At 61.6% G+C, this 109777-nt stretch carries 112 protein-coding genes and 2 tRNA genes (1 of these 114 cut by a window edge); 49 read left to right on the forward strand and 65 right to left on the reverse strand.

Features of this window, described 5'->3' with window-relative positions:
* Window positions 1–283: 283 nt before the first annotated feature.
* From B0919_RS10810 to B0919_RS10825, 4 genes are all read right to left on the reverse strand, one after another.
* The gene (locus tag B0919_RS10810; protein WP_078012276.1) at window positions 284–574 is read right to left on the reverse strand and encodes a putative quinol monooxygenase; all 291 of its coding nucleotides are present in this window, start codon (window positions 572–574) and stop codon (window positions 284–286) included.
* Between the two features lie 23 nt (window positions 575–597).
* Window positions 598–1590, reverse strand: a complete 993-nt coding sequence (locus B0919_RS10815) for a proline iminopeptidase-family hydrolase (RefSeq protein WP_139362057.1) — start codon at window positions 1588–1590, stop codon at window positions 598–600.
* A 93-nt stretch (window positions 1591–1683) separates the two neighbouring features.
* Window positions 1684–2478 carry an alpha/beta fold hydrolase gene (locus B0919_RS10820; RefSeq protein ID WP_078012278.1) on the reverse strand — a complete coding sequence of 265 codons (795 nt, stop codon included), beginning with the start codon at window positions 2476–2478 and terminating at the stop codon, window positions 1684–1686.
* A gap of 245 nt (window positions 2479–2723) precedes the next feature.
* A complete protein-coding gene (locus B0919_RS10825) occupies window positions 2724–3692 on the reverse strand; it encodes a proline iminopeptidase-family hydrolase (RefSeq protein WP_078012279.1) in 969 nt (322 codons plus the stop codon).
* 149 nt (window positions 3693–3841) lie between these two features.
* Between B0919_RS10825 and B0919_RS10830 the strand changes: the two genes are divergently transcribed.
* A complete protein-coding gene (locus B0919_RS10830) occupies window positions 3842–5395 on the forward strand; it encodes a M28 family metallopeptidase (RefSeq protein WP_078012280.1) in 1554 nt (517 codons plus the stop codon).
* A gap of 70 nt (window positions 5396–5465) precedes the next feature.
* On the opposite strand, the gene B0919_RS10835 is transcribed toward B0919_RS10830, so the two are convergent.
* From B0919_RS10835 to B0919_RS10850, 4 genes are all read right to left on the reverse strand, one after another.
* The gene (locus B0919_RS10835) at window positions 5466–5879 is read right to left on the reverse strand and encodes a hypothetical protein (protein WP_078012281.1); all 414 of its coding nucleotides are present in this window, start codon (window positions 5877–5879) and stop codon (window positions 5466–5468) included.
* 350 nt (window positions 5880–6229) lie between these two features.
* Window positions 6230–6799 (reverse strand): hypothetical protein, encoded by a 570-nt coding sequence (locus B0919_RS10840; protein WP_078012282.1) that lies wholly within the window; start codon window positions 6797–6799, stop codon window positions 6230–6232.
* 12 nt (window positions 6800–6811) lie between these two features.
* On the reverse strand, window positions 6812–7669 hold the full coding sequence (locus B0919_RS10845) for a dienelactone hydrolase family protein (RefSeq protein ID WP_078012283.1): 858 nt from the start codon (window positions 7667–7669) through the stop codon (window positions 6812–6814).
* A 49-nt stretch (window positions 7670–7718) separates the two neighbouring features.
* A complete protein-coding gene (locus B0919_RS10850; RefSeq protein ID WP_139362058.1) occupies window positions 7719–8294 on the reverse strand; it encodes a hypothetical protein in 576 nt (191 codons plus the stop codon).
* 254 nt (window positions 8295–8548) lie between these two features.
* On the opposite strand from B0919_RS10850, the gene B0919_RS10855 reads away from it, so the two are divergent.
* The 3 genes from B0919_RS10855 to B0919_RS10865 all read left to right on the forward strand — a co-directional run bounded on the left by B0919_RS10855 (window position 8549) and on the right by B0919_RS10865 (window position 11158).
* Window positions 8549–9322, forward strand: coding sequence for a hypothetical protein (locus tag B0919_RS10855; RefSeq protein WP_139362059.1), 774 nt, complete (start codon window positions 8549–8551; stop codon window positions 9320–9322).
* Between the two features lie 39 nt (window positions 9323–9361).
* Window positions 9362–10306 carry a sensor histidine kinase gene (locus tag B0919_RS10860; protein WP_078012286.1) on the forward strand — a complete coding sequence of 315 codons (945 nt, stop codon included), beginning with the start codon at window positions 9362–9364 and terminating at the stop codon, window positions 10304–10306.
* A gap of 93 nt (window positions 10307–10399) precedes the next feature.
* Entirely contained in the window at window positions 10400–11158 is a 759-nt protein-coding gene (locus B0919_RS10865) for a LytR/AlgR family response regulator transcription factor (protein ID WP_078012287.1), read from the forward strand.
* A gap of 201 nt (window positions 11159–11359) precedes the next feature.
* On the opposite strand, the gene B0919_RS10870 is transcribed toward B0919_RS10865, so the two are convergent.
* The 3 genes from B0919_RS10870 to B0919_RS10880 are packed head-to-tail and all read right to left on the reverse strand — an operon-like array spanning window position 11360 to window position 12969.
* A complete protein-coding gene (locus B0919_RS10870) occupies window positions 11360–11728 on the reverse strand; it encodes a cupin domain-containing protein (protein ID WP_078012288.1) in 369 nt (122 codons plus the stop codon).
* A 45-nt stretch (window positions 11729–11773) separates the two neighbouring features.
* Window positions 11774–12712, reverse strand: a complete 939-nt coding sequence (locus B0919_RS10875) for a GNAT family N-acetyltransferase (RefSeq protein WP_078012289.1) — start codon at window positions 12710–12712, stop codon at window positions 11774–11776.
* A gap of 11 nt (window positions 12713–12723) precedes the next feature.
* Window positions 12724–12969, reverse strand: coding sequence for a Kazal-type serine protease inhibitor family protein (locus B0919_RS10880; RefSeq protein WP_078012290.1), 246 nt, complete (start codon window positions 12967–12969; stop codon window positions 12724–12726).
* A gap of 265 nt (window positions 12970–13234) precedes the next feature.
* On the opposite strand from B0919_RS10880, the gene B0919_RS25940 reads away from it, so the two are divergent.
* Together B0919_RS25940 and B0919_RS10890 are read left to right on the forward strand one after the other, a co-directional pair.
* On the forward strand, window positions 13235–13669 hold the full coding sequence (locus tag B0919_RS25940; protein WP_078012291.1) for a YtxH domain-containing protein: 435 nt from the start codon (window positions 13235–13237) through the stop codon (window positions 13667–13669).
* A 153-nt stretch (window positions 13670–13822) separates the two neighbouring features.
* Window positions 13823–14326, forward strand: coding sequence for a YtxH domain-containing protein (locus B0919_RS10890; protein ID WP_078012292.1), 504 nt, complete (start codon window positions 13823–13825; stop codon window positions 14324–14326).
* A 732-nt stretch (window positions 14327–15058) separates the two neighbouring features.
* Here B0919_RS10890 and lysS read toward each other — a convergent pair.
* From lysS to B0919_RS10925, 7 genes are all read right to left on the reverse strand, one after another.
* The gene (gene lysS, locus B0919_RS10895; protein WP_078012293.1) at window positions 15059–16621 is read right to left on the reverse strand and encodes a lysine--tRNA ligase; all 1563 of its coding nucleotides are present in this window, start codon (window positions 16619–16621) and stop codon (window positions 15059–15061) included.
* 172 nt (window positions 16622–16793) lie between these two features.
* Window positions 16794–17222: a DUF1810 domain-containing protein gene (locus tag B0919_RS10900; RefSeq protein WP_078012294.1), complete on the reverse strand. Its 429-nt coding sequence runs from the start codon at window positions 17220–17222 to the stop codon at window positions 16794–16796.
* 170 nt (window positions 17223–17392) lie between these two features.
* On the reverse strand, window positions 17393–18442 hold the full coding sequence (locus B0919_RS10905) for a hypothetical protein (RefSeq protein ID WP_254846550.1): 1050 nt from the start codon (window positions 18440–18442) through the stop codon (window positions 17393–17395).
* A gap of 276 nt (window positions 18443–18718) precedes the next feature.
* Window positions 18719–20872, reverse strand: a complete 2154-nt coding sequence (locus B0919_RS10910) for a carboxy terminal-processing peptidase (protein ID WP_078012295.1) — start codon at window positions 20870–20872, stop codon at window positions 18719–18721.
* A gap of 219 nt (window positions 20873–21091) precedes the next feature.
* A complete protein-coding gene (locus B0919_RS25945) occupies window positions 21092–21919 on the reverse strand; it encodes a hypothetical protein (RefSeq protein WP_317043893.1) in 828 nt (275 codons plus the stop codon).
* Between the two features lie 183 nt (window positions 21920–22102).
* Window positions 22103–22471: a hypothetical protein gene (locus B0919_RS10920; protein ID WP_078012296.1), complete on the reverse strand. Its 369-nt coding sequence runs from the start codon at window positions 22469–22471 to the stop codon at window positions 22103–22105.
* A 106-nt stretch (window positions 22472–22577) separates the two neighbouring features.
* Window positions 22578–23777 (reverse strand): proline dehydrogenase family protein, encoded by a 1200-nt coding sequence (locus B0919_RS10925; protein WP_078012297.1) that lies wholly within the window; start codon window positions 23775–23777, stop codon window positions 22578–22580.
* Between the two features lie 154 nt (window positions 23778–23931).
* On the opposite strand from B0919_RS10925, the gene B0919_RS10930 reads away from it, so the two are divergent.
* Window positions 23932–25014, forward strand: a complete 1083-nt coding sequence (locus B0919_RS10930; protein ID WP_078012298.1) for a bifunctional 3-deoxy-7-phosphoheptulonate synthase/chorismate mutase type II — start codon at window positions 23932–23934, stop codon at window positions 25012–25014.
* 9 nt (window positions 25015–25023) lie between these two features.
* On the opposite strand, the gene B0919_RS10935 is transcribed toward B0919_RS10930, so the two are convergent.
* Window positions 25024–25437, reverse strand: a complete 414-nt coding sequence (locus B0919_RS10935; RefSeq protein WP_078012299.1) for a hypothetical protein — start codon at window positions 25435–25437, stop codon at window positions 25024–25026.
* Between the two features lie 30 nt (window positions 25438–25467).
* A complete protein-coding gene (locus tag B0919_RS10940; protein ID WP_139362060.1) occupies window positions 25468–25866 on the reverse strand; it encodes a hypothetical protein in 399 nt (132 codons plus the stop codon).
* 122 nt (window positions 25867–25988) lie between these two features.
* On the opposite strand from B0919_RS10940, the gene aroB reads away from it, so the two are divergent.
* Window positions 25989–27026, forward strand: coding sequence for a 3-dehydroquinate synthase (gene aroB, locus B0919_RS10945; RefSeq protein WP_078012301.1), 1038 nt, complete (start codon window positions 25989–25991; stop codon window positions 27024–27026).
* Between the two features lie 82 nt (window positions 27027–27108).
* Complete coding sequence (locus B0919_RS10950) at window positions 27109–28353, forward strand: 3-phosphoshikimate 1-carboxyvinyltransferase (protein ID WP_254846551.1); 1245 nt, start codon at window positions 27109–27111, stop codon at window positions 28351–28353.
* A 33-nt stretch (window positions 28354–28386) separates the two neighbouring features.
* Here B0919_RS10950 and B0919_RS10955 read toward each other — a convergent pair whose 3' ends face one another.
* The 3 genes from B0919_RS10955 to B0919_RS10965 form a co-directional block, all read right to left on the reverse strand.
* On the reverse strand, window positions 28387–29190 hold the full coding sequence (locus tag B0919_RS10955) for an ABC transporter substrate-binding protein (RefSeq protein ID WP_254846552.1): 804 nt from the start codon (window positions 29188–29190) through the stop codon (window positions 28387–28389).
* 200 nt (window positions 29191–29390) lie between these two features.
* Window positions 29391–30461 carry a M42 family metallopeptidase gene (locus B0919_RS10960; RefSeq protein WP_078012302.1) on the reverse strand — a complete coding sequence of 357 codons (1071 nt, stop codon included), beginning with the start codon at window positions 30459–30461 and terminating at the stop codon, window positions 29391–29393.
* 201 nt (window positions 30462–30662) lie between these two features.
* Window positions 30663–32231, reverse strand: coding sequence for an acyl-CoA carboxylase subunit beta (locus B0919_RS10965; RefSeq protein ID WP_078012303.1), 1569 nt, complete (start codon window positions 32229–32231; stop codon window positions 30663–30665).
* Window positions 32232–32446: 215 nt separating this feature from the next.
* Between B0919_RS10965 and B0919_RS10970 the strand changes: the two genes are divergently transcribed.
* A complete protein-coding gene (locus tag B0919_RS10970) occupies window positions 32447–32878 on the forward strand; it encodes a hypothetical protein (protein ID WP_078012304.1) in 432 nt (143 codons plus the stop codon).
* Between the two features lie 94 nt (window positions 32879–32972).
* Here B0919_RS10970 and B0919_RS10975 read toward each other — a convergent pair whose 3' ends face one another.
* From B0919_RS10975 to B0919_RS10985, 4 genes are all read right to left on the reverse strand, one after another.
* Window positions 32973–33587, reverse strand: a complete 615-nt coding sequence (locus B0919_RS10975; RefSeq protein WP_176133000.1) for a Uma2 family endonuclease — start codon at window positions 33585–33587, stop codon at window positions 32973–32975.
* 223 nt (window positions 33588–33810) lie between these two features.
* Window positions 33811–34317 (reverse strand): hypothetical protein, encoded by a 507-nt coding sequence (locus B0919_RS24725; protein ID WP_139362061.1) that lies wholly within the window; start codon window positions 34315–34317, stop codon window positions 33811–33813.
* A gap of 109 nt (window positions 34318–34426) precedes the next feature.
* Window positions 34427–37024 (reverse strand): ATP-dependent Clp protease ATP-binding subunit, encoded by a 2598-nt coding sequence (locus B0919_RS10980; protein ID WP_078012306.1) that lies wholly within the window; start codon window positions 37022–37024, stop codon window positions 34427–34429.
* A gap of 60 nt (window positions 37025–37084) precedes the next feature.
* The gene (locus B0919_RS10985; protein ID WP_078012307.1) at window positions 37085–37753 is read right to left on the reverse strand and encodes a WbqC family protein; all 669 of its coding nucleotides are present in this window, start codon (window positions 37751–37753) and stop codon (window positions 37085–37087) included.
* 151 nt (window positions 37754–37904) lie between these two features.
* Here B0919_RS10985 and B0919_RS10990 point away from each other — a divergent pair, with 151 nt between their 5' ends.
* Both B0919_RS10990 and B0919_RS10995 read left to right on the forward strand, forming a co-directional pair.
* A complete protein-coding gene (locus tag B0919_RS10990; protein ID WP_078012308.1) occupies window positions 37905–38789 on the forward strand; it encodes a hypothetical protein in 885 nt (294 codons plus the stop codon).
* Window positions 38786–39685, forward strand: coding sequence for a lysophospholipid acyltransferase family protein (locus B0919_RS10995; RefSeq protein WP_254846553.1), 900 nt, complete (start codon window positions 38786–38788; stop codon window positions 39683–39685). Before B0919_RS10990 ends, B0919_RS10995 begins: the two co-directional genes overlap by 4 nt.
* A gap of 81 nt (window positions 39686–39766) precedes the next feature.
* On the opposite strand, the gene B0919_RS11000 is transcribed toward B0919_RS10995, so the two are convergent.
* Window positions 39767–40396, reverse strand: a complete 630-nt coding sequence (locus B0919_RS11000; protein ID WP_078012309.1) for an L-threonylcarbamoyladenylate synthase — start codon at window positions 40394–40396, stop codon at window positions 39767–39769.
* Window positions 40397–40646: 250 nt separating this feature from the next.
* Between B0919_RS11000 and mltG the strand changes: the two genes are divergently transcribed.
* The 9 genes from mltG to B0919_RS11045 all read left to right on the forward strand — a co-directional run bounded on the left by mltG (window position 40647) and on the right by B0919_RS11045 (window position 47814).
* Window positions 40647–41720 (forward strand): endolytic transglycosylase MltG, encoded by a 1074-nt coding sequence (mltG, locus tag B0919_RS11005; RefSeq protein ID WP_078012310.1) that lies wholly within the window; start codon window positions 40647–40649, stop codon window positions 41718–41720.
* A gap of 9 nt (window positions 41721–41729) precedes the next feature.
* Complete coding sequence (locus tag B0919_RS11010; RefSeq protein ID WP_139362062.1) at window positions 41730–42089, forward strand: hypothetical protein; 360 nt, start codon at window positions 41730–41732, stop codon at window positions 42087–42089.
* 36 nt (window positions 42090–42125) lie between these two features.
* The gene (locus B0919_RS11015; protein WP_078012312.1) at window positions 42126–42536 is read left to right on the forward strand and encodes an acyl-CoA thioesterase; all 411 of its coding nucleotides are present in this window, start codon (window positions 42126–42128) and stop codon (window positions 42534–42536) included.
* Between the two features lie 91 nt (window positions 42537–42627).
* A complete protein-coding gene (locus tag B0919_RS11020; RefSeq protein WP_078012313.1) occupies window positions 42628–43599 on the forward strand; it encodes a YihY/virulence factor BrkB family protein in 972 nt (323 codons plus the stop codon).
* A 131-nt stretch (window positions 43600–43730) separates the two neighbouring features.
* Window positions 43731–43817: transfer RNA gene (locus tag B0919_RS11025), tRNA-Ser, on the forward strand.
* Window positions 43818–43871: 54 nt separating this feature from the next.
* Window positions 43872–43956 (forward strand) — tRNA-Ser (locus B0919_RS11030).
* Between the two features lie 399 nt (window positions 43957–44355).
* Window positions 44356–44979 carry a porin family protein gene (locus B0919_RS11035; RefSeq protein WP_176133001.1) on the forward strand — a complete coding sequence of 208 codons (624 nt, stop codon included), beginning with the start codon at window positions 44356–44358 and terminating at the stop codon, window positions 44977–44979.
* 378 nt (window positions 44980–45357) lie between these two features.
* Window positions 45358–46977, forward strand: a complete 1620-nt coding sequence (locus tag B0919_RS11040; RefSeq protein WP_078012315.1) for a Na+/H+ antiporter — start codon at window positions 45358–45360, stop codon at window positions 46975–46977.
* 132 nt (window positions 46978–47109) lie between these two features.
* Window positions 47110–47814: a RibD family protein gene (locus B0919_RS11045; RefSeq protein WP_078012316.1), complete on the forward strand. Its 705-nt coding sequence runs from the start codon at window positions 47110–47112 to the stop codon at window positions 47812–47814.
* A 92-nt stretch (window positions 47815–47906) separates the two neighbouring features.
* Here B0919_RS11045 and B0919_RS11050 read toward each other — a convergent pair whose 3' ends face one another.
* Both B0919_RS11050 and B0919_RS11055 read right to left on the reverse strand, forming a co-directional pair.
* Window positions 47907–48179, reverse strand: a complete 273-nt coding sequence (locus B0919_RS11050) for a hypothetical protein (RefSeq protein WP_078012317.1) — start codon at window positions 48177–48179, stop codon at window positions 47907–47909.
* 76 nt (window positions 48180–48255) lie between these two features.
* Complete coding sequence (locus tag B0919_RS11055; protein ID WP_078012318.1) at window positions 48256–49107, reverse strand: DNA/RNA non-specific endonuclease; 852 nt, start codon at window positions 49105–49107, stop codon at window positions 48256–48258.
* Between the two features lie 233 nt (window positions 49108–49340).
* On the opposite strand from B0919_RS11055, the gene B0919_RS11060 reads away from it, so the two are divergent.
* The 4 genes from B0919_RS11060 (at window position 49341) to B0919_RS11075 (ending at window position 51930) form a co-directional block, all read left to right on the forward strand.
* Window positions 49341–49700, forward strand: a complete 360-nt coding sequence (locus tag B0919_RS11060; RefSeq protein WP_078012319.1) for a hypothetical protein — start codon at window positions 49341–49343, stop codon at window positions 49698–49700.
* A gap of 24 nt (window positions 49701–49724) precedes the next feature.
* The gene (locus tag B0919_RS11065; protein ID WP_078012320.1) at window positions 49725–50600 is read left to right on the forward strand and encodes a PAS domain-containing protein; all 876 of its coding nucleotides are present in this window, start codon (window positions 49725–49727) and stop codon (window positions 50598–50600) included.
* Window positions 50601–50760: 160 nt separating this feature from the next.
* A complete protein-coding gene (locus B0919_RS11070) occupies window positions 50761–51270 on the forward strand; it encodes a TlpA disulfide reductase family protein (RefSeq protein ID WP_078012321.1) in 510 nt (169 codons plus the stop codon).
* A gap of 30 nt (window positions 51271–51300) precedes the next feature.
* Window positions 51301–51930, forward strand: a complete 630-nt coding sequence (locus B0919_RS11075; RefSeq protein WP_078012322.1) for a thioredoxin family protein — start codon at window positions 51301–51303, stop codon at window positions 51928–51930.
* Window positions 51931–52175: 245 nt separating this feature from the next.
* Here B0919_RS11075 and B0919_RS11080 read toward each other — a convergent pair whose 3' ends face one another.
* From B0919_RS11080 to B0919_RS11090, 3 genes are all read right to left on the reverse strand, one after another.
* On the reverse strand, window positions 52176–52424 hold the full coding sequence (locus B0919_RS11080; RefSeq protein WP_139362063.1) for a Tn3 family transposase: 249 nt from the start codon (window positions 52422–52424) through the stop codon (window positions 52176–52178).
* A 104-nt stretch (window positions 52425–52528) separates the two neighbouring features.
* The gene (locus B0919_RS11085; protein WP_078012324.1) at window positions 52529–53440 is read right to left on the reverse strand and encodes a helix-turn-helix transcriptional regulator; all 912 of its coding nucleotides are present in this window, start codon (window positions 53438–53440) and stop codon (window positions 52529–52531) included.
* A gap of 90 nt (window positions 53441–53530) precedes the next feature.
* Window positions 53531–54364, reverse strand: coding sequence for an oxidoreductase (locus B0919_RS11090; protein ID WP_078012325.1), 834 nt, complete (start codon window positions 54362–54364; stop codon window positions 53531–53533).
* Between the two features lie 408 nt (window positions 54365–54772).
* On the opposite strand from B0919_RS11090, the gene B0919_RS11095 reads away from it, so the two are divergent.
* Together B0919_RS11095 and B0919_RS11100 are read left to right on the forward strand one after the other, a co-directional pair.
* A complete protein-coding gene (locus B0919_RS11095) occupies window positions 54773–55066 on the forward strand; it encodes a heavy metal-binding domain-containing protein (RefSeq protein WP_078012326.1) in 294 nt (97 codons plus the stop codon).
* 124 nt (window positions 55067–55190) lie between these two features.
* A complete protein-coding gene (locus B0919_RS11100; RefSeq protein WP_078012327.1) occupies window positions 55191–55520 on the forward strand; it encodes a four-helix bundle copper-binding protein in 330 nt (109 codons plus the stop codon).
* Between the two features lie 203 nt (window positions 55521–55723).
* Here B0919_RS11100 and B0919_RS11105 read toward each other — a convergent pair whose 3' ends face one another.
* Window positions 55724–57154 carry a hypothetical protein gene (locus B0919_RS11105; RefSeq protein WP_078012328.1) on the reverse strand — a complete coding sequence of 477 codons (1431 nt, stop codon included), beginning with the start codon at window positions 57152–57154 and terminating at the stop codon, window positions 55724–55726.
* A 255-nt stretch (window positions 57155–57409) separates the two neighbouring features.
* Here B0919_RS11105 and B0919_RS11110 point away from each other — a divergent pair, with 255 nt between their 5' ends.
* Complete coding sequence (locus tag B0919_RS11110) at window positions 57410–57619, forward strand: heavy-metal-associated domain-containing protein (RefSeq protein ID WP_078012329.1); 210 nt, start codon at window positions 57410–57412, stop codon at window positions 57617–57619.
* Window positions 57620–57769: 150 nt separating this feature from the next.
* Here the strand turns inward: B0919_RS11110 and B0919_RS11115 are convergent, their stop codons facing one another.
* Window positions 57770–58519 (reverse strand): TVP38/TMEM64 family protein, encoded by a 750-nt coding sequence (locus B0919_RS11115; protein WP_078012330.1) that lies wholly within the window; start codon window positions 58517–58519, stop codon window positions 57770–57772.
* A 94-nt stretch (window positions 58520–58613) separates the two neighbouring features.
* Between B0919_RS11115 and B0919_RS11120 the strand changes: the two genes are divergently transcribed.
* Window positions 58614–59879, forward strand: a complete 1266-nt coding sequence (locus B0919_RS11120) for a zinc dependent phospholipase C family protein (protein ID WP_078012331.1) — start codon at window positions 58614–58616, stop codon at window positions 59877–59879.
* A gap of 6 nt (window positions 59880–59885) precedes the next feature.
* Here the strand turns inward: B0919_RS11120 and B0919_RS11125 are convergent, their stop codons facing one another.
* Window positions 59886–60302, reverse strand: a complete 417-nt coding sequence (locus B0919_RS11125) for a hypothetical protein (RefSeq protein WP_078012332.1) — start codon at window positions 60300–60302, stop codon at window positions 59886–59888.
* Between the two features lie 9 nt (window positions 60303–60311).
* Window positions 60312–60746, reverse strand: a complete 435-nt coding sequence (locus B0919_RS11130; protein WP_078012333.1) for a hypothetical protein — start codon at window positions 60744–60746, stop codon at window positions 60312–60314.
* A gap of 280 nt (window positions 60747–61026) precedes the next feature.
* Here B0919_RS11130 and B0919_RS11135 point away from each other — a divergent pair, with 280 nt between their 5' ends.
* A complete protein-coding gene (locus B0919_RS11135) occupies window positions 61027–62571 on the forward strand; it encodes a M43 family zinc metalloprotease (RefSeq protein WP_078012334.1) in 1545 nt (514 codons plus the stop codon).
* A 92-nt stretch (window positions 62572–62663) separates the two neighbouring features.
* Here the strand turns inward: B0919_RS11135 and B0919_RS11140 are convergent, their stop codons facing one another.
* Window positions 62664–63071 carry a hypothetical protein gene (locus B0919_RS11140; RefSeq protein WP_139362064.1) on the reverse strand — a complete coding sequence of 136 codons (408 nt, stop codon included), beginning with the start codon at window positions 63069–63071 and terminating at the stop codon, window positions 62664–62666.
* 395 nt (window positions 63072–63466) lie between these two features.
* Here B0919_RS11140 and B0919_RS11145 point away from each other — a divergent pair, with 395 nt between their 5' ends.
* The 3 genes from B0919_RS11145 to B0919_RS11155 all read left to right on the forward strand — a co-directional run bounded on the left by B0919_RS11145 (window position 63467) and on the right by B0919_RS11155 (window position 64467).
* Entirely contained in the window at window positions 63467–63667 is a 201-nt protein-coding gene (locus tag B0919_RS11145) for a hypothetical protein (protein WP_078012336.1), read from the forward strand.
* A gap of 53 nt (window positions 63668–63720) precedes the next feature.
* Window positions 63721–63996, forward strand: coding sequence for a hypothetical protein (locus tag B0919_RS11150; RefSeq protein WP_078012337.1), 276 nt, complete (start codon window positions 63721–63723; stop codon window positions 63994–63996).
* A gap of 126 nt (window positions 63997–64122) precedes the next feature.
* Complete coding sequence (locus B0919_RS11155; RefSeq protein WP_139362065.1) at window positions 64123–64467, forward strand: hypothetical protein; 345 nt, start codon at window positions 64123–64125, stop codon at window positions 64465–64467.
* A 114-nt stretch (window positions 64468–64581) separates the two neighbouring features.
* On the opposite strand, the gene B0919_RS11160 is transcribed toward B0919_RS11155, so the two are convergent.
* The 5 genes from B0919_RS11160 to B0919_RS11180 form a co-directional block, all read right to left on the reverse strand.
* Complete coding sequence (locus B0919_RS11160) at window positions 64582–66024, reverse strand: TolC family protein (protein ID WP_078012339.1); 1443 nt, start codon at window positions 66022–66024, stop codon at window positions 64582–64584.
* Window positions 66025–66107: 83 nt separating this feature from the next.
* Window positions 66108–69242 carry an efflux RND transporter permease subunit gene (locus B0919_RS11165; RefSeq protein ID WP_078012340.1) on the reverse strand — a complete coding sequence of 1045 codons (3135 nt, stop codon included), beginning with the start codon at window positions 69240–69242 and terminating at the stop codon, window positions 66108–66110.
* An 80-nt stretch (window positions 69243–69322) separates the two neighbouring features.
* Complete coding sequence (locus B0919_RS11170) at window positions 69323–69778, reverse strand: GNAT family N-acetyltransferase (RefSeq protein WP_078012341.1); 456 nt, start codon at window positions 69776–69778, stop codon at window positions 69323–69325.
* 43 nt (window positions 69779–69821) lie between these two features.
* Window positions 69822–71003, reverse strand: a complete 1182-nt coding sequence (locus tag B0919_RS11175; RefSeq protein ID WP_078012520.1) for an efflux RND transporter periplasmic adaptor subunit — start codon at window positions 71001–71003, stop codon at window positions 69822–69824.
* A gap of 196 nt (window positions 71004–71199) precedes the next feature.
* The gene (locus tag B0919_RS11180; protein ID WP_078012342.1) at window positions 71200–71703 is read right to left on the reverse strand and encodes a ferritin-like domain-containing protein; all 504 of its coding nucleotides are present in this window, start codon (window positions 71701–71703) and stop codon (window positions 71200–71202) included.
* 300 nt (window positions 71704–72003) lie between these two features.
* Here B0919_RS11180 and xseA point away from each other — a divergent pair, with 300 nt between their 5' ends.
* The 7 genes from xseA to B0919_RS11215 all read left to right on the forward strand — a co-directional run bounded on the left by xseA (window position 72004) and on the right by B0919_RS11215 (window position 78020).
* Window positions 72004–73500, forward strand: a complete 1497-nt coding sequence (gene xseA / locus B0919_RS11185; RefSeq protein ID WP_078012343.1) for an exodeoxyribonuclease VII large subunit — start codon at window positions 72004–72006, stop codon at window positions 73498–73500.
* Window positions 73501–73550: 50 nt separating this feature from the next.
* Entirely contained in the window at window positions 73551–73796 is a 246-nt protein-coding gene (gene xseB / locus B0919_RS11190; protein ID WP_078012521.1) for an exodeoxyribonuclease VII small subunit, read from the forward strand.
* A 359-nt stretch (window positions 73797–74155) separates the two neighbouring features.
* The gene (locus tag B0919_RS11195) at window positions 74156–74461 is read left to right on the forward strand and encodes a hypothetical protein (protein WP_078012344.1); all 306 of its coding nucleotides are present in this window, start codon (window positions 74156–74158) and stop codon (window positions 74459–74461) included.
* Between the two features lie 42 nt (window positions 74462–74503).
* Window positions 74504–75187, forward strand: coding sequence for a hypothetical protein (locus B0919_RS11200; protein ID WP_078012345.1), 684 nt, complete (start codon window positions 74504–74506; stop codon window positions 75185–75187).
* A gap of 109 nt (window positions 75188–75296) precedes the next feature.
* Window positions 75297–76130: a sensor histidine kinase gene (locus B0919_RS11205; protein WP_078012346.1), complete on the forward strand. Its 834-nt coding sequence runs from the start codon at window positions 75297–75299 to the stop codon at window positions 76128–76130.
* The gene (locus B0919_RS11210; RefSeq protein WP_078012347.1) at window positions 76127–76531 is read left to right on the forward strand and encodes a response regulator transcription factor; all 405 of its coding nucleotides are present in this window, start codon (window positions 76127–76129) and stop codon (window positions 76529–76531) included. The genes B0919_RS11205 and B0919_RS11210 overlap by 4 nt, the downstream gene beginning before the upstream one ends.
* 103 nt (window positions 76532–76634) lie before the next feature.
* Window positions 76635–78020, forward strand: a complete 1386-nt coding sequence (locus B0919_RS11215) for a hypothetical protein (RefSeq protein WP_078012348.1) — start codon at window positions 76635–76637, stop codon at window positions 78018–78020.
* 12 nt (window positions 78021–78032) lie between these two features.
* On the opposite strand, the gene B0919_RS11220 is transcribed toward B0919_RS11215, so the two are convergent.
* Window positions 78033–78392: an MGMT family protein gene (locus B0919_RS11220; RefSeq protein ID WP_139362066.1), complete on the reverse strand. Its 360-nt coding sequence runs from the start codon at window positions 78390–78392 to the stop codon at window positions 78033–78035.
* A 145-nt stretch (window positions 78393–78537) separates the two neighbouring features.
* Here B0919_RS11220 and B0919_RS11225 point away from each other — a divergent pair, with 145 nt between their 5' ends.
* Window positions 78538–80670, forward strand: coding sequence for a M13 family metallopeptidase (locus tag B0919_RS11225; protein WP_078012349.1), 2133 nt, complete (start codon window positions 78538–78540; stop codon window positions 80668–80670).
* A gap of 138 nt (window positions 80671–80808) precedes the next feature.
* Window positions 80809–81249: a hypothetical protein gene (locus tag B0919_RS11230; RefSeq protein WP_078012350.1), complete on the forward strand. Its 441-nt coding sequence runs from the start codon at window positions 80809–80811 to the stop codon at window positions 81247–81249.
* Window positions 81250–81258: 9 nt separating this feature from the next.
* Here the strand turns inward: B0919_RS11230 and B0919_RS11235 are convergent, their stop codons facing one another.
* The 3 genes from B0919_RS11235 to B0919_RS11245 all read right to left on the reverse strand — a co-directional run bounded on the left by B0919_RS11235 (window position 81259) and on the right by B0919_RS11245 (window position 84557).
* On the reverse strand, window positions 81259–82017 hold the full coding sequence (locus tag B0919_RS11235; protein ID WP_078012351.1) for a peptidylprolyl isomerase: 759 nt from the start codon (window positions 82015–82017) through the stop codon (window positions 81259–81261).
* Between the two features lie 72 nt (window positions 82018–82089).
* The gene (locus tag B0919_RS11240) at window positions 82090–82992 is read right to left on the reverse strand and encodes a manganese catalase family protein (RefSeq protein ID WP_078012352.1); all 903 of its coding nucleotides are present in this window, start codon (window positions 82990–82992) and stop codon (window positions 82090–82092) included.
* Between the two features lie 353 nt (window positions 82993–83345).
* Window positions 83346–84557: a zinc dependent phospholipase C family protein gene (locus B0919_RS11245; protein ID WP_078012353.1), complete on the reverse strand. Its 1212-nt coding sequence runs from the start codon at window positions 84555–84557 to the stop codon at window positions 83346–83348.
* Window positions 84558–84763: 206 nt separating this feature from the next.
* On the opposite strand from B0919_RS11245, the gene B0919_RS11250 reads away from it, so the two are divergent.
* A complete protein-coding gene (locus B0919_RS11250; RefSeq protein WP_078012354.1) occupies window positions 84764–85801 on the forward strand; it encodes a hypothetical protein in 1038 nt (345 codons plus the stop codon).
* Window positions 85802–85863: 62 nt separating this feature from the next.
* Here the strand turns inward: B0919_RS11250 and B0919_RS11255 are convergent, their stop codons facing one another.
* The 3 genes from B0919_RS11255 to B0919_RS11265 all read right to left on the reverse strand — a co-directional run bounded on the left by B0919_RS11255 (window position 85864) and on the right by B0919_RS11265 (window position 88668).
* Window positions 85864–86541 (reverse strand): hypothetical protein, encoded by a 678-nt coding sequence (locus tag B0919_RS11255; RefSeq protein ID WP_139362067.1) that lies wholly within the window; start codon window positions 86539–86541, stop codon window positions 85864–85866.
* A 176-nt stretch (window positions 86542–86717) separates the two neighbouring features.
* The gene (locus B0919_RS11260) at window positions 86718–87233 is read right to left on the reverse strand and encodes a CinA family protein (RefSeq protein WP_078012356.1); all 516 of its coding nucleotides are present in this window, start codon (window positions 87231–87233) and stop codon (window positions 86718–86720) included.
* A 139-nt stretch (window positions 87234–87372) separates the two neighbouring features.
* Window positions 87373–88668, reverse strand: a complete 1296-nt coding sequence (locus B0919_RS11265; RefSeq protein ID WP_078012357.1) for a metal-dependent hydrolase family protein — start codon at window positions 88666–88668, stop codon at window positions 87373–87375.
* A gap of 153 nt (window positions 88669–88821) precedes the next feature.
* Here B0919_RS11265 and B0919_RS11270 point away from each other — a divergent pair, with 153 nt between their 5' ends.
* Window positions 88822–89082, forward strand: coding sequence for an acyl-CoA-binding protein (locus B0919_RS11270; protein WP_078012358.1), 261 nt, complete (start codon window positions 88822–88824; stop codon window positions 89080–89082).
* A gap of 208 nt (window positions 89083–89290) precedes the next feature.
* Here the strand turns inward: B0919_RS11270 and B0919_RS11275 are convergent, their stop codons facing one another.
* Both B0919_RS11275 and B0919_RS11280 read right to left on the reverse strand, forming a co-directional pair.
* On the reverse strand, window positions 89291–89515 hold the full coding sequence (locus tag B0919_RS11275) for a CDGSH iron-sulfur domain-containing protein (RefSeq protein ID WP_078012359.1): 225 nt from the start codon (window positions 89513–89515) through the stop codon (window positions 89291–89293).
* An 87-nt stretch (window positions 89516–89602) separates the two neighbouring features.
* Window positions 89603–90124 (reverse strand): GNAT family N-acetyltransferase, encoded by a 522-nt coding sequence (locus B0919_RS11280; RefSeq protein ID WP_078012360.1) that lies wholly within the window; start codon window positions 90122–90124, stop codon window positions 89603–89605.
* A gap of 144 nt (window positions 90125–90268) precedes the next feature.
* Here B0919_RS11280 and B0919_RS11285 point away from each other — a divergent pair, with 144 nt between their 5' ends.
* Window positions 90269–90946 carry a DUF6565 domain-containing protein gene (locus tag B0919_RS11285; RefSeq protein WP_078012361.1) on the forward strand — a complete coding sequence of 226 codons (678 nt, stop codon included), beginning with the start codon at window positions 90269–90271 and terminating at the stop codon, window positions 90944–90946.
* Between the two features lie 56 nt (window positions 90947–91002).
* On the opposite strand, the gene B0919_RS11290 is transcribed toward B0919_RS11285, so the two are convergent.
* Window positions 91003–91488, reverse strand: coding sequence for a hypothetical protein (locus B0919_RS11290; RefSeq protein ID WP_078012362.1), 486 nt, complete (start codon window positions 91486–91488; stop codon window positions 91003–91005).
* Window positions 91489–91596: 108 nt separating this feature from the next.
* Between B0919_RS11290 and B0919_RS11295 the strand changes: the two genes are divergently transcribed.
* Complete coding sequence (locus B0919_RS11295) at window positions 91597–92220, forward strand: deoxynucleoside kinase (RefSeq protein WP_078012363.1); 624 nt, start codon at window positions 91597–91599, stop codon at window positions 92218–92220.
* Window positions 92221–92300: 80 nt separating this feature from the next.
* Here B0919_RS11295 and B0919_RS11300 read toward each other — a convergent pair whose 3' ends face one another.
* The 6 genes from B0919_RS11300 to B0919_RS11325 all read right to left on the reverse strand — a co-directional run bounded on the left by B0919_RS11300 (window position 92301) and on the right by B0919_RS11325 (window position 100329).
* A complete protein-coding gene (locus B0919_RS11300) occupies window positions 92301–92975 on the reverse strand; it encodes a DUF2461 domain-containing protein (RefSeq protein WP_078012364.1) in 675 nt (224 codons plus the stop codon).
* Window positions 92976–93119: 144 nt separating this feature from the next.
* Window positions 93120–93920, reverse strand: a complete 801-nt coding sequence (locus B0919_RS11305; RefSeq protein WP_176133002.1) for a DUF547 domain-containing protein — start codon at window positions 93918–93920, stop codon at window positions 93120–93122.
* Between the two features lie 296 nt (window positions 93921–94216).
* Window positions 94217–95050: an MOSC domain-containing protein gene (locus B0919_RS11310; protein ID WP_078012366.1), complete on the reverse strand. Its 834-nt coding sequence runs from the start codon at window positions 95048–95050 to the stop codon at window positions 94217–94219.
* Window positions 95051–95265: 215 nt separating this feature from the next.
* Complete coding sequence (locus B0919_RS11315) at window positions 95266–96225, reverse strand: YitT family protein (RefSeq protein WP_078012367.1); 960 nt, start codon at window positions 96223–96225, stop codon at window positions 95266–95268.
* A 155-nt stretch (window positions 96226–96380) separates the two neighbouring features.
* A complete protein-coding gene (locus B0919_RS11320) occupies window positions 96381–98450 on the reverse strand; it encodes a beta strand repeat-containing protein (RefSeq protein ID WP_139362068.1) in 2070 nt (689 codons plus the stop codon).
* 208 nt (window positions 98451–98658) lie between these two features.
* On the reverse strand, window positions 98659–100329 hold the full coding sequence (locus B0919_RS11325) for a S8 family serine peptidase (RefSeq protein ID WP_078012369.1): 1671 nt from the start codon (window positions 100327–100329) through the stop codon (window positions 98659–98661).
* A 272-nt stretch (window positions 100330–100601) separates the two neighbouring features.
* Here B0919_RS11325 and B0919_RS11330 point away from each other — a divergent pair, with 272 nt between their 5' ends.
* The 3 genes from B0919_RS11330 to B0919_RS11340 all read left to right on the forward strand — a co-directional run bounded on the left by B0919_RS11330 (window position 100602) and on the right by B0919_RS11340 (window position 105661).
* Window positions 100602–103268 carry a PIG-L family deacetylase gene (locus B0919_RS11330; RefSeq protein WP_078012370.1) on the forward strand — a complete coding sequence of 889 codons (2667 nt, stop codon included), beginning with the start codon at window positions 100602–100604 and terminating at the stop codon, window positions 103266–103268.
* Window positions 103269–103416: 148 nt separating this feature from the next.
* The gene (locus B0919_RS11335) at window positions 103417–103866 is read left to right on the forward strand and encodes a hypothetical protein (protein ID WP_078012371.1); all 450 of its coding nucleotides are present in this window, start codon (window positions 103417–103419) and stop codon (window positions 103864–103866) included.
* A 55-nt stretch (window positions 103867–103921) separates the two neighbouring features.
* Window positions 103922–105661 carry a sodium:solute symporter gene (locus B0919_RS11340; protein ID WP_078012372.1) on the forward strand — a complete coding sequence of 580 codons (1740 nt, stop codon included), beginning with the start codon at window positions 103922–103924 and terminating at the stop codon, window positions 105659–105661.
* Window positions 105662–105965: 304 nt separating this feature from the next.
* Here the strand turns inward: B0919_RS11340 and B0919_RS11345 are convergent, their stop codons facing one another.
* From B0919_RS11345 to B0919_RS11370, 6 genes are all read right to left on the reverse strand, one after another.
* On the reverse strand, window positions 105966–107024 hold the full coding sequence (locus B0919_RS11345; RefSeq protein WP_078012373.1) for a DUF2911 domain-containing protein: 1059 nt from the start codon (window positions 107022–107024) through the stop codon (window positions 105966–105968).
* Between the two features lie 111 nt (window positions 107025–107135).
* Window positions 107136–107450, reverse strand: coding sequence for a hypothetical protein (locus tag B0919_RS11350; protein ID WP_078012374.1), 315 nt, complete (start codon window positions 107448–107450; stop codon window positions 107136–107138).
* Between the two features lie 300 nt (window positions 107451–107750).
* The gene (locus B0919_RS11355) at window positions 107751–108011 is read right to left on the reverse strand and encodes a hypothetical protein (protein ID WP_078012375.1); all 261 of its coding nucleotides are present in this window, start codon (window positions 108009–108011) and stop codon (window positions 107751–107753) included.
* 14 nt (window positions 108012–108025) lie between these two features.
* Window positions 108026–108415 carry a hypothetical protein gene (locus tag B0919_RS11360; protein WP_078012376.1) on the reverse strand — a complete coding sequence of 130 codons (390 nt, stop codon included), beginning with the start codon at window positions 108413–108415 and terminating at the stop codon, window positions 108026–108028.
* Window positions 108416–108661: 246 nt separating this feature from the next.
* The gene (locus tag B0919_RS11365) at window positions 108662–109192 is read right to left on the reverse strand and encodes a hypothetical protein (RefSeq protein ID WP_078012377.1); all 531 of its coding nucleotides are present in this window, start codon (window positions 109190–109192) and stop codon (window positions 108662–108664) included.
* Window positions 109193–109265: 73 nt separating this feature from the next.
* Window positions 109266–109777, reverse strand: partial view of an ABC transporter ATP-binding protein gene (locus tag B0919_RS11370; protein WP_078012378.1) — the 3' end only. The gene runs 1339 nt beyond the window's last position; 512 of the gene's 1851 nt are visible here — the last part of the coding sequence; its start codon lies off the right edge, out of view; it ends in the stop codon at window positions 109266–109268.

A 109777-nucleotide genomic window follows, 5' to 3' on the forward strand; every position in this document is an offset into this window, starting at 1 on the left:
CGCAAAAGCGCGCGGCCACTTGGGCCTGCCGGGCGCCCGGCTCGGCCAGCGCCTGCGCCACGCGCTGACGCAAATCCATCGAGTATGCTTGCATACAGCCGCTTACGTACGCGGAGCGCCAGCAGCTACATTGTCTGTGAATCTGCTATAAATCGTTGGTGACGCCGGTATAGAGGACAGTGCGAGCGGGATTGGTGAGTAAATAGATGTACATAGAGGTGGGTAGAAGTTGCTATCCAACGTCAGCAAGCGAGATGCTTCGCTGCGCTCTGCCTGACATTCTTTAGTTCACCACCGCGTAGTGCTGCATCTCCTGAATGCTCTGGTAAAACGGCTTCACCAACTGAAAAAACGCCCCGAACTCCGGGCTCTTGCGGAAGCCGTTCAGGTGCCGCTCTACCGACGTCCACTCTATGCGCCAGACGAACAGCTCGGGGTCTTCCTCGCAGTGCGCCAACTCGTACTTCAGGCAGTCGGGCGCGGCGGCCAGCAGCTCGTGGGCCCGGCCGATGGCTCCGACGAAGGCCGGTTGCTGCTCAGCGTTGATGCGGTAGCGGATGTACTCAACGGTCATGGCGGCAGGGGCAGGCGTTGGGGTTAGCTTTTACGCTCCGTACGGCGCAGGAACTTGATCAGCGCCGGGAAGTAGTGCTCCGGGTCGTCCCACATGGCGTAGTGCGAGCCTTCCGGGCAGATATACTTCTGGCAGTTCGGAATGCGGCGCTGCATGTAGTCGATATCGGCCGTGGGCACGAAGTCGTACTTCGAACCGATGACCAGCGTGGGCGGCTTGATGGCGGCCAGCCGGTCGGAGAAGTCCCAGGCCAGCATGAAGGGCATGAAGTAGCCCGCGTACGTGCGCGTGATGTGCACCTGGCTGCGGGTAAACGTGGGCGGCTCCTGGGCCAGGCGCATCATGTGCAGGTGGCGAAATTCCGTTTGTACCGCCGGCGTGATGTAGGCGGAAAGCGTTTGCATGCCCATGGTGTCGAGGCCGGCAATGGTTTTGCCCTCCTTGGCGGCGAAGCGGCGCACGATGTCGGCGTAGAGTGCAAAGCGGTGCTTGTTGAACACGGTGGCTTTGTAGCCGATGTCGGAGGTAATCAGCCCTTTCAGGTGCTGCGGGTACTTGGCCGTGTATTCCAGCGCCAGCATGCCTCCCCAGCTGTGGCCGAGCAGGTAAAATTGGTCGAGGCCAAGGCCCTGGCGCACCTGTTCCACTTCTTCCACGAAGCGGGTAATGTTCCAGATGCTTTTGTCGGCCGTTTTATCGGAGTAGTACGAGTTGAGCTGGTCGTAGTAATAGAGCTCAACGCCTTCTGTGGCCAGATACTCCGGAAAGTTCTCGAAGTACTCATGGGTGTTGCCGGGGCCGCCGTGCAGCACCAGCAGCTTGATTTTGCCCTGCCCCACCTTCTGCGTCCACACCTTGTACTTCCCGTCGATGGTTATCATCTTAACGCCCGGGGCCCGCATCTTGACGGCGTAGCTGCTATCGGCAGCGGTGGAGGCGGGAGCGGCCGTTTGGGCCGCGGCAAGCAGGGGCAGAAGTAGCAGCGACAGGGCCGCCAGCAAGGAACGAATCAGCACGGAAGAATAAGCGAAGGAAAAGGAATGAACTACAGCAGTCCTAAGATGCGCAATAATCGCGTTGGTTGGGTGTGTAGCCGAAGCAGGACCCAGTCACGCCGCCAGATACGACTCAATCACACTCAACGTATCCATCGGGGCGCTAACGTGCGGACAGTGGCCGCTGATGGGCAGCGTGACCAGGGTGGCGCCCGGAATGACCATCTGCAGAAACTCCCCGACGGTCGGCGGCGCTATCAGGTCTTCAGCGCACTGCACCAGCAGGCAGGGCGTGCGCAGCTGCGCCATGTCGGCGCGGTTGTCCGAAAGAAACGTAACGCGGGCAAACCGCTTGGCAATAACCGGGTCGTTCTGGCAGAAGCGGTGCGCCAGCTCCACCGACAGCGAAGGGCGGTCGGGCGTGCCCATGATGAAGCTGGCAAACGAATCGGCCCAGCCTACAAAATCCTGGTCCATGAAGGCCAGCATTTGCTCCACGTCGAGGCGCTCGAAGCCGCCCTGATAATGCTCGTCGTTGAGGTAGCAGGGCGAGGGGCAGAGCAGCATCAATTGCGCAAACCGTTCCGGCTCGGCAATAGCTGCCAGCGCGGCGATGGTGCCGCCCACCGAATGGCCCACCAGTACCACGTCCTGCAACGCAAGGTGCTGGCAGATATCGAGTACGTCCTGAGCGTAGCCCTGTAAGGTGGAGTACCGGTTGGCGTCGTAGGCGGAGATATCCGACAGGCCGGCGCCTACGTGGTCGTAGAGCACCAGCTTGTAGCGGCTGAGCAGGGCCGGGGTGAGGGAATGCCAGATGGTTTGGTCGCAGCCGAAGCCATTGACAAACAGAAAAGTGCGGGTGCCGTGGCCAATGACGTGGACGTTGTTGCGCTTGGTAATATCCATGTCGCAAGCGTAATAAGAGAGGAATGTGTTATTTAAATAGTCTAAAAAATTATAAACATTCAACTATGCTTCAAACTGGGAAGTCTTTCTCATTACGGCCACCGGGCTGGTAATTGCCGAATGCAGCGCTATAGCCCAGCTGGGCTTGGTTAGCCGGTGCGCTGATTCTCAATTAGATACCAAAACGGGACAGGCTGGGCACGCCAAAGCCGCTGCGCCACGGGGCTATACCTTGCCGGCGTTTCTCAGCTTTTGCGCTTGGGGTGCTTCAGGAACTCCACCAGCGGCGGGAAATAGTGTTGCGGGTCGTCCCACATGGCAAAGTGCGCGCCGTTGGGGCAGATGGACACCCGGCTGTTGGCCATCAGCTGGTGCATGGTTTCGTAAGTAGAGGCCGGAATGAAGTCGTAGCGGGAGCCCAGCAGCAGGGTGGGCGTTTTGATGCTGGCCACCTTGGCGGTAAAATCCCAGCTGCTGAGCACCGGGAAGATGGGGGCGCGGTCCTGTCGGTTGATGTGGGTGAGGTTGCGTTTGTAGGCATCGGGCTCGGCGGGTAGCCGCAGCATGTGGCGGCGGAAAAACTCGTCCTGCACTGGCTTGGTTATCAGCGGGGCCAGTTTACTGAGTTCCAGCAGGCTGTCGGGCGCCACCTGCCGGCCCCGGGCCGCGGCCTGCTGCCGGATGATGTCGGCGTAGAGGCCAAAGCGGTATTGGTTGTAGACCGGCGCGCTGTAGCCCATGTTGGAAATGATGAGTCCGCGCAGGTGCTGCGGGTACTTCACGGCGTACTCCTGGGCCAGCAGCCCGCCCCAACTGTGGCCGAGCAGGTAAAAGTGGTCGAGGCCGAGGCCCTGGCGCACCTGCTCCACTTCCTCCACGAAGCGGCTGACCTTCCAGATGCTCGTATCCTTGGGCTGATCGGAGTGGTAGGAGCCGAGCTGGTCGTAGAAGTAGATTTCGACGCCTTCCTTGGCCAGATACTCCGGGAAGTTCTCGAAGTACTCGTGCGAGTTGGCCGGGCCGCCGTGCAGCAGCAGCAGCTTGATTTTGCCCCGGCCCACCTTCTGCGTCCAGACCTTATACTTCCCGTCGATGGTTATCATCTTGACGCCCGGGGCTTTGAGCTTGGCGTAGTAGCTGCTGTCTTTGGCCTGCGCCCGAGCTAGCAGGGGCAACAGGAGCAGCAGCGGGAGTAGGAGGCGAAGTCGTTTCATAGCGCGGTAAGGTGTTGGGCATAAATAGCAGGCTGCTAAAGATAAAGAGCAGACGAGCCAACTTATAGGCCCTCGGCGCAACGCCGCGGCCGAAAGCTCGTCTCTTTCGCGTTTCTTCGGCGCAAGCAACCCAACCCTCTCCCTATACCATGCAGAAACTACTATACCTGGCCGCCGCCTGCGGCCTGGCTGTCACCACACCCGCTGCGGCCCAACAGGCCGAGAAAGTGGACCAGGCCATGATTGCCAAAATCAAGGACGAAGGCCTGAACCGTTCGCAGGTGATGAAAACGGCCTTTTACCTCACCGACGTGTGCGGCCCGCGCCTTGCCAACTCCGAGGGCCTGAAGCGCGCCAACGAGTGGACGCAGAAGCAGATGGCGCTGTGGGGCCTCTCGAACTCCAAGATCGAGCCCTGGGGCGACTTTGGCCGCGGCTGGGACATTGAGAAGTCGTACGTGGCCATGACGGCGCCCTACTACCACGCCATGATCGGGGCGCCGAAAGCCTGGACCCCGAGCACCAACGGCGTGCTCAAAAAGCAGGTGGTGCTGGTGAAAGCCGCCACCGAAGCCGACCTCGACAAGTACAAAGGCCAGCTGCGCGACAAAATCGCGCTGATGGAAGTGGCTCAGGAGCCCAAAACCACTTTCACCGCCGACGCCAAGCGCTACACCGACGAGGAGCTGCAGAAAATGGCCGGCCCGGCTGAGCCGCGTCCGGCCCGCGAAGGTGGCGACGAAGCGGCGCGCAGCGCCATGCGCGCCCGCATAGCGCTGCGCACCAAGATGGTGGATATGCTCCAGCAGGAAGGCGCGGCGGCCGTACTCAGCACCCGCGGCGGCTCGCACGGCACGTTTTTCACCTCCAACGGTGCCCCCTACGCCGCCGATGCCAAGCCCGTGCTGCCCGAAATCGAAATGTCGCCCGAGGACCAGCTGCGCCTGATCCGCCTGGTAGAAGCCGGCATTCCGGTGGAGCTGGAAATGGAAACCAGGACCCGCTTCCAGAGCCAGGACCTGAAGGGTTACAACGTGGTGGCCGAAATTCCCGGCACCGACAAGAAGCTCAAGAGCGAAGTGGTGATGCTCGGCGCCCACATCGACTCGTGGCACGCCGCCACCGGCGCCACCGACAACGCCGCCGGCTGCGCCGTGATGATGGAAGCCATGCGCATCCTCAAAACCGTGGGCGTGAAGCCGCGCCGCACCATCCGCGTGGCCCTGTGGGGCGAGGAGGAGCAGGGCCTGTTCGGCTCGCGCAACTACGTGAAAAACCACTTCGGCGACCCGGCTACCATGAAGCTGCTGCCCGAGCACGAAAAGCTGGCCGGCTACTTCAACCTCGACAACGGCTCGGGCAAAATCCGCGGCATCTATGCCCAGGGCAACGAGCAGGTACAGCCCATCTTCACCGAGTGGCTGAAGCCTTTCGCTGACATGGGCGCTACCACCGTGACGCCCCGCAACACCGGCGGCACTGACCACCTGTCGTTCGACGCCGTAGGCCTGCCGGGCTTCCAGTTCATCCAGGACGGCCTCGACTACAACACGCGCACCCACCACACCAACATGGACACCTACGAGCGGCTGCAGGCCGACGACCTGAAACAGGCGTCCATCATCGTGGCCACGTTCGTGTACAACACGGCCATGCGCGACCAGAAGCTGCCGCGCAAGCCGCTGCCCCAGCCGAAGTCGTAAAAGACTCCGCCACCCACGAAAAGCCCCGCTGGTACTGACCCAGCGGGGCTTTTTTGCATTCAGGTTTGCCTCAGCAAGGCATGAAATAATCGATGCGCACCAAACGGCCGTCCTTAAAAAGCAGCCTCCAATGGTCGTCGGTGGGGGGAGGGGCCACGTCCAGGCTCACCATCTGCACTTCGCCCAGCACGTCATCCTGCTCCGTCGATTGGCGGCTTACCGCCCGCGGAAAAGCTCGGCCTAGCTCCGCCAGCGTGGTAGTACGGTCCAGACGCAAGCCGCCGGCTTGTAGCCCGCCGCCTTTGCGCACGTCCAGCGACGTTACGACGGCTGTGTCGCCGTACAGTTCCAGCGCAGCCTTAGGAGTGTAGGCCCGTTGGAACGAGAGGCTGAAAAAAGAGGTGCACTCGTTGTCCAAATCCGGCGTGACTACGCTGTCGGGCGAACCTAACTCGCGCCACGCCGCTTGCAGTTGACTCTGCAACGGCAGGCGCCCGTTGATGCGCGCCGCGGCCCAATTCAGATATTCAGTAGTATCGGCAGGCGAACTAGCCGGCGCCGTGCTGGAAGGCGTTGCCGCACTGGCCGGAGCGGTTTGAGACGGTTTTTCGGGTTCGGTACAGCTGGTCAGGCCTAATAGGCTGATCAGTACAACACCCACGGCGCGATGAATCATGGGAATACACATACCAAAAAGACCAAATCTGAATGCGGGCTGCTCTTCAAGCCGTTCTGGGTATTTAGTTTAAGGCCAGCTTAAGGGCTGTTAGCCCGGCATCTATATGAAGCCCCGGCTTGACTGGCGGAGTGGTCTAGCAGAAGCGAGGCGCTAGTTTAATCGATTTGTTGACGAAGCTCCTGTACTATTTGTGCCCGCCTCGCCACGGTCTCGGCCGTTTCGGAGCCGTATTCGATGGCGCCTCTTGCGTAGCGCGACAAATAGCAGCGGACTTCTTCTGGCGGAAGCAATGACAATGTAGACACCTTCTGCTGCCAGCCCGGCTGAGCGTGCCACCACGTGTAATCTACCGCGGTGCCTTCTTCTGCTTCAGCCGCCTGAGCAGTAGGAAATGCCGCCTGGTCCAGCGCATGCGCCACAAACTGCGCAGGTAGCCGCACCGAGTGCTGTTCTATCTGGTGAATAAGCATTTCGGGCCATAGGTACATGCTATCGGTTAATTCCACATCGGGCATGTGCGAACCGGGCAATTGGCACCGAAATTCACATTGAGCGTGACTCATCCAGTGATGTAGCGGGCGCCCCTGGCGCAGATACGTCAGAATGCGTTGCCTCTCTACAGGCTCCCAGTGGGTATCAACAAACCAAGCCGCATCCGGCAACAGCGGATCCTGTAGCAACAAATTGCGCCAGCGGCCCAAGCCAATCAGCGGGGTGGGGTGCATGGGACGAAATGATCAGCCCAGTTGCTCCTTGAACAGTCTTAGCGTCCGCTCCCAGGCCAGCTTGGCGGCCGTTTCGTTGTAGCGGGCCGGCGAGGAGTCGTTGTTGAAAGTGTGCTGGGCGCCTTCGTACACAAACTGCTCATACTTCACGCCCGCGGCTTTCAGTGCATTTTCCCAGGCGGTCATACCGGCATTTACGCGCTCATCCAGACCAGCGTAGTGCATCATCAGGCGGGCCTTGATGTTGGTTGCCTCCGCGGCGTCGGGCTGGCGGCCGTAATAGGCCACGGCGGCGTTCAGCTTGGGGTCGTGGGTGGCTAGCTGGTTGGCCATGGCTCCGCCCCAGCAGAAGCCCACGCAACCGGTTTTGCCGTTGGAATCGGGACGGCTGCGCAGGTAGTCCAGGGCCCGCAGGTAGTTATTGAGGTTCTGGGCGGCATCGAGCTTGCCGATCAGCTCCCGGCCTTTTTCCTCATCGGTGGGCGTGCCCCCAAAGGGCGACAGCGCATCCGCGCCCAGGGCCAGGTAACCGGCTTTGGCCACGCGCCGCGTCACGTCCTTGATGTGAGGCGTCAGGCCGCGGTTTTCGTGGATGACGACCACCGCCCCGCGCTTCTTTTTGCCCTTGGGGTGGGCGAGGTAGCCTTTCATGGTGGCGCCGTCGCCGGGCCAGCTCACTTCCTCAATGATGAGGTCCTTGTCGTCTTCCGGCACCGTGGCGGCCTCGGCGTAGCCCGGGTCGAGCACGCTCAACGCAGTGGTGGCCAGCGCGAGGCTGCCGGTGAGTTGCACCAGCCGCTTCATAAACTCCTTGCGGGTGAGCGGGCGGTGCGTGTATTCGTCGAAGAGGTTGATGATGCGCTGGTCCATGCGCCAAGCTTAGCACTTATTGCCGGGAAAGCAAGACAACCGGGCTTGTTCAGTAGTCCCGGGTGTAGCGCTTATCCATGAAGGAATTGGGGTGGGAGAGGCGGTACAGCTCCAGGGTTTGTGTCAGCAAGCGCACAAACAGCGGGTTAGTGTCCATATCGGGGGCCGTCATATATGCTTTGCGCACGGGCTGGCCGGCTGCTTCCCGGTATAACCGATACTGGGTAGCGTGAATCACCATTACAGTTTTCGCCTTTACCGTTCGCACTGAGCTAAAATCGTGGAATGCATCGTCGTCAGCCAGGAAAACCGAGTCGAGCAGCGCCACATAGCGCCGGCTGGCAACCTGAGTATTCTTTAGCGCTATGCTGTCTTTAGTGTAGGCGGCATAGCGCCGATGATTTTCCGCAGCTCTGCGGCCGATGTCTCCGATTAGTTTCCAACGGGCTTCTTTGTTGTCAGGAGGCTTATCGAAATACTCCCGGCGCAGGCTGTCCTCCACCGGGTCGAAATAACGCCTGATACTGTCCCGGCGCGCATACACCAGCTTAGTGGTGCGGGCGCTGCGTCGAATGATGATATGGTAAGTGGCGCCGCGCATATCCGGTTGGGACTCGATGCGCATCGTATAAGTCAACGGACGCGGAGTGCTACTAACTATTGGGGTGTCAGAGGGCTGGATAACGGCCGCAAGTAGCCGGGCAATAAACACGGGTAAAAGCATAAGCCAAGATACAGCGGGCTACCGGTCGCAATACCAGCTTCAGCCGCTGATTCCCGGCACTCCCGCGGTTTTTCCGGCATTCACCCGATTTTACCTGCTTTCGGCCGCGGGGCGCGCCAGTTTTGGGCACCAACCAAGTCCTAACCACTACCGCCATGGATACCCAGAAACTCGCCCGCGACGTGAAATTCCTCAAGGCTTACGCCCTAGCTGCCACCATCATTCCGGCGGCTACCCTGCTCTGCGCCTTCGGCAAGCCCGACAAACCAGTGCGCTTCGGGGAAATATCGGTGGAGCGCCTGAACTTGGTGGAGCGCGACGGCACCGTGAAGATGCTGATGAGCAACAAGGAACGGTTTCCGCAGGGCGTCACCGTCGACGGCAAGCACATCGACTATAAACGGGAGCACCCCGGCATGCTCTTCTACAACGACAAGGGCGAAGAGTGCGGCGGCCTGATTTTCGGCGGCGAAAAGGACAAGGATGGCAAGGTATCGGCCGGCGGACACCTTTCCTTCGACCGGTTCGGGCAGGATCAGGTCATTGCCCTCAACTACCAGGAGCAGGGCGGCGGCTACAAAGCCGGCCTCACTTTCAGCGACGCCCCCGACGAGTCGATGATGGCGCTGAAAGAAAAATACAAGGACGCCACACCCGAACAGCAGCAGCAGGCCGCGAAGGAGGGCAAGCTGGGTTTGATGCGCCGCATGTACGTGGGTACCACTGCCGGCCGGTCCTCGGCCATGATTATGGCCGACCAGCGCGGCGAAACCCGCGTGATGCTGGTGGCCAACACCGACCAGTCGACGCTCGACTTCAAGGACAACCAGGGCCGCACCCGCCTCACCATCGGCGTCGACAAAAACAACCAGCCCGTGCTCCGCTTCCTCGACGAGAACGGCAAGGAGATGAAAGCCACCGGCCTCTAGCCCGCGTGCCGGCCGTACCCCGCTAACTTGCCGCTCACAATGCGCAAGAAGCCCTGGTTTTACCTGTTTGTGCTCGGCCTGTCGGTGCTGCTGACCCTTTACACGCGCCTGACCATGGCCGTGAGCCCCGAGGAGTTCCACCTCTTTCCCGATGCGCCCTTCTGGACGTTTTTGGAGGCGCTGCTGGTGGTGTATTTGCTCGACCGGCTGCACGCCCGGGCCACGCGCCGCGGCCAGGCCAGCGGCCGGGCGGGCTACTACTTCGGCCTGCTCTGGCAAGGGACGCTGCTCTTTATCGGGCTGCTGCAGCTGTTGCAGGCCGCACTGGTGCTGTCGGGCATCGGCCGCGGCGACTACGGCGGCTGGTACCCTGTGGTGCGCGGTCTTTCCTCCGACGTATTCCTATACCTACTGACCGGCAGCATCTACCTGCCGTTCCTTTACCAGCAGCACGCGGGGCAGGTGCGCCTGGAGCTGGAACGCCTCGAAAAGGAGGCCGCACGCGCTAAGCTGCAGGTGCTGCAGCAGCACGTCGACCCGCATTTTCTCTTCAACAACCTCAACATCCTGGCCGCCCTTATCGAACCAGACAACGAGGCGGCCCACGCCTACGTGGTGCACCTGGCCGAAGTGTACCGCTACCCGGTGCGCACCCGCGAGCAGGAAGTGGTGCCCGTGACCGAAGAGCTGGCCTTCGCCCGCGACTATTGCCACCTGCTGCGCTGCCGGTTCGGGGCCGCTTATCAGTTTGAACAAGACTTGCAGGCCACGCCCGCGCAACTGCAAAGCCAGCTCATGCCGCCCGGCGTGCTGCAGGAGCTACTCACCAACGCCGTAAAGCACAATTTGGCCAGCCGCGCCCAACCGCTGTGCATCTGGCTGCGCGTGCGCCCCACCGAGCTGGAGGTGCAGAACGAGCGGCGCCCGCGCCCCAGCCCGCGCCCGAGGCCGGCAGCGGCTGGGCCGGCCTACAGGCGCGGGTGACGCTGGTAGCTGCCGCGCCCGTGCGCGTAGCCGTCACCGCCGATACTTTTACCGTCACGCTGCCCCTCACGGCCGCGCTAGCTGTACCTGCCCATGCGCATTCTGCTGATTGAGGACGAAGAACCCGCCCTGGCGCAGCTGCGCCGCTTTGTGCTGCAATACCACCCCGCCGCCACCATCGTGGCCGAGTGCCAGCAGGTGAGCGAGGCCGTCGGCTACCTGCGCCAGCACCCCGCGTCCGGCCTGATTCTGTCCGATATCGAGCTGCTCGACGGCAACGTGTTCCAGTTGTTTGAGCAGGTCACGGTCAGCAGCCCCGTTATCTTCATCACCGCTTACGACTCCTTTTTGGTGCAGGCGTTCGAGCAGAACGGCATTGCCTACGTGCTCAAGCCCGTGCAGTACGCCTACTTTGCGGCGGCCATGCAGAAATACGAACGGCTGCGCCAGGCCTTCCAGGGCGAAGTGCTGCAGCGCCTCACCACCGCTTACGCTGCCCCGGCGGTGCCCCAATACAAGCAGCGCCTTGTGAGCAAGTCGCGCACCGGGCTCTACGTGCTCAACGTGGCCGAGCTAGCCTACTTCCAGCTGCGCCACGGCGTCACCCATGCCATCGACCGGCAGGGCCGCGCCTACGTGCTCAACGAAACCCTGACCCAGCTCGAAGCCCTGCTCGACCCGGCGCACTTCTTCCGCCTCAACCGTAGCGGAATCGTGCAGCTCAGCGCCATTGAGCGACTCGAACCCTACTTCAACGACACGCTGGCCGTTCGGCTCAAGGGCATGCCCGAGGCGAAGCTGGTCAGCAGCACCCACCGCACCCCCGAGCTGCGCAAGGGGCTGCAGGGGTAGGAGGGCTGATGAAAGAAGGCATCGACGAGCACACGGAAACCAAGTAGTTATCCGTCATCCTGACGCTGGCAGGACCTTGCCACACCTGAACGATAGTCATTACAACGACTCGTGCTGGCGGGGCAAGGTCCTGCCTGCGTCAGGATGACGGATAACTATTTTGCGGCAATTCTGCCTAAACAGCTTCCGTCACGGAGCGACTTACTCTTCCCGGTTCACGGTATCGGGGCTGAAGGCCGGAATGCAAATCGACCAGTACTCCACTTCCGCGTCGAAGGGGTTGGAGTAGCGCACCCGCGCCCCGCCTTTGATGAGCAGCGTCTGCCCCGCGCTCAGCTCAATAGTCTCACCGTCGACTTCGAAGCGTTTGCGGCCGCGCACCACGATGGTGATTTCGTCGAACTGCGGGGTCTGGTGCGGCTCGCTCCAGTGCGGCGGTGCCACCATGTGGGCCAGGCTGTACTGCCCGGTGCCGGTGCTGGCGTGGCCCACGTGTTCTTCGATGAGTTTACCGTCGGTGGTGGGCACCACGAAGGGCGCGGGGTTCAGGACGTAGCGTTTGTCAGCCATGGCTGGGAATGGAAAAAGAATGGAAAGGCAGGAAGCGCGCAGGCATCAGCGCCGGAGTAGCTCCAGCAGCTGAAACCAGCGGGAAGGCGTTTTGTGCACAAAAAAGTACGGCGTCTGCGTCGCGCCGAACTGCACCCGGATGCGCTCAATGGCCGGCAGCATACTGCCCTCAAAATCGAAGCACCGCAGCCCGAGCTGCTCGCTGGCGTAGCGGATGGCCTCCCAGATCAGCAGAATGCCCGAGCCGCTTTCGCGCAGCTCCGGGTCGTCGCCGGCCAGGTGGTAATAGGCCGTGTGCTGGTCCCAGATCAGGTACGCCGCCGAATGAACCCGCTGCTCCGCGTCGACGGCGAAGAACAGCTGCCGCGCCTGGTGCCGGGCCAGGGCCTCGTCGTGGCGCCGAAACTGCTCCCAGGTATACGGCATCGGCAGGCCCTGGCGGTGGAAGCTGAGCTGATTGATGCCATAGAACGCCTCGGGCGAAAGGTCGTGGCGCACCTGCAGCTGCTGGCTGGCCTTCTGCAGGTTGCGCCGGATGTTGCGGTTGACGCCGCTACGTATGCCTTCCAGGTCCTGCAGGTTGTCGAGCCGGTAGGTATAGTAGGTGGTCTGCCGGTACTGCTGCCAGTAAAAAGGTAGCCAGTTGGTTACCAGCGGGTGAAAGTTCTGCCGAAAAGCAGCCAGCGGTGGCAACTGCTCGATGAGTGCCTGCAGCAGCGCGTGCTCTTTTTTGAGCACGCCGCGGTACTCCGGCAGCACGTACGGGCCCATGGTCTTCACAAACGGCGGCATGGTCACGTACCGAAACGGCCCTTTCTGCTTGCAGAAGTACGGCAGCGCGGCCGCTACCTGGCCCGCTTCTTCCGCCAGCACCACGTCCCAGGCGCCGCCCGTGCAGCAGGCATCCAGATACCAGTCCTGCGCGAAGACGGGCAGATCCGGTGCCGTGCGGCAAAACGCTCGGTAGCGGTCCTTCGCTGACATAGCCGGGCCCGTTACTTGGCCCCGGGGCAGGCCCCGCTGGTGTAGGTTTTCACGCCGGCGTTGCTGGCCTGGCAGGCGTTGGAGTAGGTTTTCTGGTCACAGCCGCACACCGGGTCGTACTGCATGGTGCACATGGCGTCCTTACGGATCTTGCTCGGGTCGATGCAGTCAGCTGCGGCAGTAGAGGGCGTGCCACGCTGGCAGGCGCTGCCGAGCAGCAGCGCGAAGGACATCGAGAAAAACAGGCGAGCAGACATAGGCAAAAGTGCTGGTGAGGGCGGAAAATTACGCTTAAACTCTGATGGCAGGCCTTGTCTGTGCCAAACTGTCCCAAATCAGATGGCTGATTTTAACTGGTATATAGTTTGTGTTATATATTACCGGCACGCCGCCGGGATTTCCACCCTAGCTCAACAACCCGACGGAAAGCCTTTCGTATAGGCAGGCAAATCAGCCGTTGGATATATAGCCCGGCCGATTTTCTACCGAGAACCTTTCTTTCAACCCCACATCCTTCCTCCCATGTCTTACAACGAAGACAACAACTCGGGCAAAGTCCTGCTGGCCCTGCTGGCCGGCGCCAGCGCTGGCATCGTGGCCGGCCTGCTCATCGCTCCCGACAAAGGCAGCGCTACCCGTGGCAACCTGAAAAACTACGCCGGCAAATACGGCGACCAGTTTGGCGACACGCTCAATAAGTTCGGCACCCAGCTCGACGGCACCTTCAAGAACCTGGTGGAGAAGCTGGAAGACCTTGGCGTGACCGGCGCCGGCTCCAGCCTGAACCTGAAAGGCGACTGGGAACAGTCGAAAGGCAAGCTGAAGCAGCAGTACGCCCAGCTCACCGACGAAGACCTGACTTACTCGGAGGGCGCCGCTGATGAGCTCGTAGGCCGCCTGCAGGAGAAGCTCGGCAAGGGCAAGCGCGAAATCGTGAAAATCCTCAACGACCTGTAGTCGTTTCGGTTTCCGAATCAGTGTAAAACGCCCCGTACCCCGTCGGTACGGGGCGTTTTTTCTGATAACCTTCCCCTCACAATCCCGTTAGGTAGCTACGGCCCCGCGGCCCGTTCGCATCTTCCTCCTCACCCTAAAACACCTCATTCCGTTATGAAAGACAACAGCGGTAAAGTACTTCTCGCCTTGCTGGCCGGTGCCAGCGCCGGTATTGTAGCGGGCTTGCTGATGGCCCCCGAGGCCGGCACGGCCACGCGTGAAACCTGGGGCAAGTCGCTCGGTAAGTTCGGCGACGACCTGAACAAGCTGCTGCAGGATGGCCTTTCCAAACTGGATGCGCTGAAAGGCGGTGGTGGCAGCGGCGACGAAGCCGGCGCCGACCGTTCCGGGGCCGAAGATGCGCTGGCCGGCATGGGCGGTGGAGCCAGCGGCAGCGCCGGCAGCTCGTCGTCGGGCCGCGGCAAAAGTGGCGGTAGCAAAGCCAGCAACGGCGGCAGCGCTGGTGGCTCGTCGTCGGGCGCTGGCAGCAGCACCTCCGGCTCGGCCGGCACCTCCAGTGGCGACGCTGGCGCTTCTACGGCCAGCTCGTCGCGCACCACGGGCGGTGGCGAAGCGGCAGCTGGTGGCACCACCGGCGGCAGCGGCGTAGGCAGCTAACACAGGATTTTTTCGGCCCAAGCGTAACCTTATGGTAACGCTGTCGTTAAAGAAGGTAGAAATTGACTTAGATAAGTCGCTGCATTCTTCGCTGAAGCAAAATTGCCAAACGGTTAAGCTTCTGTACGGATTTGGTTAAACAGCCGTAACAGCAAAATTGACTGGTATTCTGGTAAGCTTCTTCAGTTAGTAAAGCAGCCGAGTTTAGCTAAGACAATTCTAAAAGAAAGGCCTCGTACCCGTTTAGACTGGTGCGAGGCCTTTCGACTTTTGTGGCCTTACCAGCCAACCTGCGCTAAAAGCAGAAGGCGCTGCGAAAAAAGCTAAACGATGCGTAACCTTCTGATAACATCAGCGTTAAAGCTAGTGTAATCAGTTTGTAAGAAGGTCGGATAAACCTTCGGAGCAAAATTGCCGACTGTGGAGCTTCTGCCAGGATCTGGTCAAACAACCTGGAAGTAAAATCTCACTAGTCCATCGCACATTTCTTCGATGTGTACTGACCGGAATGGTTAACTGATTAATAGAAGAAAGCCCCCCGTGCACGTTATTAGCACGAGGGGCTTTCGACGTTTTAGCCAGTATCCATTTTGCACTGAAGCTGTCATTCTTGATTTAGTACCCGCAAAGCGAAGGACCTTATTACGTCAGATAGTAGTCAAGCTATCCAAACGTGATAAGGTCCTTCACTTTGCTCAGGATGACAGAAACTGCTGTGGCGTCAAGCCAAGATTATTCCACCGGCTTTTCGCTTTTCTCAGTTTTCTTCTCGGCTTGCTCAGGCTTCATCTGCGGGAAGAACAACACGTCCTGAATGGAGTTGGAGTTGGTCATAATCATAGACAGACGGTCGATGCCGATGCCCAGGCCAGCCGTCGGCGGCATGCCGTACTCTAGGGCGCGCAGGAAGTCCTCGTCGAGCACCATGGCCTCGGTGTCGCCGCGCTTGCCCAGTTCCAGCTGGTCCTCGAAGCGCTGACGCTGGTCAATGGGGTCGTTCAGCTCGGAGAAGGCGTTGCAGATTTCCTTGCCGTTGCAGATGGCCTCGAAGCGCTCCACCAGGCCCGGCTTCGAGCGGTGCTTCTTGGCCAGCGGCGACATTTCCACCGGGTAGTCGGTGATAAACGTGGGCTGGATCAGCTTCGGCTCCACGTGCTCCCCGAAGAGTTCATCGATGATCTTAGCCTTGCCCATGGTCGGGTCGAGGGCCACCTTCAGGTCCTTGGCGGCGGCGCGCAGCTCCTCTTCGCTCTTGCCGTCGATGTTGAAGCCGGTGTAGTGCTCGATAGCCTCGGCCATGGTGAAGCGCTTCCAGGGGCGCTGGAAGTTGATGACGTTTTCACCGACCCGTACTTCGGTTTTGCCGTGCAGGGCCAGGGCTACGCGCTCCACCATTTCCTCCACCAGATCCATCATCCAGTAGTAGTCCTTGTAGGCGACGTACAGCTCCATCTGGGTGAATTCCGGGTTGTGGAACCGCGACATGCCTTCGTTGCGGAAGTCCTTCGAGAATTCGTATACCCCATCGAAACCGCCCACGATGAGGCGCTTCAGGTACAGCTCGTTGGCAATGCGCAGGTACAGCGTCATGTCCAGCGTGTTGTGGTGCGTCTTGAATGGGCGCGCGGCCGCTCCGCCGTACAGGGGCTGCAGGATAGGCGTTTCCACCTCCAGGTAGCCTTTGTCGTTGAGGTAGTTGCGCATGGCCTGCACCAGCTGGGTGCGCTTTACGAAGGCGTCACGCACGTGCGGGTTCACCACCAGGTCCACGTAGCGCTGACGGTAGCGCTGCTCGGGGTCGGTGAAGGCGTCGTATACGATAGTTTCGCCCGTTGCTTCGTCCTTGCGCTCCTTTACTACCGGCAGCGGGCGCAGGGCCTTGCTCAGCAGCTTGAAGCCTGTTACATGGATGGAGGTTTCGCCCACCATGGTCTTGAACACGCGGCCGGTCACCCCTACGAAGTCACCCAGGTCAATCAGGCGCTTGAAGACGGTGTTATACAGCTCCTTGTCCTCACCGGGGCAGATTTCGTCGCGGTTGATATAGAGCTGAATGCGGCCCGAGGCGTCCTGCAGCTCCGCAAATGAGGCCTTGCCCTTCACGCGAATCGACATCAGGCGGCCGGCCAGGCTCACTTCCTGGAAGTTGTTGAGCTCCGGGTGGTAGTTGTCGTGAATTTCCTGGGCGTAGAAGTTCACGTCGAACAGCTCCGACGGGTAGGGCTCGATGCCGAGCTTCTGCAGCTCGTCGAGCTTGTTGCGGCGAATAATTTCCTGTTCGCTAAGGTGGTGCATGGCACGAGGCTTAATAACAAGGCCCACAGCGGGCCGCGAAAGTCAAGCCGCAAAGATAGACCACGGACCGCCAATGATGATAATCGGGTGTTCAGAGATACGCCCAGCCCGGTTTACGGTCAAGTTCTGCTTTGGCGTGGTAGATCCGGCGTAGAGGGTGTTGTGCCTGAGCCTAGTTTGGGTAGAGCAGGCGCAGCGTCTGGGCATCGGGCTGCCCGCGGAAGAACTTATCCAGAACTTCCTGAAAGATGGGCTGGTCGGGGCACACGGCGTCAAACAGGGTCATGCAGGAGCGCAGCTTCATGTCGTCGGGGCTGCCCATGATGCGGGTCGCGTTATTCCCTGGCACCGCCAGCAGGGCCGCACACAGCAACAGCAGGCGGCTGCCCAGCTGCGGGTGCTGTGCGTAGGCCCGGGCTTCCACGGCGTCGTGCAGGCCGTAGTAGTGCGCGGTGATGCTGCGGCCCAGGCCTTGTAGCTGCGGGAAGATGTACCACATCCAGTGGCTCTGCTTCTGGCCCTGCTGCAGCTCGGCCAAGGCTTGGGGAAAAGCCGTTTCCTGGGCGTCCAGAAAACGCTGTAGGGATTGGTCTTGGCTCATCAAGGATATGCTGTGGTAAGGCTGGTAGACTCTGCTACGCGCACGAGCGGACTAGGATGCCACTGCCGGCTGATAAGCCGAAGGTGGCACCAGGGTAGCCAAACAAAAACCGCCAGTCCAGTGGACCGGCGGTTACGTGTATATGCAGTGATGTACGGATACAAGCTGAATTAAGCAGCCATGCCCAGTTGCGGCTCGCCTTCGGTTAGCGACGGGGCCACGCGGGTACGCAGACGCTCTTCCACAAAGCCGTGCTGCAGGTGCTTGGGCAGGTTGTTCACCAGCTCCTGGTAGCGCTCCAGGCCCAGGGCCTTGGCCACGTAGGTTTCGTGAATGCCGTTGAGGTAGCTCACGATATCCAGCAGCGACTGGTGGAACAGGCGGAAGTCAATGTCGGCCTCCACGTAGCGCTCAATCTCGCGGCTGGTCTGCGAAATGCGCAGGCGGCCCAGCAGATCGAAGATGGTGGTGTAGCCCAGGCGCCAGGTAATCTGCTGCCAGTGCTGCGCCGTCCACTTCTCCAGCGGTTGGCCCGTCTTCTGGCTGCGGATGGCGGTGCTCGGGTTGGCCTGCACTTGCTGACGCACGCTCACCGCCTTCTGCTTGCGGGTGGTGCGCAGAAACTGCCCAATCTGGGCCTGCGCATCAATGGCCTTGCCAGCAATCTGCAGCCCGGCTTTGTAGCCAGCCAGCGGCAGGCGGTGAATGCTAAAGTCGCCGTAGGAGCCAGCAGCGTAGAACGACACCGGGCGCGGGTAGGCATTGCGTACTACCAAGCGGCCTACCTCACGGCGGACCAGAGCCGGGTTGTTGGTACGAATGCCGGCCGTGTACAGGAAAGCCTGCAGCCCAGCCGTGACGGCGTGGTAAGCCTGCGGGAAGGTCCAGTGCAGAGCGTTGCGCAGGTACTCATCATCGCCCAGCTCGGCGGTAGCACGCAGGGCGTACTCCGTGCTCCAGCAGCTGTGCAAAGCCTTTTCTACGGCAGCACGGTCAGTATCGGTCAACTCGGCCTGATGAGCCCGGAAGAAGGGGAGATGCTGAAGCCCACCCGTGGCGTCATCCGCTTCGCGGATGTGGTAGCTCAGGGCGAAGAAGTAGTTCAGGAACACCTGTGCCGGGATGGACTTACGCCATGCCTCATCATGCTGAAGCTGGGCATCGTCGGCTACCGGCAGTTGCAGGACGTTATCGGTCAGTTGTTCGTTGTTCGTCATCATATCTGCTCAACGCAAGTTAGCCAGATTGAGTGCCATGATGCTAATAAAATTAGTTGTTTTCAAGCTAAATTTTATGCCTGATAATGAGGGCGTTATGTAATAGATTGACAACTGTCTTGGTGTGTAAAATAAGTGTTGATTTTTAGTGTGTTATTCGCTCGGTATTAGAAAGGTCGCCTCTATAAGCACGTAACAAGCAAAAAGCCCCGGCGCTAAGACAGCACCGGGGCTTTTGCAAAGAATATTAGCCGAAACAAGCTCTGCTGGAAAGCAAGCTTACTTGCGAGGAGCTACGCGCGTCTGCGTCACTTGCGGAGCGCCAATCTGGTCTTTTACCACGGCCACAGCCTCGCGCAGGTTGATGTCCTTCACCAGGTTCTTCGACATGCGGCGGCGGCGGTTCACCTGCACCGTGTCGTTCTGCACGGTGCGCAGGTCGGCGGCCAGCGGGGCGATGCTGAGGGCCGGAGCAGCTTTCTGCAGGTCCTCGTAGCGCTTCGACTCAGTTTTGGCCTGCTCCTGCTCAGCGCGGTAGGTGGCCAGCTTCAGCGATACGCTGGTGTCGTCCTTACGCTTGCGCATACGCTCCACGATGTCGGTGACCAACTTAAAGCTCGGGCTGGCAGATACGCGGGCCGAGCTGGCCGACTTCAGCTTGTCGATCTGCGGGGCCTGCTGCCAGGTACGGTACTTGGCCGGGCTGATTTCGTCCCACTTCAGCGGGTAGTCCGAATCTTTCTCGCCTTGGTCGAGGTAGCTGTAAGCGTCGGGCAGGATGATGTCCGGCACTACGCCTTTGAACTGCGTCGAGCCGCCGTTGATGCGGTAGAACTTCTGCGTGGTGAGTTTCAGCGAGCCGAAAGGCTTGATGGCATTGAATTCAGCCGGTAGAGCGTCATCGAGGTTGAATATGCGCTGTACCGTGCCTTTGCCGTAGGTGCTGGTCGAGCCCATAATCACGCCACGCTTGTAGTCTTGGATAGCAGCTGCCAGAATCTCAGAAGCCGAGGCGCTGTACTTGTTCACCATCAGCACCAGCGGGCCGTCATACTGCACGCGTGGGTCACGGTCGTTGAGCACCTGGGCCGAGCCCTGGCCCGAGCGCACCTGCACTACGGGGCCGCTGTCGATGAAGAGGCCCGCCATTTCTACGGCGTCGGTCAGCGAACCGCCACCGTTGGTGCGCAGGTCAAACACGATGCCCTGTACGTTCTCAGCCTTCAGCTTTTCCAGCTCCTTCTTCACGTCGTCGGCCGAGCTGCGGCCGCCGTTGTCGTTGAAGTCGGCGTAGAAGGCCGGCAGGCGGAGGTAACCGATTTTCTTACCGTCCTCGTTGATAACGGCCGATTGGGCGTAGGTTTCTTCCACCACTACCACGTCGCGGGTAATCGGAATAACCTGGGTGCTGCCGTCGGGCTTTTTCACGGTCAGGCGTACTTCCGTGCCTTTGGCACCGCGGATGTAGCTAATGGCTTTGTCGAGGCGCATCCCTTCTACGGTTACCGGCTCGGCGGGACCTTGGGCCACGCGCTGGATGATGTCACCGGCCTTCAGCTGGCCCTGGCGGTACGAAGCCGAACCGGGAATGATGTCGGCTACTTTGATCTGGCCGTCCTTCTCCTGCAGCGTGGCGCCGATGCCTTCGAAGCGGCCGGTCATGGCAATGTCAAACGACTCCTTGTCCTTGGGAGCAAAGTACTCCGTGTGGGGGTCGTAGGTGTTGGCAATGGTATTAGCCCACAGCGCGAGCCGGTCGTTGGCGTCGTTCTGCATCATGTCGTTGAACGACTCGTCGAAGTACTTCAGCACGCGCTTGCGGGCTTCGGCTTCCATTTCGGTAGCCGAGAGGGCCGGCGCAGTGGCTTTCTTCGGGTCACGCTTGGCCTGCTCGTCCTGGATTTCGGCCAGGCGCGTCATCACATGGTACTTCACGTAGCGGCGCCACTCGTCGCGCTGCGCGGCTTTGTCGGCCGGAAACTGCGCCTTGTCGAAGTCTGTCTGAAACGACTCATCAGTGGTGAAATCCATCGGCTTGCTCAGCAGCTCGCGGTAAAGCACTTGGGCTTCCTTCGTGCGCTGGTCCATCAGCTGCGTCGACAGCTCCAGAAACTCGTGCGAACCACGCTTTACCTCGTCGTCGATGTCGGTCTGGTATTTCCGCAGCTGAGCCACGTCCGACTGCAGCAGAAACTTCTTGGAGTAATCGATGCGCTTCAGGTACAAGTCAAAGACGCGCTTCGAGAAGTTGTCGTCGATTTGCTCGGGTTGATAGTGGGCAGCGCTCAGGCCCTGAATCATGGCCTTGATGAGCACTTCTTCTTTTTCAGGGGCCGGAGCGCCAGTGCCCCGGTAAAGCTTGTAGGAAGCCAGTACGAACACCGCCATAACTACGGCAGTGTACAGGCCTATTTTCAGGCGAAGGAATGACATGGGCAGAGACGCGGAAAAAAGTGGTCTTAAATGTACGTAAGCCGCACGGAATGGGTATGGTCAAAAACCGCCCCATTCTGGTTAACTAACCAGCCCGGCTGGGCAATAGTGCCCGATGAATAGCTTTGCCACTATAGAAACAAAAAAGACCTCCCCGGTTGCGGGGAGGTCTTTAAGACCAGCGCTAAAAAAGCTGGCATGCTAGACTAGCCCAATCGGCTAGTAGTAGATACGGTCGCCGTTGTTGCGACGGAATTCGTCCTGGAAGTGGCGGGCATCTTCGTCGCTACGCGGACGTACGCCCATCACGATGCCGCCGTTCTTGATGTCGTGCTCGTACTCAGCAGCACGCTCTTCGGGGATACCCGAGCCTACCAGGGCGCCCACCAGGCCACCCGTCAGACCACCGGCACCGGCACCGGCCAGAGCAGCAGCCAGCGGGCCAGCCACGATCAGGCCCAGGCCCGGCAGTGCTACCGACGTACCGATGGCAGCAATGGCACCGATTACGGCACCAGCCGTGCCACCGATGGCCGAGCCTACGCCGGCACCTTCCATGGCTTTGTTGCCCAGTTCGGTGTGGGGGGTGTCGTCACCGAAATGCGTTTTGCGCGTTTCGTCCGACATCAGCAGGTTCACGTCGTCCTTGGTATAGCCACGCGACGAGAGCGACGAGTAAGCGCGCTCAGCCGATTCACGGTCGCGGAAAGTCGAAGTAAGGTAGCCGCCCGAAGTCGAGCCGCTTGAGCTGCCCATCGACGAGCCGCTGTTGGCGGTGCCATACGACGAGGTCGAGCCCATGTTGCTGTTGCCCGTCGACGAGCCCGAGTTGTAGTTAGCACCGGTGCTCTGGTCGGTGCCCGAGCCTACATTCGAGGCGTTCGATACGTTGCTGCTCGAGTTCAGGCCCGACGAGCCCATCGAGCCGCTGCCCGAATGCTGTTCGCTGCCGTAGCCAGCGCCAGCGCCGGTACCTTGGTTAGCGGGGTTCATCGAAGAGCCGGTGCCGGGCGTGTTGCCCAGGTTCGAATTATTGTCGGTATTCATGACAGGTGAGGTTGTGTGGATGGTGTAAGGGAAGGAGTTTTTTTGACAAGCGGCAGTCGAGGGGACGAGCTTGCCGCTTGTTTGGCTACCTTAACGGGAGCGTTTCCATCCGGGTTACACGGGCTGGTATAAAACCTAGGAACGGCTTTACCGAATCCAAGCCACTACCTCAGCCGAACCGACTTAAGAGAACTGCGCGAAGTTTTCCTCATTACGCCAGAACTCGCGGCATTCGGCCCGCAGCTTGGGCAGGAATTCGGGGTTCTGCTTCAGTTCGCGCCACGGGCCCATGCCCAGCCGTTCGCAGAGCTTAAAGAAATTGTCGCCCTGGCCCTTGGAGCCTTCGACTTTCACCAGGCAACTCAGGATAGGGCGGCCGGCCTCGAATTCAGTTTCGGAAATTTCGGCCAGCAGCTCATTCAGCCGCGACTTTTCGTGCGAGATGTCAAGGTTGAGGCCCAGCTCCGCATCTTGTACCACCGTCAGGTAGCTGACGGTACCGGTCTGGTTCCGGGAATAGTTGATGAGGTAGCGGCGGACGCGAGTAATCATGTGGGAAGTAAGGGGAGGTTGAGAGGGGTTAAAATACCAAAAAAGCCCGATGCGTTGTACAATTCCAACGCACCGGGCCCGTTACCAATAACTATGCCGCTGAGTGTTAGCGCGCTTTATTTTTGCGTCGCTCCATCTCATTTTTGATCAACAGAAACTCCCGGCTGGTCTGGCCCGCAATGGCCGTGTTTTCGTCGGCGCGACGCAGCAGGTAGGGCATCACCGCTTCCACCGGGCCGTAGGGCACGTACTTGGCCGTGTTATAGCCGGCGTGCGCCAAGTTGTAGCTCAGGTTGTCGCTCATACCGTAAAGCTGGGCAAACCATACCCGCTCGTCGTTGGGGGCAAGGCCCGCGTCGGCCAGTAGCTCGGTGAGCAGGCGCGAGGAGGCCTCGTTGTGGGTGCCCGCGCAGATGGCCATGCGGTCGATGTGGTCGATGGAGAAGCGCAGGGCCTCGTTGTACAGGTCGTCGGTGGCCTGTTTGCTGGGGTTGATGGGGTTCTGGTAGCCGCGCTGCTGGGCCACGCGGGCTTCCTTCTCCATGTAAGCACCGCGCACGAGCTTGGCGCCGAGGTAATAGCCCTCGTCGGCGGCGTGCTTGCAGTCGGCCTCCAGGGCGTCGAGCCGGTCGTGGCGGTAGAGCTGGTAGGTATTCCACACGATGGCGCGCTCCTGATTGTAGCGGCGCATCATTTCACGGGCTATGTTGTCGATGGTGTCCTGAAACCAGCTTTCCTCCGCATCGACGAAAATGCGCACGTTCCGGTCGTGGGCGCGGCGGCACAGCTCGTCGATGCGCTGCTGGGCGAGCTGGTAGGCCTGCTGCTCAGCCGGGCTCAGGGCCTGGCCGCTCTGCACTTTTTCCAGCAGGGCGCTGTCGGCCACGCCGGTTACCTTAAACACCGAGAAGGGAATGTGCGGATTGCCGGCGGCCAGCTCAATCGTTTTCAGCAGCTCGTCGCGGGTGTGGTCGTAGCTCTGCTCGTTGCCTTCGCCCTCCACCGAATAATCGAGGATGGTGCCGATGCGGTATTTGCCCAGCTCGGCAATGACGGGCTTGCACTCCTGGATGGTCTCGCCACCGCAGAACTGCTTGAAGATGGTATGCTTGATGATGCTCTTGGTGCCCGGAATGCCCCAACTCAGCGCCCGTTTCATCGCGCCGCCGCCGAAGTCAACCAGCCCTTTGTTGTTCATGGCCGCGAACAGGGCGTACATCTGGCGCAGCTCACCGTCGGATTTGGCGGCGAAGGCCACGGCGGTGTTGTCGAATGAAATCAGCGGGTGGGTCTGGGGTTCAGGCATGGGAGCGGGGAAAGTTGGGGGCGCGAAGATAGCCACGAAACATCGGACCGATGGACGTAGTTTAGCAGCTGAATGCGCCCGTGGCGCCCTTACAACGCATGTTGGGCAAGCGTAGTTCAGCCCTGGCTGGCTGGTCCGTTTGCCGCCTCTTCCCATGGAACTCGATACCTATTTTACCCGCCGGCTGGCCCAAAAAGGGCAACCGCTGCTGCTAGCCGGCCCGTGCTCAGCCGAAACCGAAGAACAAGTAATGGCTACCGCCCGCGGCCTGCAGGGGCTGGGCGTCGATTTGTTCCGCGCCGGCATCTGGAAGCCCCGCACCCGGCCCGGCTCTTTTGAGGGCATCGGCACGGAAGGGCTGCGCTGGCTGCAGCGCGTGCAGCAGGAAACGGGCTTGGCCGTGACGGTGGAAGTGGCCACGCCGCGCCACGTGGAGGAAGCCTTGGCCCACGGCGTGGACGTGGTCTGGATTGGGGCGCGCACCACCGTCAACCCTTTCGCGGTGCAGGAGCTGGCCGAGGCGCTGGGTGGTACCGGCGTGCCGGTGATGGTCAAAAACCCCGTCAACCCCGACCTGGCGCTGTGGGCGGGGGCGCTGGAGCGGCTGGACCGCGCCGGCGTGCGCGACCTGGCTGCCATTCATCGCGGCTTCAGCACCGGCGCGCCCAGCAAGTACCGCAACGCGCCTACCTGGGGCATTGCCATCGAGTTGAAAACGCGCTTTCCAGAAATTCCGCTGATCTGCGACCCGAGCCACATCAGCGGCCGCCGCGACCTGCTGCTGCCCGTGGCCCAGAAGGCCCTCGACCTCGACTACGACGGGCTGATGCTGGAAACGCACCCCGATCCGGACAACGCCTGGAGCGACGCGGCCCAGCAGGTGACGCCCGCGCGCCTCGGCGAGATGATGCGCGAGCTGAAGCACCGCTACCGCTCCACCGACAACGCCGATTACCTCAACAAAGCCGAGGAGCTACGCCAGAAAATGGACGTGGCCGACCAGGACATCATCGAGGCCTTGGCGCGGCGCATGGCGCTGGTGGAAGAGCTGGCCGAGTATAAGAAGCAGAACAACGTGAAGATTCTGCAGCTGGACCGCTGGAACGAAATCTTCCGCAGCCGGCCGGAATGGGCCGCCAAACTCAACGTCAACGACAAATTTGTAGCCGAGCTCTACAAGCTCATCCACATCGAGAGCATCCGCAAGCAGACGGAAATTATGCAGCGGCCGGAGTAACCGGCCGCCTTATTTCTGCCCTGTGGCGCCTACGTAGGTGTAGGTTTTGCGCGGTGCATCCAGGCACAGGCCCCGGTCAAGGACCAGCACATTATCCGTAATGGTGTAGGAGGCAGTGATAGTATTGGGTGCGTAGTTGATGGTAACCAAGTTGGCATTAGCCGCGCAGCCGGTGGAGCCGGTGCTGAGCTGGTACGTAGTGCTGTGCGTTACTTTTCCATCCGTGTACTCCCGTACATTGCCGGCGCCGTCAAACTCAATGGCCTCGTTGGGCGTGGGCGTATTGGGCGGGCAGAAGCATTCGAGCTTCGTTAGCTGCCAATGGCCTTTCAGGCCTGTGGGTTTGTCCGCATCGGATTGGCAGGCGCTAGCCAGCAGGGGCAGCGCGTAGAGTGCAGCGGAGTACAGGCGGGAGAAGGTCATGACAGGCGCGGGAAGGTGTTGGTTGGGTTGTTATCGATGGTAGGAATGCCCGAATCCATCATATACTTCATTGGCTAGGCCTAGCTCGTCGCCTGATACGGTAAAATGGTCCCTCTGGCCGCTGCCATAGATGATCAGGTCGGCCGGCTGCCCGGTGTGGATGCAGTCACCCCGCTGAATGGTATAGGTATCGGTGCGGGTCAGCTGGCCGTTGACGAAGTGGCGCACCATGCCGCCGTTAAATATAATGGACTGCTGCTTGCCCGTGCTGGCCGGGGTGGTGGTAGCTCCGATAAAGCCACCCGTGCTTTGTTGCCAATTCCACGTGCCTTTCTCCAGCTCGGCCCGCTGGCTAGGGCTGGCGTCGTCGGATTTTTTGCTCAGGCAGCTCGGTAGCACGAGTGCCGCGCAAGCAAGTAGGGAGAACATAGAGCGGTGTAGCATGGCAGCCAAGAATATAGGGTTTATTCGGAGGATGCCGCCTCGGGGAAATAGGTTGCATGCGGGCGGCACGCATGCGTAGTAGCGCCAGAACTCCGACCTTTACCCCGATGACTGACTACGTTCACATGGGTCCGGCGGCCCTGCCGGCCCTCACCGCCCTGCTCAGCCGCCCCGGCACCACGCGCGTGGCTGTGCTGGCCGATAGCAATACCGCCCGGCTGTGCTACCCGCAGTTGCAGCCGCACCTGCCCGCCGAGCACCGCCTCATTGTGATTGATGCCGGCGAGGAATACAAAACCCTCGCTACCTGCGAGCAGGTGTGGGCCGAGCTGACTGAACACGGCTTCGACCGCCACAGCGTGCTGGTGTGCCTGGGCGGCGGTGTGGTGACGGACCTCGGCGGCTTCTGCGCCGCGCTCTACAAGCGCGGCCTGCGCTGCGCGCTGGTGCCTACCACGCTGCTGGCGCAGGTAGATGCGGCCATCGGGGGCAAAACGGGCGTCGACTTCCGCGGCTTCAAGAATCACATCGGGGTATTTCAGCTGCCGGAGGCGGTGTGCATCGAGCCGCGGTTTCTGAGCACGCTCGATCAGCGCGAGTTGCGCGCCGGTTACGCTGAGGTCGTCAAGCACTGGCTCATTGCTGACGCCGATGCGTTTGCCCAGGGCCGGCACGTGGGCTTGTTTGTTGAGGATTGGACACCCACGGTGCGCGAGTCGGTGGCGGTGAAGCAGCGCATTGTGGCCGAAGACCCTACGGAGCGCGGCCCGCGCAAGCTGCTCAACTTCGGCCACACCGTGGGCCACGCCCTAGAAAGCTACCTGCTGCTGCAAGGGCATCCCATTCTGCACGGCGAGGCCGTGGCGGCCGGCATGATCTGCGAAACGTGGCTGTCGGTGCAGAAAGGCCTGCTCGATGAAGCCGCCCTCGACCAGATAGAAACCTTCCTGTTCACCATCTACGAGAAGGTGCAGTTCGTCGGCCTCGAAGCCGCCGTCATTGCCGAGCTGGCCCGGCAGGACAAGAAAAACCAGGGCGACACCATCAACTGCACCCTGCTGCGCGGCATCGGGCAGGGCGTGTACGACCAACCCGTGACCGTAGCCGAGCTGGCCGAAAGCCTGCGCTATTACCACCGCCTGTAGCTTTACGCCCCGCGAGTTTTCCGTTGACTTACCGCTGGGCGCCGCTTGCCAGCGGTACGGCCCGCATTACCCCCGAGATACTGTGCACCACTCTTCGTTTCCTGATTCGCTCACGCTGCACTGGAGCGGCGGCCCGCTCCGCGGCACGGCCTTGCTGCCCGCCTCCAAGAGCGAAAGCAACCGCGCCCTCATCATTCAGGCCCTGGCGGGCGGCGGCTCACTCGGCAACCTCTCCGAAGCCAACGACACCCAGCTGATGCGCCGGCTGCTGACGCACCCTGAGGCCACCGAGTTCGACGCCGAGGACGCCGGCACGGTGATGCGTTTTGTCACCGGCTACCTCGCCGCTACCGGCCGCCGCGCCACACTCACGGGCACAGCGCGCATGCTGGAGCGGCCCATCGGGGTGCTGGTAGATGCCCTGCGCCAATTGGGCGCCCAGATTGACTACGTGGGCCGGGAAGGCTATCCGCCCTTGCGCCTGCAGGGCTGGCAGCGTCAGGAAAGCGCCCCGCTGAGCGTGCGCGGCGACATCAGCAGCCAGTTTATTTCGGCCCTGATGATGATTGGGCCGCTGCTGCCCGGTGGCCTGCACCTGCAGCTCACCGGCCACGTGGGTTCGCGGCCCTACATTCAGATGACGGCGGCCCTGATGCGGCACTTCGGGGCTGAAGTAGACGTGCAGGAGCGCGACGTGCGCGTGGGCAGCCGTCCGTACCAGCCGGCCGATTACACGGTGGAGTCGGATTGGTCGGCGGCCAGCTACTGGTACGCCATGGTGGCCCTGGCTCCGGCTGGCTCGCAGCTGCACCTGCCGGGCCTGCGCCGCCACTCCTGGCAGGGCGACCAGGCCATCATGCACCTGATGCAGCCGCTGGGCGTGCGCACCGAGTTTGTGGCCGATGGCGTGGTGCTGCACCAACTGCCGGCCGAAGAGCGCGCCGTGCGTGTGGCCATGAACTTCACCGATTGCCCGGACCTGGCCCAGACCGTGGCCGTAGTAGCCGCCGCCACCGGCGTGGTAGTGGACATGACGGGCCTGGAAAGCCTGCGCATCAAGGAAACCGACCGCATTGCGGCCTTGCAGCAGGAGTTGGCCAAGTTCGGCGCTTCGCTGGAACCCGCCGGCCGTGACCTGTTCCGGGCCGCCGCCCAGCACTTGCACGTGGGCGGCCAGTCGGTAGCCACCTACCACGACCACCGCATGGCTATGGCTTTTGCGCCCCTGGCCCTGCGCGGCGACATCACCATTGAGCAGCCCGCCGTGGTTCGCAAATCGTACCCTTCGTTCTGGGAAGAGCTGCGCCAAGCGGGCTTTCAGCTGTAGCATAGGTGGTAGCACGGCACTGAGCCCATGCTACTACTGCTGCCGCAGTTGCTGGAAATACGCCGCTGAATGCTGCAGCCGGCTACCGTACCAGCTGAACAGTTCCCCGTCGACCACCAGCACCCGGGCCGTCGGGCAGATGGCCTGAAACTCGGCCATGTGCTTATCCTGGAAGGGGTAGGGCTCCGAGGACAGCAGAATGACCTGCGGATTTGCCTCGGCCAGCTGTTCGGCGCTGATTTCGGGGTAGCGCGTCAGGTGGCCCAGCACGTTGCGGAAGCCGGCGTACGGCAGCATCTCATCGATAAAAGTGCCTGAGGCGGCGGCCATATACGGATGGCGCCAGATAAAATAGGCGGCCGTTACCAGGGGCTCGGCTGGTGCCAAAGCCCCGAACGAGGCTGCAATGCCCGCGCTGAGTTGCTCAGCACGGGTTTTAGTGCCCGTAATCAGCCCCACGCGCCGCATCATGTCCAGCGCGTCGGCCAGGGTCACGATGTCGCTCATCCACACCGGGTACTGCGCGGCCAGCTGCTCTATGCCCTCCTGGTAGTTTTCTTCCTTGTTGCCGAGGATCAGGTCGGGCTTCAGCGCGGCAACCTTGTCGAAATGAAAGTTCTTGGTGCCGCCGACAACGGTGGCTCTTTGCCGCGCTTCGGCCGGATGAACGCAGAACTTGGTGACGCCAACCACCCGCTCGCCCAGGCCCAGGTCGAAGAGCAGTTCCGTTTGAGAGGGCACCAGTGACACGATGCGCTGCGGCGGAAACGGCACCGCTACCCGCCGGCGCATTTGGTCGGTGACGGTAAGCGGCGGAAAAACGGGGGGCAGTTGCATTAGGTTAATTGGCAATTGCAGCCGTCGGGGCTGAAGCTCCGGCCGACAAGCTGCTGAGCCCACGTAAGCACGCTGTTCGTGGGTATTATGGTAAAAACGCATCCTGGAGGCCGCCAGGCTCAATGCAAAGGACCTTGCCACGCCCAAATAAGTCGTAGCAAGGTCCTGTGCGTTACCCAAGATGCTCGGGGCAGTAAGGCTTACTTAAAGTAGCGGAAGTCGTGCCCGTCTTCGATGCGCAACAGCGCCTCGTAAATCAGGTCAATAACGTGCTGCACGTCGTCGTGGCTGACGGTTTCCACCGTAGTGTGCATGTACTTCAGCGGCAAGGAAATCAGAGCCGAAGCCACCCCGGCGCCGGCGTAGGCAAAGGCGTCGGTATCGGTGCCGGTGGCGCGGGTGGCGGCGGCGCGCTGGAAGGGAATTTCCTTTTGCTGGGCTGTTTCGATGATCAGCTCGCGCAGGTTGTTCTGCACGGCAGGGCCGTAGGTAATCACCGGGCCCTTGCCGCAGTGAATGTCGCCGGAGGTTTTCTTCTCGTACATCGGCGACTGGGTGTCGTGCGTCACGTCCGTCACGATGGCCACGTTGGGCATGATGCGGTGGGCAATCATTTCGGCCCCGCGCAGCCCGATTTCCTCCTGCACCGCATTCACGATGTACAGGCCGAAAGGCAGGGTGTTGCCTTCTTCCTTCAGGCGGCGGGCCACCTCGGCAATCATGAAGCCACCGACCCGGTTGTCCAGTGCCCGGCCCACCAAGTACTTGCCGTTCAGCTCCATCAGGTCATCCTCGAAAGTGACCACGGAGCCCACGTGAATACCCATTTCCTCGACTTCCTTCGCCGACGAGGCACCGCAGTCCAGGAAGATGGTTTCAATGGTGGGAGCCTTGTCCTGCTCGGTTTTGCGCACGTGAATGGCCGGCCAGCCGAACACCGCCCGTACCGGGCCCTTCGCGGTATGAATCAGCACCCGCTTCGACGGGGCAATCAGCGCGTCGGAGCCGCCGTTGCGGCGCAGGTAGATGTAGCCTTCCTTCGTGATGTAGTTGACGAACCAGCTGATTTCGTCGGCGTGAGCTTCAATAACAACTTTGTACTCCGCTTTCGGATTGACAACGCCCACCACCGTGCCGTAGGTATCCACGAAATACTCGTCGATGTACGGCTTGATGTACTCCAACCACACCTTCTGACCTTCTTTTTCGAAGCCGGTGGGGGAGTGGGTGTTCAGGTATTTCTGGAGGAAGTCGAAGCTTTCCGAACGCATGGTAGTGGAGTAGCGGTGAGAGAAATGGAGATTGATGAACGGCGGGGATAACCGGGGGTTGCTGCGTATAAATGCGGAAAAGCAGCCAGGAAAGACCCGAGGAATAGCTAAGAGTTGCGCAGGTAGGCCCTAATAGGGGCAGGGACAAAGAAGCGGTGCCATTCGGAAAAACAGCACCGCCTCAGATTCAATTATAACCAATTACAGCGGAATGTTGCCGTGCTTCTTGCGCGGCAGTTGGTCCACCTTGTTTTCCAGCATCTTGAACGCACGGATCAGCTTCTGCCGCGTCTGCGAGGGCACAATCACCTCGTCGACGAAGCCGCGGTGGGCGGCGCGGTAGGGCGTGGCAAACTTGCGCTGATAGTCGTCCACCTTTTCCTGCAGCTTGGCTTCCGGGTCGGCGGCTTCGGCTATTTCGCGCTTGAAGATGATTTCGGCCGCGCCCTTGGCGCCCATCACCGCAATTTCGGCGGTGGGCCAGGCGTAGTTCATGTCCGCCCCGATGTGCTTGCTGTTCATCACGTCGTAAGCGCCACCGTAGGCTTTGCGGGTAATGACGGTGATGCGCGGCACGGTGGCTTCGCAGAAGGCGTAGAGCAGCTTGGCGCCGTTGGTGATGATGCCGCGCCACTCCTGGTCGGTGCCGGGCAGGAAGCCGGGCACGTCTTCCAGCACCAGCAGCGGGATGTTAAACGAGTCGCAGAAGCGCACGAAGCGGGCCGCCTTGGTCGAGGCGTTGATGTCGAGCACGCCGGCCAGCACCGCCGGCTGGTTGCCCACGATGCCGATGCTGCGCCCGCCCAGCCGCGCGAAGCCCACCACGATGTTCTCGGCGAAGTTCTGGTGCACCTCCATGAACGAGTCCTGGTCGATGATGCCATGGATGACCTCGCGGATGTCGTAAGGCTGGTTGGGGTTGTCGGGGATGATGCTGTCCAGCTCGGGGCGCAGCTCGTCGCCCTGGGCGTCGTAGGGATAGACCGGGGCGGTGTCCTCGCAGTTCTGCGGCATGTAGCTCAGCAGCTGCTTGAGCTGCTGAATGATGGCCACCTCGTTGGGCGCCGTGAAGTGCGTCACGCCGCTCTTGGTGCTGTGGGTGCTGGCACCGCCCAGCTCCTCGCTGGTTACCGTTTCGTGGGTCACCGTCTTCACCACGTTCGGGCCGGTCACGAACATGTAGCTCGTGTCCTCCACCATCAGGATGAAGTCGGTAATGGCCGGCGAGTACACCGCGCCGCCCGCGCACGGCCCCATGATGGCCGACAGCTGCGGCACCACGCCCGAGGCCAGGGTATTCTTGTAGAAGATGTCAGCATAGCCGCCCAGGCTCACCACGCCCTCCTGAATGCGGGCCCCGCCCGAGTCGTTCAGGCCAATAACCGGGGCGCCGTTCTTCATGGCCAGGTCCATGATCTTCACGATTTTCTCGGCGTGCGTTTCGCTCAAGGAGCCGCCCAGTACCGTGAAATCCTGCGAGAAAACGTACACCAACCGGCCGTTAATCGTGCCGTAACCCGTCACCACGCCGTCGCCGAGGTAGTACTCCTTGTCGAGGCCGAAGTCCTTGGAGCGGTGCATCACAAACTTGCCGATTTCCTCGAAGGAGCCGGGGTCCATCAGCAAATCCAGCCGCTCGCGGGCCGTCAGCTTGCCCTTCTTGTGTTGGGCCTCGATGCGGGCCACGCCGCCACCTAGTAGGGCCTCGGCGTTTTTCTGTTCCAGGATTTCGAGTTTGCTCAGCGTCGGGTCGTCGTGCGGATCGGACATAGGGTGGGAGCGGGGATGCGAAAGGTCAGTTGGGAAAGGAGGCCAAAGGTAAGTTGTGGAGGCAAGATAGCCGAATGGGGTTTGGGGTTTGGGGCTTGGATGAGAAGTAGATGTACTGATGTATAGCAATTTCGTGCTTGTGGTATCTACTCCTATATTTAGGTCTCCTCACGCTTCGTCAGGAATATGAATACTATTAAATAATTTTCAAGGATATGAAGACTCTTGCTGCTTTAACAATGCTATTAATCATGTTTTATTTCAAGCAATCCAGGAAAGACTTTCCGCCTAAATTTAATGGGTTGTATCAGACGGAATGCTACCTAGAAAAAGGTGATGACGAGGGTAATCAAGATTATTTAAGATTTTATGCTGATGGCAAAGTGATAGACGTTGTCACAGATTGTGAGGGAAGTGTGTCGGAGTTGAAAGGTTGGTTTAAGGCTGGTGCAGAACAGGTAGGCATTGGAGAGTATAAGGTTGTAAATAATAAAATAAAGTTTTCTACAAAGAGTAGAACGGCCATAGTGGATTATACAGGAATGATAACAAAGGATGGGTTTATAATATTAAAATCGAAAAGCCAGACCACAGGCAGTAAAGGCCGTGGTACATACAGATTCATTGAGATGAATGACCTTAACTGAAAATAAAAAAACGGCCGGCTCCTGCGAGGGAGCCGGCCGTTCTTCAATTACTCCAAGCTACTTACTCGCCCTTATGGCCTTCCGGCGCAATCCATTACAATTCTACGTCCTCGTACAACTCCGCCACTGTCAGTGTCACGCCAAGGCTCGGTAGCGTCACCGCGCCCTGAGCATCCAGAATTTCCGTCAGCGTCCATTGCCCGGTTTCGGTGCGCGAGTACAGCTCTACCCGCAAGCTGCGCGAGTCAATCAGCAGATAATCCCGTACCGATTCGATGCTGCGGTAGCGCATGAATTTGCCGCTGCGGTCATAATCGGCCGTGGAATCCGAAAGCACTTCGATGATGACAACCGGATTGGTGAGCAAATCCAGCTTGCCGTTCTGCTGAATTTCCGGCTTGCCACACACCACCAGCGCGTCAGGGTACAGGTACGTGCCGGTGAGCGGAACATACACCCGCATATCGCTGCCGAAGGTCCGGCAGCCTTTGCCGCGCAAGGCGTTCTGAAACAACCCGAAAACGTTGCCCGCAATGATGTTGTGCGCCAATGACGCGCCGGACATGGCCTGCACATCGTACATGCCCAGCATATCGGGGTGGCCCCACGGGTAAATCTGCCCGTCCACGAATTCGTGCTTAAACTCGGAGGCGTACTCCATTGCCGAGTATTCCTCCTCGGTGTAACGGCGCTTGCGGGGTGATTCCATGACGGTTCCGGCTCTGTAGCAAATTTGCGGCATGGCAACGATATAGAGATGCATCATTGCGTCTCGCCGTCGAACGATGACGTCCAAGCGGCCCGGACGGGACGATGAGACGATGCGTCTCTATATCGTTCATGAAACCGCTCTAGCTCAAAGATAACCAACAAAAAACGGCCGGCTCCCTCGCGGGGACCGGCCGTTCTTCATTTACTCTAGGCTGCCATACTTAGTCACAGCCGCCACCCCGCTCGCTACCTGTTGAACGGTTAAGCCCAACGCTGCAATGGAATCCATAAATCCAAATGTAGTCTCCCCGCAATTGAATACACTGAATAAGCTTATTATGGATGGTGACCCAGTGGTGATTTAGATCTACTTTCCAGAGCTCAGTTGATCTGCGGTAAGCAATCAATATATGTCGAACATTGTCAAGCCAAAATACCGTCCCAGTAGAATCCTGAATACCAATATAGTCTTTGATAACGTAATTGCCGTTTCCATCATCACTGACCCACAAATTGGACAGCACACCAGTCTTTGGCGCTACATGCGGTTTCGAATGAAATAGCTCACGCTTATCCGCGGGCGGTGATATGGTATTTTCCGGATCGTTAACGACGAATTTCAAGTCGTAAGGTAACGGCTGTTGTTGTCCGTTGGCCTCGTTGACTTTGAATAGAAGGCAGCCCAACAGCAATGCTGTCGTTATAAAGTGTTGTAGGAAATACTTCATAAAGGAATTGCGAGAACCTCGAAGTTAGACAGTAATAATCCATCGGAAAACAAAAAAACGGCCGGCTCCCGCGAGGGAACCGGCCGTTCTTCATTTTACTCCAGGGTACTTACTCGCCCTTCTTGCCTTCCGGCGACTCCGGCGTTTCGGCCGGCCGCTCGTCGCTGGCGAGGTTCGGAGCTTCGTCGCTCTTGTGCGAGCTGAACGTAAGTTCCTCCTTGCCTTCCTCAAAGTCAGCGGTGATGACGTCGCCCTGGGTCAGCTGAGCCTTCAGGATTTCCTCCGCAATTGGGTCTTCGATGTACTTCTGGATGGCCCGGTTCAGCGGACGCGCGCCATACTTCGGATCGTAGCCTTTCTCGGCCACGAAGGTCTTCGCGGCTTCGGTCAGCTCGATGCGGTAGCCCAGGGCCTGTACGCGCTGGCGCAGCTTAGCTAGCGAAATGTCGATGATGCGGAAGATGTCTTCCTTCTGCAGACCGTTGAACACGATAACGTCGTCCAGGCGGTTCAGGAACTCCGGTGCGAAGGTCTTGCGCAGCGCGCTGGCAATGGTGCCCTTCATCATCTCGTCCATGTTCTCCGTACGGGCCTTCGTGCCGAAGCCGATGCCCACGCCGAAGTCGGCCAGATCACGCGCCCCGATGTTCGAGGTCATGATGATGATGGTGTTGCGGAAGTCCACCTTGCGGCCGAGGCCGTCGGTCAGGATACCGTCGTCGAGCACCTGCAGCAGCAGGTTGTACACGTCCGGGTGCGCCTTTTCGATTTCGTCGAGCAGGATAACCGAGTACGGCTTGCGGCGGATTTTCTCCGTCAGCTGACCGCCCTCTTCGTAGCCCACGTAGCCGGGAGGCGCGCCCACTAGGCGCGATACGCTGAATTTCTCCATGTACTCCGACATGTCGATGCGCACGAGCGAATCTTCCTTGTCGAAAAGGTAGGTAGCCAGCACCTTGGCCAGCTCCGTCTTACCTACGCCGGTCGGGCCGAGGAACACGAACGAGCCGATAGGCTTCTTCGGGTCTTTCAGGCCCACGCGGGTGCGCTGGATGGCCTTCACGAGCTGGGCAATGGCCTTGTCCTGGCCGATTACCTTGCCCTTCAGCTCCTCACCCATGTTGAGCAGCTTGGCGCTTTCGTTCTGGGCCACGCGGCTTACCGGGATGCCAGTCATCATGGCAATAACCTCGGCCACGTTTTCCTCCTTCACGGTGTAGCGCTTCTTCTTGGTCTCCTCTTCCCAGTTCTTCTTGGCCTGGTCGAGTTGCTCAATCAGCTTCTTCTCCGTGTCGCGCAGGCGGGCGGCTTCCTCGTACTTCTGCGACTTCACCACCGCGTTCTTCTCGCCCTTGATGTTCTCGATCTGCTCTTCGAGCTTCACGATGTCCTCGGGCACCACGATGTTGTTGATGTGCACGCGGGCACCAGCCTCATCGAGGATGTCGATGGCTTTGTCCGGCAGGAAGCGGTCCGACATGTAGCGGTCCGACAGTTTCACGCACGCCTCAATGGCCTTATCGGTGTACACCACGTGGTGGTGGTCCTGATACTTGTCCTTGATGTTGTGCAGGATTTCGATGGTTTCCTCCGGCGTGGTCGGGTCTACCATCACCATCTGGAAACGACGGGCCAAAGCGCCGTCCTTCTCAATGTACTGACGGTATTCGTCCAGCGTGGTAGCGCCGATGCATTGGATTTCGCCGCGGGCCAGAGCCGGCTTGAACATATTCGAAGCATCCAGCGAACCGGAAGCGCCGCCGGCGCCCACAATGGTGTGCAGCTCGTCGATGAACAGGATAACGTCGGGTGACTTCTCCAGCTCGTTCATCACGGCCTTCATGCGCTCCTCAAACTGGCCGCGGTACTTGGTACCGGCTACCAGCGAAGCGAGGTCCAGCGTAACGACGCGCTTGTTGAAGAGCACGCGCGATACTTTCTTCTGCACGATGCGCAGGGCGAGGCCTTCGGCAATAGCCGTCTTACCTACGCCGGGCTCACCGATGAGAATCGGGTTGTTCTTTTTGCGGCGCGACAGAATCTGCGCTACGCGCTCGATTTCTTTTTCGCGGCCGACGATAGGGTCAAGCTTGTCGTCTTCGGCGAGCTTGGTCAGGTCGCGGCCGAAGTTATCGAGCACGGGCGTGCGCGACTTTTCGCCGGGCTTCTTGGCAGCAGCCGAGCCGGAGCCTTTGGACGAGCCAAACAATTTGTCGTTGTCGTCGTCGTCGGTGTCCGAGGGGCCCGAGGTCGGGTTTTGGCTGGTGTTACCGCCGTGGTAATCCAGCGAGTCGCGTACGGATTCGTAGTTCACGTTGAACTTGCTCAGGATTTGGGAAGAAATGTTGTCTTCATCACGCAGAATCGAGAGCAGCAGATGTTCGGTGCCGATGATTTCGCTCTTGAAGATTTTGGCTTCGAGATACGTAATCTTCAGGACCTTTTCCGTCTGCTTCGTCAGCGGGATGCTGCCCGTTATACTGATACCCTGGGTGGCAGTGTTACGAGTGGCTTGCTCGAGGGCGTATTTCAACTCCTCGACGGATACGCCGAGCTTCTTCAACAGAGCAATGGCAGTGCCTTCACCCTCCCGAATCATTCCCAGCAACAGGTGCTCGGTGCCTATATAGTCGTGGCCGAGTCGGATGGCTTCCTCCCGACTCAGGGAGATGACCTCCTTGACTCTATTTGAGAATTTCGCTTCCATGCAGATAAGGTGAGAAAGAATCCGGATACGCGCAAACGGGTGGCACCGGATATCAAATACTTAAACCGGCTCTTGGGGCAGAAGGTTCGCCGCCGGTGAGGGGGCCGGCACGAGGTAGTGGCCAGCCGCCGGACCCACTGCGAATAACAGGTCCAGCACGCTCAGGCCGGGTACAAACGCCGCGCCAAAGCACTGCCGATAGGGTCCGCGGAGCCCGGCACCTGACGCTGTGTCAGGCAGGACTTTAGGACTCAGCCAATCCCGCCGATCAAGCAAGGTTTCGGGCGAGTAGCTAGCGTGCCACCCGGCCGTAAACGCTACCGGCAAAGGAAGGCGCAGGCAGCACAAGACGAGGCGCAGCAAGGCAAGGTTCAGATCAAAGAGCCGGTCGGGTTTGCTTACGTAGATATCGTGGAAATAGTCGGCGTAGTACTCAAAAAAAGAGCTGTTGCCGTACGCCGTCTGCAGGGTGCGCCAGTGGCGGTGCACCCAATTCTGGCGGTAATCTATTTCCAGCTCGTCAATACCGACCTTCTCGGAACGGTTGCCATCGATGACGGGGACGGTGAGTGGCTGCACGCCCTGGGCCGTGAGCACGAGGCAGCGGTTGCGGTAGGTTTGCTTGCGGTAGTGCTCGTGCCGCTCCAGCAACAGCCGGTCGGCCGAGAGAAGTTCAGCGAAGAAAGCGACCGGGGGGCAATAGGACAGCTCAAAAAGGACCGTGGACATTGTGGCAGGAAATGAGCGGGCGAAAGTAGGGGATTGGTCTGGTTAAGCTGGCCGCTGCGGCGGAGTCGTAGGCTCGATTTTACTGAACTTGTTGCACTTCGGTCGGCTTTTTGCGTTCTACGCGCAGATTCACCCGCTTTCGTTGCCTCTGATGCTCTCACGCCCGCGCTTCCTCCTGCTGCCCCTGCTGTTCGTTCTGCTGACCGCACTGTCGGCCGCTGCCGCCTCGCCTACGCTGCTCGTGGATGTGGCCCGCTTCCGGCCTTTGGCGGCCGGCGACAACTACGAAGTGGAGCTGTACCTGACCGTGCCTGGCAACGGGCTCACCTACATCAAGCGCACCCGCGACACCTACCAGGCTGGTGCCACGGTGGCCTTATATGTACTGACGGCCGATGGCAAGCCGGTGCACTCCGAAACCATCACCATCAAGCCGCCGGTCATCAGCGACACGACTATCGGGCTGAAGAACCCGCAGAGCTTTCTGCGCCGGCTGACGCTGCGCGGCGGGCAGTACACTGTGAAAGCCGAGTTGAAGGATCTGTACCGCAAAACTGCCGCTACCTTCAAGGTAGAGGAGCCCCTGGCACTGGACTTTTCGGTTACCGCGCCTACGCTTAGCGACATCGTGTTTCTGGCCAAAGCAGCCGGCAAGACCACGGAACAGAGCAATTTTACCCGCGGCGGCTACTCGCTGACACGCACGCCGGCCGGCAACTATGGCCGTGGGGCCGAGCAGCTGTATTTCTACTTCGAGCTCTACAACGCCCCGGCCAGCCAGCCGCTGAAACTGCATTACCACCTCGAATCGGAAGAAGGGGCGGCCGCAGATGCCGACGCCAGCATTGCACAGGCCAAATCGGGCCGGCCAACGGCGGTAGCGGGTGAGTTCCCGCTGGGGCCGTTGCCTTCGGGACTATACACGCTGACGGTGGAGGTGCGCACGGCCGCGGGCAAGGTGCTGGCCTCGCGCAAGGCGCAGCTCAACCGCACCAAGGAAGAGTACGCGCCGGCGGGTGCATCTTTGCCCCGATGAATCATGCCAAGCCCACGCGCAACTTCGCGTGGTACTACCTCCCGCTCGAATGGCTGCTGCTGGGCCTCTCCAGCCTGCCTATGCCCGTGCTCTACGTCGTAGCCGACGGCTTTTATTTGCTGCTGCGCTTCGTGCTGCGCTACCGCCAGAAAGTGGTGCTGCAGAACCTGCGCAACTCCTTTCCGGAGAAGAGTGAAGCTGAAATTACCGGCCTGCAGCACGGCTTTTACCGCCACTTCGCCGACCTCATTGTCGAAATACTCAAGCTGGCCACCATCAGCAAGGAGGAGCTGAGCCAGCGGGTAACCTTGTACGGCCACGAACAGATAGCCCACTACTTCGATCAGAACCGCACGGTTATCACCTTCGGCTCGCACGCCGGCAACTGGGAGTGGATTCTGCCGGCTGGGGCGTTGTTTTACCCCGGCAAGCTGGACGGGGTGTACAAGCCACTCAACAACAAGTTCTTCGACTACTTCGTGTACCGGCTGCGCAGCCGTACCGGCGCCGGGCTGGTGCCCATGCGCGAAACGGTGCGCCACATGGAGGAGCGCCGCGGCCAGGGAAACTCGCTGTGCATGCTCTCGGACCAAAGTCCGCAAAAAAGCAAATACGCGTACTGGACCACGCTGCTGCACCAAGATACTGCTTTCTACACGGGTGCCGACCGGCTAGCGGTGCAGTTTAATTGCCCGGTGTTCTACGGTAGCATTCGGCGCATCCGGCGCGGCTACTACGGGCTGTGGTTGGAGCAGGTCTACGACGGCGAGTCGCCGCTCGACCTGAGCCAGCACCCCATCACGGAGGCCTTTGCCCGCCGCATCGAGCGCGACATCCGGGAGCGGCCGACGGACTACCTCTGGTCGCACCGCCGCTGGAAGCTCAAAAAAGATTAAGAGTTAAAGAGTTGGGGAGTTTATGAGTTATGGGTCCGAAACGACCAACTCATAAACTCCCCAACTCTTTAACTCGCAAACTCACAGATACTGTTCAATGTCGCCGGCACCCTGGCGGATGACCTCGAAGTCTTCGGTGGTGCAGTCGACCACGGTGCTGGCTATGTTGTTGCCGTAGCCGCCGTCGATGACCAGGTCCACGAGCGGGCGGTACTTCTCGAAAATCAGCTCCGGGTCGGTGCTGTACTCAATGATGGTGTCGTCGTCGTGCACCGACGTGCTGACGATGGGGTTGCCCAGCTCGCGCACCAGGGCGAGGCTGATGGCGTTGTCGGGCACGCGGATGCCGACGGTCCGGCGCTTTACGCCGCCGTATTTGGGCGCTTTGGCACTGGCTTCGAAGATGAAGGTGAACGGGCCCGGCAGGGCTTTCTTCAGCAGCTTGTACACGGGCGTGCTGATGCCGTGGGCGTAGTCGCTGATATGGGAGAGGTCGGAGCAGATAAAGGACAGATTGGCCTTATCGGGCTTCAGGCCGCGGATGCGGCAGAGCTTTTCCACGGCGCGCTGGTTGGTGATGTCGCAGCCGAGGCCATAAATGGTATCGGTAGGGTAGATGATGACGCCCCCTTGGCGCAGCACCTCTACGGCCTGTTGAATTTTGTTCTGGGGCGGATTATCGGGGTGGATGCGCAGCAGGGTAGCGGCCATACATAGTCGGGGCTTAGGTGAAACAAGGGCGGCTTAGTTACACAATCCCTCTATGACGCGCAAGCCCACGGCGGAGTTGCCTTTTTCTCGGCCGCGCGCTGACTGCTTCGGCACGGCGGATGGCGGCATTCGGTTGTCGGCCCGCCGCGAACGAGCACAAACGCCTTACTTTTGACTACGCAATGCTGCCGCGGGCGCCGCCACATGGTCGGGGCCGGGCAGCTACGCTGGTTCTGCTACCTTTCCTCCAATGCCAACTCCCGCCGAGTACCGCGCCCGCGCCACCCGCCGCCGCAACCGCTTTGCCTACCCCCTGGGCATTTTCGGTATTCTCCTGATTACGTTTTCGTACTACGCTTACCAGATTTTCTTCACGCCCAACGTGGAAACCAAGGGCCACCCGACCTACGTGGTAGTGCGCCCGGGCCAGAGTTCCAAGGCCGTGCTCGACAGCATTGACGGCAGCGGCGTCATCATCGACAAACTCTCGCTGCACTTCGTGGCGCGGCTCATGAAGTACGACCAGCTGGTGAAGCCCGGCCGCTACGAACTCAAGGACGGCTACACCAACCGCCAGCTGATCAACGACCTGCGCCGCGGCATTCAGGCGCCCCTGAAGCTAACCTTCCAGAACATTCGCCTGCGCCGCGACTTGGGCCAGAAGCTCAGCCAGAGCTTTGCTGCCCGCCCGCAGGAGTTTGACTCGCTGCTGAGCAGCAACAGCTACGCCCAGTCCCTGGGCTTCAAGGACACGACGGCCCTGCTCACCATGTTCATCCCGAACACCTACGAGCTGTACTACACCACGCCGCCGAAAAAGGTGATGAACCGTCTGAAAGAGGAGTACGAGCGGTTTTGGACACCCGCTCGCGACGCCAAGGCTAAGGCCCTGGGGCTGAGTCGCGCCGAAGTAAGCACCCTGGCCAGCATCGTGGAGGCCGAGCAGCAGCAGCACCCCGACGAGCGGCCCCGCGTGGCCGGCGTGTACCTGAACCGTCTCAAGCGCGGCCAGAAGCTGCAGGCCGACCCCACGGTGGTGTACGCCAACGGTGACTTTGGCATCCGCCGCGTGCTCAACGTGCACCTGCAGAAGGATTCGCCCTACAACACCTACAAGTACGCCGGCTTGCCACCTGGCCCCATCAACCTGCCCAGCATCACCAGCATCGACGCGGTGCTCAACCCCGAGCAGCACAACTACTACTACTTCTGCGCCCGCGAGGACTTCAGCGGTTACCATGCCTTCGCCGCCACCGAGCGGGAGCATATCCTGAACGCCCGCCGCTACCAGGCCGCGCTGAACCGCAGCGGGATTATGAAGTAATAACACTTCATGCAACTCGAGCTTAGTACTGCACAGCTACGCCGGATGCACCGCCCGATGGTGCTGGTCGTGAACTTGCTGAGCGTCTTATTCGGGGCTTATACCTGCTACCAGCAGGCTTATTATCACGGCGACGGGTTTGGTAACCTGCCAACCGACGCGCCCGAATGGATTCAATCTGTCAAGCACAGCTTGTGCGTGACGGTTTCGCTTTCACCTTGGGTAGTTGGTATCTGGTTGGGCCTCAGTGTGACGTCCATAGTATACGCCAGCGGATGGCGGGCCGCAGCCCTTGGCCTGCTGACTGTCCTTACCTTGCTGCTCTACGCTTTCAGCTTATTCGTCTTTGGTAGCTACATCTGCTGGTAATGCCGGCTTGTAGCAAGCCTGCGTAAACTCTCTGCCATGTACTCTTCCGACGTTCACATCCGCGTCCGCTACGCCGAAACCGACCAGATGGGCTACGTGTACCACGGCAACTTTGCCGCGTACTTTGAAGTAGCCCGCACCGAAGCCTTCCGCCAGCTGGGCATCAGCTACAAGGAAATGGAGGCCGAAGGCGTGGGAATGCCGGTAGGGGAGCTGCGCATCAAGTACAAGCGCCCCGCCCGCTACGACGACCTGCTGCGCGTGCGCATGCTGCTGCGCGAGATGCCGCAGGGCTCCCGCGTGCTCTTCGAGTATGAAATCTACAACGAGGCCGACGAGCTGCTCACCGAAGGCTCCACGCTGATGGTGTTCGTCAACGGCAGCACGGGCCGGCCCACGGCCATGCCCCAGCACGTGCTCGACGGCATCCGGCCGTATTTTAGTTGACAGCAATTGAGTTTTCAGGTGTCAGGCTGGTGTTATGTGCCCGGAAGCCAACGGGCCTGCCGCCTGACAACCCGCAACTGACAACTCGCTCATGAACCTACCCGACCGTTACCGCAAGGCCCTGGTAATTCGGCGCCGCCGTACGTACCGCCGCTTCATCCAGTGGCTGGGGGGCTTTCGGCTGCGCGGCGGCGCTTCGCTGTACGACGTGGTCGACCGGATGCTCTACGAGCTGCGCTTCGACTCCCTGACCAAGCGCAGCTCCTACATGGCCTTCAACTTCACGGTGGCCGTGTTTCCCACCATCATTTTCCTGTTCACGCTCATCCCGTACCTCTCCAAGACGGTGCCGGGCATGGACATCGACATCCTGCAGTTTCTGGGCGACATCATGCCCCGCGAGATGTACGCCGCCACCCGCGAAACCATCGAGGACATCGTCAAAATCCCGCACGGCGGGTTGTTGTCCTTCGGTTTTGCCGCCGCGCTGGTGCTCAGCTCTAACGGCATCATGGCCCTGCTCGATGCCTTCGACAAGAAGCACAGCATCTTCAAGCGGCGCTCTTACCTACGCAAGCGCGTCATTGCCACGGTGCTGACGGTGGTGTTGTCGCTGGCGCTGCTGGTATCCCTGGCCGGCATCTTCTTCGGTACCTACATCATCGACGGGCTGGTGTACTACGAGATAGTGCCCGAGCGGCTCACCGAGCTGCTGATTACCGTGCTGCGCTACGGCTCGGTGCTCGGGCTCTTCCTATTCGTGACGTGCATGATTTACTACTACGTGCCGGCCGTGCAGGACCGGTGGCCGTTTCTATCGGCTGGGGCCGTGGTAGCCACCATCCTGATTCTGCTGGTGTCGTTTCTATTCGTGCTCTACGTCAAGATCTTCGACAGCTACAACCACTTCTACGGCTCCATCGGTACGCTCGTGGGCTTCATGGTCTGGCTGGATTTCGTGTGCATGACGCTGATCCTGGGATTCGAAGTCAACGTGAGCGTGGACGCCGTAACCGGCCGCGGCAAAGTCCGCCATCGGGAAGAAGACCACGGAGCGGCGTAATTTTTTGGCGCTGATTGCCAAGCTGGTGCAGCGGCAACAGGCCGCGGCGGCGGATTTTTTTGTGCTGGCTACTTGCGCTACCTGTATCTGCCTACTACTTTTGCCATCCCAAACCACTCGATTTGGGCTACAGAGAGGTGGCAGAGTGGTCGAATGCGACGGATTCGAAATCCGTTATACCTGCAAGGGTATCGGGGGTTCGAATCCCCCCCTCTCTGCAAAAAGGCTTTTCCGGTATCCCGAAAAAGCCTTTTTTTGTGAATACCCGCCACAGAGGAGTGGCAGAGTGGTCGATTGCGGCGGTCTTGAAAACCGTTGACTGTAAAAGGTCCGGGGGTTCGAATCCCTCCTCCTCTGCGAAAAAGCCCCGTTTCCATCTTGGAAACGGGGCTTTTGTTTTCAGGGACGCTTTGGGATAGAGTCAGCCAATAAGAAGCAAGGCAACAGGAAGTCGGCCGCAAGTGGGCACAGCCAATAACCTGCACAACGCTACTTGCACACTACTATCAGGCCAGAACAAGAAAAGCAATCCTTTAGGCGGCCGTTTGGGCTATTGGTAGCTGAAACAGCCTCTTCAGGGCAGTACTCGCCAACGTCGATAATTTTAAATGATGAGCTTGTATATTGATAATCAATATTTTATCTAAACAAAATTACGTGTATGCCGTCTTTACTTACGCACCCTGGATGCAGTGGCTTTCGAGCTATTCTCTCCTGTGCGGAAACGGACCTCTTTACCATCCTCACTTGCTAGCTATGAACAAAATTCTTCTGTTCCTGGCCCTGCTTACCGGCGCTACCGCCGCAGCACAGGCCCAATCCACCAACGGTGGCGGCACCCGTTTCGGCCTCAAAGTGGGCGTGGTGGCTGCTACGCTGGCCGGCGACGACAAAGACTTCCAAGGCGATGTGCAAAACCGCTTTGGTTTTCAGGCCGGCATCACGACCACGACGACCCTGGGCGTAGGCGGGCTGTTCGAACTGCACCCCGAGTTGCTCTACTCTCAGCGCGGCTACCAGATTGAGGACGTCTCCAAAACAACTTTTCACAACATCGATCTGCCGCTCCTGGCCCGTATAAACGCCGCCGGCCTTGTGTTTGAAGTCGGTCCGCAAGTGGGGTACTTATTTGCGCGTAAGACGAAATTCGATGATTCAGCCATTCCGGACATCACCGGTCGGGGCCAACTCAACAAGCTCCAGTTCGGCTACATCGTGGGCGTTGGCTACCAGCTGGAGAGCGGCCCCAATGTCGGCATCCGCTACAACGGCGGCATCACCAGGCTCTATGACGGAGACGCCACTCTCCCCGGAGGGAATAACATTCGCAACTCGGTATTTCAATTTCAACTGGGCTTTGCCTTCCCCGGCGGCAAATAAGCCACTTAAGTACCTGTTGGGTTCGTAACAGGTTGAACGCAAAAGCGCTGCTCCGGTCCAATGGCCGGTGGCAGCGCTTTTTCATTTTGGCCGCTCAGAGTGCCAGCCATGGAGCTGTTCCTGGGTTGGTGAGGCCGGAAGGCCTAGCCAGGAGCCTGGGCATTTTCGACTTTGAGCTAAGGCCGGGGAAAAGGGACGCCATCAAAATGCCCGACACCAAGGGCCACTTTTTCGTCAGCAAACCGTACTGTGGCGGCTGGGCGCGCGGTCGGAGCACGGCTTTCAATCAAGGAAGTTAATCAGCACTTTTGACAGCAAGCCTGCACCCGGAAGGCCCTACGCGGGCTTTCGGTATTTCCTTTTTCTAAGCCGCCTGCTATGCAAAGCCAGTTGTTCGAACTCGTCTGTTTGGTCCTGATCATTCTGGCGCTGGTTATGCTGGCCCGCAGGCTGCGCGTGGCCTACCCCATTGTGCTGGTGCTGGGCGGGTTGGGGCTGAGCTTCACGGCCGGGTTTGCCAACATTGCTATCGACCCCGACCTCGTCTTCTACCTTTTTCTGCCGCCGCTGCTCTACGAAGCGGCTTGGCAAACCTCGTGGAAGGAGTTCTGGCGCTGGCGGCGGATTATTACCGGCTTCGCGTTTCCCATCGTCATCCTGACCTCCTGCGTCGTAGCGGTGGTGTCGCAAGCGCTGATTCCGGGCTTCACCCTGGCCTTGGGCTTTCTGCTGGGCGGTATCATTTCGCCGCCCGATGCCATTTCCGCTACTACCATCATGCGGCAGGTGAAGGTGCCCAAGGTGCTGGTCAGCGTGATAGAAGGGGAGAGCCTGCTCAACGACGCGTCGTCGCTGATTGTGCTGCGGTTTGCGCTGGCGGCTGTGCTTACCGGGCAGTTTCACCTCGGCGAGGCCACCACGAGCTTTTTCCTGGTTATCGTGCTCGGCACGCTCATTGGCCTGCTCGTCGGGCTGGTGTTCTACGCCATTCACCGCTGGCTGCCCACCACGCCCAGCATCGAGATTGTGCTGACGCTGGTGACGCCTTACTGTATGTACTTCGCGGCCGAGCACTTTCACTACTCCGGCGTGCTGGCGGTGGTCAGCGGCGGCTTGTTGCTCTCCAGTCGGCGCGACACGCTGCTGTCCTCGCAGAGCCGGCTGCAGGCCTTCAATGTGTGGGCAGTGCTCAGCTTCGTGCTGAACGGGTTGGTGTTCCTGCTCATCGGCCTGCAGCTGCCCATCATTACCGCGCAGCTCGGCAGCATCAGCCTGAGCAGCGCCATTGGCTACGGCCTGCTGATTTCGCTGGCCCTTATCGTGACGCGCCTGCTGTTTGCGCTGGGTACGGCGCAATTTACCCGGCTGGCCAGTCACTTCATCACCGTAGCCGACCCGAACCCCGGCTGGAAAGCGCCGCTGATTGTGGGGTGGGCGGGCATGCGCGGGGTGGTGTCCCTGGCCGCGGCGCTATCGGTGCCGCTGCTCACGCCGGCCGGGCAGCCGTTTCCGTACCGCAACCTGATTCTGTTCGTCACCTTCGTGGTCATCCTTGTCACGCTGGTTTTTCAGGGCCTGACGCTGCCCTGGCTGATTCGCAAGCTGCAACCGCAGGACCACAACGCGACTTTGTCGGAGCCGGAGCAGGAGCGCGTGATTCAGCAGCAGCTGACCCGGCAGGCGCTACAGTTCGTGGAGGAACGCTTCGGGCCCGACGGCGCCGCCAACGACTACCTGCACAACCTGCGGGCCCGCTTGCAGCTCGATATGACCATTTACGGGCAGGAGCACGCCGCCGACTCGGCCCCAGCGGAAAACGAGCTGACCCGCTTTCAGCGCCTGTATGTGGAGCTGCTGGCTGGCCAGCGGCAGTTGCTCCACGCCCTGAACCAGCAGCCGGACTACGACGAAGAGCTGATTCGGAAGTACCTGTCCTTAACGGATCTGGAGGAGCTGAAGCTGCGCGAGAAGCTGCCACAAGCCGCCGACGCGCCCTAGCTGCCCCAGCGGCGCCGCTTCTTGCCGGAGCTGACCAGCACTGTCGTTGCCACCTACGCTTCCGTGAACACCCCGGGCTGCTGATGCCGCTGGCCTTCCGCCGCGCGGCCGCCAGGGCCGTATAAGCGCCCTATGACACGACCCCACGTTATCTGCCACATGATGTCCTCGGTGGACGGCAAAATTCTCTCCGCCAACTGGAAGGACGAGGAGCTGACCAACACCTTCGCCGGGTATTTTGAGAAGTACCACGTCACATTCACCAGCCAGGCTTGGATGTGCGGGCGCATCACTATGGAGCGCGACTTTTCCGGCGGTGTGCAGCCCGAGCTGCAGCCGGCCCCGCACCCGATACCCCGCGAGCCGTTCATCGGCGACCCGAATGCTACTTCCTTCGCCGTGGCCGTGGATGCCCACGGCAAGCTGGGCTGGGACAGCAACCAGACGCACGGCGACCATATCATCGAGGTGCTGACGGAACAGGTCAGCGACGAGTACCTGCATTACCTGCAGCGCAAGCGCATTTCCTACCTGTTCGCGGGCCAGAGCGAGGTCGATTTCACCTCGGTGCTCGAGCAGCTGGCCGCGTTGTTCCCCATCCAGACGCTGATGCTGGAAGGCGGCGGCCACCTGAATGGCTCCTTACTCAACGCCGGGCTCATCGACGAGCTGAGCCTGCTCGTGCTACCCCTGGCCGACGGCACACCCAAGTCGCCGACTACTTTCGAAGTAAGCGAGTACCTGCCCAAAGGCCCGGCTACGCGGCTATACCTCACGAAGGTAGAGCAGCTCGACAACGACGTAATTTGGCTGAAGTACCGCTTCGAACGCTCCTAAAAGCATGGAGCCTGCACCGGCGTAAATAAGCGGCCCCGCTTCACCTGAGCGTGAAGCGGGGCCGCAGTTGGTTATGGTTTGGGCGCAGGCGGCTAGTTCAGCCACACCTCCGCGGCTATTTCGAAACGGTGCGGCGCAAAAGCGTTGTAGTAGGGGGCTTCGGCCTCAAAACCCAGCACGTGGATCAGCGGCATGCCTTCCAGGCGGCTCTGCACCATCCGCACGGGGTAAATTTTGCCTTCTTCGGGCCAGTCGCCGGCGTGGTTGGCCGGGCGGTTGCCGGCATCCACGCAGTACGCATAGTGCAGTACGGGCTCGTGGCGGGTGGCGTCGGCTAAACTCAGGTTGGCTACTTCTTTACTCATGATGGCAAGATAAGTCGCGACGGGAAAGATTGGTTCAGTGCCGCGGCGCTATTGTTTAGGAAAGCAGCTCCGTTATTTACTGGGTAGGCCCGTTGTCGACGCGGGCTTCCACGGTGGCCTGCGTTGCCTGCGGCACGGCCGAAAGCAGGTCGTAGCCAGTGGCTTGCTCGATGGCGTCGACGCTGGTGCGGTACGAGGCCCAGTTGCTGCTCACGTCGTTGTCGTTGGGCACGTCCACGGCAATGATGCGCGCTTCGCGGCCCACGCGCTGGGCGTCCTGCTCGCCCACGGGCAGGGCCACTATTACCTTCCAGTAGTGCGCGGGCACGGTTACGCGGCCGCGGTCGAGGGTCAGGGCGTAGCCGTTGGAGCCGGTGCCGCCCCGGCCGTACGAGCCGCACACGATGTAAAGCTCCTGCCCGTCTTCGACGAGGCTGCGGCAGTAGTCCTCCAGCCGGGCCCAGGTGCGCTGGTTGTGGTTGGGCGCCTGCGGGCCCATGTTGGTCATCAGAAAGGTGGCCGAGTTATCGGCCGCGGAGCGGGTGCGGTCGGCGGAAGGGCAGTGGTGGCCGCGGTCGAAGCCCGAGCCCACGTAGCTGCTGGCCTGCACTTGGTACCAGCCGGCAGGCAGCGCAGCGTCGGGGCGAAAGTCGTCTTGCCGGGCCGCATTGCCGAGCCAGTCGGGGCTCAGGTGCCACGCCACCCAGTTGGGCAGGCCCCGGTCGCGGTGGTACGACAGCGCGTACTGGGGCTTTTCCAGCAGGTAGTTGGTGGGCTTGGCGGCGTCGGTTGTCGCCCCGCTCGGGTTACCGAGCACGAGGTGCTCGTTGACGGCCGGAGCGGGTTGGGGTGATTCCTGGTCGGTGCAGGCGCTGAGCAGCAGGGCAGCCAGGCCGCAGGCGCGGAAACGGGTAAAAGCAACAGGCATGGTAGGAGGGGGCGCAGTAAGGCCCCAAAGGTCGGCATACGAGGGTAGCTGTGCGCTAGTAGCTATACTTGCGCCAACGAATGCACCAGCAAGTGGCAGAGTACATGGATTCTGCGTGTTTGTTCTTGCTAATAGTAAGTATATACACGTAGCGAATCGGCCATAAATGGAACTTGTGCTGGTACTAGATGGTATCTTTGCCGACTTAATATTTCCGCCGTCATTGCTCGCGCATGTCTGAATTGCTTTTTGACGTGAATCTGCAACAGTTGCCAGACGAGTTTCTGACGGGCGACTGGCGGGTGACCAACCGGGTGCTCAACCGCACCGACCCCGATAGTAGCCTGGCACAGGCTACGTGCCTGCGGCTGGAGCCAGGGCAGTTGCAGGTGCAGGCCGCGCAACAGGTGCAGAACGGGCAGTGGTCGGTGCAGCGCGACGCGTTGTTGCAGCGTCCGTACCTCGACATCCAGCTGGAAGACGAGCGTACCCGCGCCCTGATTACCCGCCTGCGGCGCTCGGCCGATGGGCAAACCAGCCAACTAAACCTGTATTTCCTGTCAGGAATGGAGGTACTGCTCACCCAGCCCTGAGCAGTGCCTTTTTTTGCCACTTCCATGTTGATGCCCGAAGAACCCAGCACCACGAGCTACGAACGCCTGCAGGCCGCCATCGAGGCGGCGGGCGTCGGTACGTGGGATCTTAACCCGCTCAGCGGCGAACTACAATGGTCGGCCCGCTGCAAGGAACTGTTTGGCCTGCCGGTTACGGCCGATGTGGACTACCCACGCTTTCTGGCCGGGCTGCACCCCGACGACCGCGCCCGCACCGACGCCGTGGTGCAACAGGCGCTGGACCCGCGCGGCTCCGGCAGCTACGACATCGAGTACCGCACGGTGACGCCCGAGGGGCAGGTGCGCTGGGTGCGCGCCACCGGCCGGGCTTCCTTTGATGCCGCGCGCACCCAGGCGCTGCGCTTCGTGGGTACCATCACCGATGTGAGCGACGCCAAGCGCCTCGACGCGGAGTACCGCTCCGTGGTGGAGCTGATTCCGCAGATGGTGTGGCTGACCGATCCGGAGGGCTTCCATACCTTCTTCAACCAGCGCTGGATTGATTACACGGGCTACACCGTGGCCCAAAGCCAGGGCACCGAAATGTGGAACAACCTACTGCACCCCGACGACCAGGCGCGGGCCCGGCAGATCTGGAGCCACTCGCTGGCCACCGGCGCCGACTACGAAATCGAGTACCGCTTCAAGAGCAAGGACGGGGGCTACCGCTGGTTTTTGGGCCTGGCCAAGCCCATCCGCGACGAGCAAGGGCAGATTGTGCAGTGGTTTGGCACCTGCACCGACATCGGCGAGCAGAAGCAGCTGCAGGAGCAGCTCGAACGCGCCTATTCGGATCTGGAAGCCAAGGTCATGTTCCGCACGCTGGAGCTGGAGCATGAGGTGCAGCAGCTGCGCCAGCAGCTGGCCGAACGCGGTTAAGCAGCCCGAGAACTTCACTGAGCAACGGCGCCCCGGCAGGGGCGCCGTTGTGGTTTCTGAGCTTATCATTGCCCGGGCGTGGCGAGTGGGCGCGCATGCAGCCATCTGTTATCGGCCTTGTCCGTAGACCAAGGCCCTATACCAACCATCTTACTCGGTTATGAAGCACATGCAACTTCGGTTCCTGGCCTTTTTGCCCTTGTTTGGGCTACTGCTGCTCGCGGGGCCGGCGGCGCGGGCCCAGCAGGTGCGCGTAGTGAAGCTGCCCGCCCTGCAGGAGCTGCTGCGCCGCTCCGGCGACACGACGTACGTGGTCAATTTCTGGGCGACGTGGTGCAAGCCCTGCATCGAGGAGCTGCCGAACTTCGAGCAGCTGCGCACCCGCTACGCCCGGCAAAACGTGCGGGTGGTGCTGGTCAGCCTGGATTTTCCCTCCAAGCTCGACGCCAAAGTTCGGCCCTTCGTGCAGCGCCAAGGACTGAAGTCGGCGGTGTGGCTGCTTAGCGAAACCGACCAGAACGCTTACATTGAGGCTATTGACCCAAAATGGACGGGCGCGCTGCCCTTTACCGTGGTGTACAACAACGCCCGCCAGCGACGACGCAGCTTCGAGCAGGCGCTGTCGGCGGCGGAGCTGGAAGCGGCCGTGCAGGCCGTGCGGGTACCGTAGTTTTTCTGTTTCACCCTTTTCCTTGCCAGCATGAAAAAGTCAATGCTTGCCCTGATTGCCCTGCTCGGGACGGTGCTCACCCTCAGCAGCGCGTTTCGGCCGGTGGCCGAAGGCGGCTACCAGGTGGGCGACAAAGTCGCGGACTTCAAGCTGAAGAACGTGGACGGTAAAACGGTGTCGTTGGCCGATAACGCTACCGCCAAAGGCTACATCGTGGTCTTTACCTGCAATACCTGCCCATACGCCCAGGCCTACGAGGACCGCATCATGGCCCTGCACCAGAAATACGCTGCCCAGGGCTACCCGGTAGTGGCCATCAATCCCAACGACCCGCAGGTGGCACCCGGCGACTCCTACGCGTCCATGCAGCAGCGGGCCAAGACCAAACGGTACGCCTTCCCGTACCTGCTCGACGAAAGCCAGGAGGTAGCCCACGCCTACGGCGCTACCCGCACGCCCCACGTGTACGTGCTGCAGCGCACCGGCGCTGATTTCAAGGTGGCCTACATCGGCGCCATCGACAACAACACCGAAGATGCCAAAGCCGCCACCCAACACTACGTGGACGACGCGCTGGCCCAGCTGATGAGCGGCAAGGCCGTGCAGACGACTTCTACCAAGGCCATCGGCTGCACCATCAAGTGGAAGAAAAAAGCGTAGCGGGTCTGCCGTCAGCTTAGTCTTAAAGGGGTTCTTCTTCCAAACGGGCAGATTTACACGCTAAACCATCGAGTCACCGGGATGGCGGCGGTGCAGCAGGTCGAGGTGGGCCGGGTTGGCAGAGTACTTACTGAACCGGTTGATGCACTCGTAGCGGCTGGGAGATAAGTATTCGAAGTGCGCTTCCTAACCGGCTAGCCTTCGGCCCGCAGCTGCTGGAGGACCTCCTGCATATATAGCATGGTTCAAAGCAGCACGCAGTTGGTGAGCAGCGTCAGGCACCGGGCCGCTTCGGTTTGGGCTTCCTGCTGCTTGCGGCGGATAATGCCTTCGCTGCCAAACCAGAGCCAGGCCCGCAGGGCGTACAGCTCTCGGTTCGATCGGCTGCGGGCCAGCAGCGCCAGGTGTTTCTGCCGGTTAGGGTGCAGCCCACTCACGTTCCAGCTCGCCACGCCGAGGCTGTCCAGGTAGCGAAGCTTGTCCAATGCAGTCATGATGGCGGCTGGATTGCTAACAGTAGTCGGCTGCACGTTGAAGGCAAAAATTAAGTCAACGGTCTTGTTTCCTATGGAATAAAAAAGGTAAAAAAGCAGCGGGGTTAATGCACGGAGAGCCGGTACTGGAGGGGCGAGACGGCGGCGTGCTGCTTAAAAAACTTGCTGAACGACTGGGAGTGCTCGAAGCCCAGGCGGTACGCCACTTCCCCGACCGAGAGGGCAGTAGTGGTGAGCAACTGTTTGGCGTGGTCGAGTAGTTTCTGCTGCACGTGCTGCCGGGCCGTGAGGCCCGTATGGGTGCGCAGCAGGTCACTGAGGTAGTTGGCCGACAGGTGCAGCCGCCCGGCTAGCTCCTCTATACTAGGTAGGCCATGCTGGGGGAGCTGGTCGCCGGCCACGTACTCGGCCAGCAGCTGCTCGAAGCGGCTCACCACATCGTGGCTGGCCGCCCGGCGCGTGAGGAACTGCCGGTGGTAAAACTGGTTGCAATAGGTCAGCAGCAGGTCGAGGTGCGCCACCAGCAGGTCCTGGGTAAAGGCCGTGATGGGCGCGGCCACCTCCCGGGCGAGGCGCTGCATCATGTCCAGCACCTGCTGCTGCTCGGCGGCCGAGAGGTGCAGGGCCTCGTTGGCCGCGTAGCCGAAAAAGCCGTACTCCGTGATTTTGCGGGCCAGGGGATACCCCTGGAGAAAATCCGGGTGCACGACCACCAGGCAGCCCTCCACCAGGACGGGTACGTCCGCCTCCAGGCGCACGGTCTGGTGCGGGGCGGTAAAAATCAGCACGCCCTCGTCGAAGTCGTAGTGCTGCTGGCCGTAGCGCAGCTGCCCCCCAGTCAGCTGCTTAAACGCAATGGTGTAGAAGCTGTAGGAAATGGTCTGTGCGGTGCGGGCCTGCATGGCCCGCAAGTCCACCACGCTGATGAGCGGGTGCGTGGGCTTGGGTACCTGCAGCGCCTGGTGCAGGGCCGAAATGGAGCGCAGATGGTGCAGCGGCGGGCGGTGCGGCTTCATGCGAAGAAGTAGAAAAGGGCCGCCGGCCCGCGCGGACCGGCGGCCAGTACCTGGCGCGAGCAGGATGCCCGACCAGCTGGGCGGCAAAAGTTAGGTTGGAAAATCGGTCGACACGGACAAGGCGTGCCACTGTTCGGCTTCCGCCAGGCGCTGGCGCAGCGCCTGCGTCACCGCCTGCACGGCATCCGAGCCGGCCAGAAAGCGCAGCGGCGGCTCCGCCTCGTCGGTGAGCCGAACGATGGCGGCGGCCAGCCGCTGCGGGTCCCCGGGCTGCTGCCCGCTGAGGTGGTCCACGTAATGCAGCGTCTGGCCCACGGTGGGGGCGTAGTCGGGCAGTACCGCTGGCGCCTTGCGGAGCGACTTGTTGCTGAGCAGCTCCGTGCGGAAGGTGCCCGGCTCCACCAGCGTCACCCGGATGCCCAGCGGCTGCACCTCCTGCTGCAGCGACTCGGTCAGGCCTTCCACGGCAAACTTGGACCCGCTGTAACTCGACGAGGCCGGCGCGCCGATGACGCCCTGCATGGAGGAGATATTGAGGATGTGCCCGGCCCGCTGGCGCCGCAAGTGGGGCAGCACCGCCCGCGTCACGTTGAGCAGCCCGAACACGTTGGTGTCAAACTGGCGGCGCACCTCGGCGTCCGTCGTGGTTTCCAGGGCCCCGAGCAGGGGGTAGCCGGCGTTGTTGACTACCACGTCGAGCCGGCCGTGCTGATCGATTACCTGCTGCACGGTGCGTTGCACATCGGCCTCGCTGGTCACGTCCAACCGCAGGGCGGTCAGGTGGGAAGTGCGGCCGAACGTGTCGGCGGCGGTTTCCGGGTGGCGGCTGGCGGCGACCACGTAGTCACCGGCGGCGAGGGCAGCCTTAACAATCTCAGCCCCGATGCCGCGGTTGGCACCGGTAATCAGCCATACTTTATTCATAAGAAGTGATGAGGTACGAAGGCAAAATTCCGCCGTTGTCGAGCGGGTTTTGTAGCTCAACGCGGGGAAGTTGTAGCCCGTTTACGGTTTTGAAAGAGCCCTACTTGGTCGAGCAGGGCCTACCGGTCCTGGCGTGCCCGAAGCAGTGCCAACCCACTAGCGCGAGCCGGCAGGCAAACACTCCTTCGCCAACCCGGCTCCCGCCGCCCGCTCCGCCATCCCGGTGACCCGATGGCTTGGCGTGTAAATCCGCCGTTTGTAAGAGGAACCCTTAAAGCGCTGGAACCGCCGTTTCGGCGCTTTTATTTGGCGCGCAGTGGCCTGCCACGCCCTGAAGCGTGGCGCCGCCGCCGTTGTGCTGTACCTTTGCGCTCCAGGAATTAACCGGCGTTCTGCGCTGTCTTTCGCATGATGAACAAGCTTTTCGCACTGCTGGTAACGGCCAGCCTCTTTACCGCCTGCAACAGCAAGCCCACCGGCGACGCCGCTACGCCCGCCGCGCCCACGGCTGCCACGGCCGATTCGGCCAAAATCGAGCAGCCCACCGACGAGGTGAGCCGCCCCAGCACCGAAGGCGGCACCGGTGACCAGACGAACACCGGCTCGACCACCTACGTGTGCCCCATGGGCTGCAAGGGCAGCGAAAGCACCAAGCCCGGCCAGTGCCCGGTGTGCGAGATGGACCTGGAAAAGAAAAGCTAGGCCACCGCAGAAGCAGAGGGCTCTGCACCCGCCGGGGGTGAAGGGTATGCCAACCCGCTCGGACAGAATGGGGTAAGTAAGCCAATAGCCGACAGGACATTGTGCCAATCGAAACCCCTTTGCCATGCACCCGCAAAACCAACAGCTCCTGGCCGCACTTAACGCCTGCGTCGCCGCCTGCGAACATTGCATTTCGTCCTGCCTGCAGGAAGACGACGTGAAAATGATGGTGCGCTGCATCAGCCTCGACCGGGACTGCGCTGATATCTGTGCCCTGACGGCCCGGCTGGTGGCGCGCGGCTCGGCCCATGCCGCGCACCTGATGCGCGAGTGCGCCGAAATCTGCCGGCTCTGCGCCGAGGAGTGCGCCCAACACCAGGACCAGCACTGCCAGGAGTGCGCCGAGGCCTGCCGCCGCTGTGCCGAAGCTTGCCGCCAGCAAGCTGCCGCTTAAGAGTTGCCCCAACGCCAACGGCCCCGATACCACACTTGGTACCGGGGCCGTTGGCGTTGGGCAAATGGCTATTGCCGATTGGTAAAGTTGGCGCAGTCCTGGGCCTCAGCGTTCCTCAAGAAACTCTCTCACCAATGTCCTGATAACTGCCTGGCGAGACACCGAAACTGCGCACAACCGGCCGATAAGGCCGCAGGCGGCCGTTAGTTGAAGTAGACCTGGTACTGGGCCACCACCGCGCTACGCGAGGAAGTACGGTTGGCCTTGAGCCCGTCCAGGGTGAAAATGGGGCGGTTTTGGTACGCCACCGTAAACTTGGAGGTGTGGCCCACCAGCAGCCAGTTCACGCCCACGTCGTAGTAGTTCATGGCGTCGTTGAGCCGTTCGTAGTTGGCGTGCTGCATGCTCACGTAGGGCATGAAGGTGGTCGAGCCCACGAGGTTGTCGGGCAGTTTGTAGCCCACCTGGCCGTAGAGCACATTGCCGGTGCCGTAGGCGGGCCAGCCGTTGCCCGAGCCGTTCAGGCTGTTGGCGGCCGAGCTGGCCAGGCCGTTGACGGGATTCAGCGGGGCCGTGTTGCGGATGTAATTGGGGCCGTAGTCGAGGTGGTAGTAGGCAGCGTAGGCGCTGATGGCCTGCCCCTTGTCCGCTGCCCCAATGGGTGCATCGTAGTACGCATCGACGGCGAATTGCTTGAGGGCCGTCTGCACCGTATCGGGGCTGCCGGCGTTGCGGTACCAGGTGGCTTTGGGCTGCAGAATGAAGCCGGCGCCGATGTTGAATACGCGCTTCTTGCCCAGGTACGTGCCCGCGTTGTAGGGCGTCAGGTTGCTTTCCTGGTCCAGAAACTGCCACTGCAGGTAGCCCTGGTACTGGGCCCGCGGTGCCAGCGACGAAAAGGAAGCAATGCCGACGGCGGGCGTGTTGGTGGCAATGAGCAGCGGCTTGCTGATGGCCAGGCGGTAATCCAGCTTGCTGAGCTTGCCCTTGGCGTACACGCTCAGCTTGCGCCCGAACTGGTCGTTGACGTCGTTGGTCGTTTCGGCTACCAGCGGTAGATCAAGGCCCAGGATGGAGCCCACCGACGAGGCCGTGAAGCGCGACAGGCCGTTCCAGGCGCCCAGCCCCGTGCCTAAGGAGAGCTTGTTTTTGACGACGGCGTATTCGCCCACGGCGTCGTGGAGGAAGAAGCCGACTTTGCGCTCGGAGTTGTAGCCGAAGTTGTTGATACCGATCTGCGAGTAAATGAACACGCGGTCGGTGAGCTGTCCGTAAAACTGGATGCGGAAGCGGCGAATGGCCGCGTCGAGCAAGTGGTCTTCGCTGCGGCCGTTGACGCGGGAGCCGGGGTTGAGTTGCTCGTAGCGCACCCAGGCCTGGTTAATCAGCGTGAGCTTGACGTAGTGGCTGGCGTCGGCGTTGAGGGGCAGCTTGCCCTCTTTGAGCGGCGTCACAGCGGCCGGAGCGGGCTGCTGCGGGGCCGGGGCGGCCTGCGCACCCTGGGTATCGGCGGGCGGCGGAGGGGTTTGGGAAGAGGACGGAGCCGGGGCCGCGGGCTGTACTTGGGCCTGGGCGCTGAGGAAGCCGGCTAGCAACGGGGCTAGGGCCGCAGCGCGCCACCAATTTTGCGACATGCAAGAGGGGGTTGGGGGAGAAAAAACACCGGCCGACGTCCTGCCACCGAAGTACCGAAGCACTAATCAGCAGCGAAGCACGGGCCGGGTAGATGAATGTTGGATGAGAAGCGCCGGCAAGGCGCTGCGCGGTGCAAAAATATTGTAAGTCGCGCCAGCCAATCCTGTACGCAAAGCTCGCCACCCGCGGCCTAGCTTTGCCGTACGAAAATCCATGCTGCCGGCACCCACAACAGCCGGCGCTATCAACTGCTTATGCAAACCCTGCGTTTTACCACCTCCATCAACTGCGGCAACTGCGTGCGTGCCGTCACGCCGGCGCTCAACGAGCTGGCCGGGGCCGGCAACTGGCAAGTGGATACGGCCGTGCCCGAAAAAGTCCTCACCGTGCAATCTGACAAGCTCACGCCCGAGCAAGTGGTAGCCGCCGTGCAGGAAGAAGGCTTCGAAATCACCGAAGCTTAAGTCGCTAAGCGGGTGGCATTCCACTGGAGCTGTCATCCCGAGGCGCTAGCAAAAGGACCTTATCACGCCGGAACGACTGTCGTTGTTACGACTCGTTCCAGCACGGTAAGGTCCTTCCGGCGTCGGGCTGGCGAAGAAGCACACAACGGCTCAGCGGTATTCCGGCTTTTCGGTAACGCGTTCAGCCGAATCGTTGGCGGGTTGTGACGCCGAGCTTTGCGGGTGGTGGCGCTTGTCCCACCAGATGTACGCCCCAAATAACAGCAGCCCCACGCCCGATACCCACAGCAGGCCCGTCTTGAGCCGGCCGCTGTCCTGGCCGAGGTAGGCTAGCAGGCCGATGAGCGGAATGATGGCCACAGCCGTCACGCCGATAAACTTCCAGTAGCCCATGCGCGCCACGCCGGCCACGAAGCTGATGGCGTCGTTGCTGACGACGGGCGTAAGCCGGGCCACGGCCACCGCCCCGATGCCGTAGCGCTCCACAAAACCAGCCACTTTCCGCTCGGCCTTCTCGCCCAGCAGCCGGATGATAAAGGCCTCGCCTAGGCTGTGCCCGATCCAGTAGCCCAGGCTGGAAGCCGTCAGTACGCCTACCCAGGCCAGCAACGAGCCCCACCACGGCCCGTAAGCCAGCACCGCCACCAGGATGAGCAGGGCGTTGTTGATGACGAACAGAAACATCTGCGCCACCATGGCCAGCACCAGTACTACCGGGCCCCAGTAGCCAAACTGCTCGACCCAGGCCGCCACTTGCTGCTGCTCGCCGCTGCGCAGCGCCGCCCAGGCTTGCTGTACCTGCTGCTGAAACGCCGGCCACAGGAAGTAGCAGGCGCCAAGCGTGCCAAGGATGCCGAGGGAAATGTAGAGCGGAAGGCGGGTGGTTTTCGATTGGGCCATAACGGACGAGTGAGGGAGAGTATAGGGTACGGCAACGCCACCCCGCAGTTTGCCGTTTGGGCACTCGGGGCCGCTGCTGACCCCGTTGCCGCCTATGTTCCGATTGTTGTTGGTGCTGCTGCTGGTTGCGCCGTTTTCTGCTTCTGCCTATTCCGTACTGACGCACCAGGCCAACGTGGACACCTGCTGGCGGCGCTGCATCCGGCCCATCATCGCCCAGCGCTACCCCGGCACCACCAACGAGCAGATGATCGAGGCGAAAAGCCACGCTTACGGGGGCTCCATCGTGCAGGACATGGGCTACTATCCGCTCGGCTCCAAGCTGTTTACCGACCTGACTCACTACGTGCGCTCCGGCGACTTCGTGCGCAACCTGCTGCTGGAAGCCCACGACCGCAACGAGTACGCCTTTGCCCTGGGCGCGCTGGCGCACTACGCCGCCGACATCAAAGGCCACTCCGAGGGCACCAACCGCGCCTTGGCCTCGGTATACCCCGAGCTGGCCGCCAAGTTTGGCGACGTGGTCACCTACAACGAAGCGCCCATTCAGCACACGCAGCTGGAGTTTGCCTTCGACGTGGTACAGCTGGCCGCCGGGCGCTACCGTTCCGATAATTACCACGATTTCATTGGGTTTCACGTCAGCAAATCCGTGCTGGAGCGCGCCTTTGTTAAGACCTACGGCATCGAGCTGAAGCAAGTCGTGGTGGACCTGGACCTGAGCGTGACCACCTTCCGCTTTGCCGTGAGCCAGTTGATTCCGACTGCGGCCCGCGCGGCTTGGCACGCCGAGCGCGACGAGATTCGCAAACTCTCGCCCCAGGCGCGCCGCCGCGACTACCTTTACCGGCACAACGAGCAGGCATTTCGCCGCGAGTACGGCACCTCCTACGACAAGCCCGGGCTGGGCGCCCGCCTCATGTCAAAGGCCATTAAGGTGCTGCCCAAGATCGGTCCGCTGCGGCCCTTTGCCTTCAAGGTGCCCACCCCAGAGGCCCAGCAGCTGTTTCGGCAAAGCTTCGCCGACGTCATCGTGAAGTACTGCGACTTGCTGGGCAGTGTGCAGCAAGCGGCCGCCGGCACGCCGCCCGCGCTGCCCAACTTTGATTTCGACACGGGCAAACCCACCAAAGTAGGGGAGTACGCCCTGGCCGACGAAACCTACGGGGAGTGGGTGCGCAAGCTGCACAACGACACGTTCGCCGCCGTGACCCCGCCGGTGCGCCAAAACATCCTGGCCTTCTTCGATGGCTCGGCCAAGCCGCCCAAGGACGAGGAGGAAAAAGAAAAGCGCCACCGCGAAAAAACCGAGGAGGCGCTGCAGCAACTGCGGGCTTTGAGCCTTCCGGGCGGCAACTAAGCGGCTTTAGGCCTGCAGCCAGCGCAGGGCCCGGGTTTCGTCGTCGAAAAAAGCCATCCAGAACGGCTGATCGGGGGCGGTGAGGTGCTGTACCTGTGCGGTGCGGGCGGCGTCGTTGCGCAGGGCGTAAAACTGGTCCGGCGTCATCAGGCAGGCTAGGCGCATAGGCTCGGCAAAGTAGGGGTAGAGGCTGGGCAAAAACTCCTGGTGCAACCACGCCGATTGCTCCGGCGGTGGGGGCAAGGGCCGGCTCCGCGAATCGATAAACCAGCGTGCCGCCAGCAGGCGTACGGCTAGCCCGTGCGCCTGCGCGTAGCCGTGCTTCAGCTCGCCCATGGTCAGGGCCCGCTGCCAGCGCAGGCGCAGCACGTCGGGCTCGGGGCCGTAGCGCAGGTCAAAGAATTCCGTAGCAGTGGGCATCATAAACCGGGGTTAGGAGCGAGAGAGCAGCCACTGCAGCGCCGGCCCCTCGTCGATGAACGTGGCCAGGCGGTAGGGTTGCGCGGCGCTCTGGGCCGAAGCGGTGGCCGTGCGCAGACCTGCGTCGCGGTTCAGCTCGTCGGCGCGCATGGGTGAGAGCAGGTAGGCCACGTGCAAGGTGCCGGGCGCCACGGCCGCGGCGGCATCGGGCAGCAGATGGTCAGCCACCCAGGCGGAAGAAGCCGCTTCCAGCTCCGTGCGGCGGCGCACGTCGATGAGCCAAAGAGCCGCGTGGTGGTGTTCGTTGAGCGCCAAAGCAGCCCGAAAACCTATCTGTAATTCGACAAAGGAAACCGGGCGCAGCCAGCGCACCGTCAGCACGCGCAGATCGGGGCGGTAACCCAAATCCAGAAAGTCGAATTCAGCGGTAGAGGCGGCAACACTCATTCGGCAAACATACAGCCTTAACCGCCTCATACCCAATTCTGCCGGTGGTTTCAGGCAGGATAAGCTGACTTCATGAGGCGAGACCCTGGCGCTGCTTTTCCAGAGGCTGCTTTGGGTGTGTTACCGCAGCGGTTGGCATAAGGCGAAATATTGGACGACGGCAAGGACCGGCAGCATCTGCATAAGAATCTGTGGCTGCGCGGCGGCTCTGTGAATCTTTATCTGCGGGAGTGGGTTTCGGGGCTGGTTTGCCGCCTATGTCATACTAATACACAATTTCATGACGCGTTTCTACCCCCGCGAGAAGCTCACGCAGTTAATTGTTGGTTTGGTAATGACGGCCAGCCCGGCCGTGGTGCCCGCCGCCCAGGCCCAGCGCATATGCGGCACGCCTTCGGCGGAAGAATGGCAGGCGCAGCTGAACCCGGCGCAGCAACAGGCGTACCAGCGGGCTGAAGCCCGGGCTGCGCAGCGCCAGCAGGAAGCAGCGGCCGGTACGGCGGCGCGCACTGCGGCGGGGGGCGTTACCATCCCGGTGGTGGTGCACGTGGTGTACAACACGGCCGCTCAAAACGTCACCGACGCCCAGATTCAGGCGCAGATTGACGTGCTCAACCGAGATTATTCGCGCACCAACCCTGACGCCGTCAACACGCCCGCCGCGTTTGCGGGGCGCACGGCGGCCGTGGGGGTGCAGTTCCGGCTGGCCGTGCGCGACCCGAAGGGCGCCGCTACGAACGGCATTGAGCGGCGCCAGACCACGGCCGCGTACTGGCTCGGTGACCGGGTGAAAATGAGCAGCTTTGGCGGGCTCGATGCGTGGCCGGCCGGGCAATACCTGAACCTATGGGTGTGCAACCTCGACGCGGGCATGCTCGGGTACGCCCAGCTGCCGGGCGGCGAGCCGGCTTTCGACGGCGTGGTGCTGCTGTACTCCACGCTGCCGGGCGGCGCGGCACCCTACAACCTGGGCCGCACCGCCACCCACGAGGTGGGCCACTGGCTGAATCTGAGCCACATCTTTCAGGGCGGCTGCCGCGGCACCGACAACGTAGACGACACGCCGCCGCAGAGCGCCGCCAACTACGGCTGCCCGACTTTCCCGCGCACTAGCTGCGGGGCCGCCGGCGCCAACGGCGACATGTTCATGAACTTCATGGACTACGTGGACGACGCCTGCATGAACAGCTTCACGGCCGGGCAGCGCCTGCGCGTGCAAACCCTGTTCGAGGCCAACGGCCTGCGCAGCAGCTTGCTTGCCTCGCCTGGACTCACGCCCGTAGCCACTCCGCTGCCCGTCACGCTGGTGGAGTTCGGCGCTACGGCGCGGGCCACCGCCGTGCAGCTGCACTGGACTACGGCCCAGGAGAAAAACAACGCCTACTTCGCCCTGGAGCGCGCCCACGACGGGCAGCACTTCGCCGAAGTAAGCCGGCTAACGGGCTCGGGCACCAGTTCCACCGCCCGCAGATACACGTACACCGACGCCACGCTGCCCGCCGCGGTTACGCTCTATTACCGCCTGCGCCAGGTCGACCTCGACGGCACCACCACGTATTCCGAAGTGCGGACCGTGAACCGCCCGGAGCAGCATGAGGCGTTCCAGGTGCTGCCGACCTTGGTAGCCGATGGGCAGCTGCGCTACACTGCCGCCGAAGCCGGGCAGCTGGAGTGCTGCAGCGTCTCGGGGCAGCGGGTGCTGCCGGCGGTGCAGCTGCCAGCCGGCACCGGCCAGCTCGACGTGCGCCACTTGCGCTCCGGCACGTACTTTGCCCGCCTCACGTCGCAGGCGGGCGTGCGCGTCAGCCGCTTTGTGGTGGAGTAATACCGCAGAGCATAGCCACTTCACATAAAATAAAAAAGGCCTTTGCTGCGCGGCAAAGGCCTTTTTTATTTTATGGGGTAGTCAGGTAAAACTCAGTTGCGCAGCCATTCCACCGCGGCGCCCTCGTCGCCAAACAGGCGCAGGCGGTAAGGCCGGGCGCCGTCCAGCCCGAACTGTAGCGTGTCGCGCTGCACGCCGTCCTGCTCGTACACGGCCATGCGCGTAGGCGAGGCCAGCACGCCGATGCGCAGCACCTGGAAGCTCAGCTGCCGGGCCGCGCGAGGAAAGAAGTCGTGCGTGGTCCACTCGGCTAGCTCCGGCGTCAGCTCTTCGCGCCGCCGCACATCCAGCAGCCAATGGGCCGTGCGCTGGGCTTCGGCCGTGTTCAGTACCGCTTCAAAGTCGGCCTGCAACTGCACAAATGGCGCGTCGGCTGGCCAGCGCACAACAAGCACATCTAAATCGGGCCGGTACTGGATAGAGCAGGTGGGGGCAAGCATATGCGGACAAGTTAGCCGCTCGGCCGTGAAATTAGGTATTCCAGGTGCCGAAAAACCGCTCAGCTTGCCGCAGGAGCGGGGCAGGTAACTATATTTTCAATTAGGCGCGGGAAAGGTGGCCGGGGCACAATCAGCCCCGTACACAAGCGCGGGCATGGCGGAACGCACCGGTCCGGGCAGCCCTACTGTGGAGTTGCCCTTCAGCATCGGGGCAAGGGGATGAGTAGCAAACGGTCGTTGGAGTACGCGTGCAGTAACCTTCGCCAGCTACTCTCCCAAGCCGAGCTGCCCGTTGAGGACTCGCTGCGCCCGCAGCACCGTACCAAAACCGTATTTCGGAGCTTACGGCCTTACCAGCCCACTACCTGCGGCAGCAGCTGACGGACAAGGATTCCGTGTATTTCGAGGCGTACCTGCTCGGGCGCTTACTCGCCGAAATCGAAGTGTACGCGGGCGCCGCCACCGCCAACCCCGCCACAGTGTACCTGCGCCTGCTCGACGGCGGCCAGTACGTGCAGCAGCAGGAAATGGCGCATGAGGCCGTCGAAGCCTGGCTGGCCGAGCATTTCGCCGGGCGAAATGCCGCTGCCGATTAGCCCATTGCGGCCGCTATTGGCTCTCAATCCCACGCTTGTTCCCCCTTAAGGCCATGATGTCTATTCCCGATGCCAATCTTTCGCTGGGCGAAGCCGTGGCTATTGCGCCCTTTATTGACTACGCGCGCTGCATCGATGCCAGCGGCCGCCCGCACGACCACGTTGGCGACTGGCTGGTTGAAGGCAAAGTGTACGCCGTGCGCGTGGTGCAAAACCCGCGGCAGGGCTATACCCTGGTGTACGTGCTCCTGCTGACGGCCGAGGCGCCTTACTTCAACTCGTTTGCGCCCCACCGGTTCCGGATGCTGTGCTCTACCTGGCTCAACTAGGCCCAAGCCTTCACCCTTTTGAACAGCTTACCGGTTAAGTTCCGCCCGGAGCCTCGCCCACGGCTGGTTTTGCGTCGAGCCGCGCTTCGGCTCCAACCACTTACGCTGCTTTGCCGCAGTTCTACGATGTCACACGCCGCTTTCACCGCCCTAGGATTCAACCGACTCTCCGAGGCAAAACCCCAACCGCACGTGTTTTTTGATACCTGGCTCTACCAGCACGACCACACGGCGCAGGATGGCTCGGGCTTGTTTCTGTCGTTGCCCTTCGGCATTCCGCGCTGGCGCCTCAGCCTGCTGCCCTGGCCCATTGCGCAGCAGGACATCATCAACGACCTGGCGGTAAACGATACCGCGTCGTTGGCGCAAGCCGTCGATACGTTCTTCGTGGCGCACGGCGGCCTCGGAGCCAGCGTCCCCATGACAGTGCGCAGCCGGCCCGAGGGGTATCCGCGCGGCGTTACCCGCTAAGGACAGACGTTGTGCGCCCCAGGAGTTACTGCCGCGGCTGAACTACCCAACGCCGCCTAAAAAGCCCGGCCCCGCATCGGACGATGCGGGGCCGGGCTTTTTAAGTCGGAGAAGTTACTTCGTGTTGGGCGCGGCTTGCACCAGTTGGCCGCTGAGCTGCCGCAGCACGGTTTCGGCCTGTTTGGCGTTGAAGCGGGCGTCGAGCAGGCGGTTTTCGGCGTCCAGCTGGTTGCGCTGCGCCTCGCGCAGGGCCAGCTGCGTGAGCAGGCCCAGGCGGTAGCGCTCCAGCGTGATGGCCACGTTCTGGCGGGCCAGCTGAATGTTGGCTTCTTCAAGATCCAGCAGTTGCAGGCGGTTTTGGTACTGCAGGTAAGCCTGCTCTGCCTGGGTGTTCAGGTCGAGCTGGGTCTGATCCAGCTGCAGCTTGCTCCGCTCGATGTTGACGCGCGCATTCTGCTCCAGGCGGCGGCGGTTGAAGCCGTCGAAAATCGGTACCGAGGCCACTACGCCATAATTGGGGCCGTACACGCGGTTGGTGTTCGTCGCCAGCGAGGAGCCCTGCGGCGTGTTGATAAAGGCCGCGTTGTTGATGTTACGGTTGAGGTTGTAACCGCCCACTATGTCTACCTGCGGCAGGCGCGTGGCTGCCACGGCCCGGCGTTCCAAGCTAGCCACGTCCACCCCTAGCCGCGCCTGTTGCAGCACCGGGTTGCGCTGCTGAATGCCCGCCGCCACCTGCTGCTTATCCAGCGTACGCATGACTACGATGGAGTCGGAGGGGCTCATGTCGATGCCCGGGGCACGGCCCAGCAGGTTGTTCAGGTTGGCCTTGGCCGTGGCTAGGGCTTCCTGCTGCTGAATGAGCAGGGCGCGGTCGGCATTGAAGTCCACCTGCGCCGTGAGCAGTTCTACCTTGGCCGTCACGCCCACCTCTACCTGCGCCTGTGTCAGGTCGATACGCGCCTGACCTACTTTCAGGGCTTCTTCGAAGGCGCGAATCTTGCCCCGCTCGCGCACTACCGTAAAATAAGCATCTGTGATGTTGGCCACGGCCTGCTCCACGGTGGCGCGCGTCACCTGCTGCTGCTGCTGATCCAGGGTGCGCAGCCGGTCGTAGGCAATGAACATGCCCAGCCCGTCGAAGATGGTCCAGTTCAGCCCCACGCCAACGCCTAGGGCATTGGCCTTGCCACCGTTGACGAGGCGCGGCTCGGTGTTGTTGAGCTGCTGGCGCGAGTAGTTGATGTTGAACGTGCGCGAGAGGTTGCCGTTCACGGTGGGCAGCTGCCCGGCGTTGCCGCGCGTGACGTTGTTGCGCACGATTTCCTCGTCGCGCTGCGCGATGCGGATGCCGTAGTTATTCTCCAGCCCAAGGCGGATGGCCTCTTCCAGGCTCAGTGGCGTGCCGGGCGCCACGGTCTGGGGCTGGGCCAGCTGATTGCCGGGGTTGGGCACGGGCGGCGTGGTGGGCTGCTGTGCCGCCGCGACCAGCGGTAGCAGCAGGGCCACGGCAGGTAGGAAGGAGCGGAAGGAGAAGATACGAGAAGGAAAAAACATTCGGGGAAGCTTGCGGGGGCTAAGCTATAAATGAAGCTAAAACGCACTGGCCGCCTCCGCGGAGGCGGCCAGTGCGAACAGAGTTATCGGGCCAGCGCGGGCTGTGCCGGCTCGGCGTGCTTGCTGGTGTCTTCCGTGGGCTCGGGCTTGGCCTGGCCGTGCTTTTTCTTGGCCGTGGCGAAGTACGAGTACATCACCGGCACGATGTAAAGCGTGAGGCCCGTAGCAAATACCAGACCGCCCACCACGCCGATACCCATGGCGCGGCGGCTCAGCGCGCCGGCGCCGGTAGCAATGGCAATGGGCATGATACCCAGGATGGCGCACAGCGAGGTCATCAGAATGGGACGGAAACGCGTAGCGGCGGCTTCTACCAGGGCCTCCAGGTAGTGCACGCCCTGCTCGGCGCGCTGGTTGGCAAATTCCACGATAAGGATACCGTTTTTCGTCACCAGGCCAATGAGCATGATGATGCCGATCTGCGAGAAGATGTTCAGCGTCTGGTTGAAGTACCACAAGCTCAGCAGCGCCCCGGCCAGGGCCAGCGGCACCGTCACCATGATGATGGCCGGGTCCTTGAAGCTTTCAAACTGGGCCGCCAGCGTGAGGTAAATCAACAGCAGGGCCAGGCCGAAGGCAAACACCAGCGAGGAGGAGCTTTCCTGGAAGTCGCGTGAGGTACCGGCCAGCTCGGTGCTGTACGTGTCGTCGAGCATCTTGTCGGCAATGGCCTGCATGGCGGCAATACCGTCGCCCACCGTCTTGCCCTTGGCCAAAGAGGCCGAGAACGTGGCCGCGTTGTAGCGGTTGAAGCGGTAGAGCTGCGGGGGCGTGCTGCTTTCTACCAGGCGCACCACGTTATCCAGCTGCACCTGCTCGCCGCGGTTGTTTTTCACCGAGAGCAGGCGCACGTCCAGCGGCTGGTTGCGGTTTTCGCGCGCTACCTGGCCGATGATCTGGTACTGCTTGCCTTCGCGCAGGAAGTAGCCGTAGCGCTGGCCCGAGAGGCCGGCTTGCAGCGTCTGCGAAATATCCTGCACCGATACACCCAGCGTCTGGGCCTTGTCGCGGTCGATGATGACGCGCAGCTCGGGCTTGTTGAACTTCAGGTTCACGTCGGCGAACTGGAAGGTCGGGTCGGCCTGCGCGGCGGCCAGAAACTTGGGCACGATCTGGCGGAGCTTCTCAAAGTCCTGGTTTTGCACCACGAACTGTACCGGGAGGCCCCCGCCGCCCCCGCCCCCGCCGCCACCCGAACCAATACTCTGGTCCTGCGACACCGAGGCGCGGGCTGCCGAAAACTTCTTCACCATGCCGCTCAGCTTATCCGACAGCTGCTGCTGGGAAACCTGCCGCTCGTCGGGGTCGGTGAGCAGCACCCGGACGATGCCGGAATTGGCGCCCGAGCCCGAGCCCGGCGAGGTAACGGCAAACACGCTGCTCATGGCCCCGCTGGCCGAGTCCATGGCCGCCTCCTGCATCTGGTTCATGTAGGCGTCCATAAACTCAAACGACGAGCCCTCTGGCGCCGTGGCGCTGATATTGACGCGCGAACGGTCCTCAATGGGAGCCAGCTCCGAGGGAATGGCCTTCACGAAGAAGAAAATGCCGCCGACCGTGGCCACCACCATCAGCCAGGCCCAGATGCGGCGCTGCAGAAAGGCCTCCAGGCTGTGCTTGTAGCCGTTGGTAAGCTTTTCAAAGAAGGGCTCCGTTTTGCGGTAAAACCAGTTGTGCGTCTCCTGCCGCTTCAGCAGCCGCGACGACATCATGGGCGTCAAGGTCAGGGATACGAAGGCCGAAATCAGCACCGAACCGGCCACCACAATGCCAAACTCGCGGAACAGGCGCCCGGTGATACCCGACAGGAACACCACCGGCAGAAACACCGCCGCCAGCACGATGGTGGTGGAGACAATGGCGAAGAAGATTTCGTTGGAGCCCTTGTGCGCGGCTTCCAGCGGCTCTTCGCCCGCTTCGATGCGGGAGTAGATGTTTTCCAGCACCACGATGGCGTCGTCGACCACCAGACCGATGGCCAGCACGATGGCCAGGGTCGTGAGCACGTTCACCGAGAAATTGAGCAGGTACATCACGAAGAAGATACCCACCAGCGACACCGGAATGGCCACCATTGGAATGATGGTGGAGCGCCAGTCGCGCAGGAACAGGAAGATGATGACCACCACGAGCACGAAGGCTTCGAAGATGGTGTGCTTCACCTCGTTGAGCGACTTGCGCACAAACTGCGAGTTATCGAAGCCCGGGGTAATTTTCAGGTCCTTGGGCAGGTCGGTGCGCAGCTGCTCCAGGCGCTTGTTGAAGGCGTCGGCAATTTCAATCTGGTTGGAGCCCGGCTGCGGAATGACGGCCACGCCCACCTGCGGCTGCCCGTTCACGCGGAACAGCGTCTGGTCGTTTTCGGGGTAGAGCTCGGCCCGGCCCACGTCGGAGAGGCGAATCAGGGACACCGAGTCGCGGCGCAGGATGAGGTTGTTGAAGTCCTGCTCGGTGCTCAGGCGGCCCATGGTGCGCAGCGTGAGCTGGGTGTTCTGGCCCTGTACCGAGCCCGAGGGCAGCTCCACGTTTTCGCGCGTCAGCGCCTGCTGCACTTCCGAAGGCGATACGCGCAGGGCCGTGAGCTTCACCGGGTCGAGCCACAGGCGCATGGAGTAGCGCCGCTCACCGAAGATGCGCACCTCCGACACGCCCGGAATCGTCTGAATGCGTTCCTTAAGCACGTTCACGGCGTAGTCAGTCAGCTCCAGCAGGCTGCGCTTGTCGGAGCTGAGGTACACCATCATGATGGGGTTGGAGTCGGCGTTGGCCTTGGTGACGGTAGGCGGGTCCATGTCGCGGGGCAGGCGGCCCTGGGCACTCGATACCTTGTCGCGCACGTCGTTGGCGGCCGTTTCCAAGTCGGCTTCCAGGTCAAACTCGACGGTGATGCTGGCCCGGCCGTCGCGCGAAGTCGACGTCAGGTTTTTGATGCCGGCAATACCGTTGATGCCTTCTTCCAGCGGCTCGGTCACCTGCGACTGGATGACGTCGGCCGAGGCCCCGGTGTAGGAGCCCTGCACGGTGATGATGGGCGGGTCGACGCTGGGGTACTCGCGCACCGAGAGGTAGCGGTAGCCAATCACGCCGAACAGCACGATGACCACGCTCATCACGATGGCCAATACGGGCCGGTCGATACTGGTGGAGGATATACTCATAGCAGCAGACTGCGGTAGGTTCTAGGAAAAAACGGCGGGGCAGCGGCCACGCCGACGAACGGAAAGCTCAGGAGGAAAGATTAACTGCCGAGCAGCTTCACAAAGCGCTTGGACTGTTCTTCGTAGCCCTCCCGCCGGTAAAATCGGTGCGCGGCCTCGCGCTGGAAACCACTGGTTATTTCGATGCGCCCGCAGCCCCACTGCCGCAGCACTTGCTCGGCGGCCTGCAGCAGGCGGCGCCCCAGGCCCTGGCTGCGCAGCTCCTCGGCCACCACCAGCGTCACCACGCGCCCATCGGGGGCGCGGTGCAGGAAGGGCATCCGATGCAAGTGCGCATAGCCCGCTACCCGGCCCTGCAGCTCCGCCACCAGCACCTGGTCGCCGGCGGCAGTGAGGTTGCTCAGGTGGCGGCTCAGCACAGCGGCGTCGGTGGGGTAGCCGACCAAGGATATCAGTCCGGCCAGCGCCGCGGCATCAGCCAGCGTGGCGGACCGAAAAGTCACTTCGCTAACGGCAGCAGGAGCGGGAGCGTTCATCAATCAGTAATTGGGAAACGGGCGGCGCCGGGCGCCAGCCGATTTATATGCTGCCTTTTTGGATCTTCACCTTGTCGCCGGGTTTAACCTGCAGAATGCCGGTGCGCAGAATCGTGTCGCCCTGAGCCAAGCCCTCCGTAATCTGAATCAGGCTTTCCGAGCGGATACCAATCTTGACCGGCTGGCGCTCGGCCTTGCCGCCCTGCACCTTGTATACCATGTAGCCCGAGGCCTCCGGCGACACCGACTCGCTCGGAATCTGGATGGCCTCATCTACCTGCCCGATCTGCAGGTTTACCCGCACGAAGGCGCCGGGCTGCAGCTCCTTCTGGGCGTTGGGGTAAGTGGCCCGCACCGACAGCGTGCGCGAGGCCGGATCAATCTGCGGGTTGATGGCGTAGACCCTGGCGTTGTATTTCTTATTGGATGCTTCGTCGAGCACCTGTACCTGGTCGCCCACTTTCACAGCGTTGGCGTAGCGGCCGGGCACGGCAAAGTCCACCTTCACCGGCGACACCCGCGACAGGGTCGTAATGGGCGAGTTCGGCGACACGTAAGCGCCTACCGACACCGAGCGCAGCCCGACCACCCCGCTGAACGGGGCCCGCACGTAGGCCTTGGCCAGCTGGGCCTGCACCAGGCGCAGGTCCGATTGCGCCGTGAGCAGCTGGTTGTTGGACTGCTCGTATTCCTGAGCGCTGATGTACTCCTTTTCGAGCAGGGTGCGCTGGCGCTTCTCCTGGTCTGAGTACAGCTTGATGTTGTAGCGCAGCTTCTGCAGCTGGGCCTGAATTTCGTCGGCGTTGATGGTCAGCAGGAGCTGGCCCTTGCTCACCGGCTGGCCCTCCTTGAAGTTGATGCTGGTGATGCGCCCGTTGATTTCACTGCGTACGGTCACCTGCTCATCGGCCAGCACCGAGCCGGTGGCGGCTACCGCGTCGGTGAGCTTGGTGGGCTGCACCACATATACCTGCACGGGCACGGGGCCTCCGCCGCGGCCACCCGGGCCGCCTTTGCCACCGCCGGCGGCTCCTTTACCGCCCCCGCCGCCTTTGCCGCCTTCGGCCGATTGGGAGGGGAAATACTTAATCTTGACGAAGGCCAGGGCCGCTACCACGGCCGCGGCCAGCAGCCACCAGCGCCACGCCCCACCGCCGCGGGGCTCTTCGTAGTTAGGTTCGCGGTGAACGTGGGGGGCGTCAGTCAACGGCTCGGTTTGGGGCATGATGGTGAAACGGGATAAGGCAAAAAGCATCGGTCCCGCCACCCTGGGCAGGACCGACTACAACAGCAGCCGACCAGCAGAAAGTTTACCCAATGCCTGCCGGCGCACGGTCAAGTCCTACAGACCCAAAAAAAGCCTGCGCGTTGCAGGCTTTTTCGGGAAAAAGTAGGCCGGCGGTCTGCCGGGAGGGTACGTACTACATGGCCCGTTGGTTGATAAAGCCTTTGGCCAGGTCATTGAGCTTGGTGTCAGTGAGTTGCTCTTCCTGCAGCGTTTGCGAGAGCAGCGCGGCTGCTTCGGCGTGGCCGAGGCGCTCCGCAAAGTGGCGGGCCGTGCCGTAGCCCGAAATTTCGTAGTGCTCGATGCGCTGCGAGGCCGCAATCAGGGCGGCGTCTTTCACTTCTTCCGTGGCGTCTTCGCTCAGGGTTTCCTTGCCCTCGGCTACCAGGCCCTGCATAGCCTTGCAGGTGTGGCCGCCCAGGTCCAGGTTCAGGCTGCGGCCGATCTGCTCCAGGCGCGACACCTGATCCTGCGTTTCCTGCAGGTGCGTCTCAAAAGCCTGCCGCAGGCGCGGGTCGCTGGCTTCCTGAGCCATCATGGGCAGGGCTTTCACCAGCTGGGTTTCGGCGCTGTACAGGTCCTTCAGCTGCTCGGCAAACAGGTCTTCCAGTGAATTAAGTTTTCCTTCGAAGAAGCTCATGGTGATGGAGTGTTTTGGTGGGAAATGGAGGATAGGTTAAGTGCGGCAATGGGACCTGTGTACGCTGCGCCAGAGCGCAGGGTTGAAAGCGACGAGCTTGGAAAGGAGAGTGGATGGACAGAAAAGGTGCGTCGTCCTGAGGCGCAGCCGAAGGACCTGGCCACGCGGGCATGAGCCGCCCCGACGATTATCGTTCCAGCGTGGCCAGGTCCTTCGCTGCGCTCCGGATGACATATCTCATCTGCTCAGTTGCTCCTGCGCCCACCCATTCGTCCTCTGATTGCGTACCTTGCGGGTTGCATGGCCCCTCGTAGTCCCCGTCGTACCGCTGCTCCGCTGCTTCCGCTGGCGCCCGTGCCTCTGGCCGAGCTGCTGCGCCGCGTGCGCGACGTGCTCACGCTCACCTTCGACGATGCCTACTGGGTAACGGCCGAAATTGCCGAGCTGACCTTGCCGCGCTTTGGCGCCGGGCACTGCTACCTCACCCTCACTGACCCTGCAGCCGGCCCCGGCGGCACCGAAATGCGTACCCAGGCGCGGGCTACCATTTGGCGTAACCGCTACGAAGTGCTGGCCCCGCATTTCGAGGAGCAAACCGGCCAGGAGCTGCGCGCCGGCATGCGCGTGCTGGCCCGCTGCCAGGTGCGCTTCCACGAGCAGTACGGTCTTAGCCTCGACATCATCGCGCTGGATGCCTCCTACACGGTAGGGGCCCTGGCGCGGCAGCGGGCCGAAACCATAGCCCGCCTGAAGGAGCGCGACCTGCTGGAGCGCAACAAGCGCCTGCCGCTGGCCCTGGCGCCGCAGCGCCTCGCCGTTATTTCCTCGGCCACGGCCGCCGGCTGGCAGGACTTTGTGCGGCAGCTGGAAGAAGCACCTTACGCCTTCGAAGTGGCGCTGTTCCCGGCCCAGATGCAGGGGCAGGAGGCCCCGGGCAGCATCCTCGCGGCCCTGGACATGATCCGGCGGCAGCGCCGCGCCTTCGACGCGGTGGTCATTATTCGCGGCGGCGGCTCCCGCACCGATCTGCTGTGCTTCGACGATTTTGGCCTGGCCGCGGCCATCGGGGCCTTTCCCTTGCCCGTACTCACCGGCATTGGGCACGACCGTGACGAAGCCGTAGTCGACCTCACGGCCCACACGTCCCTGAAAACGCCCACCGCCGCGGCCATTTTCCTGGTCGAGCGGCTGGCCCGGCTCGAAGCTGCTTTCGACGGTTACGGCGTGCGTATCCACGAGCTTTGCCTGCAGCAGCTGGCCAACTACGGCGCCGGCCTGGAGCGCCTGGGGCGGCAGCTGGTGCAGGCCAGCCAAAGCCGACTTACGGCCGAGAAAAGCGCGTTGCAGCAGCGCCTGCGCCGCGCCACCGAGGAGCCCCGGCAAGCCTTGCACCGCGAAGCCCGCCAGCTCACAACGCGCCGCCACCAGCTGGAACGCGCCGCCCGGCAGGCCGCTACCCGGCAGCGCCAGCACGTGCGGCACCTGGGGCGTACATTACTGCGGCGCTTCCGGCAGCTGCACCAGCGCCGCCGCGAGGCCTTGTTGCGCCAGCGCTACGAGCTGGAAGTGGCCACCGTGCGCGCCACCGCCCGCCACGCCCTGGCACTGGCCGCCGCTATCACCCGGCACGCCGCCCTCGACCCCGTGTTGCTCGGCCAGCGCGGCTACGTGCGCACCGACAGCCTGCAGCCGCTCGCGCCCGATTCTCCCGCCGGCACCGTGTTGGTGATTCAGCTACCGGAGGGCCCGCTGCCCGTGCAGGTTATCAACCCCGCTGCGCCGCGCCTTCCTTTCTAACCGCAGCAGACCGGCGCCGACTGCGCTTGCTTATTACTGATATTACCCTGATGCCTGACCACCAACCCGCCGACCGCACCTACCGCGACGCCATTGCCGAACTCGAAACCCTGCTGCGCCGCCTCGAAACCGAAAGCGTAGACGTGGACGACCTCACTGCCAGCGCCCAGCGCGCCGCCGAGCTCATCCGCTTCTGCAAGCAGCGCCTGCGCACGGCCGAAGCCACCCTGGACCGCGTCTTCGATGCTCTTGACGACGAAGACGAGCAGGAAGACGCCGGCAATGAGCTTGGCTAAGCGGTAGCTACTCCTCAAGCGACACCCTTATTGGGCTGATGGACCTGACCGGGCTAGTTTTCACGACCCTGGGCATCTGGACGTATCCACGCCCCAGGTTGCGGAGGCCAAGCCACCTTTTGGCGCGCCAGCGTGACGTGTACACGTCTTATTACAAGGCCTGAGCACCAGCAGCCCGGTAGTTACTCGGCATGTATACCTATTGCCTGTTTACCAATATTTTATGTCAAAACGGAGGCAAATACATAAAGACAGGGTGTTGGCAATGGTTAATATTGGATAATACAATTATATATTTGAAGGTCCAAGCTATTGGGCGCCCACTAATTCAGTCTCACCTTTTCTTAACATCTACTAGTATGCCATTTGATGGTTCTGAAGGCGGCGAAATCACGCTGCAGGAAGCTGTTGCCATGACCACGCGCTACCGCGACGCCAATCTAAACCCGGTTAAGTGTGGGTTTATGGGCAAGGACATCATCAATCAGCTGCTAGACCAGCCCGGTGCTATGGGCCTGCGAATCTATTTCGCGCTCAACGAAGCCCAGCAGATGACGGTGGTCCTGGTAGGGGCCACCAACGAAGGTCAGGACATGCTGGACCTGATTGCCGATCGGGCCGAACCCTGCCCTTCGAATTGCCCAAGTGACAGCCCGTTGTGCTAGATTGCGGCTGCCTAGAAGGCAAGCAACCCAGAAGTCCAGTTTATGCCAGTTGAGTGGTGGCTGCGCCGGGTGCAGCATGTGATGGCAGAAATGACCAACTACGGCGTGCTGGTGCCCTTTCTGATAGGGCTCTGGTACTGGCGTCGGCTGGATGCGGCGGCGCGCATTATCGTGCTGTACTTCGGCTTTTGGTCGGTAGAAGGGTTCGTCAATCTGTGGAGCGTCCACGTATTGCGTACCAATATTTACCTGTACCACGTCACCGTTCTGGTCGAAACCTGGCTGCTAGGCTGGGCCTATTACGTCGTGCTGCGCAGCGAATTCATTCGGCGCCTCATGCTGCCCCTCGGGTTGGCTTTCACTGTGGTCTGCCTGCTTGATGCCTTTGTGTGGTCAGGGTTATCGCACTTCAACACCTACGCCCGCACGGTGCAGGTAGTGCTGCTGCTGGCCCTGATTCTGCTTTACTTTGAGCAGTGGCTACAGGATTTGCGCGTGCAGCCCTGGGCCGACTTCATGTTCGTCGTGAGCGTGGCACAAGCCATTTATTATACGGGCTCCTTCATGCCTTACCTGTTGCAGGGCACCACTCAAAACCGGGCGGTATCCGATGCCATCAGCGGGATGATTATCGCAACCACGTATTTGATAACAATGATGATGATGACGTGGGCGCTGTGGCGCGAGGCCCGCTCGCCCGCAAATGACATGTCGCGTCTGGCCTAGCTGGCCGGCGTATTCGCCAATAAGCATATTTCTGGTGCTAAGTAGCTTGAAATATAGTACCTTGGTTAAATTTTTTGATTGTTTTTAGGCCCGGCGGACGAACCTGCCCATGACTGCCATTCTCAAGTCCTTACTGCTCGTTACGCCCGTGCTGCTGCTGCTGGCCCTGAGTATCGTGGCCTTCGTGCTGCGCTACCAGCGGCGCTTGTTGCAGCAGCAGGAGGAACTGCGGCGGGAGCGGGAGCAGGCCCAGTCACAGGCCCTGGAAGCCGCCCTGCTGGCCCAGGAAGAAGAGCGCCGCCGCATTGCCGGCGACCTGCACGACGCGGTGGGTACCATGCTCTCCATCGTGAAGCTGCACCTGAGCGGCTTACCCGAATCGGCCACGACGGTGGAAATGACGGCCATGCTGGACCAGGCCATTTCCGAGGTGCGGCGCATCTCGCGCAACCTGCTGCCGGCCGTGCTGCAAAAGTTCGGGCTTTCCTTCGCCATCGAGGCATTGGGTAGGGCCGTGCCGGAGGGCGGGCCGCGCGTGCTCATTCAGCAGCTCGGCGAACAGCGGCGCCTGCCCCCACATCATGAGTTGGCCGTGTACCGCGTAGTGCAGGAGTTGCTCGGCAACGGGCTTAAGCACGCCCAGGCCCGCGAAATCAGCGTGCGCCTGGAGTTTGGCGAAAATCGTCTGTCCATTGATTACGCCGACGACGGGGTGGGCTACGACCAAGCTGCCATCGAAGCCATGGCTACACCCGACACCCGCACGGGCCTGGGCCTGACCAACCTGCGCAGCCGCGTGGCTGTGCTGCGCGGGATGCTACGCCACGAATCGGCCCCGGGAGCCGGTACCCGCGTCTGGATTTCCTTTCCCGCTGCTTACCTTCCTACTACTCAATCTGCCGGCGCTGCAGCGGCACCGGTTACTGTCTCGTTAGCCCCATGAGTGCTGCTCCTCGTATTCGCCTGGCCATTGCCGACGACCACATCCTCTTCCGAAAGGGCCTGCGCGCCTTGCTCACGGGGTTCGAAGAAATCGAAGTTATCTTCGAAGCCGGTGACGGGCAGGACCTGCTGGAGCGCCTCGACAGCGCCTCCACGCGCCCCGACGTGGTGCTGATGGACCTGCAGATGCCCGTGCTCGACGGCCTGCAGACCACGCGGCTGCTGCGCGTGCAGTACCCGCAAGTGCGCATCATCATCATTTCCATGCACGACGAGCCGGAGTTAGTGGACAGCCTGAAAGCCGAAGGCGCTTTCGGTTACCTGCTGAAAAATGCCAGCCCCGAGGAAATGCGCCGGCTGATCTACGCGGCCGCCGGGCGCAAAGTAGCCGCCGCGGTTTAAGGCCTGCAGTTGCGCTGCTGCCAGCCAGTCGTCAGATTCTGGTTGCATTAGCTTGGTATCAGTGGGGTGCCGCATTATATTGGCGGTATTTCCTGACTGCTTTATGAAGTATATCATGTGGCTGTGCGCCTTTTTTGGCGCCTTCGGAGCAACCGCTCAAAAACGCCATCAGGTGGATTTGGCAAGCCAAAGCCTCGCTCAGCCTTTCCAGGCTGGCCGCATCACCGAAGTTCTCGATGCCCGCCCCGATCGTACGAGCATTGGCTGGGTACAGGTCGGAATTGCAAACGAACGAGTACCCGCCGACATCAAAGGGGGCGTGGGGCCGGCGCTGCAGCGCCTGGCGCAAACGCCTGCAGGCACTGATGCGACGCCTTATGCCCTGCGGGTGCACCAGCTGGTCATCGGAGAGGCTACCGGTGCTGCTTCGGAAGCTGCCAGCGCCGAACTGGTCGTGGACCTGCTGCGCCTGCAAGGCAACGGGCAGTACGAGGTGCTCTGGCGGGCAGCCGAAGCGGTGGAAACCCGGGGCATGGAAGTGACCGGGAAGCATGGCGCCAACATCTCAGTCCTGCTGCAAAAATGCCTGGCCCAGTTTGAGGCGGCTGGTCCGGCTAAGCTGCCGGCCGTAGCGACGCTCACGGCCGAGCAGGCCGCTGCCCCGCTGGCGAAATTGGGGCCACTCACGCCCTTCCCGTTACAGACCGAAAAGGTACGGCGGCCCGGGGTGTACCACTCCCTCGACGATTTCCGGCGCAATGTGCCCAACGACCAAAAACTCGTTGCCGTCAGCAAAACGCCCCGCACCAGCCCCAACTGGGCCGGAACCTCGGAGGTGGAGCTGTATTACGTGGACGACAAAGGTGCCCGCACGCCGGTACGCAACGTGTGGGGCTTCTCCGATGGGCAGGACTCATATATCCTGCACCAGCGCCGTTACTACCTGCTGATGCCCACCGATGAGGGCTTTATGTTTGAAGCTCCGAGCGCCGCTGACCCCGGCGCGGTAGGTACGGGAGCGGTGGTTGGTGGCCTGATTGGGGCCGGCATTGCGGCTGCGGCTACCAGTGGCTACCGGCAGGAGCACCGCTTAAACCTGCTGACGGGACGCGTGACTGCCGTGCCGCTCAAGCAAACCGAGCCGGCTTTCGGCAACGACGACCGGGAAAGCGCCGTGGTGGTGTACCGCCGCAAGCCTAGCCCAAGCGTGGTGGATGTGTACGCCGGCAAAAATGTGGTGGGCGGCCTCGATGGGGCTACCGGTAGCATCACCATTCCCTGGACCGACCGGCGCAACGCCCTAAAGCTGTGCGGGCGTGTGGGCTCGGCAGCCGAAGCCTGCGTGGACGCACTGCCCCGGCCCGGCGAAACCCTCTACTACGAGTGGATCGAGGAAGGCACAAGCGCCCAGCTGAAAGCCGTGCCGGCCAAAGAAGGTGCTTTCGAGCAACGGCGGGCTGAGCTACGGACGCGCCAGAAAAAGAAATAGAACCGTTTTGGCCTAAGCCTGCAGCTCGGTGCTGGGGTCCCAGAAGCGTTGGGCAAAGTCCTGCACCTGGTCGTCGATGATGGGGACACCTTCGGCCTCCAGGGCTTCCTGCATGGCGGTGGGCGAGCCGAAAAACTGCTTGCCTGTAAGCACGCCCAGGCGGTTGATAACCCGGTGGCAGGGTACGTACTCAGGGCCGCTGAGGGCGTGAGCCGCCTGCATGGCCCAGCCTACGGTGCGGGCGCCCTGGCGGCTGCCGAGGTAGCCGGCAATGGCGCCGTAGGTGCTCACGCGCCCCGGCGGTATCAGGCGGACGACTTCGTACACGTCGTGGAAGAAATTACGGTAACGTTCGTTGGGCTCTTTCATCATGCCCAAGATACGGGAGCGGGTTACGTGCGGCGAACGTTGAACGAGTAAGGCAGGGGTGAAGCGGCAACTCGGCCGGCAAAAGTGCTACTGAGTGCCTACCTTACCGGGCAAATTCTCACTCTTACTGCTTTTCCCCGTTTCTGCTATGAAAAACCGCAACCGCGTGACCTTGGTCGCCGCTGCTTGGGGTGCCCTGGCGCTGGGGGGCTGTGCTTCCAGCTCCAAAACCTCCGCCGTTAGCTCCACCACGCCGGCCACGCAACCGACGGCTAGCACGGCCCCAGCCGCGCCCGCTGCCGAAACCTACCCGCAGGGTACCGGCCTGAACGTGGCCAACATCGACAAATCGGTGTCGCCCTGCCAGGACTTCAACCAGTATGCTTCCGGCAACTGGCTCAAGAACAACCCGATTCCGGCTTCGGAAACCCGCTGGGGCTCCTTCAACGAGCTAGCCGACAAGAACAACGCCGTGATGCGGCAGATTCTGGAGAAGGCCGCTGCCAATACCTCGGCTGCTAAGGGCACCAATGCCCAGAAAGTAGGAGACTACTACGCTACGGCCATGGACACCATGGCCATTGAGAAGGCCGGTATTGCTCCGCTCAAGCCGGAGATGGACCGCATCAATGCCATCAAGAACCTCGACGGGCTGCAAATCCAGATTGCCCGCAGCCTGCAACTGCAAACGGGCGCCTTTTTCGGGGCGTACGTGGGGCAGGACGACAAAATCAGCTCCCAGTACGCCGTCAACATGTACCAGGGGGGCCTCTCGCTGCCCGACCGCGACTACTACCTGAAGGACGACGCGCGCAGCAAGGGCATCCGGGCAGCGTACCAGAACTATCTGGTGAACACCTTCAAGCTGGCCGGCGACAACGAAGCAACCGCCAAGAAAAACGCTGCCACGGTGCTGCGCATCGAAACGCGCCTGGCCAAGGCCTCGAAGAGCCGTGTGGACCTGCGCGACCCCTACGCCAACTACAACAAGATGACGCTGGCGCAGCTGCAGCAGAAGTACCCGAACCTGAACCCCAAGCACGTTCTGGAGCACCTCGATCTGAAGGCCGCCAAGGAAGTGATTGTGGGCCAGCCGGCCTTCTTCCAGGAGCTGAACACCATGCTCAAGCAGGAGCCCCTGGCCGACCTCAAAACCTACATGCGCTGGCACCTCGTCACGTCGATGACCTCGGCCCTGCCGCAGTCCTTTGGCGACGAGTCGTTTAAGCTCACGCAGGTACTGACGGGCGCCAAAAAGCAGCAGCCCCGCTGGAAACGCATGAACCGCGCCACCGACGCGGCCCTGGGCGAAGCTTTCGGCCAGCTGTACGTGGACCAGGCCTTCACGCCCGAAGCCAAGGCCAAGGCCCTGGAGATGGTCAACAACATCCGCGAGGCCATGGGCGAGCATATCCAGAACAGCGACTGGATGAGCGCCGCCACCAAGGCCGAAGCCATGAAGAAGCTGAACGCCTTCACGGTGAAAATCGGCTACCCGGATCAGTGGAAGGACTACTCCGCGCTGACCATTTCGCGCGACTCCTACCTGCAGAACGTCGTGGCCACGCGCCTGTGGAGCTACAAGGACAACACCAGCAAGTTTGGTAAGCCCATCGACCGGAAGGAGTGGGGCATGACGCCGCCCACGGTGAATGCCTACTACAACCCGCCGATGAACGAAATCGTCTTCCCGGCTGGCATCATGCAGCCGCCGTTCTTCGACCCGAAGGCCGACGACGCGGTGAACTACGGCGGCATGGGCGCCGTTATCGGCCACGAAATCACCCACGGCTTCGACGACCAGGGCCGCCAGTACGACGCCCAGGGCAACCTGCGCGACTGGTGGACCAAGGAAGACGCCCAGAAGTTTGAGGCCCGCGCCGCCTTGGTGGGCAAGCAGTACGACGCCTTCTCGCCCGTCGACTCAGTGTTCGTGAACGGCAAGCTGACCATGGGTGAAAACCTGGCCGACCTCGGGGGCCTCAACATTGCCTACACGGCTCTGCACAAGCAGCTGAAGAAGCAATACCCCAACGGCAACTACCCCAAGTACGACGGCCTGACGCCCGACCAGCGTTTCTTCCTGTCGTGGGCTCAGGTGTGGCGCACCAACGCCCGTCCCGAATTCCTGCGCCAGCAGGTAATGACGGACCCACACTCGCCGGCTCAGTTCCGTACCAACGGTCCGCTGATGAACATGCCGCAGTTCTTCGAGGCTTTCGGCTGCAAGGACGACGCCAAAATGGTGCGGGCCCAGGCCGAACGCGCCAAGGTGTGGTAATATCGAATGGCTAAATGACCGCGTGGTCAACCGGCCAAAAAGGCGGCTCGCACGGTGCGGGCCGCCTTTTTTCGTTCACGGCGTCCCTGAAATGCGTAGACTGCGCACCAACTCGCCCGCTTGCCCTTTCTTTGCCTTATGCGTACTCTCTTTGCTGCTGCTGCGCTGCTACTAGCGGGCCTGAGCGCCTGCCAGTCCGAAACTAAGCCCGAACAAACCGCCGACCCCGCTCAAACCGAGTCGACTACGCTGGCCCTGCCCGCGCCGCCCGCCGACAAGACAGCGACGTACCTGGCCGACCCGCGCGTGGGCGACGTGCTGGTGGTGCGCTTCGTACCAGAAGGCAGCAGCACCGAGCAGTTTTATTTCTACCAAGTGTTTCGGCTGAGCGGCGACACGGTGTACACGCACCCGGCGCGGCAGCCCGCGGCTTCGCCCGATGCCGATGCCAGCCGGCCCGACGTGTTTGCCACTGAGGCCACACGCGCCTACACCAAGCGCGAACTGGTGGAATACCAGCGGGAAGACCCCGGCGACAAGATTCACTCGCGGCTGGTGCGCGTGCGGCGTAGTGAGTAGGAGAAGGTGCTACTGCACCACTTCCACCTTCATGCCCACGTCCTTGAGCGGCCAGTTGTAGCGGTCGACGGGTACCTGGTTGATTTTCTCGACCACGTCCAGGCCCTCGATAACCTCGCCGAAGACGGTGTACTTGCCGTCGAGAGCCGGAGCACCGCCTTCGGTGGCGTACACCTTCAGCTGGGCAGGCGTGAGCTTGCGACCAGCAATGGACTGCGCCTGCTGGGGCGTCAGCTTCTGACCCACGATAAAGTAGAAGTCGTGGGAGGATGAGAGTTGGCCGGGGTTTTTCTCGTCGTCGTAGCGGGCCATGCCCAGCGCGCCGCGGCGGTTGAAGTGCTCCGGCTTGATTTCGGGCGGAATGTGGTACTTACCCAGCTTGATGGTGCGGTGGTCGGAGTTGCCGCCCTGCACCACAAAGCCCTGCTCGACGCGGTAGAATACCGTCTGGTCGAAGTAGCCCTTGTTGGCCAGCAGCAGGAAGCTGGCCCGGTGCAGGGGCGTATCCTTGTACAGGCGCACCTTCACGTTGCCCAGATCGGTGCGGAACAGCACTTCCGTTTCGGGGTGCTCCTGCCCGTAGGCCTGCAGCACGGCCACCACGTTGGAGTCGCGCAGGGCCGAGAGGTCGGGGCCGGGGCGGTTGGAGCCGTCGGGCGAAACCGGTGCCTGGGGCTTTTCCTGCGCCGGCGGCTGCTGATTGCAGGCGGTGGCACAGGCCAGGCTGCCGATGGCGAGTAGGAGGGCGGGGCGGGAAAAGGCAGGCATGGGGCAGGGGCAATAAAAATCCCCCGGGCCCACTGACGAGCCCGGGGGACAAACATACGGCTTGGAGCCGGCTCAGAGCTTAATGCCGAGCTTCTTGGCAATGTCCTTGAACATGTCCGGGTCGTAGTCCTCGGCGCCGGGCGAGTTCAGCTGCGGCTCTTCCTCGAGGTCCGGATAAGGTACGCCTTCTACCGAGCCTTTCACCACTTCCAGCGGCTGCCCGTCTTCGGGGTGCGGGCCGTTCCAGATCAAGCCCGCCTGCATGTAATCTTCGTCGCTGAAGGTGTAAAGTTTGCGGTGCAGGCCCTTTTCCTCGTGCTTGCGGGCTTCCTTGAAGGCTTTGTTGCTCAGGTCAGGCACGGGGACCAGCTTGGTTACTTCTACTCCAGTGAGGTACTCCAGGGCGCGGGCGTAAGCCACCACGTGCACCCCGCCCCGAACCAGCAGGTAACCCACCATTTCGCGGGCTGTGGGGTCGGTTACCATTTCGTACACCCGCATTTTGTTGGCGCGGGCCCCGCATTCCAGGAAGAAGTTGTGCAGCAGGTCCAGCTTCAGGTTGCCGGAATTGTGCACGTACTGCCCGGTCCAGGGGTTGCCCATCGAGTCGTAGGGCACGGCCGCTTGGTTGCTGCTCAGGAAGTGGTAGCTGTTGCGCGCGTCCACGGCGCCCTGCAGCGGCCCGGGCTCCGGGTCGTGGCCGCGCTTGGTGGTACCGGTCAGCAGCAGGTTGATAGCGTAGGACACGGCCTCGATGTGGCTGTATTCCTCGGCGGCGATGCTGGCCACCAACTCGTAAAACGGCCGCAGGCGTTTGCGCCCACGGAAGTTAAACGACTGGAAGGTGTAGTTCATGAGCGTCGACATCTCCCCGTACTTGCCACCAAGCAGTTCCTGCACGGCCGCCGCGTCGTTGGGCGAGGCGTTTTTGGGGGTGGGTAGCTCCAGGGCCAGCCGATCAATCCGGTGAATCATAAGGCAGTGGTGTTTGTTTGTGGATGGGCAACGTAGACGAGTGCGTCAACTAGCACTAACGCGGTGCGGGCGGTGCGGTTGCGCAGCTTATCTTAGTAAAAGTCAATAGTTTATCGGGTAATGGCTGAGCTTGTCATAGAATAAGCCAAGTTAACAGAGCCGCACAGGGTGTAGAGCCCATTTTACCTCCGAATCATACTCTGAAGGGGGAGCCCGCTGATTGTTCGGTTTTTTAAGGCGTTGACGCACAAGTCGAAAGGTAGCCAGACTGCGGACCATTTACCAAAAAACAAAGCCGCCCCCGGTGCGGGAGCGGCGTTGGTGGGTAGTGGCGCGGCTAGTGGGCGGATGACTTAGTCACCGAAGGGCGTATTAGCGTCCTTTTTCTTGGCGTCGTCCTTCTTTTTGACCTTCTCCTTTTGCTTGCCGCCGTCTTCCTTTTTCTCCTTGGTTTTCACCTTGGCAGGCTGCGCGGCGTCGGCTTTGGGCGTAGCCTCGGCAGCCGGAGCAGCCGGGGCCGGCGCGGCATCAGCCGCTGAGCCCACGGCGTCCGGGGCGGCTTCGGCTTCCTGTTTCTGCATGGCCAGCAGCAGGTTCTGGTCTACCAGCTCGTTTTTCTTCCAGGCGGCCAGCTGCGCATCGAACTGCTCCTTTTCATCCTTGCTGAGCTTGTTGGGGTGCATCAGCTTGTTCAGGTCGGGGCTGCCGGCATCCTTCCAGGCCGTGTACCACATCGAGGCTACCATGGTAGGCGCCCCCTTCAGGCGGTAGGCCACGTGTCCGCCCACGCCCGAGCTGCCGTTGCCAAAATAGGCCTTGGCAAAGGCATCGGAGTAAGAGCGGCGCGTCTTGCCGTACTTGTGCGAGAAAGTGTACTTTTTCTCGGTGGTGAAGTTCTTGCTGAGGGCAGCTTCAATGTCGAAAGTGGCGCCTAGAAAGCCGTAGGAGTCCTGCACCACCCTCCAAATAGTCGCTTCCGGGTCCTTGACGTACTCGGCTTTCTCGCAGTCGAGCTTGTACTGTGAGATGAACATCTCGGGCAGCTTCGATTCCCACAGCGAGTGGATGCCGTTCTGCTTGGTCAGCTGGCCGTCGTAGTTTTCGGTGGTGTGCAGCGGCACGAAGGCGTCGGCCACGTAGTGGTCCAAGTCGGCCGACAGGGCAATAATGGCGGTGGTGTCGCCTTCCTTGAACGCCTGGGTGAGCTTGTCCTTCACCTCCAGGATGGTCCACGGTACCGTGCCGTATTTCTTCAGGGTGTCGGCCGTGTATTTGGCCACCGCCTTTTCATAGGCCTTCGGCATCAGCCCGAAGGGGTTGTCGCCGAAGTGGTCCATGTCGATGAAGTGCTTGGTTTCCTCGGTGGGGTCGTCGTTGCGGCGCTCATCCGGGGCGGTACTCAGCTTCACCAGCTGGGCCATGTGACGGAAATAGAAGGCCTGCATGCTGCTGGGCAGCGCGTACACGGCTACCTGCGTGATGGTGCGGTGGGCAAAAAAGCCCCAACCGGGCGACAAAACCGGTACCAGCAGCACCAGCAACAAGGAGAGGAAAGCTTTTTTCATGAGCAACGGCCGGAAAGCGGGAGAAAACGTCCCTAAAGTTCGGGAAATTTAAGTCACAGCTGACACCTCAGGCGTGACAAGTAACGGGTTGCAGCGCGTGAAATTCACGAGGGGCGGCAAGCATGCCAGGCGCCTTATCTTCCGCCGACGGTCGGGCCAGACTCGTATTAGCCACGATCTGTCCTGTGCCACCCGTTACCCACCCGATGAACGACAACATTTCCCGCAAAAAGCCTTCGTACCGCATCGGCGCCGGCCTGCGCCACTACCTGCAGCAATACGACCGTGAAACTCGCCTGCCTGTCACTTACGGCGACCTGCTGCGCCACACCGGCTCCTTCCCGCTGCTGGACCGCCAAGGCCAGGATACGCTCTGGGAAACGGTGCACTACGAGCCGCACACCTTGCTGGAGCTCAGCCAGGGCCTGACGGAGGTGTACGCGCGCCTGAAAACCGACGGTGACCTGTCGTTTACCGAGCACCTCATTGCCGACCGCGTCGACTACTGCCGCTTCGGTAACTCCAACCCCTTCCGGGTGCGCATCGTCAACCAGTTCAACGACAACTACGACTACTTCTACGTGAAGCGAGCCGATGCCTCGCGGGTGTACGGGCTGGAACTGGAGCACCTGTTGTCGCCGAACAGCATCAACTTTCTCGTGGCCGGCGACACGCTCATTGAGGAGCACATTGCGGGCATTCCCGGTGACGATTTTATCAAGACGCGCCTCGACCGGCCGCACCTGAACCAGGTGCGCATTGCCAAAGAGTTCGTGAAGTTCAACGAGCGGTGCTTTGCGCGCCTGCTCGGCGACATGCGCTCCTACAACTACGTCATCGACGTGACGCCCGACTTCGAGGATGAGCAGTACCGCGTGCGCGCCATCGACTTCGACCAGCAGAGCTACGAGGGCCACAAGGCCATGTACCTGCCGCAGTATTTTCGCGACAACCGCCCCGTGGTGGACTTGGTGCGGCGGCTGCTTTCGCCCGAAACCATCCGGCAGTACCAAGTGGAAGAACGCGCCCTGATGGCCCGCCGGGCCCGCGCCGAACGTTACCGCCTCAAGGACCTGATCGACTGCATGCGGCAGGAAGAACTCTCGCAGACCGATAAGATTGCCCAGCTCAAAAAGGAGCTGAACCTGCACCACCAAACCCAGGAGTTTGACCGCTGCGACTCCGTGGGCGACCTGGTGCGCCTGAACCTGCGGCTGGTGCTGGGCCGGCCCCGGAATCAATGAAAAAGCCCGGAAGAATGCGACTCTGGTATTCTTCCGGGCTTTGCTCTTTCTGGCTTAGCCTATTAGCGGCTACCCAGGGGGAAGAGCACCCCAATGGACAGCTCCAGGCCACCGGGGCTGATGATGTTCACTAGGTTGCGCATTTCCTGCGAAGGCTGGCCGTAGTAAGCCGTGTTCTTGAACATGACCGGGTCGCCGGTGAAACGGGCACCGTAGCCCACGGTGCCGAGCAAGCCTACGCGGCCGGGCTGCCAGCGCAAGCCGCCGCGTAGGTGCAGCACGCCGCTGGGGGCCATGCTGTACTCGGCTTCTTCGGTACGTGAGCCGTTGGAGTACGACACCCGAACGTTGTCGATCCGGCCCGAGCGGGCCAGGTTGGCGCCGACAAAGCCTGAGACGCGGGCATCGGGCCGGAAGTAATACCGTACACCGACGCCGATTTTGCCCCCAATGCCAATACCCAACCCCGCGTTGATATCAACATTCGGCGAAACCATACGGGCGTATTCCAGGCCCAGGCCGTAAGGTGCGCCCCAGCCGAAGCCCAGGCCCAGGGTATTGAGGGGGTAGAAGGTGGCCAACTTCGGCGCTACGTAAGGGGCAGCTGGAGTAACCGGCGCGGCGGGTGCCGTCGTGGGGTCGGGGCGGGTAGGTAGTTCGGTTTGGGCGGCGGCCGGGCGCCCTATGCATACGGCCAGCCCCAGCGTGGCCCCGATAGAGAGTAAGTAGCGGTGATTCATAACCGTGAGAAAGAGAGGTTTAAGCTAGACCTGTGCACCTCATAGGGTGCAGCAAGCGACGCCTCTGCAAACATCCGGCCGAACTACTAAACTCGTTTACTGAAATTAATGTGCATGGCGCAACAGCCCCGTGGGAGCTGCCGCCTCCATTGGTTTTTTGCCCGCTGGGCGGAAGGCTAACTGCCGTGCACCATGTTGGTCGGGCTGAGCAGGCGGCGGTCCAGCAGCTCCGTAAGCTTGGTGTAGATAAAGTCGGCTGCGGCGTCGCGAAACTTATCGGGTGAGCCTTTCAACACCTCCCGGTATTCGTGGGCGCGTTCCTCCATCATAATGGTGACGAAGATGGTTCCAACGGGCTTATCCGGCGTTTCGGAAGCGCCCGGGCCGAACAGCCCCGTAATGGCGGCGCACACATCGGCCGGCAGGGCTTTGTGTAAGCCTTCCACCATTTCGTTGGCAATCTGCTGGCTTTCAGCTGTGTACTCTTCCAGGGTTTTCTTTTTCACGCCGAGCAGCCGTTGCTTGGCCTCGGCGTGATAAGTCACCACGGAGCCCAGCAATACTTCGCTCACGCCGGTGGCGGGAGCCATTTGAGCCGCCACCCAGCCACAGGTGCAGCTTTCGGCCAGGGCCAGGGTGAGTTTGTGCTGGAGGAATTTCTTGACGAGGGCGTCGACGTCGGCTGGCTTCATGAGCAGGAGGAAAAAGAAACGGCGCGGCGCTTGCGCTTACTCCGCCGACCGGGTCAGGGTTGCGGCAGTTCGCGGCGCAGCCCTTCCTGCTTTGATTCGCCAGCTTGCTTTTGGCACTGCCTACTCGTAGGCGGCCCGGCTAGTCCTGCCGGTACACCGCGCCCTGCTTCATCACGAAGCGCACGCGCTGCATTACTTGGATATCCTGCAGCGGGTCGCCATCCACGGCTACCACATCGGCCAGCTTGCCCGGCTCCAGCGCGCCGAGGTTGGCCGTTTGATCCAGCAACTCGGCCGCGTTCAGGGTAGCCGCGCGCAGCGCCTCCAGCGCCGGCATGCCGGCCTCCACCATGTACTGAAACTCCTTGGCGTTGACGCCGTGGCGGTACACCGAAGCATCGGTACCGAAGGCAATTTTTACCCCAGCCTTGTACGCGCGCCCAAACGTGCCCTGTAGCTTGGGCCCAATGGCCAGGGCCTTGGGCGTTACCAGCGGCGGGTAATATGTGGGGTACTTGGCCGCTGAGTCGGCTACGGATTTGCCGGCCGTGATAGTGGGCACGTACCAGGTGCCGTACTTTTTCATCAGCTTCATAGTCTCGTCGTCCATCAAGGTGCCGTGCTCGATGCTGTTAACGCCCGCCCGGATGGCGCGCTTCATGCCCTCGGCGCCGTGGGCGTGGCAGGCCACGCGCAGGCCCAGGTCGTGGGCAGTTTCCACGGCAGCGGCTATTTCGGCCTCGGTCATCTGCGGGGCCGAGCCGTCCTTGGCCACCGACAGCACCCCGCCGGTGGAGGCAATTTTGATCAGGTCGGCGCCGCGCTTGTACTGCTCGCGCACCGCCTGCCGGGCCTGGTCGGGGCCGTTGGCTACGCCATCGGCGGGGCCGGGCACGCCCATCAGGTCGAGGCGGTAGCCGTTGGTGGGGTCCATGTGCCCGCCGGTGCCGCTGATGGCCTTGCCGGCGGTGAAAATGCGCGGCCCGGCCACCTGCCCGCGGTTGATGGCGTTGCGCAACGACACGTTGACGCCCGAGCCACCCAAGTCGCGCACGGTGGTAAAGCCAGCCAGCAGCGTAGTGCGGGCGTGGGCTTCGGCCGCATAAGCCACGTCGGCAGGGTTCTGCGTGAATTCCTGCAGGAAGCCGTCTTTGCTCGTTTCGCCCTCCAGGTGCACGTGGCAATCAATCAGGCCCGGCAGCACCGTGCGGTTTTTCAGGTCGATGACTTTATCCGCGGCAGCGCCGGGAGTAGCATAGCCGGCCTGCACGGCCAGTACGCGGCCTTTTTCCACCACCACGGTTTGCTCCGCGAGCAGCTTGCCGGCGCGCACGTCGAGCAAGCGGCCGCAGTGCAGGTAAGTTTTTTGGGCCAGGGCCGGCGAGGCCAACGTCAGGCTGGCCAGCAGTGAAAACAAGGTAGTGGAGCGGAGCATAGTCGGGGAGTGGGAAGAGGAGCAGGGAACCAAGCGGAAGTTACGGCGTAAAAGAACGCTGCATGCCTACTAAATGCCCGGCGTTGCGTACCTTACCCGCCGCGGGCATTGCGGTCCGCATTCCATCCCACCTTTCATCATTCCCCGACAGCCATGGCCACTGCCGAAGAGTTCGAACAAGCCGCCCAGCGCGCCCAGCAGCTTCCCAAGAAGCCCGACAACATGACCCTGCTCAAGCTCTATGCGCTTTACAAGCAAGCCTCCGAAGGCGACGTGAGCGGCACCCGGCCCGGTGGCTTCGATTTCAAAGCCATTGCCAAGTACGATGCCTGGGCCGGCCTAAGCGGCAAAGGCCAGGACGAAGCCCGGCAGGAGTACGTGGAGCTGGTAAACGAGCTGTTCCAGCAAGCCTAATCACGGATTTAGACGAATTCGTCGGATTGCACGGATTTCGTGGACGACTGAAAAGCCGAGGCTAACCGCCTCGGCTTCTTCTTTATACCATTAGCTCAGCGAGGTGCTTAGGCGAACAAATACAAACAGCCCGACCGAAGCCGGGCTGTCTAGCGAATTATCGTTCACGAAATCCGTGCAATCCGACCAATCCGTCTAAATCCGTGATTTAGGCTTTCTTGGGCGGCAGATCGAAGGCTACGGCGTTGTGCTCGAAGTGGCCTTTGTGTGAGCCATCGCAGAAGGGTTTGTTGCTGGAGAGGCCGCAGCGGCAGATGCTCACCAGCGTGCGGCCCTGCAGGCCGTAGGCGTTGCCCTGCGGGTCGACAATCTCGAAGTCTTCGCCTTCGATGCGCAGGGAGCCGTTGTTGTTGACGGTGATTTTAGTGGGCATGTATGTGGAGTGATGAGGTGACAGGAAACAAGTAACAGGGAACGGAAAACGGGTGGAGAGACGACAAATGAACAGCCTGTTGCTCCCTTAGCCGTTCAGCTTCTTCCGCATTACGTAGTCGTTCATCCAGTACGGGCCGATGGGAATGTCCTCCTCGCGGTGCTGCTGGAATCCCAGGTGCTGGTAAAAGCCCAGGGCGGGGTTGTGGCGGTTCACGTTCAACTCCAGCCACTGCCCGCCGGCCATGCGCACGGCGCCCTCCACGGCCGATACCAAGCGCTGGCCCAGCTTGCGGCCTTGGTGCGAAGGCAGCACGTACAGCTTGTGCAGCTTGTACACACCGGGCTCCTCCATCCGCTCGCTGTAGGAGGCGTAGCCGGCCGGGTACCCGTCGTAGTGCAGCAGCAAAAAGCGGTGGCCATCGTCCTGCATCTGCCGGGCCAGCGAGGCCGGCGTGTAGATGACGCGGTACATGTAGTCGATCTGCTCCTTGCTGATAATGAAGCGGTAAGTGGGCTCCCAGGTAGCTTCGGCCAGCTCGATAATCACGGGAATATCGGCCGGCGTGGCGGGCTGAACGGCAATGGGCGCAGCTTCGAAATCGGGCATAAGATGCAAGGAGGCTATAATTTCGCGAATTAACGAACGTTCTTCCGGCCCGTATGAAGGTTTGGCCCGAAATTTAAGGTGCCACCCTATTGCCCGGCGTAGCTCGCGCCGCCTGAGCTGCGCCGCCACCCAACCTCTGAACCTATGAAACGCATTGTTTTTTCCGTTGCGACGCTGGCCCTGGCAGCTCTGCTGACGCCCGCGGCCTCGGCCCAAAGCACCACGACCAAAACCACTACGCCTAGCCGCACGTCTTCGACCACTGACCGGGCTATTTCCTCGGTAGAACGCGACTTGGGCGTCTTTCGCGACTGGATCAACACGAAGCTGGACCAGGCCGACGTGGTGACCAAGCGGGAAATGCCGCGCATCAAGGAAGAGTACGAAACGCAAAGCACCCGCATCGACCGGGGTATCGACAGCCTCACGGCCCAAGGCAAGCGTGAGTACGCGGGCCTGAAAAACCGCTATGAAAGCTGGGAAGCCCGTCAGGAGCGCCTCGAAAAGCAGGCCAGCCAGCCCGAAACGGCCCAGCAAACCCAGACGCGCATGCTGGGCGAAAACGTGAACCTAGCTACGGCCCGCGGCTCGGAAATGACCGACCTCTACGGCCGCTTCATCGACTACGTGCGCACCAACCGCAAGAACTGGACGGCCGAAGACTGGGCCCAGGCCTCGGTGGTGCTCACGCGCCTCAACCAGCGCTACGAAAAGGTGCGCGAGCAGATCGGGGTAGAAGACCGACTGCGCGTCCGCTCCTGGCAAGCCGAGTTCCGGACCCTGGAACAGGCCAAGAAAACCAAGGAAGCCATCGGCAGCTAAGCTGCGCCCGTACCGGCTGGCCGCCCCGCTGCACTCCGCGGCGGGGCGGTTTTGCGTTAGGCTACTTTGGGCAGGCGTCCGCCCACCTGGCGCAGCCATTTCCAGGCGGAACCCACGCCGTAATAGGTGCGCAGCGGAATATTTTCCTGAATGCGGTGAATCAGGGCCGCGTTTTCAAACGACACCATCATGTCCTCGTTCATGACGTAGGCGAAGGCGCGCAGGCCGTGGGCTTTGGCCCACGGAATCCATTCGTATTCTACCCAGGCCATGGCTTCGCCCCAGTCGCCGCTGGTACCGCGCTTATCGTTGAGCAGGCCCACGGGGCGCAGCTGCTCATGCCAGGGCAGGGTAGCCTTGGCGACCTGGATGACTTCTTCGGCGGTGAGGTGGCCGTGCCAGCGCACGTAAAGCACCCGTTCCACGGGAAAAAACGACAGCTCGGCGATGAGCCGGCCGAATTCGTCTTTGACTTCTTGAACCAGCTGCGGCGGCGAATGCAGCTTGGCGGTGCGGGCAGTAGGAAGCGGTTGCGGCGTCATATATATAAGATAGTATACCCCGCGACAGAAATCAACCGCGCACCTGCGCAATTCGCTGGCAGGTTTCCCGTATTTTTGTCGGCTTCATTCTGAATTCGCTCCTCGTTCATGCATATCGCCATCGTCGGCAACATCGGCGCCGGTAAGACCACGCTGGCCCACAAGCTGGCCCACCACTTCAACTGGGAAGTGTTTCTGGAAGACGTCGACGACAATCCTTACCTGAAGGATTTCTACGACGACATGCCCCGCTGGGCCTTCCACCTGCAGGTATATTTCCTCAACAGCCGCTTCCGCCAAACGCAGCGCATCAAGCAGTTGCAGCAGGCCAGCAAGGGCGTGGTGCAGGACCGCACCATCTACGAAGACGCCCACATCTTCGCGGCCAACCTGCACGAATCGGGCTTGATGGACCCGCGCGACTTCAACAACTACCGCGCGCTGTTCGACTCGATGATCAGCATGGTGGAGCCGCCCGACCTGCTGCTCTACCTCAAAGCGGACCTGCCCAAGCTCATTCAACAGATTGAGAAGCGCGGCCGCGACTACGAGACGCACATGCGCATCGAGTACCTCAAGAACCTCAACGAGCACTACGAACGGTGGATCAGCAGCTACAACTCGGGCAAGCTGCTCATTGTGGACGTGAACAAGCTTGACTACGTGAGCCACCCCGAGGATCTGGGCGTCATCATCGAAAAAATCCAGGGCACGCTGTTCGGCCTGTTTTAGGAGAAAAGGCAACAAAAAAGAACGTCATTCCGGGCGCAGCCGAGGAATGACGTTCTTTTTTGTTGCCTTGCCAGAGCGGCCTAATCCCCCATCATGGCCTCGTTGAGGAAGTTCACGAGGGGCTGCGCGGCCTGCCAGGCGCTGATAACGCGGTCGGGGAAATCGGCGCGCAGCACTTCCTTGTCGGGGAAGGGGCGCCACACAAAGAAGCTCTTTAGCCGCAGCCACTCGATGTCGGGGTCGGCGCGGTCGTAGCCCTTGGGCGCGGTGCGCAGGCTCTGGCTCATGTCGAGGCCGCTGGGAAACTCGCGCAGCAGCTCCGGAGCCTGCCGCAGGGCGTGGAACGCGTCGGCGTTGTAGTGGATTTCCTGCCGGACGCGGGCCAGTTGCTGCGGTTCGGGCTGCCAGCGGCCGGCCCCCACGTAGGTTTCGCCACCCGGCTCTATGGCCACGAAGTAGCCCGCCCACGGGCTTTGGCGGCCGTCGCGCTTGAGGCCGGCGCCCATGTGGCGCTTATACGGCTCGTCGCTCTGCTGGAACCGGTCGTTTTTATTGATGCGGTACATCACGTCGGAAGGCGTGAGGGCCAGCAAGGCGGGCTCAAATTGCTGGGCGCGCTGCAGCAGGTCGGCTACGAAGGCTGTGTAGGTTTTGCGGGCGCGCTGGTAGTCGGCGCGGTGGGCGTCCATCCACGGCTTGTTGTTGTTTTGGCCGAGTTGGCGCAGAAAATCGAGCAGGGGGGCAAGGTCAGCCACGGGTAGTACGGTAGATGCGGGTGTAAACGTAACACCGGTACGCAAGCTCCATCTCGTGGGGTTGGTCCAATTAGCTCAAACGGCCCCTCGCAGTGATGTGCGAGGGGCCGTTTGGGTAACTTTTCCAGCCTGCAAAACATGGTTTTAGCGGCCGTGCTGGTGCGCCATGATGCCGTTGACGCTTGTATCGTTGAGCGTCCAGTCGTAGGGGAGGTACTGCACGGTGGCCGTGGCGGCAATGGGCGCTTTGGCAAACCGGTTCAAAAAAGCAATCAGCTCAGCGGTTTCGCCGAATTCAGTAGCGTGCCAGTCAAACAGGCTGGAAACCTGCACCGCGTCAGCCGTGAGGTGGTTGCGCTGCTTGTCGTTGACGAAGCGGCGGGTTTGTTCGTTGAGCTGCGCATCGAGACGGGAGCCGTCGTAGGCTTCCGGAAGCAGCGTGGGGCTGGACAGCGCGGCGCAGTGCAGGGCCACAAAGCGGCGCGGGTCGTGGGGAAGCAGCTGGGGCAGGATTTCGCGCTCTATCTGGTTGAGGGAGTACACCTTGCCGCCCACGTTGACTTCGGGCGCGTCCCACACCGGGCGGTAGCCGCTCACCGTCTTCACTTTGATGTCGCTCAGGCGCAGCACGGGGTAGTACTGCACAGCCAGGTTCAGCGTGTAAGCGTTGTACACGTTCAGCCAGAAAGCCGCGGATTGCGGGCGGGTCCAGTCGGCAGCAGGCGTGGTGTGGCGCAGCGCCTGCAGATACCCGCGCAGCTGGTCGTCGTGCTCGGCCAGGTCGGCGTAATTAATGCGGCCATCGGGCTGAACCGTGCGCTTCAGCAACTCGTCCCAGGGCCGCTGAAGCTGCTCCAGCGAGTGGTTGTCGGCGCGGGCGCTGGTAGCGGTCAGCAAGGCAACCCAGAGCAGGAGTTGCGACCAGAAGGGGTTGTTGCGGAACATGCGTAGGTGTGGGGGCAGAGAACAGCACGAAGCCATTAACTACAGGCTTGATGCTTTTCTCTCAGGAGCTTGGAAACTCAAAATTAATGATTGCATAATATTTAGATGCTATTGTTATAAAATTTTCTTGAACAAAAATAGGACGAAATTAAAAGGTGCAATGGTTGGCTGCTCTGCTACCTGAGTCCGCTGGTGGAGTAGACGATTAAATCATCTGTGTGTGCCAAGAGAAGCAGCTCCGCCGCTCCTGGTGAAAGAAGCAACGGGCTGTCAGATCATAGCCGCGAAGCTAGGCTTTAGTGCAGCGGGTGCTGACTTAGTACTTCGGCCGGGGCGCCTACGTGGAGCAGGCCGCTGGCCGGGCCCACCACGTTCATGCCGAACATCACCTTGTTGCCCACGGTGCGGTAGCTGGCCAGGGTGTGCAAGGGTTCAGGGCTGCGTTGCGCGGTTTGCTGGTCGGTGGTGGTGAGTACGCAGCGGGCGCAGGGCCGAATGCCCTGAAACGTCAGCTCGCCGAGGCGGAACTCCTGCCAGGTGTCCTCGGCGTAGGCCTCAGTGCCGGCCACCACCAGGTTGGGCCGGAAGCGGTTCATGGGCACCGGGCCGGTGGGCAGGCGCTGGTTCAGGTCGTCCAGCGAAGCTTGCCCGATGAGCAGGTACGGGAAGGCATCGGCAAAGCTGACCAGGCCGGGCGCTGCGCCGCCGTCGGCTTCGCGCAGGGCGGCTTCGGGCATGTGCACCAGCCGTACGGGTTGGCCCAGGGCTTCGGTCAGCCATTCGTCGTGTTCCTGAAGGCCGCGGTAGGCGAATACCATGTCGTCCCAGATGGTAACGAACTGCGTACCCTTGTGCTCGGCTGCGAAAGGCACCAGTAGCGGCCGCAGCTCAGGCCGTTGGATGTGGCGGATAATGAACCCGTTGTGGGCGTACTCCAGGTGCAGCAGCGCCATCTGCGGCTGGGTGCGCTGCGTCAGGAACTGTCCGCGCTGGTCCACTACCAGCCAGCGGCGGTCGTGGCGCAGGCCGCGGGGCGTTAGCTCGGCTTCGGGCACGCGCAGGCCGCCGAGCGACTTGACGGGGTAGAGGTAAAGATCGGTAAGCGTAGGCGAGGCAAGAGCAGAAGACATAAGACGAAGGTACAGCTTGCGCGGCTGTGGAAAAGCGGGCAAGTCGCGTCTTCGGAGCTCGGCAGTAGCCGGGGCAGATGGTCGGGGCAGAGGGAATGAGCTTGCTCCCAAACCGAGCGAGGCTGAACGGTCTAAGTATCAGCCGGTTCGTGCCCGTCGTCAGCGGCGTGTTCGGCCCCAACGACGGGCACTTCAACTGTCCTGATGAGCGGACGCTAATGCAGCGGCCGCTTTTTGATCAGCCCGCCCTTGGTGTCTTTGATGCTGTGCATGATGATGAAGGCCTGGTGGTCGATGGCTTCTACCTCGCTCCGGAGCCGGGTGACTTCCAAGCGCGTGACGGCGGTAAACACAATGTCGAGGCCTTCCTGCTGGTGCCCGTGCCCGCCGTAGCCGGTGCGACCGGCGTAGATGGTCACGCCGTGCCCGAGCTGCTCGGTAATCATGCGCCGAATGGCGTCGCTGCGCTTGGAAATAATGGTGACACCGGTGTATTCCTCCAGGCCGTCAATCATGAAATCGACCGTTTTGGAGGCCGAAAGGTAGGCCAGCAGCGAGTACAGGGCCGTTTCGACGGACAGAATCCAGGCTGCGGCCAGAAAAATGACGACGTTGATGAGCAGAATCACGTCGCCCACGCTCAGCGGGCTTTTGCGGCTGGCAAAAACGGAGAGAATTTCGGTGCCGTCGAGCACGCCGCCGCCGCGGATAGTGAGGCCGATGCCCGCGCCGAGGAAAAAGCCTCCAAAGACGGAAATCAGCAGCTTATCGTGGGTGAGAACCGGGAACGAGACGAAGTAGAGCACGATGGCCAGCCCCAGAATGGCCAGGATGGAGCGCACCGCCACCACGCGGTCGAGGTGGAAGTAGGCCAGCAGCAGAAACGGCGCGTTGATAATCACGATGAGCACCGAGAGCGGCCAACCCGTTACGTGTGCCGTGAGCAGGGAAATGCCCGTTACGCCGCCGTCGATGAAGTCATTGGGCAGCAGGAAGCCTTTCAGCCCCAGCGCTGCCGAAAAAATGCCCGCTATCATCAGTGCTGCGTTGACCAGTTGCCGCCGCAGCAGCCGCCAGGCTTGCGGCCACAAGGAGCCGTTTGACCCCGTCGGCGGTAAGCCTTCGGCGTTCTGGTTACGCAAGATGCTACGGATGATGAGTTGCTGAATCAGCATGCGGAAAATAAGGATGGTACTGTGGTAAGTACGCACAAATACCCCGCCGCGCCCAGTTAAATCCTTTTAATTGACGCAAATAATAGCGGAGCTGGGATGTTGATTAAAACACCCCGGCTCCGCTGACCGGTTAACTATGAGTGGGTTAGTCGGCCTTAGATTCCAGTGCGGATGATGATCCAGTTCGTCCCGTCCGATATAGCCGTGACGACCTTGGACGAGCCAGTGGCATTCATGTCGAAGGTGCTGCCAGCGCTGATGGTGGTCGTGCCGTCGACAATCTGGCCGCTGGTCACGCTGAGCCTAGCCACGGTGTTGCTGCTGTTATTGCGCAGGTAGTAGACTCGCCCCGTGCAGGAATTGGCATTAGGCAGCAGGTAATGCTGGTTGCTGGTGCTGGTGGGGGCCAGGCCGTAGTAGCCGGCGCCTTTGTTCGTCAGGTTGGGCGCGCCCTGGTCCAGGCCGTTGGCGGCGCCGCCGGGGCCGCTGCCGCCGCCGTAGCCGGTCTGCACGCCCACGGCAAAGGTGCCGTTTACTTGCAGGCTGCTACTAGGCGCCGTCACGCCAATACCCACCCGGATGCCGTCGTTGGTGCCGGGCAAGCCGCCAAGAACCATCGAGTGTCCCTGGGTGACCGAGGCGTTGGAGCCGATGGCGTACGCGTTGTAGAGGCCGTTGGCGGCATTGGCGCTGCTGCCCAGCAGGATGTTGTTGTCGTTGGAGCGCATGTCGTAGCCCGCTCCACTCCCGATGACCACGTTGCTGCCGCCCGTGAACGTGCCGGCGTTGCTGAGGGCGTCGAACCCGATGGCAATGTTGTTGGAACCGGTGCTGTTTGCCCCGGTCATGAAGGCGTCCGCGCCCAGCACCGTGTTGTTGATGCCCGAGGAGTTATTGGCGCCCGCTAGGTAACCAATGTAGGTATTGGTGGAGCCCACACTCTTCTCGCCTGCCCGGAACCCCAGAAAGACGGCCCCATTGGCGCTGCCACTCGGGTTGTTGAAGCTGACGCCCGCGTTGAAGCCCAGAATCAGCGACTGGCTGGCGGCGGTATTGGTGCCAAACGACGCCCGCCCGTTGGCGAATAGCCGGAAGGCCTCGGCCCCGTTGCGCTTGAAGACGACGTCCTCGTTGTTGGTGCTGCCGATGAAATTGTTGCCGTTGATAGCGTTGCCGTTCAGGTCCCAGCCGCTGCTGGCGGGCGTGGCCCAGGTGTTGTCGCCGCGCAGGAAGGTGGTGCTGCTGGCCGTGCCCGAGGCGCTCAGCTCGGCAATGCCGATGGCGTCATCGGCCACTTTGGCGTTGGTTACGGCGTTATCGGCTAGCTTGGCCGTGCCAATAGCACCGGTGCCTACCGTAGGGTTTGGGTAAGAGCCCGCCAAGTCGCCGCCGGCCGCGCCGGTGGGGGCGCCGCCACCGCTCGGAATGGCCTGGGTGCTCAGGTCACCGTTGGCGGCGGCCACCACCATGCGGCTGCCAGTGCCGGTCAGGTCGCGTACGCGCATGCTGCCGTTCACGTCGAGGCGGGCGGTGGGGTCGTTGGTGCTGACGCCCACGTTGCCGCCGGGCTTCAGAAAGAGGCGGTTGTCGGCCACGCCGCTTTCCGCGAAGTTCAGCCCGTTGCTGGTGCCGTTGGTAGGCAGGCCCAGGTGCCAGCGGTTGGTGCCGCCGCTGTTGCGCAGCTGCACGGCGTCGTTCGAGGTATTGCCCTGCACGGTCAGCGGCAGGTTGGCCGTGGTGCCGCCGATGCCCACGTTGCCGGTACCAGAGAAGGTCAGATCATTGCCGTCCAGGGGGACGCTGGTATCGGCCGTGAGGGCGGTGCCACCCAGGCGTACGGTGGTGGTGCTGCCGCTGGTGGTGGTGCTCAGGCCCGCGCCGGCCGCCACGGTGGTCGTGGTCGGGTTCAGGTACACCCAGGCGGCCGGGTTGCCGGCGTAGTACCAGAAGCCCGTCTGGGTGCCGCCGCTAGGGGTACCGTCGGTCTGGTACACCATCAGGCCCTGGGGCGGGTTGGTAATAGCCGTGCGCTGGGCCTGCGTCAGGCGCGGAATCAGCAGGCCGCGGTCGGTGGCTGATACGTCAAGGGCGGCTTTGGCATCGGGAGTGCCGGCCGAGCCAATGCGCACGCCTCCGGTCTGCGCCAGGGCGGCCGGACCCGACAGCAATACAACGGTAAGGACAGCGGGGCTGAACAGAGAAAAACAACGTAAGGATCTGGTCATAGAGTAAGAAGGCAACAATGTGACGCTAAAGGTAAGGGCGCCCGGTAATTAATTACTGTATTAGTTATATATTATGATCAACAGATAATTGATGGCCGCAACGAATTTCCTGTCCGCTGGCCTGGGACATTGCTTAGAAAGAGCCTAAAAACAAGACAGCCCCCAACGCGGGGCGTTGGGGGCTGCTGCAATACAAAGTCGGAGCCGGCTACTTGCCCGAGGCCGAGCCGCCGCCGGCGTTGCTGCCGGTAGCCGGGCCCTGCTGAGCCAGCTGCACGGCGCGGTAGAGGTTAATCACGCCGCCGGTGCTCGACAGCGTCGCAAAATCCACTGTCTTGTTCGCTTCGCCGGGCTTGAGCACCTTGGTGTGCACCGGCTCAGCCGACTGCATCAGGATGCGTTTCAGGTCGGCGCCGGTTAGCTGCGGGAAATACGACTTGAGCACGGCCGCTGCGCCGGCCACCGTGGGCGCGGCCATGCTGGTGCCGCTCTCGTTGCCGTATTTGCTGCCCGGCAGGGTGTTGTAGATGGCCACGCCCGGCGCGAAAACGTCGACGCGCTTGCCGTAGTTGGAGAAGTCGGCGGCCAGATGGTCGTCGTTCTTGCTGGCCGAAGCACCCACCGTCAGCACGTTCGGGTAAGCCGCTTTAGCCCCTTCAGCCAGCGCGGCCGGGTAGTGGTCGATGAGGTCGATGTTGTTCGACTCGTTGCCGGCCGCGTGCACCAGCAGTACGCCTTTGGAGCCGGCGTAGCGGATGGCGTCCTCCACGGCCTTGCGCTGGGGCGAGTAGTACTTGCCGAAGCTCATGTTGATGACGGAGGCGCCGTTGTCCACCGCGTAGCGGATGGCGTTGGCCACGTCCTTGTCGTGCTCGTCGCCGTTAGGCACGGCCCGCACCATCATCACGCGCACCGGCGCATCGGCCACGCCCAGCACACCGAGGTTGTTGCGGCGGTCGGCGGCGATGATGCCCGACACGTGGGTACCGTGCGTGGGGTCGGGGCCCATCACGTCGGCGTTGCCGTAGTTGCGCTGGGCCACGTTGTTTTCGTCGTCCTGCACGATTTCCGCCCGCGGGTTATAGCTCAGGTTCAGCGAGTACTCCACGCGCTTTTTGGCGTCGGCGGCGGCATCCTTCATCTGCGTCACCACCGATTCCATGTCCGGCGAGCCGGAGGCCAGCAGGCTCTGGTAGAGCTGGCCGGTAATCTGCAGCACGCCCGGGTTGGTGGTGTTGGGCTTGCGCAGCACGGCTGTATCGAGGCGCTGCACGCCCAGGGCCTGCTTGAGCTGCTCGGTAATGCCGGCCAGCTGCTCGCTGAGCGGGCCGTATTCCTGGGCCTGCTCCGTGTCTTCCTTCACCTTCTTCTCGTAGTCCTTCTTCACGCGCTGGTACAGGTCGTACTCGGCCTGCTTGGCCTTGGGCACGGCCGTGCGCACCTTGCCCTCGTAGAGCGGCTTGAGCCGGGCCATCAGGCGCGTCTCCTCGTAGGTGTCGGTGTCCACGTTGCGGCCGTCCTTGCCGCCGATGAAGTTCCAGCCGTAGATGTCGTCCACGTAGCCGTTGTTGTCGTCGTCCTTGCCGTTGCCGGGAATTTCCTTGGGATTGTGCCAGAGCACGCGCTTCAGGTCGGCGTGGGTGGTGTCGATACCGGAATCAATAACGGCCACCAGCACGGGCGCGGGCGTGCGGCCCTTCAGCAGCTCGGTGTAGGTGCGGTCGACGCTGATGCCCATAACCTTGTTGGTCTTGGGGTCGAGCATGGTCCACTGCTCCGGTACGGGCGCGGCTGGGGCCGCCGTGCCTTGGGCAAACGAAGCGGCGGGCAACAGCGCGAGGCCCAGCACAGGCAGCCAGGGACGAAAAGAATTGCGCATGGGCAAAAAGAAAGTCTGAGTGGAAATGCGGCGCAGGCAACTATTGCGCCGGAAGATAGGCCACTGACGCGCGTCGGGTGTCGGGTGTTGCCGCGCGGCAGGGTTTTATGTCGTCTGGGCTAACGAGACGGGCGGCCCGACTTGTTCCACTTTATCGGCGAAAAGCAATATAGCAGTGGCCGCTTGCGGGGCATATCCGCTGCAACCCACGGTAAACATCTTAGCCTTTTGCCGGTCTACCTTTACGCCCCGCGTTTCTACATCGGTCCCGAATGTCCCTGACCCGTCGCCTCGTCCGCGCCGCCCTGCCGGCCTTCCTCGCTCTGCATTCCTCCTTCTTCCTGAGCGAAGCCCAGGCCCAGGCGCCCAAAACCTACTCGTCCTCGGAAATCCTGCTGGGCCTCAAGAAGCTCAACGTGCTCGGCTCGGTGCTCTACATCGCCGCCCACCCCGACGACGAAAACACCCGCCTGATAGCCTACATGGCCAACGGCCGCCTCGTGGAAACCGGCTACTTCAGCTGCACTCGCGGCGACGGCGGCCAGAACCTCATCGGTCCCGAGCTGCGCGAGCAGCTGGGCGTCATCCGCACCCAGGAGCTGCTGGCCGCCCGCCGCATCGACGGCGGCCGGCAGTTCTTCTCCCGTGCCAACGACTTCGGCTTCAGCAAGACCCCCGACGAGACGTTCAAAATCTGGGACAAGGAGCAGGTGCTGGCCGACATGGTCTGGGTCATCCGCCAGCGCCGCCCCGACGTGCTCATCACCCGCTTCCCGCCCGACGCCCGCGCCGGCCACGGCCACCACACCGCCTCGGCCATCCTCGCCGCCGAAGCCTTCGACGCCGCCGGCGACCCGAAACGCTTCCCCGAGCAGCTCCAGTACGTGCAGCCCTGGCAGCCCAAGCGCCTGCTCTGGAACACCGGCTCCTTCTTCGTGAAGCCCGGCGAAAACATGGACGGCTACCTCAAAATCGACGCCGGCGGCTACAACGCCCTGCTCGGCCAGAGCTACGGCGAAATTGCCGCCCGCAGCCGCTCCCAGCACCGCAGCCAGGGCTTCGGCTCGGCCGCCCAGCGCGGCGAGGCACTGGAGTACCTGCAGCTGGTGAAAGGGGAGAAGGCCACGAAAGACCCGCTCGAAGGCGTGGATATGACTTGGAAGAAGCTAGGGCTGGACGGCCTGAAAATCCAGAAGGAAATCGACGCAATTATTAATTCCTACAACCCTTCGCAGCCTACTGCTAGTCTCAGTAGTCTATTCGAGCTACATGAATCCTTGGTCAGTTTTCGGCTACAAAGCTTACGAAAGGTGCAGGGGCATGTAAAAGATATACCAGAGGTAGATTTCTGGGTCAACCAAAAGCTGGAGGATGTCGGGCAGCTCATAAAAGCTTGCTCAGGTATCTATGTAGAAGCTACGGTGGCCCAAAGCGCCGCGACTGTATCGGACCCGCTCACCGTGACGATAGATGTTACGAACCGGTCGGGGGCGCCCATCACCTTGTTGGAATCAGGCGTTGAGAACAGAAATAAATCAATTGGTGACCCGATGCTGGTTGATGGTGCGTCCATCCGCTATACCCATACACAAGCAGCGGTAGCGCCCGACATAGCCCAGAAGCTGATTCGTGCTGGTCGCGAGTATCCAAAGGACTCACTGACCACGTATCTGCACATCACTTCTCAGCCGTACTGGTTGGTGGATAAACCAACCGAAGGCATGTATAAGGTGCCAGACCAGGCGCAACGCGGCACTCCCCAAAACGCAGCGTTTGCGGAGGTAAAGGTCTGGGTGCTGCTTGGGACTAATAAGAAGCCGCTGTATATGGGGAAATCGGAAGTCTTACGGACTATTCATTTTAGCGTCCCCGTCCAATACAAGCGCACTGACCCCGCCCTGGGCGAACTATATCAACCCCTGACCGTGGTGCCGCCCGTGGCCGTCAACGTCGTCGGCCGGGCCTACGTCTTCGCCGATAACCAGCCCAAGACCGTCCCCGTGACCCTGAAAGCCGGCCGTGCCAATGCCAAGGGCTCGGTGGCCCTGCAGGTGCCCGCCGGCTGGAAAGTGGAGCCCGCCAGCATCGACTTCACTATTGCCAACAAGGACGAAGAGCGCACCGTCAGCTTCCAGGTCGCACCCCAGGGCAACCAGGAAAGCACCGGTCAGCTGCGCGCCGTGGCCACGCTTGACGGCCAGCCGTACGCGCGCGGCATCCAGCAGATCAACTACCCGCACATCCCCATCCAGACGCTCTTCCCCGAGGCCGTGGCCCCGCTGGTCAAGCTCGATCTGAAGCGCCGCAAGCAGGAAATCGGCTACCTCATGGGCGCCGGCGACGAAGTGCCCGACGCCCTGCGCCAGCTCGGCTACCGCGTCACGATGCTCAAGCCCGAAGACCTGCACGCCGAATTCCTCAAGCGCTTCGACGCCGTAGTGCTCGGCGTGCGCGCCTACAACACCGTCGACCGCCTTAAATTCCAGCAGAAAGAGTTGCTCGAATACGTCGAAAAGGGCGGCAACCTGGTAGTGCAGTACACCGTGAACCGCGGCACCGTGCTGCCCGAAATCGGCCCGTACCCGATGCAGCTGTCCAATGACCGCGTCACGGTGGAAGATGCCCCCGTGACCATCACCCGGCCCCAGCACCCGCTGATGTCGGCCCCGAACAAGATTACCCCCGAGGACTTCAAAGGCTGGGTGCAGGAGCAGGGCCTGTACTACCCCAGCTCCTGGGACCCAAAGTACCAGACCGTCATCAGCAGCCAGGACCCCGGCGAACAGCCCAAGCAGTCGGCCATCCTCGTCACCGACTACGGCAAGGGCCACTACATCTATACCGGCCTTTCGTTCTTCCGCGAGTTGCCCGCCGGCGTGCCCGGCGCCTACCGCCTCATCACCAACATGATCGAGCTGGGCAAAGACAAGGCGAATTAGGAAGAGGGCAGGGCAGGAGGGTAAGAGGGTGTGAGGGTAAGAGTTGACAAAACCGGGAACAGCACAGCAGACAAGAACGACAAACTCCCCTCCTCAGATGAGAAGGGGACGCGGCCGCTTTAGCGGCCGCCGGGGTGGTTGGCCGCCGTTGCTGACGTCCGCCAAGCCCCTTTCGTACCCACTCCGCACCACCTACCACCTCCCCGCCGCCAACTACCGCCTCGCCGCCTTCAACTACCATCTCTCCGATACCAACTACCGCTTCGCCGACCTCAACTACCATCTCTCCGACGATAACTACCGCTTCGCCGACACCAACTACCACTTCGCCGCCGTCAACTACTGCCTCTCCGACGCCAACTACCACCTCGCCGGCCGCAACTACCATCTCACCGCCCGCATCCTGCGCCGCCGAAGCAGCCAAAGCTGGCACGATATTGCCGGCCCCTGCCCGCAACCCCCACCGCGCCCGTTCCGTCCCTTCCGCGTCTCATCCCGCCCATCATGCCGCACGTCTCCACTACCACAGATTCACCTGCCCCCGACGCCCGGCCCCCGCTGCTGCCCAGCTGGCGGGCCTGGTACGTGCTGGTACTAGGGGCGCTGGCGGCGGAAATCGGCGTATTTGTGGCCATCAGCCGCTACTTCGCCCCATGAGCCCCCTCGACTGGGCGGTGCTCACGGGCACCCTGCTGTTCATCATCGGCTACGGCACCTGGCGCACCCGCCACGCCGGCGCCTCCCTCGACGGCTACCTGCTCGGCGGCCGCCAGACGCGCTGGTGGGGCGTGGGCCTGAGCATCATCGCCACCCAGGCCTCGGCCGTCACCTTCCTGAGCACCCCCGGCCAGGCCTACGCCGACGGCATGCGCTTCATCCAGTTCTACTTCGGCCTGCCCGTGGCCATGGTGCTGATTGCGGTGGTGGCCGTGCCCATTTACCAGCGCCTGCGCGTGTACACCGCCTACGAGTACCTGCAAACGCGCTTCGACCGCCGCACCCGCACCCTGGCGGCCGGGCTGTTTCTGGTGCAGCGCGGCCTCAGCAACGGCCTCTCGCTCTACGCGCCCGCGCTGGTGCTGTCGGCCATTCTCGGCTGGAACACCACCGTCACCGTCTGCCTGCTTGGCGCGGCCATCATCGGCTACACCGTCAGCGGCGGCACCCGGGCCGTCACCGTCACGCAGCAGGGGCAGGTGGCCGTCATTTTCGCCGGCATGGCCACGGCCGGCTACCTGCTGGTGCACTACCTGCCCGCCGGCGTCGGCTTCTCCGATGCCCTGCACGTGGCCGGCAGCATGGGCAAGCTCAACCTGGTCGACTTTCACTTCAACTGGACCGACCGTTACAACTTCTGGACCGGCATGACCGGCGGCCTGTTCCTGGCTCTTTCCTACTTCGGCACCGACCAAAGCCAGGTGCAGCGCTACCTCAGCGGGCAGAGCATCACCCAAAGCCGCCTCGGCCTGCTGATGAACGGCCTCGTGAAAGTGCCCATGCAGCTCGGCATCCTGCTCATCGGCGTGCTGCTGTTCGTGTTTTTTCTCTTCCAGCCCGCCCCGCTCACCTTCAACCGCCCCCTCTACGACCGGGTGCTGCAGAACCCCGCCGCCGCCACCGAGGCCCGCCGCCTCGAAGCCGCCCACGCCAGCATCCAGCTCAGCCAGCAGCAAGCCGCCGCCGACCTGGTAGCCGCCCGCCACCACGCCGACGCGGCCCTGCAAGCCGATGCCCGCCAGCGCCTGCAAACCACCCAGGCCGCCACCGCCGGCCTGCGCACCGACTGGCTGGCCCTGGCCCGCCAAGCCGCCCCCGAAGCCGATGCCAAGGACACCGATTACGTGTTCATCTCCTTCGTGCTGCGCTACCTGCCCCAGGGCCTCGTCGGGCTGCTGATTGCCGTGGTGCTGAGCGCCGCCCTGGGCTCGGCTGCCGGCGGCCTGAACTCGCTCGGCTCCACCACCCTCGTCGATTTGTACCGCCCCTTTACCCGCCGCGCCGTGTGCACCGACGCGCACCTGGTACGCGTCTCGCGCTGGGCCACGCTGGGCTGGGGTGCCCTGGGCATCGCCTTTGCCCTGTTTGCTGCCCGCATGGAAAACCTGATTCAGGCCGTCAATATCCTCGGTTCCCTGTTCTACGGCACCATTCTGGGCATTTTCGCCGTGGCCTTTTTCCGCAAGCAGGTGCACGGCCCGGCCGTGTTCTGGGCCGCTGTAGTCACCCAGCTAGCCACCCTGCTGGCCTTTTGGCTCACCGATATAGCCTACCTGTGGTACAATATCCTGGGCTGCTTCGCCGTGCTCCTGCTTGCGGAGCTCTTGCAACGCATCTGGCCCCAGGCGCCTATCCCACAAGCAGTAGAGCCTAGTAATCAGGTCGTAGCTAGTTAAAAGGCAATAGCGTTAAGCAACTGCCCAGGCCGCTGGTGCCACAGCAAGCGGCGGCACCCATTGTCATTGCGAGCAGCGCGAAGCAATCGGTCCTGTACACTGCGCCGCCGAGTCGATACCTACCAACCGAAAAGTTGTTAGAACCAAACAGCACCGCCCGAAACTGCAGTTACCAGTTTCGGGCGGTGCTTCTTGTCGGTCGGTACATTGCCCAGAGCTTACTACTACGCGCTGCTCGCAATGACAATAAAAAACGGCCCGTCACCACTCGGTGACGGGCCGTTTTGCATTCGTAAGCCGCCGCTTAGCCCTTTTTGGGAGCCTCTTCCTTCTTGTCGTCGGCTTTCGGCTTGTACAGCGCTTTTTCTTTCACCTCGCCCTTCTTCTCGTCCACTTTCACCTTGACCTCAGCCTTGGTTTTGTCGTCCGATTTCGGGGCTTCGGCTTTCACCTTCTCCTTTACCTTCACGTCGCCGGCGGGCTTCATTTCGCCCTTCTTCGCGTCGATCATCAGCTGCTCGTTCAGCTTCACGTAGTCCATGTTCTTGGCTTCCAGCGCCAGCGTGCGCGACTGTTCGGCCGAGGCCACCGCGCCCTTATAGTCCTTCTGCTTCAGCTTGATTTTGGCCTCCGTGTGCACGTTCCAGAACTTAGGATCGGTCGCGTTGGCTTTCTGAATCCACGACAGGGCCTGGCTCAGGTCCTTGCCGTTGTCGTAGTAGTACGAAGCAGCAGCGGCCAGGTCGCCGGTGCTGGGCGAAGCATTTTTCACCACCTTCTCGTCGATCTGGGCCATCACCTTAGGCTCCACGTCGGCCGCGATTTTGAACTTGGCACCGGTCAGCTCCCACTGCATGTCCACGCTGGCGGTGGCGGGGGTGAGGTCACTGAAGTTGATGGTAAAGGTTTCCAGCTTGTTGCCCAGCTTGTAAGGCTTGATGCTCACGCGGGCCACGTCCTGGTCGTCCTTGAAGTTCTCCACGTCGGCGCCGCGCTTGGTGTCCTTGTTGAAGACCACCAGCCATTCGCCCGCCGTAGGGATGGTGTAGATGCCGTACTCACCGGCCGAAATCTTCTTGCCTTCCACCGTCACGTCGTCCGAGAACTTGATGGTCGTGGTGGAGTTGGCGCCCGTGCGCCAGCGCTTGTGGTAAGGCACCAGCTCGCCGAAAACCTTACGGCCCTTGGCGCTGGGGCGCGAGTACGTGATGGTTACGTCGGTCAGGCCCACGCGCTGCGTCACAGTGCTTTTGGGGCTGGCGGCCGGCGTATTAAGCTGGGCCTGAGCGGCCGGAGCCGAGAAGAGGATTGCGCCTGCCAGGGCAGTGCCGCTGAGCAGCGAAGTCCGGTTCTTGAGCAACATGAGAGAAGGAATGGTAAATGTGATACGTAGAAGTAAAAGTACAGCTTTCAGCCGATGCGCGGGTTTTTAGCAAATAGTTTTTGCCAAAATTTTTAGCTAATACCGGGGCGTTTACTTGGTATCGAGCAAGAAGTACAGGCGATTGACGCGGTGCTGGTGCAGCACACGGGCAATTCGCCGGATGTCGCCCACGGGCAGTGTTTGATCGGCGTGCAGATAAAAAGCAGGGCGGAGCCAGGTATGGGCCTGCGGTAGTGCGGCAAAGGCGCCCAGCTGTTGCAGTGCCGAGTCGAAGGCAATGCCGCGGGCCATGCGCTGGCTTTGAGCTGGGGCCGGTAAGGAAAAATACTGCGCCAACGTGCGGGTATCGACGCCAATGTAGGGCTGCTGGCTTAACTGACGCAGCTGTCCCGGCAGTAAGCGCATGCCGTTAGCTGCGGCGCCGGCACGCCAGCATTGCAGTTGCCGAGCTGAATCACTCCACCTGAAAAATACCCGCCGGTCTTGGGTAACGTTGATAACCACCGGCTCGGCATCAAGCAGGATGCAGCCGCCGGGCTGACTGGCCGCTGGCGAGGTGAGGTGGCGGCTGCTTAACCCCAGACTAGACTGGCCAGAATAGCTGATGAGTGTGCTGAACAATAATAGCAGCAGCGACACGGCGGGTAGCCCCATCAGGCCAAGCGTAATACGTGGAGAGTACGTCCTGGGCATGATGGTTATGGGTTAAATGGACGGTTGAGCCGTGAACAAACGGCCATCCACCAGCACCCGCGCAAACGGGTCGCGGCGGTGCAGCATGCGGTAGAAGCGAAACAGCGACATCTCCGAGAAGCGCCCGTAGAGCACGAAGCTCACGCAGGTAGCCGAGTTGCCCCAGCCGCGCCCGACGCGGGCGTCGGCGTCCATGGCTTCGAAGAACATGGCACGCACGGCGGGCGCGTCGAGGTAATTCTCGTTGAAGGTCGCCTGGATGCGGGTTTGCATACGGCAGCAGCAGTTTATTCGGCCAGCGTAAAGCCTTTGGCGCGCAGCAACTGCAGCAGCGCAGCTGCCGTAGCCGGGGCCTGCACCGCGCGCAGGTCCACGAAGGGCTGCAAGGCGCCGCCAGTGGTCAGCAACAGCCAGGAGCCCACGACGGAAGCGCCCGTTATGTCGGGCCACGCCAGTTCCCCGGTACCTTCCGCTGCGTTTATGATGAGCTTATCGGCGGAGAAAATGTACTCCACCGGCGCCGTCAGGCCCGTAGCGGCGTGCAGCTGCCGCACACGGCTCAAATAAGCCAGCACGCCCGCCACAATCAGGCCCAGAATCAGCAGCAGGGGCGGCCCGTAAAACCACGGCGTCGAGAGGTACTTAATGTTGCCCAGGGCAATGATTAGCCCAACCATGACGCCGAACGGAACCAGGAAAAAAAGCGCCTGCCGCCGCAGGCTACGGGAATTGTGTCGCAGGTATTGCCGACGAAACTCAGGAAACGGAACGGGCGGTTGGGAAACAAGAATGGGCTGCACGCAGGCAAGTTAGCCACGCGCTGCCGAATGGCCGACAACTGCAGTAGCGCGCCGGTATCGGTTAGGTATTAGTTGTGCCTTAGGCAGAAGCGGTTATGCTCTTAGCGCTGAAGCAAGGAGCGGCTAACTCACATTCACACCTTTCTGCTGCAGTAGCTGGTGCAGGTCTGCGGCGGTGGCCGGCGGCTGAATCTTGTCCACGTCGATGAAGGCGTAGCCGCTGTCGGAGAAGTAAAGCAGCAGCCAACGGCCGCGCTGCCGGGCTTTCACCAGCGCTTCGTAGCGGACACTGCCCCGCGCCAGGTCGCTGATGTTGTCTATTTCATCCTCGCGGAAGTGGTAGGTGCACGCTGCTTGCGAGGCTGCCGACGAGCGGTAGTTCTTGCGGAAGAACTGGCGCAGCCGGTAGGGGCGCCACCAGAACACGTAAAGCAGAATGAAGGCTACCCAGATCAGCTCGAATACTGGCCAGGGCGCCGTTGGGTCTTCAGCACGCTCCCACAAGCGCAGCCCCGCCAAAACCAGAAAGACCACCCCGGAAAGGCCGTAAATCCAGAGCACCCAGCGGTTTTTGGGTTGGCTCAGCCACTGCTCGGTAGCTATGGTGGCAAACTCGGCTTCGGAAATGGTGACGTCGGGAATAGTTATGAGCATCGGGCTACGGAGTATACAACGGCAATGGCCGCGAAACTAAAACGAAAACGGGGCTTGCGGCCCCGTTTTCGTTTTACGTCAGCTCAAACTGTAGCTTGAGCAGGTTGGCGTACAGCCCGTTTTCGTTGTCGCTCAGCTCTTCGTGCGAACCTTGCTCCACGATGCGGCCGCCGTCGATAACCAGGATCTTGTCCACCTTGCGGATGGTGCTCAGGCGGTGAGCAATGATGATGCTGGTGCGGTTCTGCATCAGCTCGTCCATGGCCGCCTGCACCAGCTTCTCGCTTTCCGAATCGAGGGCAGAAGTAGCTTCGTCGAGCAGCAGGATGGCGGGGTTTTTCAGGATGGCGCGGGCAATGGCAATGCGCTGGCGCTGCCCGCCCGAAAGCTTGATGCCCCGCTCACCCACCACCGTATCGAGGCCTTCGGGGAAGGACTGGATGAACTGCCAGGCGTTGGCGCGGCGGGCGGCATCCACGATATCAGCCTCCAGCGCGTCGGGGCGACCGTAGAGGATGTTTTCGCGGATGGTGCCGCCAAACAGCAGCGTCTCCTGCGGTACGATACCGATGTGCTGGCGCAGCT

It is taken from the genome of Hymenobacter sp. CRA2 (genome assembly GCF_002007105.1).
Classification (GTDB): domain Bacteria; phylum Bacteroidota; class Bacteroidia; order Cytophagales; family Hymenobacteraceae; genus Solirubrum.

Bases quoted from the DNA above. Each gene is read 5' to 3' on its own strand.
- B0919_RS10810 (WP_078012276.1), bottom strand. From the start codon at position 574: ATGACCGTTGAGTACATCCGCTACCGCATCAACGCTGAGCAGCAACCG.
- B0919_RS10820 (WP_078012278.1), bottom strand. From the start codon at position 2,478: ATGGATATTACCAAGCGCAACAACGTCCACGTCATTGGCCACGGCACC.
- B0919_RS10825 (WP_078012279.1), bottom strand. From the start codon at position 3,692: ATGAAACGACTTCGCCTCCTACTCCCGCTGCTGCTCCTGTTGCCCCTG.
- B0919_RS10830 (WP_078012280.1), top strand. From the start codon at position 3,842: ATGCAGAAACTACTATACCTGGCCGCCGCCTGCGGCCTGGCTGTCACC.
- B0919_RS10840 (WP_078012282.1), bottom strand. From the start codon at position 6,799: ATGCACCCCACCCCGCTGATTGGCTTGGGCCGCTGGCGCAATTTGTTG.
- B0919_RS10845 (WP_078012283.1), bottom strand. From the start codon at position 7,669: ATGGACCAGCGCATCATCAACCTCTTCGACGAATACACGCACCGCCCG.
- B0919_RS10850 (WP_139362058.1), bottom strand. From the start codon at position 8,294: ATGCGCATCGAGTCCCAACCGGATATGCGCGGCGCCACTTACCATATC.
- B0919_RS10855 (WP_139362059.1), top strand. From the start codon at position 8,549: ATGGATACCCAGAAACTCGCCCGCGACGTGAAATTCCTCAAGGCTTAC.
- B0919_RS10860 (WP_078012286.1), top strand. From the start codon at position 9,362: ATGCGCAAGAAGCCCTGGTTTTACCTGTTTGTGCTCGGCCTGTCGGTG.
- B0919_RS10865 (WP_078012287.1), top strand. From the start codon at position 10,400: ATGCGCATTCTGCTGATTGAGGACGAAGAACCCGCCCTGGCGCAGCTG.
- B0919_RS10870 (WP_078012288.1), bottom strand. From the start codon at position 11,728: ATGGCTGACAAACGCTACGTCCTGAACCCCGCGCCCTTCGTGGTGCCC.
- B0919_RS10875 (WP_078012289.1), bottom strand. From the start codon at position 12,712: ATGTCAGCGAAGGACCGCTACCGAGCGTTTTGCCGCACGGCACCGGAT.
- B0919_RS10880 (WP_078012290.1), bottom strand. From the start codon at position 12,969: ATGTCTGCTCGCCTGTTTTTCTCGATGTCCTTCGCGCTGCTGCTCGGC.
- B0919_RS25940 (WP_078012291.1), top strand. From the start codon at position 13,235: ATGTCTTACAACGAAGACAACAACTCGGGCAAAGTCCTGCTGGCCCTG.
- B0919_RS10890 (WP_078012292.1), top strand. From the start codon at position 13,823: ATGAAAGACAACAGCGGTAAAGTACTTCTCGCCTTGCTGGCCGGTGCC.
- lysS (WP_078012293.1), bottom strand. From the start codon at position 16,621: ATGCACCACCTTAGCGAACAGGAAATTATTCGCCGCAACAAGCTCGAC.
- B0919_RS10900 (WP_078012294.1), bottom strand. From the start codon at position 17,222: ATGAGCCAAGACCAATCCCTACAGCGTTTTCTGGACGCCCAGGAAACG.
- B0919_RS10905 (WP_254846550.1), bottom strand. From the start codon at position 18,442: ATGATGACGAACAACGAACAACTGACCGATAACGTCCTGCAACTGCCG.
- B0919_RS10910 (WP_078012295.1), bottom strand. From the start codon at position 20,872: ATGTCATTCCTTCGCCTGAAAATAGGCCTGTACACTGCCGTAGTTATG.
- B0919_RS25945 (WP_317043893.1), bottom strand. From the start codon at position 21,919: ATGAATACCGACAATAATTCGAACCTGGGCAACACGCCCGGCACCGGC.
- B0919_RS10920 (WP_078012296.1), bottom strand. From the start codon at position 22,471: ATGATTACTCGCGTCCGCCGCTACCTCATCAACTATTCCCGGAACCAG.
- B0919_RS10925 (WP_078012297.1), bottom strand. From the start codon at position 23,777: ATGCCTGAACCCCAGACCCACCCGCTGATTTCATTCGACAACACCGCC.
- B0919_RS10930 (WP_078012298.1), top strand. From the start codon at position 23,932: ATGGAACTCGATACCTATTTTACCCGCCGGCTGGCCCAAAAAGGGCAA.
- B0919_RS10935 (WP_078012299.1), bottom strand. From the start codon at position 25,437: ATGACCTTCTCCCGCCTGTACTCCGCTGCACTCTACGCGCTGCCCCTG.
- B0919_RS10940 (WP_139362060.1), bottom strand. From the start codon at position 25,866: ATGTTCTCCCTACTTGCTTGCGCGGCACTCGTGCTACCGAGCTGCCTG.
- aroB (WP_078012301.1), top strand. From the start codon at position 25,989: ATGACTGACTACGTTCACATGGGTCCGGCGGCCCTGCCGGCCCTCACC.
- B0919_RS10955 (WP_254846552.1), bottom strand. From the start codon at position 29,190: ATGCAACTGCCCCCCGTTTTTCCGCCGCTTACCGTCACCGACCAAATG.
- B0919_RS10960 (WP_078012302.1), bottom strand. From the start codon at position 30,461: ATGCGTTCGGAAAGCTTCGACTTCCTCCAGAAATACCTGAACACCCAC.
- B0919_RS10965 (WP_078012303.1), bottom strand. From the start codon at position 32,231: ATGTCCGATCCGCACGACGACCCGACGCTGAGCAAACTCGAAATCCTG.
- B0919_RS10970 (WP_078012304.1), top strand. From the start codon at position 32,447: ATGAAGACTCTTGCTGCTTTAACAATGCTATTAATCATGTTTTATTTC.
- B0919_RS10975 (WP_176133000.1), bottom strand. From the start codon at position 33,587: ATGGAATCACCCCGCAAGCGCCGTTACACCGAGGAGGAATACTCGGCA.
- B0919_RS24725 (WP_139362061.1), bottom strand. From the start codon at position 34,317: ATGAAGTATTTCCTACAACACTTTATAACGACAGCATTGCTGTTGGGC.
- B0919_RS10980 (WP_078012306.1), bottom strand. From the start codon at position 37,024: ATGGAAGCGAAATTCTCAAATAGAGTCAAGGAGGTCATCTCCCTGAGT.
- B0919_RS10985 (WP_078012307.1), bottom strand. From the start codon at position 37,753: ATGTCCACGGTCCTTTTTGAGCTGTCCTATTGCCCCCCGGTCGCTTTC.
- B0919_RS10990 (WP_078012308.1), top strand. From the start codon at position 37,905: ATGCTCTCACGCCCGCGCTTCCTCCTGCTGCCCCTGCTGTTCGTTCTG.
- B0919_RS10995 (WP_254846553.1), top strand. From the start codon at position 38,786: ATGAATCATGCCAAGCCCACGCGCAACTTCGCGTGGTACTACCTCCCG.
- B0919_RS11000 (WP_078012309.1), bottom strand. From the start codon at position 40,396: ATGGCCGCTACCCTGCTGCGCATCCACCCCGATAATCCGCCCCAGAAC.
- mltG (WP_078012310.1), top strand. From the start codon at position 40,647: ATGCCAACTCCCGCCGAGTACCGCGCCCGCGCCACCCGCCGCCGCAAC.
- B0919_RS11010 (WP_139362062.1), top strand. From the start codon at position 41,730: ATGCAACTCGAGCTTAGTACTGCACAGCTACGCCGGATGCACCGCCCG.
- B0919_RS11015 (WP_078012312.1), top strand. From the start codon at position 42,126: ATGTACTCTTCCGACGTTCACATCCGCGTCCGCTACGCCGAAACCGAC.
- B0919_RS11020 (WP_078012313.1), top strand. From the start codon at position 42,628: ATGAACCTACCCGACCGTTACCGCAAGGCCCTGGTAATTCGGCGCCGC.
- B0919_RS11035 (WP_176133001.1), top strand. From the start codon at position 44,356: ATGAACAAAATTCTTCTGTTCCTGGCCCTGCTTACCGGCGCTACCGCC.
- B0919_RS11040 (WP_078012315.1), top strand. From the start codon at position 45,358: ATGCAAAGCCAGTTGTTCGAACTCGTCTGTTTGGTCCTGATCATTCTG.
- B0919_RS11045 (WP_078012316.1), top strand. From the start codon at position 47,110: ATGACACGACCCCACGTTATCTGCCACATGATGTCCTCGGTGGACGGC.
- B0919_RS11050 (WP_078012317.1), bottom strand. From the start codon at position 48,179: ATGAGTAAAGAAGTAGCCAACCTGAGTTTAGCCGACGCCACCCGCCAC.
- B0919_RS11055 (WP_078012318.1), bottom strand. From the start codon at position 49,107: ATGCCTGTTGCTTTTACCCGTTTCCGCGCCTGCGGCCTGGCTGCCCTG.
- B0919_RS11060 (WP_078012319.1), top strand. From the start codon at position 49,341: ATGTCTGAATTGCTTTTTGACGTGAATCTGCAACAGTTGCCAGACGAG.
- B0919_RS11065 (WP_078012320.1), top strand. From the start codon at position 49,725: ATGTTGATGCCCGAAGAACCCAGCACCACGAGCTACGAACGCCTGCAG.
- B0919_RS11070 (WP_078012321.1), top strand. From the start codon at position 50,761: ATGAAGCACATGCAACTTCGGTTCCTGGCCTTTTTGCCCTTGTTTGGG.
- B0919_RS11075 (WP_078012322.1), top strand. From the start codon at position 51,301: ATGAAAAAGTCAATGCTTGCCCTGATTGCCCTGCTCGGGACGGTGCTC.
- B0919_RS11080 (WP_139362063.1), bottom strand. From the start codon at position 52,424: ATGACTGCATTGGACAAGCTTCGCTACCTGGACAGCCTCGGCGTGGCG.
- B0919_RS11085 (WP_078012324.1), bottom strand. From the start codon at position 53,440: ATGAAGCCGCACCGCCCGCCGCTGCACCATCTGCGCTCCATTTCGGCC.
- B0919_RS11090 (WP_078012325.1), bottom strand. From the start codon at position 54,364: ATGAATAAAGTATGGCTGATTACCGGTGCCAACCGCGGCATCGGGGCT.
- B0919_RS11095 (WP_078012326.1), top strand. From the start codon at position 54,773: ATGATGAACAAGCTTTTCGCACTGCTGGTAACGGCCAGCCTCTTTACC.
- B0919_RS11100 (WP_078012327.1), top strand. From the start codon at position 55,191: ATGCACCCGCAAAACCAACAGCTCCTGGCCGCACTTAACGCCTGCGTC.
- B0919_RS11105 (WP_078012328.1), bottom strand. From the start codon at position 57,154: ATGTCGCAAAATTGGTGGCGCGCTGCGGCCCTAGCCCCGTTGCTAGCC.
- B0919_RS11110 (WP_078012329.1), top strand. From the start codon at position 57,410: ATGCAAACCCTGCGTTTTACCACCTCCATCAACTGCGGCAACTGCGTG.
- B0919_RS11115 (WP_078012330.1), bottom strand. From the start codon at position 58,519: ATGGCCCAATCGAAAACCACCCGCCTTCCGCTCTACATTTCCCTCGGC.
- B0919_RS11120 (WP_078012331.1), top strand. From the start codon at position 58,614: ATGTTCCGATTGTTGTTGGTGCTGCTGCTGGTTGCGCCGTTTTCTGCT.
- B0919_RS11125 (WP_078012332.1), bottom strand. From the start codon at position 60,302: ATGATGCCCACTGCTACGGAATTCTTTGACCTGCGCTACGGCCCCGAG.
- B0919_RS11130 (WP_078012333.1), bottom strand. From the start codon at position 60,746: ATGAGTGTTGCCGCCTCTACCGCTGAATTCGACTTTCTGGATTTGGGT.
- B0919_RS11135 (WP_078012334.1), top strand. From the start codon at position 61,027: ATGACGCGTTTCTACCCCCGCGAGAAGCTCACGCAGTTAATTGTTGGT.
- B0919_RS11140 (WP_139362064.1), bottom strand. From the start codon at position 63,071: ATGCTTGCCCCCACCTGCTCTATCCAGTACCGGCCCGATTTAGATGTG.
- B0919_RS11150 (WP_078012337.1), top strand. From the start codon at position 63,721: ATGATGTCTATTCCCGATGCCAATCTTTCGCTGGGCGAAGCCGTGGCT.
- B0919_RS11155 (WP_139362065.1), top strand. From the start codon at position 64,123: ATGTCACACGCCGCTTTCACCGCCCTAGGATTCAACCGACTCTCCGAG.
- B0919_RS11160 (WP_078012339.1), bottom strand. From the start codon at position 66,024: ATGTTTTTTCCTTCTCGTATCTTCTCCTTCCGCTCCTTCCTACCTGCC.
- B0919_RS11165 (WP_078012340.1), bottom strand. From the start codon at position 69,242: ATGAGTATATCCTCCACCAGTATCGACCGGCCCGTATTGGCCATCGTG.
- B0919_RS11170 (WP_078012341.1), bottom strand. From the start codon at position 69,778: ATGAACGCTCCCGCTCCTGCTGCCGTTAGCGAAGTGACTTTTCGGTCC.
- B0919_RS11175 (WP_078012520.1), bottom strand. From the start codon at position 71,003: ATGCCCCAAACCGAGCCGTTGACTGACGCCCCCCACGTTCACCGCGAA.
- B0919_RS11180 (WP_078012342.1), bottom strand. From the start codon at position 71,703: ATGAGCTTCTTCGAAGGAAAACTTAATTCACTGGAAGACCTGTTTGCC.
- xseA (WP_078012343.1), top strand. From the start codon at position 72,004: ATGGCCCCTCGTAGTCCCCGTCGTACCGCTGCTCCGCTGCTTCCGCTG.
- xseB (WP_078012521.1), top strand. From the start codon at position 73,551: ATGCCTGACCACCAACCCGCCGACCGCACCTACCGCGACGCCATTGCC.
- B0919_RS11195 (WP_078012344.1), top strand. From the start codon at position 74,156: ATGCCATTTGATGGTTCTGAAGGCGGCGAAATCACGCTGCAGGAAGCT.
- B0919_RS11200 (WP_078012345.1), top strand. From the start codon at position 74,504: ATGCCAGTTGAGTGGTGGCTGCGCCGGGTGCAGCATGTGATGGCAGAA.
- B0919_RS11205 (WP_078012346.1), top strand. From the start codon at position 75,297: ATGACTGCCATTCTCAAGTCCTTACTGCTCGTTACGCCCGTGCTGCTG.
- B0919_RS11210 (WP_078012347.1), top strand. From the start codon at position 76,127: ATGAGTGCTGCTCCTCGTATTCGCCTGGCCATTGCCGACGACCACATC.
- B0919_RS11215 (WP_078012348.1), top strand. From the start codon at position 76,635: ATGAAGTATATCATGTGGCTGTGCGCCTTTTTTGGCGCCTTCGGAGCA.
- B0919_RS11220 (WP_139362066.1), bottom strand. From the start codon at position 78,392: ATGATGAAAGAGCCCAACGAACGTTACCGTAATTTCTTCCACGACGTG.
- B0919_RS11225 (WP_078012349.1), top strand. From the start codon at position 78,538: ATGAAAAACCGCAACCGCGTGACCTTGGTCGCCGCTGCTTGGGGTGCC.
- B0919_RS11230 (WP_078012350.1), top strand. From the start codon at position 80,809: ATGCGTACTCTCTTTGCTGCTGCTGCGCTGCTACTAGCGGGCCTGAGC.
- B0919_RS11235 (WP_078012351.1), bottom strand. From the start codon at position 82,017: ATGCCTGCCTTTTCCCGCCCCGCCCTCCTACTCGCCATCGGCAGCCTG.
- B0919_RS11240 (WP_078012352.1), bottom strand. From the start codon at position 82,992: ATGATTCACCGGATTGATCGGCTGGCCCTGGAGCTACCCACCCCCAAA.
- B0919_RS11245 (WP_078012353.1), bottom strand. From the start codon at position 84,557: ATGAAAAAAGCTTTCCTCTCCTTGTTGCTGGTGCTGCTGGTACCGGTT.
- B0919_RS11250 (WP_078012354.1), top strand. From the start codon at position 84,764: ATGAACGACAACATTTCCCGCAAAAAGCCTTCGTACCGCATCGGCGCC.
- B0919_RS11255 (WP_139362067.1), bottom strand. From the start codon at position 86,541: ATGAATCACCGCTACTTACTCTCTATCGGGGCCACGCTGGGGCTGGCC.
- B0919_RS11260 (WP_078012356.1), bottom strand. From the start codon at position 87,233: ATGAAGCCAGCCGACGTCGACGCCCTCGTCAAGAAATTCCTCCAGCAC.
- B0919_RS11265 (WP_078012357.1), bottom strand. From the start codon at position 88,668: ATGCTCCGCTCCACTACCTTGTTTTCACTGCTGGCCAGCCTGACGTTG.
- B0919_RS11270 (WP_078012358.1), top strand. From the start codon at position 88,822: ATGGCCACTGCCGAAGAGTTCGAACAAGCCGCCCAGCGCGCCCAGCAG.
- B0919_RS11275 (WP_078012359.1), bottom strand. From the start codon at position 89,515: ATGCCCACTAAAATCACCGTCAACAACAACGGCTCCCTGCGCATCGAA.
- B0919_RS11280 (WP_078012360.1), bottom strand. From the start codon at position 90,124: ATGCCCGATTTCGAAGCTGCGCCCATTGCCGTTCAGCCCGCCACGCCG.
- B0919_RS11285 (WP_078012361.1), top strand. From the start codon at position 90,269: ATGAAACGCATTGTTTTTTCCGTTGCGACGCTGGCCCTGGCAGCTCTG.
- B0919_RS11290 (WP_078012362.1), bottom strand. From the start codon at position 91,488: ATGACGCCGCAACCGCTTCCTACTGCCCGCACCGCCAAGCTGCATTCG.
- B0919_RS11295 (WP_078012363.1), top strand. From the start codon at position 91,597: ATGCATATCGCCATCGTCGGCAACATCGGCGCCGGTAAGACCACGCTG.
- B0919_RS11305 (WP_176133002.1), bottom strand. From the start codon at position 93,920: ATGTTCCGCAACAACCCCTTCTGGTCGCAACTCCTGCTCTGGGTTGCC.
- B0919_RS11310 (WP_078012366.1), bottom strand. From the start codon at position 95,050: ATGTCTTCTGCTCTTGCCTCGCCTACGCTTACCGATCTTTACCTCTAC.
- B0919_RS11315 (WP_078012367.1), bottom strand. From the start codon at position 96,225: ATGCTGATTCAGCAACTCATCATCCGTAGCATCTTGCGTAACCAGAAC.
- B0919_RS11320 (WP_139362068.1), bottom strand. From the start codon at position 98,450: ATGACCAGATCCTTACGTTGTTTTTCTCTGTTCAGCCCCGCTGTCCTT.
- B0919_RS11325 (WP_078012369.1), bottom strand. From the start codon at position 100,329: ATGCGCAATTCTTTTCGTCCCTGGCTGCCTGTGCTGGGCCTCGCGCTG.
- B0919_RS11330 (WP_078012370.1), top strand. From the start codon at position 100,602: ATGTCCCTGACCCGTCGCCTCGTCCGCGCCGCCCTGCCGGCCTTCCTC.
- B0919_RS11340 (WP_078012372.1), top strand. From the start codon at position 103,922: ATGAGCCCCCTCGACTGGGCGGTGCTCACGGGCACCCTGCTGTTCATC.
- B0919_RS11345 (WP_078012373.1), bottom strand. From the start codon at position 107,024: ATGTTGCTCAAGAACCGGACTTCGCTGCTCAGCGGCACTGCCCTGGCA.
- B0919_RS11350 (WP_078012374.1), bottom strand. From the start codon at position 107,450: ATGCGCTTACTGCCGGGACAGCTGCGTCAGTTAAGCCAGCAGCCCTAC.
- B0919_RS11355 (WP_078012375.1), bottom strand. From the start codon at position 108,011: ATGCAAACCCGCATCCAGGCGACCTTCAACGAGAATTACCTCGACGCG.
- B0919_RS11360 (WP_078012376.1), bottom strand. From the start codon at position 108,415: ATGGTTGGGCTAATCATTGCCCTGGGCAACATTAAGTACCTCTCGACG.
- B0919_RS11365 (WP_078012377.1), bottom strand. From the start codon at position 109,192: ATGCTCATAACTATTCCCGACGTCACCATTTCCGAAGCCGAGTTTGCC.